This is a genomic window from Paenibacillus sp. cl6col (assembly GCF_900102125.1).
Taxonomy (GTDB): domain Bacteria; phylum Bacillota; class Bacilli; order Paenibacillales; family Paenibacillaceae; genus Paenibacillus_B; species Paenibacillus_B suaedae.
Genome location: NZ_FNAZ01000002.1, coordinates 411774 through 527116, shown reverse-complemented (window position 1 = coordinate 527116; position 115343 = coordinate 411774). Strand labels below are relative to the sequence as shown.

The window sequence follows — 115343 nt, the reverse complement described above, 5'->3', positions numbered from 1 at the left end:
TTTACTTTCGGTGGATTATAACTTCCCCCGCTCCCCCCTCGTGATATGGAGCCGCGATTGCTATTATCCTTCGGCTGCCTTGAGAAGAACCCGCCCCCCGTATTCTTCGACGTATCTGTCGAGGAGCCTCTGCGGAAGATGGATCCCTTGCGATCCACTGTCATTGGAGGAGCCTTCTTCTTATCCTCCACCGTAGGCTTTTGGTATGATTTCGTCGGCTCGTATGTACGACGCTCATTATAACCCCGGTACTTCCCATACCCGCTTAATGAATCGAACAGTGTATCGAGAAGCTTATATTGCAGGTACATCTCCAAGAAGCTTCGATCATAATTCTGCCTTACGTATTCCTGTGAAGCCACTTCAATAATCGAATCTTCTGGTTTGTCCTTGTCGCGCTGCACCTGTATGAGCTCATTATCATAGACGAGAAACATTCGCTCATCGCTCTGTTCAGAAGTCTGCTTCGGCTTGCGTTTATCCGCAATCTCCTTGGCCACTTCAGGCACTTTCGTATTCTCAGCGCGATAAATATAGGAAGTGCTCTTACCATCACGACTAACAGACTCCAGCGGATACGTTTCCGCTACATCATACTGTCCACAAGCCGTTAGCAACGGAATCAGTAAGCTGAAAATGACAAGCCATTTGATTGAATCCAATCCGAATTTTCGCATAGGCGCCTCTTAAGAACCGCGCAGAATACGTACGTCGGCGGATATGACGGAATCTCCTTCATACAACTGGAATCGTCCATCCTGCCATTCAATGCGAAGCAGCTTACGATCATCGGCTTGATAATGCCACACGTACTGCTCCCCAGATACGCCAAATGGCGTTTGTCCTGTACACACGACTCTGCCGTTATATTGGTCTTCCATGTAATACCACTTACCATCCAGTTCAATTTCTGTAGGAACTTCCTCTACATCATCCAGACGTCCGTCAATAGAATCGTACAGACTATAATAGGCCTGCTCTCTTTGCTCCACGAATAAATATTTAATGTGTGATCCGTCTCTTAGTGTCAGCCATGCAGAATTGCGTGTACGCCAATCTGTACGGCCAATAACTTCATAACTGACGAGTGAGATTTCACAAATATCCCCGGGGCCAAGTGTAGAGGGCGTTTTCTCTGGTTGAGGTGCTTCCGGCTTCGCCATAATATTTTTAATGCGTTTCCATAAGCTCATTAGTTCTGCCTCCTTCCTGTTGAATCCCTTGTTATATGCAGGCTGCAATAATTAACGCACCAACCACATGCAGCGAACCAGCCACGAGTGCATACGACATATTGCCTTGCTTAGTTCCCTCTTCCAAGTTCATGTTGAATACAGTACGGAACAACAAGCGGATTAGCAATTCTAGAATAAGCAATATGACAAATGAGAAGAGAGACATCAACAATGCCTCGCCTAAGCTGTAAGCGACACGAATAGAACTAGATAAAATATAGCCTTGCGAGAACAGCTTCATAATAAAGCGAGTCGTTACCGCTACATTGCCTTGTCTCATTTCATGGACATCCTTATAACCTGTAAACAAGGAGTCTACAATCATGAGAATGAATAAGAGCACCGCTCCTATCGCTGTCCACACCGCAATACGCGGCACATTCTCCAGCAGGACTGACCAGTTTTCTAATCCGAAACTCAATTCGAATCCTCCCCCATTGCCCTTTGGACGAAAGCCTGCTTACACAGCAGTTTGTCCAGAATCGGCAATCTCGTGTAAAAGTGTGTTCTCTTCATTTTATTTCATTAACGAGCCCATATACATGTACAAGAATAAAGAAAGACGCTTGTAACACAGATAACAAGCGTCTTCTGTATCCGATTATTCGGCAGATTTGTCGTACTTCTTCATCAGAGCTGCCAATTCATCCTCGACACCTTTATCCTTCGTCAAGCTCGCGAACTCATCATCGAGCGACTTGCCTCCCGCTCCACGGATTTCGTTGCTTGCTTCTGCTTGAGCTTCCATTTGAAGCATTTTATCTTCCATACGCTTCAAGCCTGACATCGCAGTATCGGAGCTGAATCCCGCCATTGCTTTGTTGATTTCCGTTTGCGCCTTCGCAGCGTTGAAACGAGCGACCAACGTTTCGCGTTTGTTCTTCATATCTGTGTACTGCTTGCGCATTTCTTCCAGCTTCGCGCGAAGAGCGTCTGCTGAAGCTTTGTTCTGATCATAGCTCGCTTTGTACTCGTTCATTTTCGCTTCTGCTGCCTTCTTCTCTTCCAGAGCGCGGCGTGCCAATTCAATATTGTCGGCCTGTACTGCAATTGCTGCTTGCTCAGCACGCTTGTTCACAAGTGCTTCTTGCTCTTCATAGGACTGCTTGAAGCGCTTCTCGATGGCGATCTGCTGGGCTACTGCACGTTCTGCTTCTTCCAAATCCTCTTGCATGTCACGTAAGTATTGATCTGTCATCTTAATTGGATCTTCCGCCTTCTCGATCAAGGCATAAATATTAGACATCGTTAAATCACGCAAACGTTTAAATACGGACATTGTATTGTTTCCTCCTTTGTGTACATAACCATTGAAACAAAATACCCATCAGCTCAATATTATGTTTCATTACACATTCATACGAATCAGTTCCGAAGTTGTTTCAAAAAAACAAAAAAATCATATCTCTATTGTATACGGAAATGTGGAAAATTGTATACTCCTCTCGCTGCTTAAAGAAATCTTCATTCCATTCATACTTTCTCTACATAATGACTCGTAGGTAGCCATAAAAAAAGAAGAAGATCAGGATTGCCCAATCTTCTTCTCCGTATTTTAACCATTGTGATTATTTAATCAAGGGTGGACAGCATAAGCAAAAATTGTGACCACGCATGATCAACAACTGCATCAATATGTGCCGAACTTAGATTATCATAATGTATCCCTGCACATACGGTAACCGTAGCCTGAAGCTGACTCGCCGCTTGCTTAGCCATTGGCTCTGTCAGTACATATTCTTTATGCCCAGGAACTCTATTCGTCTGCACAACCCATTCGTGCTCATCCGTACTCGGATCCCTATATGCGGTAGATACCGCCCCAATATGCTCGTCTCCCCCGGCAATGATGAACAGGTAGTCTCGCCCAATTTTGCGATATTGAATGGTTATGTCTGCACCCGGTCGTTGCTCCTGCATGTATTCAGAGCCCCCCTTTAATGAAATACATTTGTCCAGAAGGCCTTACTTAATAATGCCGCGAATCTCATCCAGACTTTGAATGTTCTCCATTTCCATGAAGCTTAGAAGACCAGCAAGCAACTCTTCGCCAGCACGCAAGTTCATGAAGTTGTATGTGCCTACTTGAACCACCTCAGCCCCGGCCATAATAAATTCAATAATATCCGAAGCAGAGGCGATGCCGCCCATGCCCATGACGGGGATAGATACATGCTGGGACACCTGATGAACCATGCGCAGCGCTATTGGCTTAATAGCCGGCCCAGACAAGCCCGCGTACGTATTGGAAAAAACACTGCGCCGCTGATAAATATCAATCTTCATTCCCGAGAACGTATTTACTAAAGAGACACAATCTGCTCCCTCGTCTTCACACATCACGGCCATTTCTACAATATTCTCAGCATTCGGCGATAGTTTCACAGCAAGCGGCAGTGAAGTGACTTGCCGTACTTCGCGAATGACCTCACGAGCAACGTCTGTTTTCACACCAAAGGCAATACCGCCTTCCTTCACATTCGGGCATGAAATGTTCAATTCTATCATATCAACAGCCCGAACACGTGCTTTGCGCCGCTCTTCTGCATCCTTCGTTATCTTCAAGGCCCCGAGGACGTATTCTTCTATATTACTGCCGCCAAGATTGGCAATCTTCACGGGCTCAATCGTTTCCCAGAATTCCATTTCCTCTTCCAAAAATGCATCGATACCAGGATTCTCAAGCCCAACACTATTCATCATGCCGCCTGGTGTCTCCCACACCCGGGTTCCGTTATTCCCTAGACGTGGATGTAGGGTGAGTCCTTTGCAGGAGATGCCCCCCAGCTTGTTAATATCATATAATTTGGCATATTCTTGCCCAAAGCCAAACGTTCCCGATGCCATCACGATCGGATTGTTGAACGGAATGCCGGCTACATTACAAGCTAAGTTCCGCATGCCATTCCACCTCCTCCGCCAAAAATACAGGTCCATCCGCACATACTTTGCGGTTGCCGTTTTTATTCTTTACTGAGCATACATAACAAGCCCCGATTCCGCAGGCCATACGTTTTTCAAAAGATACATACACCTTCGTATCCAAGCCTTCTGCTTGCAAGGCAACTGCCTTCATCATTCCCAATGGACCACACACCAGCACATTATCGTATTTACTTAAGTCCACGTCATCTAGGAGGTTGCCGTTTACACGGACAACCAACTCATTCGCGTAAGGTTCGTATGCTTCCGTTAAATAGGATTGCCCTCGAAAGCCAAGATAGATATCCGGTTTATCCAACTGCTTCGCCGTATATAATAAGGGTGCAATGCCAATACCGCCTCCGATAAGTGCAGTTCGTCCCTCCACTTGCGGGAAGCCATTGCCGAATGGCCCCTCTAGCTGGATACGGTCTCCATCACGCAGCTGTGCAATTAAACGCGTACCCTCTCCTGCAATCTTGTACAGGAACTGGATGCTATCCTTCTCCAAATTGCAGATGCTAATTGGACGAGACAGAATAGGTGCCGTATTCCAGGCCCGCAGCATAAAGAATTGACCCATGCTTGCTTGAAATTGACCCTCCACCGTCATGAGGTAAATGCCTTCAGAGATGCGTTCGTTGGAAAGAATCGTATACACAAGTATGCTCCTTTTTTCACGAGTAAGGACAGTCTGCATCCTTCTCACGTTTATTGAGATGTGCAGATTCCTGCTCGTAAGAAAAGCCCACATTCACAACCTTATGGATTGCTGCCTATATGGCCTATGCATAAGCTTTTCTCACCTTTACACTTCTACTATGCATGTTCTGGTTGACATCCCACTGTGACCCATGTCACATTAGCGTATGAATTATGACAATGGTTTCGCAAATTTTCAGAATATTAGCAAGAAGTTACAAGTGAACATCCTAACAATTATAGTCGATGAGATTATTTCCCTACCGTACTAGGTAAGTGGAAGGGCATATTTCTACCACCCCAAGGACATAACAAGAACATTGAACTGTTTATGGAATGGGGGAATGGCGCTATGCAACATTGTCGAATCTGCTTATCTGTATTATCCCTTTGTTTGCTCTGTATTACTGGCTGCTTCCATCGTTCGCAGGAAGCAACGCCTCCCATACCCAATCTTCCACCAAGCAAGCCAAATCAGTCAGAATCGATCCATTCATCAGCAGACAGTCTGTGGAGACAAGATCGCACTCATCCAGTACCACGTATCTTCAAGGCAGACTCTGTAAACATGCATTCCCCACATGCTAAGGGGAAGCAAGAGAATGCAGCTTCATCGGATCATCTTGAGATGCCTAAATTCACCATATCAGCTGAGCATAAAGAGCGTGATAATCAGAAAAGTCAGAAGAGACTGGAGTCGCAGCAGGCAGAGTCAGAATCTAGCCAGCAGAAGCAGCGTTCTTCCTCTTCGAATGAACGCCAGCACAAGTGGCAGAAATCAACCCCGTCGCAATCTGCGGCGCAAGCTTCACAATCATCCCGCTCCAGCATGCATAAGATGAAGAAACAGCATCTCACGATTGCGGAACTACGGTTGAAATACCCACATATCTTTAAATTGAATGCGAAGCAGCGTCATGGAGAACGACAAGTTGCGCTCACCTTCGATGACGCACCGGATAACCGCATTACGCCGCTTGTATTGGATATATTGAAGGAGCACAATATCCGAGCCACTTTCTTTCTTGTTGGCTCTCGTGCCAAGGCTTATCCAGGACTCGTCGAGCGGATGGTGCGCGAGGGGCATGTGATCGGTAATCATTCGTACAATCATCCGTTGCTGACAAAGCTGACGCTTCCAGCTTTTGAACACCAGGTGAAGGATACTGAACGCATTATCGAGCAGTCTACCGGATATAAGCCTCGATACTTCCGTCCGCCATATGGAGAAATCAACGAAGAGCAATTGCGCTGGGCAGGAGATAATGGATACATGGTCGTCAATTGGGATGTAGATACAAACGATTGGCGTGGATTAACCGCTTCACGTATTTTGCAAAATGTGATGCGTGGGGTACGCCCAGGTTCCATCGTATTGCAGCATGCCAGCGGAAGCACACAAAATGGGTATCTGCATGGAACCGTGAAAGCACTCCCATCAATTATTCAGCAGTTAAGGGAGCGGAAATATGAATTCGTCACCCTGCCTGATCTACTCCAAGATCAGAAGGAAAAGAAGGAATAAGAAAACAAGCCCCGCCATAATGGCGAGGCTTGTTGTTCAATTGCTATTGTAAGTATTCATCTACATCTATATATAATAGTAGATATTATTTCAACACATATACTTTAACGTCTTGCACGCCGAATGTGTTGCCTGTCTTCTTGCTTACCGGTACAAATATGTCAACCTTTTTCCCCTTGATTGCACCGCCTGTATCCGTAGCTACAGCAACCATACCGCCTGTCGGTAAGTGTTTGAAATCATATCCCGTAATATACAATTTCGTACCAAGCGGAATCACTTTTGGATCGACCGCAACTGTACCTAGTTTCAATGCATTACCCAATGCATCTACTGCGCCCCATTTGCCATTTTCACTCGGATGAGCTGTGTAGGCTGTTGCACGCATGCTTATCGTTTTCTTGTATGTCGCTGTACGTCCAGAGGACAATTGAACTACATTTTTAGGAGCAGCTTGTTGTACTGCTGCTTTCTGATTATTCGAAGCCGTTTTGACTGCCTGTTCGTCATTTTTTGCTACACCCAAAGCATTATTGACTGGCATCCCTTCCAATACCGACTTTTGAACAACAGGGCTTGGAAGTTCGATGGAGAGTCCACCATACAGATTTTTCGGATTAATTGTCGGGTTTGCCGACAATACGGATTCAACACTCATGTTGTAATTCTTAGCAATTGAATAGAACGTTTCTCCTTCTTTTACCGTATAGGGCTCAGCCTGTGCCGGCAAAATTTGAAGAATGGACGCAAGTCCAAGTAAAGCTGCTGTAATCGTTAGTGTAATTCTTTTACGCATATGTTTTGTTTTCCTCCTGTGCATTAGCCTGCGGGGTTAGTTGTCGGATTCGGGTCAAGGAGTTCCCCTACGCCATTCCAAGTTGCGGAATAAGCGATTCACCCCAAGGTGTTCTCGTAATATCGAACACCGGTCAATAATCCCCCGTACGGGTGTGTCGTTTCGGCTCGGATTGCATCATATCACAATTTTGTAACCTGTGCGCAGGAATATGATGGTAACTCTCTGGAACCCGCGCCCCCCAATGGATTGAAGCTTCAAATTTTTTTTATTTCATAACAAATTTGTAATCAGAGATGACATTTTTGTAATCTTTCTGTTTCCATCATAGCACATATTTCAGATTTGTAAACGAAAACGCTTACATAATTCAGCAAACAACAATAGGCACCCCCTAAGGATGCCTATTCGAACACCTATATATTTACAATACCTCTTTACAATACTCTGCTTAGAAAATCCTGCGTTCTAGCATGCTTAGGATGGTTAAATAATTGGTCTGGAGAACCTTCCTCCACAATATTGCCGCCATCCATAAACAAAATACGATCGCCCACTTCACGTGCGAAGTTCATCTCATGAGTTACGATTACCATCGTCATTCCCTCTCCGGCGAGTGATTTCATGACCTCAAGCACTTCGCCGACCATCTCTGGATCAAGCGCTGATGTCGGCTCATCGAACAGCATCACATGCGGCTGCATAGCAAGTGCTCGCGCAATCGCGATACGCTGCTTCTGTCCACCGGACAATTGTCTAGGGAATGCCTTGGCCTTATCCGCCAAGCCAACCTTACCAAGCAGCTCCATTGCTAGTTTATTTGCTTCAGCTTCTGGCACATGTCTCACCTTTATTGGAGCAAGGGTAATATTTTGCAGCACGGTCATATGGGGAAATAGGTTGAACGATTGGAATACCATCCCCATTTTTTCACGTGTTTTGTTAATGTTGTGCGACTTGTCAGTGATGCACTGATCCTCGAATCGGATATCCCCTTGTGTCGGAGTTTCCAGCAAATTAATGCAACGAAGGAGAGTACTCTTTCCGGATCCGCTAGGGCCTATGACTACAACCACTTCACCACGATCAATAGAGACATTTACCCCTTTTAAAATCTCCAATTTATCATACGATTTATGCAAATTTTGAATTTTAATCATGCTCGCTCAACTTCCTTTCCAAACGTGCCACCACTTTCGATAAAGTGAAGGTTAGAATGAGATAGATACACGCTGCTCCAATCAGTGGTCCCATCGCTGAATAAATTTTGGCACGAACGATATTTGTCTCAAACATCAAGTCTGCAATCCCGATGGTGCTGACAATTGAAGTCTCCTTAATAATCGTAATAAATTCGTTGCCGATCGCCGGAATAACATTGCGGAACGCTTGTGGAAGTACGATCAAGCGCATTCCCATTGGTTTTGACATTCCGAGAGAACGAGCTGCTTCCAATTGACCGTGGTCGATCGATTGTATGCCGGCACGGAAGATTTCAGCCAAATACGCACCACTATTTAAGGATAGAGCAATCGCTCCAGATGTTAGTGCACTGAATTCTACGCCATACTCTGCAAGTCCATAATGAATAATGAATAATTGTACAAGCAGAGGTGTCCCACGGAACACCTCGATATAGGTGACAGCAAACCATTTAAGCGGCTTTATTTTAGACATTCTCATCAAGACAATGGCCACTCCCAATAGTAATCCGAACAGAACGGATATCGCGGATAGCAGCACGGTTATGCCAGCACCGGATACAAATCCTAATTTATACGTCCATAACATGTCGAACCAATCGAACATGACAAACTTCCCCTTCCCTATCTATCACGACTGTTAATCTGCATTTCTTCTATATAAAGAGAAAAAGCTCCTCACTGGTTGAATTCCCACGAGGAGCGAACATATCACATCGAGATCCGTATAGACCGCATATAGATGCAATCCATCTGATCTTATTGTTCCGCCAGTTGTACCGCTTGTGTAATGAATTCATCCAGCTTGCCCTGCTGCTTCAAGCGTTCAAGCGTCTTATTCACTTCATCACGCAGTTTCACACTGCCCTTGCGTACTCCAATTACATATCCTTCACTTACTGGCTTCAATTCCACAGGCGCGACAGCGACTTCCTTGCGATTCGCAGCAAATGCCGCTGCCACAGGCTTCTCCACAACGACAGCCTCTAAACGATTCGACTCCAGTGCAAGAACGAGGTCGTTCACCTTATCCAGCATTTCCTTCTTCGCATCAGGGATTTGCTGAACGACATCCTCGAAGGTTGAGCCAAGCTGTACGCCGATCTTCATGCCCTTCAAATCTTCAGGTGACTTATACTTATCCTTGTCTGCAGCACGTACAATAACCCCTGCTTCCGCCAAGTAATAAGGTGTAGAGAATTCCATTGCATTCTCCCGCTCAGGCGTTGGATCTAGGCCCGCGATTGCGATGTCAATCTTGCCTGTCTTCAGTTCCTCAGGCAATGACGACAGTGATGTATCCTTAATCTCTAATTCAGCGCCCAAATCCTTCGCAATTTCCTTCGCTATCTCAATATCGAAACCGACAATTTGATCCTTGCCGTCGATTGTTTTACGGAATTCAAATGGTGGATAGTCAGCACTCGTGCCGAGTACCAGCTTTTTATTCTCTTGTACAGTTGCTAGACGGTCTTCCTTCGCACCGCAACCTACTAATAATGATAGAATGAGTGTGCATGCTGCAACAATTTTTAATGATTTCATTTGCTCCAACCCCGCTCTGTATATGTGTAATATTCCCCGCTCGCTCTTAGTGAGGTAACATCATTATACACGTAGATGCATAGTTATACAACCATTATTTCTTAGGAATTGGATTTAAAAGTAGAATATTAGCGCATAACTCTTCCATTTTATAATACATTGGTCAATTATGGCAACATCCAAACTATCCTTCTTGCTTCTTGCGGAATAGCGGGAGACTAATTGTGATAACTGTGCGACCTGGCACTGATTCAATGATAAGGTCTCCTTCATGGCGCTCAACGATACTGTAGCAGATGGACAAGCCTAGTCCTGTCCCCTTCTCCTTCGTCGTGACAAAAGAAGTTCCTGCCCTGGCTAAAACCTCGGCTGGGAAGCCTGGCCCTTCATCTTCAATACATAGAAGAACCCTATCCCCTTTCATACGAGTTCGAATCGTCATCACCTGGTTTTCACTCATCGCTTCAAGTCCGTTCCGAATGAGATTGTGAAGAAGCTGCTTCATCTCTTTCTCATCCATTTCAATAGAAGGAACTGGTGATATGTCCAGGCGGATATCCTGGCAGCGAGCCGACGCTGATGCTTGCACAAGCGGGTATAATTGTGTAATGATTTCATTCAAGCAATGAGGACGAAATTGGACGAATTTATGTCTAGCCAAGGTCAAATACTCCGTAATGATCGTGTTCGCCCGCTCAATTTCCTCCATCATCGTACGGAAATAGACATGCTCATCCGCATGCTCCGGCTTATTGCGAAGCAGCTGCAGAAATCCTTTGATTGTCGTTAGCGGATTTCGAATTTCATGACTAAGCGCGGCAGCCATCTCTCCCACAACCTGCAGCGCGCTCATACGCTTCATTTCTTGCTCCATCTGTGCCTTCTGACGCAGCGCCTCACTCATCCGATTCATATCTGAGCCGAGCTGGCAAAATTCATTATTGGATTCGATTCTCACTGTCACGTCATAATCCCCACCGGCAATACGATGAGACGCCTCGACTAAATGATGCAGTGGAGTCACGATTAAACGACGGATCCACCAGTTTATTAGGAAGTAAATCACAATAATAAGTAAACTGATCGTAATTAGGGTTACGACCCATACGTAGAGCAACACGTTGCTAATAACTCCCGCAGGCAGCATAATGATTGCTCTCCAGTTCGTCTCCTCAAGCGGAATTGAGAATATATACATGGAGTTCCCACGATAGTCATCAATGATAATAGACTCCTTAGAGTCATTTACTTTGCGTAATAAAGTCGCTGTATCTTCATTAAGATTGGTGTATATATTGTCATAAATCGTTCGTTCTTCATCTGGGTCGTATAATAAATTGCCTTGTAGGGAAGTAAGTAGAATCTTGCTGCTGGGGTGTACACTTAGCTTGTTTGCTAACTGCTTCAAATCGCCAAACCGTATATCAACTCCGGTCACACCGAGCAGTGTGCCTCCTGAGTCGTATACAGGCGTGCTGACGGATATCATCGGTAGGTTTACATAAGGATCAATGTATGGTGCTGTCAAATAGGTTCCATTCTTCTTCACTGAACCATGATAATAGTCGTATTGCGGGTCATCTCGATACTGAGGCAGTGACTCGTCCACATGTTCTTGTTTATTGAAATTACGGAGCAGACCGGATTCATCATGACCAAACCAGGATGTAAATTTCTCCTTCCATTTCGAACCAGTCTGCATGGTGAACCAGTACCCGAATACGAGGTCCTTCGGTTGAAATGCATACCATTCTGTCAATTGATTCACTTCAGCCTTGATTCGCCCAGATGTGTCGAATATGCCCTGAATGACCCTCGCATACGTCTCCACCATTAGCTTGTGGTGACGAATGGCCGCTTCAACATCGTGAGCGGCCATCTTAACTTGATTCAAATAATTGTTCTGCATGCTCGTCTCAATAATCGAACGAACAGCTTCATACGAAAATGAAAAAATTATGGCCAACGCAGCCACTAGTGTCGTCACTACCCGGGCGCTTAGTTGGCTATGTATCGTTCTGAACATAACATCCTCCGATTAACAATTGTCAAAGACAAGATATCGTAGCCCGTTACAGTCTGGATGATATGTACGCGCGCAGTTCTTCTAAGTCGAACGGCTTCGAGAAGAAGCCAATCGCTCCTGCCGCCTTCGCTTCGTTAACCTTGTCTGCATCGCTATAGGCAGACATCATTATAACTTCGGTATCTGGACGCATTGTACGAACCGTATGCAGTACATCCAGGCCATTCATATCCGGTAGGCTCACATCCATGAGCACAATTTTACTTGGACACGCACGCATTGAATCAAGCGCCTGCTCTCCCGTCTCTGCTTCCCTTACTTCCAGTGGCAGTTCATCAAGTGCTTCCTTCAATAGAATCCGTATAGGCATCTGATCTTCCACGACAAGAATGGAGCAGTGACTCGTCACGTCTTCAGCTTCGTCCATCTGTCCATGCATAAGCGCATTACGATCTACCGTAACCGCTGCTTCTTGTACACATGAACGCTGCTTGATGACAAAGTATAAGTAAATAATAAATGGGACAGACGCGGAAAATATAACGAATAAAAATAGTTCCACTATCCTATCCTCCTTCCGATGAGGACGACAACAATCGAGTTATTACGACAACATCATGGATGATTATGATACATATTATAGTATGTTTTGTCGAAGTAAGATATGCTATTTTCTTAATTTCCCCGAAAAAAAGACCTTTGCATGAATTAATCACGCAAAGGCCGTATAAATTCAAATGATATTCGAAGAGATCATAAATCCGTAGATTCCTCTATCGTATCTGCTTCAATCGGCATGTTGACCGGCAAGGTCACAATAACCGTCGTCCCTACCTCAGGCTCACTTTCGATGGACATTTCTCCTCCATGAGCCTTCACCAATTCGTACGTAATCGCCAGTCCGAGCCCTGTACCGCCATGACTAGGATTCACTTGATAGAACTTGTCCATTACTTTGGTCAAGTGTTCTTCGCTTATTCCAATTCCTTGGTCAACAATACGAACAACCACTTTCTCCGCATCCCACGACGTATGAATCGTGATCACCGACTCTTCTGGGGAGAACTTGACCGCATTATCAATCAGATTCAGGAATACTTGCTTCAATCGATTCGGATCCGCATTCAGAATTTGCTCGTTGCCTCTGACGCGTTCCTCCAATCGAATTTGCTTCTTCTCTGCTTTCATTCTCACTTGCAGGATCGTATCTTCGATAATTGTCGCGATGGATACCTGCCGCCAGTGGAACTGCAATTTATTCTCCTGCAGCTTCGAGAAGTCGAGCAATTCCTCAACAAGACCAATTAGGCGATCCGTTTCCTTATGAATAACGTTCAACCCCAGCTTCGTCTCCCCTTCATCTAACGGACCAGACAGCAAGGTCTCGCTCCATCCCTTGATTCCCGTCAATGGAGTCCGCAATTCGTGAGAGATCGATGAGATAAAGTCATTCTTTAATTGGTTGCTTCGCACAATCTCATGAGCCATGAAGTTGAGTGTCTTAGACAACTCCCCAAGCTCGTACTTATATCCATCCTTGGCTCTGACATCGAATCGTCCCCGCGCCATCTGAGCGGATACAGCCGTAATCTCATTAATTGGCTTCACGATCGAATTCGCCAGCCCAAGGCTAATCACTAATACAATGATTAATATCGTAATCGAAACCAGTATAGACACGAGCACAATGCTATTCAACTGACTGTTCACTACTTCTAGTGAGGTGACAAGTCTGACAATGTAGCTGATGTCGCCTCTCTCTAACAATGGAGCAGACACAGCCATTATCGACTCACCGGTTCCAGGCTGCTTGCCGATCCATTGTTCCAGCTTCCCTTGCTGCTGTACAGTAATCACATCGAGTGAGTTGATCGGCTTGTCAATTCGGAACCCACTGGAGGAGATAAGCACCTTCCCAGTCCGATCCAGAATTTGCACCTCGGCGCCCGGCAATTTGAATAATTCGAGCAGCTCCGGCAATATGCCTTGATCATCTTCACTGGAACTAAGACTTATATATTGCTGATAGTATTTCGTCGTTACGGATGCATGGTTAGTTAAATTGCTGGATACTGAATCATAATAATACGTTCGCACCGAGATGAGAAAGACCACTTCCAGCATCAGCATCGTCATAAAGACGACGATGAAGTAATGCATGACTACCGAGCGGCGTATGCCCGGCTTAATCAAGGAGTTGTTCCCTTCCATTTGTACCCGTGCCCCCATACCGTTTCAAGAAATCTTGGTGATGATGGCTCATCCTCAATTTTTTGACGCAAACGGCGAATGTTTACATCCACAATCTTAGGATCACCCATATAATCCTTGCCCCATACATGATCAAGCAGTACGTCTCGACTTAATGTCATCTCTTCCTTCTCCATGAAAAACTGTACCAGCGAGAATTCCGTAGGAGTTAAATCGATTGCTTGATTATTTTTGGTAAATCGCTTCGCAATTAAATCAAGTGAGAACGGACCAGATTGATACACTACCTTCTGGGTAGTGTGCTGATAAGAGCTGACCCTGCGCAGCAAGGACTGAATGCGCGCAACGAGCTCAGTAGGACTGAACGGCTTGCTCACATGATCATCCGCACCAACAGATAAGGCATATACTTTGTCCTGTTCCTGCACCTTAGCAGTCAGGAAGATGATTCCGAGCCGCTCATTCTGTTCCCTTACTCGTCTGCACACCTCAAAGCCATCAATACCCGGTACCATCACGTCTAGTAGTGCGATATCTATCGTCGGATCGCTCATGATCATTTGATAAGCATCATTGCCGTTATCTGCTTCCACCACATCGAATCCATTGCGCTTTAAATTAATGACAATAAAGCTGCGGATTGATTCTTCATCTTCAAGAATGAGTATTTTCGTCATCTCTACTATCTCCTTACTTCATTTCCTTTAAGAATCACTATCACTTTTGTCTAGTTCTGGCATTTTAGGAACCCCTTGTTTCGCATTCAGTGGCTCCTTGCTGTAAATGCCGATAATCTTGTCACCAAACGAACTGAGGTATGTCCATTTTTCCTTATAAGACTCCCATGCCTCCGGTGTAAAGAATCGGATAATGGCGAATGTTTCGTTCGTATGAAGATCGACAAAGCGGAGCATTTCATCTTTTTTCGATTTTGTATCCACAGTCACACGTCCATACCAAGATTTTGGGAAAGTCAAATGGAAGCGATCCATATGGTCGCGATATTGCTTCTCCACTAACTTCAAGCCATGCTGTCCATCCCATTGGAAGAAGTTCGTAAAATAAGGGATTTCATGAGATTGATACAGATCCCAGCCGTGAGGCTGCTCTGGAATACCGATCTCAATAATGCCATCGCCGTTCATGTCAGAGCTCTTAATATCTATCCTTTTGTTGTCAGTTAAGCCCTCTTGCAATAGGGATTCAAGCATGTGATCCTTATTCATTCCAATAATATTTGATATATAGTTGTTGGCCCCTGCATCTGCATCCGCATCAAGCACGAGTCCTTTACGGTCTTTTGATATAAATCCAGACACCATATTCGTGTACGCATTAGTACCAGTTGATAACTTCAACTCATGAAATTTAACCATCCTGCCGTTTTGGTAATCGAATGAAAAGAGGACAGGTATTTGACCTGAGCGGTTATTCAATATAAACAATCGATTCTTACCGCTCTGATCCAGATCATCGATCACGAATTGAGAATACGGCTGTTCGAACAGTCTAACCATCTCTGTGTCTGTGAATCGATACACAACAAGTCCCTTATTCAGCTTCGGGTCATTGCTGCCGTAACCTACCACAAGCTCAAGACTCTTATCACCTGTCAAGTCAACTAGCTCTACCCTGTCCAACTGAGTACCCTCACCATCGAAGTCGAATACCTTCGTCCATGTGTCACCATCCGATTTAAAGATCATACCATGGATTCGAACTTCCTTGTCTGGCGTCTCATAGAATACAATCGCCTCACCCTTGCCATCATTGTTCAAATCCGCAATGCGAATCGTGCTGCGATCGTCTGCATTGCGCGGCCGGATGATATTTGCTCCTTCAGGCTTTTGGGAGTCAATAATCGATTTTAAATTCGCTTTATCTGTCGACAATCGTGGTTCCTTAAGCATGGATTTGGGGTCTTGAACCCACTGACAGCCGCTTAACATGACACTAGCCAGTAGAAGGAGTAGCGATGCTTTTCGTATTGTTCGGCTTTTTATCATACATGCCATTCCTCCTTTGATGCTTCTATTATTCGTTATTTCGTCGAAACACATTACTTATCATCTATGTAGCCTATTTACAGGCATACTCTCTCATTATAAAAAAAAAGAGTCACCTAATGGTGACAAACCCGTGACAAAGCGATGATTCATTGGAAAGAAAACATCCTCCTTGCTCAGCACACATGCTTCGCACTATATTTGAGCCTCGATGCTTTCTTCGATGCTTAGTATGACAACTTATCGATAATGCCATTATCTGCTTTAATGTCATTTAACTCGTATACAGATATCGGGAAGTACAGAAATCCATATACATACGCCGCAATTTCGTACAACTGGAAGAAGAGAACGAGCGATTTATCCGTCATATAGAAATCCTGATCCGGTCGAATCGATTTGAATGGCTCTAGCGTCTGGATATCTCGCATTTTAATCTGTGCGGCGACGTGCTTAGACAACACGTCTACGTAAGGGGCCCCCGGCTTGAACAAATCAGGTAGCTTTATCAGCTTGCCTGTCTCTGTCTCAAAGGTCAACCCACGCTGATAGGTCATCCCATGGGCTGCATGATAGGGATAGTCATATATACTTAAAGTAAGACTAAGGTATCCTCTTTCGTTTAATTTGATTTCGTACCAACCTTGAACCTGAATATTCTTCGGATCTTCCTCATAGCCGGAAGTTCGAATTAATTCCCTGACCTGATTTTGTATGGTATGATTCATACGCTCCGCCGCTTGTGGATGCTTCGGATCCACAACGACAGGAACGTACACCTCCAGGTTCGGCTTGCGAATAACATGAGGCTCGATCGGAATCGGCAATGGATACAGCATAAATAAAGCCACCTCCTACGAATGCGTGAATTCGGTAAGAAAAGAACATTCTTCCCTTCCATTCAACATATGCATTCATAAGAGATGGCGTGACAATTGCCTATTTACTTTTTCCCAATCTTCATTATAATATGAGAGCCTTCTCTGATTGAAGAAGCCGTCTGCCCTTCACATCGACTGCGATAGTGCCGTCATGAAGTCCCCACAATCGTGTAGCGAATTTCTCTGCTAGTTCAACCTGATGAAATACCGCAATAACGATCTTGCGCTGCTTCGTGCACAGGTCTCGGAATGTCGACAATACAGATTCAGCCGATTGCGGGTCTAGTCCGAGAACAGGCTCATCTGCAAGCAGCACGTCTGCTCCGTGTACAAGCGCCCTGGCAATGGCAATCCGCTGCTTCTCCCCACCACTCAGATCACTACACTTCTTATGGGCCTTGTCCAATAGGCCAAGCTGTTCAATGGTATCCATTGCCCCCATGTAGTCGTCTGAGCGTATCATTCCGGTAGCCATTCTCCATAACGGAGTTTGATGGAAGCGTCCGATTAAGACGTTCTTCAATGCCTTGCGATTGTCCGACAGCACTGGGTTCTGTTCCAAGTATGCGAACTCCCGCTTCACCTTGCGTCTTCCGCTCAACTGCTGCGCGAAGATATCCACACCGTCAACGACAAATTTGCCGCTTGTCCATCTCTCCTGAAGCGCCAAACATTTCAGCAGTGTCGACTTCCCGCTGCCGCTCGCACCTACTACACCAATGAACTCGCCCGGCTGCACCTCGAAGCTAATATTTTTCAATACCTTCTGTTCAGGAGGGTACTGCTTCACTAACTGATCTACTCTAATCACCGTCAAGACTCCTCTCCATTCCGACAATGGCAGTTCGCTGCTTGATTGCTGCGAGAGACTTTTTATGTGTGCGCAGCGATTCACGAACATGTACTCTATAGTGTAAGGAAGGTAGCCCCTAACTTGCAAGCGTTTTATTGCGCCGTCTGAAGATGAAGCCGAGTAGTGAGAATCCAATATACCAAGCCCCGAGCAAGTAGAACATGCTTCCAATTGATACGTATTGAATCCCAATGCCCGCTAAATTCGGCCCAATGATGCTCCCTAAGCTGAAGTGAATGGATGCAATCACGTTAGCGGACGGCAAATATTCCTTAGGCAATATGTCTGCTGCATACGCGAGCCCTAATGAGAAGAAAGAACCAACCAAGCCTCCAACGAGCATGAACATAATGAGAATTCCCCAGATGTTCGTACCCACAAACGGGATGATAAGGAACCCTAATCCCCCTAAGATACCGCATGCCATCAATACTTTTTTGCGGTCGATGCGGTCGCTAAGCATGCCTAACGGCAGCTGAAGAATAAGTCCCCCAATCCCGAAGAATGGAAGCAAATACGATATCCAATGCTGTTCCATGCCGAGACGAAGCGCGTATACAGGGAAGTTGCTATTCATCGAGGCTTCCATGTAACCGTATAGGAATGCTGGCATCAGAGCGAACCAGGCCCATTGGTAGGAACGGCGATAGCGTTTCTCCGGTCTCGATCCGTCCTTCATCATCGCAGCTTCTTCATTTGGCAGCTTCACATATACAATTGCCATAACAATAAGGAACAGGAGAACAATCGCGATGAACGGTGCTGAATCATGGATAGACAACAAATTAATGCCTAATGGCCCGAAGCTGAAGCCTACCCCATACGCCATCCCATATAGGGAGATGTTTCTTCCCCGTCGATTCGCTGGACTGACTGACACGGCCCACAGCTGTGTCGCATAATGCAGCGCGCTGTCACCTAGACCAACAACAATTCGCAGAACGAACCATACCCAAATGTTCGGGAAGAACGGAAATAACGCTAGTGCGATCGTAACCGACACCATACCGGCAAGCAGCATTTTCTTATAGCCGAGCCGAATGAGTATCCGCTCTACTAGGAACATCATGGAGAATACCCCTAAGTAGAGGGCGGTAGCATTCAATGCATTCAGATCGGATGGAACCCCCATTCGCTCCAAGAAGATCGTAAGTAAGGGCAGCAATAACCCCTGACTAAGACCTGTAATCATAACAACAATAATCAGAATTATAAATTTCCAAGTTGGGGAATCTGTCGTGTTCCGCCAAGATGCCATTCTTAAACCTCCCCATTTATCTCTATCAAATGAACATTTCACAATTATAGTAGACAATGCTATGCAATACAATTCATAATAAATGTAGACATTCATTGTCATTACCAAGGAGGCTACGCAGGCATGACCTATCATGTTCGTATCGACTGTTCATCGGTATATGAACTTATTGGAAGCTTCATGCTATTTGTACACCGCAAATGGATTCGCAATGTTGACAACGGCATGACGTGGGTACGTCAAGCAGAGCATATGATGCCCAGTGAATGGGAGGAGCATGCTCGTCAGGTGAAGCGTTATTCACTAACGGATTATGACATGCTGTATGCTATAGCGCTTGAATATACAGGCGGCAGTCATATTACAGGGTACATCGAGCATCTGGAACAGACAACTGATCAGCAATGGAAGCACGTTCAGGAGCAGTATGGCCTGCTAGAGATTTCGCTCACCAGAGATGATTGCCAACGATATTATGTACCCGCATTGAAATGCTGGTATGAGCATTACATCTCGCACACCTTGCCACAATGGGAGCCTATTTTGCTGCAAGATGCGGATGAGAAGCGACTCTTAATGAGCAAAATAACTCCAGAAGAAGTTGTCGAAGTTGCAACGAATGGCATCGTCATTCGTGATGAGAAGAATCATATTCGCGAATGCATTCTTGCCCCAATGTGGCACTATCGTCCTATGAACAATACGTGCACGTTTAAGAACAAGCTGCTTGTCCTGTACGCGGTTGACGAGCCCGCTGAAGATGATTGCGTGCCGTCTCACAGCCTGCTTCGCATGACGCAAGCGCTTGCTGACCAAGAACGGCTGCAGCTGCTGCGTTTCGTTAGTCAAGGTTCACGCTCATTCGCTGATATCCAACAGCATCTCTCATTATCCAAAGGAACCGTGAAGCATCATTTGGCCGTTCTTCGATCCGCTGGATACATACGTACCTATTGGGACGGCGATTCGGAATCCATCGCCCTTCGTCGGGAAGGGTTGTCCGACTTGTCCGTATTTCTAGAAGATTATGTGCAAGTACAATTGTAACGACTGACAAAGTATGCGTAATGGAAGGTTATCGCTATCCTCCTGACGCTTGTCATGTCTGAAAGGCGCAAGGAGGAAATCACATTGACTACATCAATGCCAAAACAAACAATACTGTTCGACATGGACGACACGCTCATTTATTGCAACAAATACTTTGACATTGTCATTCATCAATTTTTGGATACGATGACGACTTGGTTCAACTCATCGAACATGAGCGCGCAAGAAATCAAGTCCGTCCAATCTAAGTTCGACATCGCTGGCGTACAGAAAAACGGGTTTCAGAGCGAGCATTTCCCTCGTTCCTTCATTGATACGTACGACCACTTGTGCAACTTGACAGGCAGAGATTCCTCTGAAGAGGAGAAGGAACAGCTCTGGAAGCTCGGACTTAGCGTGTATGACATGGAAATTGAGCCTTATCCAGGAATGGTTGAAACACTAGAACTGCTTCGTGATCAAGGTCATGAATTGTACCTGTATACAGGCGGCGAGCCTGTTATCCAGCAGCGCAAGATTGACCAAATGAAGCTGTCCGCCTACTTCGGAGATCGCATCTTCATTCGTCAGCATAAGACAGCTGAAGCATTAGCAGAGATTGTGAAGGAGCAAGGCTTCTCACCTGCCAATACATGGATGATCGGCAACTCCGTACGGACAGATGTGCAGCCCGCCCTCTTAGCTGGACTTCATGCCATTTATTTAAAGCGTCCGAATGAGTGGCTCTACAACGTCATTGACATTGAGATCGAGCCCCAAGGAGCACTGTACACTTTAGAGAAGCTTGCTGACGTACCTCGTGTTATCGAGGAATGGCTGCTCGCTTCCAAGCTGAGCTAGATCAAGCAGACCCAAGTTCAATCCGGAACACAACATGAAGAAGCCATGCTGTCTCGTTTCCACCCTATGGGGCGGGCATATGGCTTCTTCATGTATGCTTCTAATGGAGAAACGAATATTCGTGTTCCGCTATTCTTCAACCACTTTCAAATCCCCAGTTGATCGATTGGCTAGAACCAATCTTCCTTTCACCGCTGCACTTCCTCTGGTAAAGCTAAGCTTCTTCGTGCTTCCCTTCTCCAATAGCTCACGCATCATCACCGGAGATATCGTCTTCCCTGTAGCCAACTGCTTTTTCCACACAACGAACTTGCAGCCTAGCTTATAGTTCGAGCAGCCGAACCCCTTGCGCCCTTCAATGATCGTACCGCCACAGCCTTCACGAGGACATATGCCGAAGGTTTCAGGTGCTGCATGTTGTCCGCTTCCTTCTGATGAGCGGCTAGAACCAGAAGCTTGCGTCGCCGAACCCTTCACTTTGGAGCTCTTCGATGTCTTGGCGCTGGTTTGCGGCTTGCCTCTCCCCTTGGATGACTTGTCCGATTCGATCAATGCTAGAACTTCGGCTGATACAGGGCTTTGCTTGCCGACACAATCAATGACATGAAGCGTGAACTTGCGCACAGCTTCCATGAATACATCTTCCGATGCCTCTCCTCTGGCAATCTGCGTTAATCGTCTCTCCCATTGCCCTGTCATCTCTGGTGAGGTTAGAAGATGTACCCCTGCCCCGCGAATCAGCTCAACAGCTGTCTTACCTTTGGTTGCGAGTGTAAGACGTTTGCCAGTCATCAAGATATATCCGACTTGCTTCAGCCGTTCAATTGTCGCCGCCCGCGTCGCAGGGGTTCCCAGCCCTGCATCCTTCATTACTTCACGCAGCTCTTCATTATCCAGGTGCTTCCCTGCGCTTTCCATTGCCTTCAGCAATGTGCCCTCTGTATAAGACTTTGGCGGCTGTGTTGCCTTGGCAGCCATCTCCGCTTCGCGACAATGCACAGGCTGATTCTTGTCTAGGTTGAACTGCTCCGTATCGTTAAGTTCCTCTACTTGATCCGAGGATGATTGAGAATCCCCTTCATCCTCATCTTTCTTTTTCGAACGCTTAGTGCGGGACTTCTCCTTATCATGATCATATAGGAGCTTCCAGCCCCGTATTCGCCATTGCTTCATGCTCGTCTTGAATGATTCCTGCTCGACCTCGGTTAACACCGTATAAAGGGTATACTCTGCAATTGGATAGAAGTGCGCCAGCAAGCGACGAACGATTAAGTCGTAGATTTTGCCTTCTTCAGGCGATAAGGTGCCCGGGCGCTTCGTCGTTGGCAGAATGGCATGGTGATCCTCAACTTTGTCTGGGTTGCACACGCTGCGGTTATTTTTATGAACCCGACTCGGTTCTGCTTGCGCCGCCAAGTCCGCATAACCCGGCATACTCATTAGCATCTTGAGCGCCTGATGCATGCCACCAATATTTTGCTCCGTCACATAGTTCGAGTTCGTCCGCGGGTACGTAATCGCCTTGTGCTTCTCATATAATGCTTGGGCTATATCCAGTGTCTTCTTCGCCGAGAATCCAAAACGCGCGTTAGCATCCCGCTGCAGCAGTGTTAAATCATAAAGCTTGTACGGATACTCCTTGCCTTCTTTGATCTGGTAGTCGGCAATTCGTCCGCTCTTCCCTCTCACTTTGTCAGCAATCTCAGTCGCCTTTTGCTCGTCCGTAATTCGGTCGCCCTGTCTAGTTCCCTTATAAGTTGTATCTCCCTGCTGAAATACAGCTGTAACCTCATAATAGGATTCGGATTGGAACGCCGCAATCTCCTGCTCCCGGTCATAAATAAGCGCAAGGACTGGTGTCTGAACGCGTCCAACCGACAATAGTGCCTTGTGCTTCGTTGTAAAGGCGCGAGAAGCGTTCATCCCAATAATCCAATCTGCCTGACTTCGGGCTCTTGCTGCAGCTGTAAGCCCTTCATAATACTCTGCACCCTTCATCTCTTCGAATCCTCGGCGAATCGTGTCTGCTGTCAGGTCGGATATCCATAAGCGCTTAACAGGCTGCTTCCATTTATAATGCTGTTGAATTAGAGCGAAAATATATTGCCCCTCGCGCCCAGCATCGCACGCATTCACGATTGTATCGCATTGTTTCGCCAACTCCCCGATCATTTTCAACTGATCCTTTGTGCGGCGTTCCGCCACGATCTTGAAGCTATTCGGTAGAATCGGCAGATCATAGAAGTTCCATCGTTTATATTTCGCATCATAGGCTTGCGGCTCTGCCAATCCGAGCAAATGGCCGATTGCCCATGTAATGATGTAGTGATCCCCTTCAATATGCGTCCGATGCTTACGGCCCCTTGGCTCGATGACAGAAGCGATGTTTCGTCCCATATCAGGCTTCTCAGCCACGACAAGTGTCTTCATCCTACCACCTCTTTCCATACACAACAGAAGAAGCCGCGCATGTGAGAATAAGCGCAGCTTCTTACTAACGTTACTATGTTCTATTATTCACTACTTTCACATTTAAGGCAATAGTGTAGTTCCCATCAAATATCGATCCACTTCTCTTGCAGCCTCTCGTCCTTCATTGATCGCCCATACGACGAGACTCTGTCCACGGCGCATATCTCCTGCGGCAAATACTTTACCTACATTCGTCGCATACTTGCCATAGTCGGCCTTCACATTCGTCCGACGATCGGTTGCCAGTCCGAGTTGCCCTGCAATGGTCTGTTCCGGCCCATCGAAGCCAATCGCAATCAGCACGAGTTGTGCCGGGAATACGCGTTCCGTACCGGGAATCGGCTGATAAATTTTCCGTCCAGTCTCATCGACAATCCGTTCAATCTGCACCGTATGCAGTTCCTTCACCTGTCCATCTTCATCACCGACGAACTTCGTTGTCATGATGGAGAATTCACGAGGATCTCTGCCATATAAGGCTTTGGCTTCCTCATGGGCATAGTCCAGCGTGTAGACGTTCGGGAACTGCGGCCAAGGATTTGTACTTGCATCTCGTTCTAGCGGAGCCTTCGCATGCGTACCAAATTGTGTAACACTGCGACACCCGTGACGGAGCGCAGTTGCAACGCAATCTGTTCCAGTATCTCCGCCTCCGATGACGATCACATCCTTGCCCTCGGCATTAATATACTGACCATCCTCCAGATTGGAGTCAAGATAGCTCTTAATCGTACCATTCAAGTAATCCATCGCATAGTGGATTCCGTGCAAATTGCTTCCTTCTATTTGGAACTCACGCGGCTTCGTTGCGCCTCCGCATAAAACTACCGCATCATGAGAGGCAACTAACTGATCAGCTGGGATGTCCTTGCCGATTTCCGTATTCGTCACAAATTGAATGCCTTCCGCCTCCAATAGCTGAATACGGCGATCTACAACTTGTTTCTCCAGCTTCATCGTTGGAATCCCATACGTGAGGAGGCCACCAAGACGATCTGAACGCTCGAAGACGGTTACGGAATGGCCGGCTTTATTTAATTGCGCGGCACAAGCTAGGCCAGCAGGACCTGATCCTACAACAGCCACATGCTTACCTGTTCGCTGAGCTGGAGGATCGGGCTTCACCCAGCCCTCTTCAAATCCTCGTTCGATGATAGCTTCTTCTATTGTCTTAATCGTAACTGGCTGTCCAATTAGCCCTACTGTACAAGAGCCTTCACATGGTGCAGGACATACACGCCCTGTAAACTCAGGGAAGTTATTGGTCTTATGCAGGCGCTCAAGTGCCTCCTGCCATAACCCTCGATACACGAGCTGATTCCATTCTGGAATCAAATTGTGCACAGGACAGCCTGATGTTCCTCCCGTCATTTCAATACCTGTATGACAATATGGGGTTCCGCAGTCCATACAGCGGGCGCCTTGTGTGCGAAGCTCTTCTTCACTTAAATGCTTATGGAACTCTTCCCAATCCTTCAGCCGTTCCAATGGATCGCGATCAGCCGGAATCTGACGGCGATACTCCATAAATCCAGTAGGTGTTGACATGCGATTTCCTCCATCCGTCCATCCGTATATTTGTATGAGTAAGGTTGATTGGTCATTCTTTTGTTGCGGTTTCATGGATTTCCATGCAGACATTCATTGCACTCTTCGACATGTTTTTCAACCTATCCTACTCAATTTACGCCTATATTCCAATGGAGTCATGAACAAATCATTTGCATTTCTTCACACAATATCACATCAACACATTTACGATCTCAATTATTTTTTGCGTACAAAAGATTGGAACAGATGATCGTATTCATTCTTCTCATCAACGATTCCTGGCTCTTCCCACTCAAGCTCCCATACACGCTCATCGTATTCTGGGAAATGCTCGTCACCCTCGAATGTCTGCGCGATTCGCGTAACAAGCAGCTTGTCCGCATACGGCATAAACAAATTATAAATTTGGGCTCCGCCAATAATCATCACTTCTTCATCTTGAGCAAGCTCAAGCACGGAAGTGATGTCCGAGATAACCTCAGCGTCATCTGTACACCACTCTGGGTTGCGTGTCAAGACAAGATTGCGCCGTTTCGGCAGTGCTCCGTTCAGCGAATCGTACGTTTTGCGTCCCATCACAACGGTTTTGCCTTTTGTATTCTCTCGGAAAAACTTCATATCATTCGGTAGATGCCACGGCATTCCATTGTCCTTGCCAATAAGCCGTTGTTCGTCCATCGCCCATATCATCGTAATCGACAATTTCAATTCCTCCTTTGATCGTTCTTAGCAGAGTCACAGAAGTCGAATGTAATATTCGTGCGCGTTATTGCACAACAACCATCGATTACACAGCGACAGGCGCTTTGATTGCTGGATGATATTCGTAGCCTTCGAACTCAAAGTCCTCAAAGCGGTAATCAAAGATTGATTCTGGCTTGCGCTTAATGACCAGCTTCGGAAGCGGCAATGGCTCGCGCTGCAACTGCGTATTCACCTGTTCCAGATGATTCGAGTAAATATGAACGTCTCCACCGCTCCAGACGAACTCGCCTACTTCCAAATCACATTGCTGCGCCACCATATGCGTTAACAGCGCATAGCTTGCAATGTTGAAAGGCAAACCAAGGAATGTATCCACAGAGCGCATGTTCAACAAGCAGCTCAGCTTGCCATCTGCCACATAGAATTGGAAGGAATAATGGCATGGAGGCAGCTTCATCTGATCGACCTCACCTACATTCCACGCGGATACGAGCAACCGGCGGGAATCCGGATTCGTCTTAATTTGCTCAATCACATTCGCGATCTGGTCAATCGTACGACCGTCTTTCGTTTCCCAGTTCCGCCATTGCGAGCCGTATACAGGGCCAAGATTACCGTTCTCGTCCGCCCACTCATCCCAAATCGTTACCTTGTTCTCCTTCAAATAGCCGATATTCGTATCGCCGCTAAGGAACCACAACAACTCATGGATGATCGAACGAAGATGCAGACGCTTCGTCGTCACGAGCGGGAATCCTTCATTTAGGTCAAATCGAAGCTGGCGACCAAATACGGAAATCGTACCTGTGCCTGTACGATCTTCTTTTTTCACGCCATGATCCAAAATATCCTGCAATAATGCCAAATATGATTTCATTCTCTATTCACTCTCTTTCCTTACCGTTCTGAAGTGTATCTTACCTAGTGTACCATTCCAGAGTAAAAAAATCATCGGTATCCCATTCCATTATCATTATCATGTTAATCGGTTACGAATCTGCGATTTGCTAGACGTTCATTGAATCTCTCTCGAAAATGGAAGCTTAATCAAAGAAAAATCCGGCCATCATATGCCCGGATAAGAAAAAAGATAGAATTCACGAAATACCCAACGTTAAAATAACGTTCACCCCTATTGACTCACAATGGGCAAACCGTACAGAATGTCTTATCGTTATTCTTCGAATTTATGACCACATTCCGCACAGAAGCTCGACCCTTTATCACTTGCTACCTGACACACTGGACATACAACCATCACTTTTATATCTACAACTTCCTCTTCTGAAAAATGCCCTACAAAATGATGTCCGCAGCCTGAACAGAACTTTGTATCTAATGTAGCAGCTTTACTACAAGACGGACACAGTTTCTCATTCTGCACCGTACGAATCCGATTTTCAACATCCTGAACTTCTGCTTTCTTCTGATTAATCTGTTCACTAAACAGCAGCAGTTGATCGCTTATTTCTTCTATTGTCCCATTCTGCATGGCATGATACACACATTCTCCCATACGACTGTAGATACCCGTAATTTCTTTTTCCTTTGAAGAGATTTGAAATTTCAACCGATTTACCTCTATTGTGGACTGTGCTTTTTTTCCTGCTTCCGCTGCACCTTGCTTTAATTTATCAAAAAAACTGCTCACCGTAATCCTCTCCATTCCGTAAATGAGTACTGATCATGATAACTCTAGATATTAGTAATATAGAGAAAAACATCTCTGTTTATTACATGAATCACCTTACATAACCAGTACTATTCACATCTCGGTAAAAAAAAGCCCCCGCAGCGCTGCTGCAAGGGCAAAAGCAAATCAATATATAAACAGAACCGTAACAGAACGTATACAGAACCCTCAGAGAGAGAGGGGATTACTTACCTACTGTGTGGATTGGGTGACCAAGAACAACTTCAGCAGCTTCCATCACGATTTCACCAAGTGTTGGGTGAGCGTGGATTGTCAACGCCAAGTCTTCTACAGTTGCAGACATTTCAACTGCCAAGCCCATTTCCGCGATCAAGTTCGATGCTTCAGGACCTACGATTTGAGAACCGAGGACGATACCTGTGTCAGCATCGGATACGATCTTCACGAAACCGTCAACGCTGCCGCCGAGGGACAACGCACGACCGTTACCTGCATAAGGGAATTTACCAGCTTTAACTTTGAAGCCTTTTTCCTTCGCTTCGGATTCAGACAAGCCTACGCTTGCGCACTCTGGATCTGTGAAGCATACTGCAGGGATGCACTTGTAATCTACAACGCTAGGCATTCCAGCAATTGCTTCTGCAGCCACTTTACCTTCGTAAGAAGCTTTGTGAGCCAATGCAGGGCCAGCAACGATATCGCCGATAGCGAAGATATGCGGAATGCTTGTACGTCCTTGATGGTCAACTTCGATCAAGCCGCGATCAGTCATTTTCACGCCGATCATGTCCAGACCAAGCTCACCGTCAGTGTTCGGACGACGACCAACTGTTACGAGCAAGTAGTCAGCTGTCACTTCTTTGGACTCGCCGCCAACTGTGAATTTCACAGTAACGTCTTTGTCTGTTTGTGTAGCAGATTCTGCTTTCGCACCCGTGAAGATCTCAACATTGGATTTCTTCATGTTTTTCGATACAAGTTGTGTCATGTCTTTGTCGAAGCCAGGAAGAACCATGTCCGCGCCTTCGATAACTGTTACTTTCGTACCGAACTTAGAGTACATTTGACCAAGCTCAGCGCCGATGTAGCCGCCGCCGATAACGATCATGGACTTAGGAACTTCTGGCAATTCCAAAGCTTCTGTCGAAGACAGGATGCGTCCAGTGAATGGGAAAGGCTTCAATTCGATTGGACGGGAACCTGTTGCGATGATGCAGTTTTTGAATTTATAGCGCGGTGCTTCTTGATCGTTGAAGACACGTGCTTCATTTTCATTGATGAACATGCATTCGCCTTTGAAGATTTGAACTTTGTTAGCTTTCAACAAAGCGCCTACGCCGCCAGTCAATTTCTTAACTACGCCGCCTTTAAATTCTTGCACTTTTGTGAAGTCCACTTTTACGTTTTCTGCAGTAATACCGATTGCAGAAGCGTGTTGTGTTACTTCATATTGGTGTGCAGCGCTGATAAGCGCTTTGGATGGGATACAACCGCGGTTCAAGCACACACCGCCGAGTTCGGATTTATCTACGATGAGTACGCTTTGGCCGAGTTGGGCAGCGCGAATCGCTGCCACGTAACCGCCAGGGCCTGCCCCGATAACCAAAGTGTCAATGTTCAAAGATGCGTCTCCTACTACCATTTGGTTACACCTCCATAACAAGCAACTCAGGATTAGCAAGCAGTTGCTTGATGTAGTTCATAAAGTTTTGAGCTGTCGCGCCATCGATCAGACGGTGGTCGAAGCTGAGGGACAATGCCATAACTGGCGCTGCCACGATTTCGCCGTTCTTCACAACTGGCTTCTCGGAGATACGGCCTGTACCCAAGATTGCAACTTCTGGGAAGTTGATGATTGGAGTAAAGAACATACCGCCAGCGGAACCAATGTTTGTGATTGTGATTGTGCTGCCTTTCAGTTCGTTCGGAGCAAGTTTGCCTTCACGACCGCGGCTAGCCAAATCTTTAATATCGTTAGCGATCATCCAGATGCTGCGACGATCTGCATCATTGATTACAGGAACCATCAAGCCGTTGTCTGTATCTGTTGCGATACCGATATTGTAGTACTTTTTGTACACGATTTCGTTGTTTGCTTCGTCGATCATTGCGTTCATCGCAGGGAATTGACGGCAAGCTGCAACGAGTGCTTTTACGATGAATGGAAGGTAAGTTACTTTTGTACCTTTCTTCTCCATCATTGGCTTCAAGCGTGTGCGGAATGCAACAAGCTCGCCAACTTCCACTTCGTCCATGATTGTAACGTGTGGAGCTGTGTAAGCCGATTTAACCATTGCATTCGAAATCGCCTTACGGATACCTTTGAATGGTACACGCTCTTCTTCAGCATCGCGTCCAGTTGCTGCTGCCGCTGGAGCTGCTTTTTTCGCTTCTTCAGCTTTAGGAGCTTCAGTTGCTGCTGGAGCTGTTGCAGGTGCTCCGCCGTTAGCGAATGCTTCTACATCTTCACGAGTGATTTTGCCGTTCTTGCCAGTAGCAGGAACTTCAGCAATGTTCACGCCAAGATCACGAGCATGCTTGCGAACGCTTGGAGTTGCTAGTACATCACGGTTAGGTGCTGCTGCTACGCCTTCAGCTTTAGGAGCTTCAGCTGCTGCTGGTGCAGGAGCTGCTTCCTCTTGAGCTGCTTCTTCTGGCATATCTTGCTCAGGGATTTCACCTTCAGCGTCGATGATCGCTACTACTTCGCCCATATGGCATACTTGACCATCTTTCGCGAATACTTCCAATACCGTACCATTTACAGGGCAAGGAACTTCAACGATAGCTTTATCGTTTTGTACTTCCATGATGATATCATCATCAGTTACCTTGTCTCCTGCTTTAATGTGCATTTTGATAATTTCGCCTTCGTGAAGGCCCTCCCCTAGTTCAGGGAAGCGATACTCAAATTTAGCCACAGTAAAATCCTCCTTCTCTCTGTTCCGGTTCTATCTTAGAAGTTCAATACTTTGTTGACGCCTGCTACGATACGAGCTGGTGATGGCAACCATTGATCTTCGATTTGTGCAAAAGGATACACTGTATCTGGACCTGCAATGCGAAGTACAGGTGCTTCCAAGTGAAGAATCGCTTTTTCGTTGATTTGTGCAATAACTTCTGCAGCTACGCCGGAAGTCTTTTGCGCTTCTTGTACCACAATTGCGCGGTTCGTCTTCTTGATAGACTCAACGATTGTGTCGATATCAAGCGGCGCCAATGTGCGAAGGTCGATAACTTCTGCTTGCACGCCTTCTTTTTCAAGTTCAGCAGCAGCTTTCATTGCTGTGTGAACCATCAAGCCGTATGCAAGAATTGTTACGTCTTTACCTTCACGAACAACTTTCGCTTTACCGATTTCAACTGTATATTCGCCTTCTGGCACTTCATCACGGAATGCATGATACAAGTTCAAGTGTTCCATGAAGAATACTGGATCATTGTCACGGATTGCGGAAATCATCAATCCTTTTGCATCGTAAGGGTTGGAAGGAACAATAACCTTGATACCTGGTGTTTGTACCATCAAACCTTCAAGGGAGTCTGTATGCAATTCTGCAGCTTTTACGCCGCCACCGAATGGTGTGCGGAATACGATTGGCGAGTTGTAGCGGCCGCCGGAACGGAAGCGCATGCGTGCTGCTTGAACGCACATTTGGTCAAGTGCTTCATAGATGAAACCTACAAATTGGATTTCAGCAACAGGACGGAAGCCTTGAACGCCCAAACCTACTGCCATACCGCCGATTGCGGACTCTGCAAGCGGAGTATCAAATACACGCTCTTCACCAAATTCTTTTTGCAAACCTTCAGTCGCACGGAATACACCGCCGACATGGCCAACGTCTTCACCAAAGACCACAACATTAGGGTCTCTTTTCAATTCAACGCGCATTGCGTCGCGAATTGCTTCTTTCATATTCATTTGTGCCATTGCTTGTTTCCTCCTTACCGTTATCACAGAACCATATATGGAATCGTTGTCCTCGCATCAACGAGGCCCGTTAACTTTCAGAACGCTGTCCGAATTATTGGAAATCCGCTTTTTGCTCTTCCAAGAATTTCGGAGTTGTTTCGAACATGCTGTCGATCAAGCCTGCAACAGTCATTTTCTCTGTTTTTTCAGCACGTTTGATTTCTTCGTTCACTTTCGCTTTTGCTTCATCTTTTACGCGAGCTGTGTCTTCTTCTGTCCAAAGACCTTTTTTCTCCAAGTATTTGCCGAAGCGCACGAGTGGATCTTTGATTGCCCATTCTGCTTCTTCGTCTTTTGTACGATATTTTGTAGTATCGTCCGCCATGGAGTGTGGACGGTAACGGTAAGTCAACGCTTCGATCAACGTTGCGCCTTCACCTTTGCGTCCGCGTTCTGCAGCGATTTGAACAGCCTTGATAACGGCAAGCACGTCCATGCCGTCTACTTGCATGCCATGGATACCTGCTGCAACGGATTTATGAGCGATCGACTTCGCATTTGTTTGTTTCGCAAATGGAGTTGTGATTGCATAGCCGTTGTTTTGTACGAAGAAGATAACTGGCAAGTTGAATGCGCCTGCGAAGTTCAAGCCTTCGTAGAAGTCGCCTTCGGAAGAACCGCCGTCACCTGTGTATGTGATTGCAACCTGTGCTTGCTTTTTCAACTTGAAGCCCATTGCAATACCCATCGCGTGCAAGATTTGCGCGCCGATGATGATTTGCGGCATCATTACGTTAACGCCTTCTGGAATTTGTCCACCATGTTGATGACCACGGGAGTACAAGAAAGCTTGGTACAAAGGCAATCCGTGCCATACGATTTGCGGCATGTCACGATATGCTGGTACAACAAAGTCTTCTTTTTGCAATGGATATACGCTACCTACCATGGAAGCTTCTTGACCGGACACCGGTGCATAGAAACCAAGGCGGCCTTGACGGCCAAGGTTGATTGCGCGATCATCCCATGTACGTGTAAATACCATACGGTACATGATTTCTTTCAATTGTTCGTCAGTCAGATCCGGAACCATATCCGGGTTAACAATTTCTCCTTCCGGAGACAAGACGGACAACGGTTGAATCTCTTCCGTCTGAACTTCAAATGGGAACTTGCTCATGTTTTTCACCTCAATAAAAGTTTGAAGATTTTGTTTCGCTGTTATAGAATTATTATACACCTGTTTTAGTCGATTGGTCAAAAGAAAACGCGAAAAAAGTGAACATTTTGTTGAATTGTTGTTATAACAGCTGTTGTTAATGACTATAACAGAGTGTTACAAATTTGTGAACTCACTCACATAGTCGATACTTGTTCGCGGAACATTATATAGTAGAAAGTCAAAGATTCTTATTTCTTTCCTATAGTGAGTCCCTAATCAAGACCATCGAAATTAGTATTCACCAACATTGATAAAATTTTGCATGAGGCGGTGCTATGCATGTCAGATTCTTCAATATTCAAGAGAACCATTGTAAAACACGACATTCCAAGCAAATATCTTGAAGGAGGCAGTCGTCACGTTCGCGTCTATTTGCCGCCAGGATATCAGGAAATACTCAGTTATCCCGTTGTCTATTGTCAGGACGGAGAAGATTTCTTTAATTTTGGTCGTATTGCGACACACGCGAATCAGCTCATTATCGAAGGTGACATGGAGCCATTCATCATCGTTGGAGTTGATGTGAATAAGAAAATCCGTACTTCTGAGTATTCCCCGGATGGAGAACGATTTGAATCCTATACTCGCGCCTTTGCAGAAGAGATTGTACCTGCAATTGAGCGAATGTATCCGGTACGTACAGATTGGACGGAAATCACGCTCGCAGGTGATTCACTCGGTGGCACTGTTTCCCTACACCTAGCGCTAAAATATCCTAACAAATTCCGTCAGGTAATCTCCTTGTCCGGCGCCTACTACCCATATTCGCAGCAGCTTATCGCGCAGGAGCAGGATCTATCATGGCTGCATCTCTTTATGATCGTCGGTCTGCAAGAGACTGCGTTCACAACCGATACAGGGACTTATAATTTTGTTGAATTAAATCGGGATACACACAAGCTGTTTACGGATCGAAATGCTCATGTTCTCTATGCAGAGCATGAAGGGCATCATTTGTGGGGATTCTGGCAAAAACATGTCCCAGATGCTCTTCGTCATTTTCTTGACTAGCTGCTTGTCCATTTCCATATGAGCATACAAGCATTGATGAGGAACACCCCTATTAAACATAAAAAAAGTAGTGGCATACAAGGATGTATGTCACTACTTTTCATCAAACCCATAAATATTTTATAACATGAAAGGATGTTCCACTTTAATCCGCTCTAACAATCGTACACACCCCGCTTGAACTAAACGATATACTTCTTCAAAGTTGCCTGTATAGTACGGATCAGGTACCTCTTCACGGTTCTCTTCAGGAAGCAAAGTCATAAAGCGCAGAACTTCAGATGTTCTGTTGTCTGACCCTTCCCACGCCAGCACATTTTGTTCGTTGCTCGGATCCATACATACGATGTACGTATAAGTTTGAAAATCTGTCGGATGAAGCTGTCGTGCTCTCATTCCTTCATAAGTGATCCCGTGTTCGTCCAACAGCTTGCGAGTTCCTTCATGCGGAGGATGACCAACATGCCAATCTCCTGTACCTGCTGAATCCACCTGAATCACCTGATTTAAGCCTGCTTGCTCCACTTGCTCACGGAATACAGCTTCAGCCATAGGAGAACGGCATATATTTCCCAGGCATACGAACAACACGTTCACCTTCGTACTTTCAGCCACGTAACATTCCTCCCTTTTCTATATACCTTAGCTTCTTGCCTTACTTAGTGTTTCATTATGTAAGGTGTATATCCTGTTAAGATTCACTTATTGTATCGGCAGTCTTTATTTATTGCAAATGGATATATTTATTTGGTTCCCCATTCATATTTCGATATAATGGGAGGGATTCAACTTGTCATCATACTTATTGCGATATAAAGGAAGGTCATAACGTTGTCAAACGATCAACAGGTTACTTCAACACCCGCTCATATTGCCATTGTAGCGGGTGGAACCATTTCCGAGAAAATAGCAGACCAGATTCGTACGATGGATTACATCATCGGCGCTGATCGAGGAGCTCTCTATCTGGTACAGCACAACATTATTCCCGATCAGGCCTTAGGAGATTTCGACTCCGTAACAGAGGATGAACGGGAGCATATCCGCGCTTCGAGCCGGAAATACATGGATTGTGACGCCGTCGATAAAAATTATACCGACACCGAACTTGCTTTCAATCATGCTCTCGCAATGCAACCAACGCAAATTACGCTATTCGGCGTAACCGGCACGAGACTTGATCATACGCTGTCTAATATTCATTTATTGCGCAAAGCCGTCGATGAAGGAATTAAGTGTCAAATCGTAGACGAACACAATATCATTATGCTAACGAATTCGAGTGTTACATTACAGACGAATTCCTTCCCGTATGTATCATTGCTGCCACTGAGCTCAACGGTAACTGGTATTACGTTAACTGGATTTAAGTACCCGCTTCATGATGCAACCCTGCAGATTGGACAATCCCTAGGAATAAGCAACGAATGGGATGACGGTGATACTGCTTCGGTTCGTGTGCGAGAAGGCTACCTCTTAATTATTTGCAGTCGCGATTAATATAAAGTGGATTTCAATCTCTGTCAAAGTGTCATTCGTAAAAGGAATACGCCATTCAATCGTTCTATGATGTAACTACCTGCGAACGTTCGAATGGCGTATTTTTTATTTGTAAATAATCTTTACATCACCGCTTACAACAACAGCATACCTAGCATGGCTGACAGCAGAACGGTAATCCAGGGCGATTGCCTCCATACAATTAGTGATAATATACCAATTAGCACGATACACATGTGAATCGGACTCGTTACCGATGTTGTGAGGACAGGATCGTAAAGTGCTGCAAGCAGCAACCCTACAACAGCGGCATTGATCCCTTGAAAAGCTGCCCGAACACTACTCCATTGCCGAACATGCGACATATAAGGGAGTACTGCCCCCATTAGCAGGTAAGAAGGGAGAAAAATAAATAAAGTAGCAACGATGGCAAGGACGATTCCAAATCCACCTGAATGAATAGAAGCACCTACAAATGCTGCAAATGTAAACAAAGGCCCTGGTACTGCTTGTGCTGCCCCATACCCTGCGAGCAGTGAAGAATCATCCAGCAACCCTGCCGTCATCAGTTCATGCTTCAGTACAGGAAGGACAACATGTCCGCCACCGAACACCGCTGACCCGGTACGATACATGACTTCCATAAGCTGTGTCACTACACTTGGTATATAATACGCCAGCATTGGCAACCCGATAAGCAGTCCGAAAAATAACAGAGTCATCCATTTTGCAAATGTACGTGAAATGTTTGACTTCCCTTCTTCAATGCACTCATATTGGTTTTGATTGGTCCTGATCGCTGGTTCGCTAATTTCCGCCCGATTTCGGAATAGGACGACACCTGCAGCAAGTGAACCCCCCATAATAAGGAGCTGTCCGTAAACGCCGATAAGAAGAAGGGATAGAATTGCGGCAACAATTGCGATCGTTCTTCGAAGCGCGTCAGGTGTCAATTGTTTATTCATTCCCCATAACGCCTGAATAATAATCGGAACTGCCGCAAGCTTCAATCCTTGCAGCCACCCAGGATCTTGATTGGGCAGCCAACTAATTCCGAAGGCAAATAAGGCAAGCAGACAAGCAGACGGCAGCGTGAAGCCCAACCACGCCATCGCCCCTCCAAGCCATCCAGCTCTCTTCATACCTATTCCAATTCCAAGTTGGCTGCTGGATGGGCCGGGAAGCATTTGACTAATCGCCTGCAATTCAGCAAACTGCTGATCGTCTAACCATTTCAACTGCTGTACATAGGTTTTATGAAAGTAGCCTATATGCGCAGCCGGCCCTCCAAAAGAAGTCAATCCTAGCCGCAATGCGGTCACAAATGTTTCTCTAACTCCATGCCAATAGGTTCTCATCCGATTCCTGTTACTCCTCTTCTATTTCGCACGAATATATCTTCATTGTTCCTTCATTTCTTATATGATGAGGTACCATCCGAATTGAAGCAATAGATTTACATAATCTTATTATTGTGCAAACTGCGTTTAAATTTGTGAATCAGAAGCAGCCCAGCAAATTTACAGTAAAACAAACAACCGCCCTGCTGTTTTCAGGACGGCTCATTAAAACGTCGCTTTGCGATATGTATTACAGCAAAGACCCCTATTAAGTTGAAATCTCATTAGGGACATGATTTCAAAAAATATCCTTGTTTGGCCGCATCAGCTGATGAATGATAGGATTCCAAAGCATTCGATGGAGCGCATTTTTCGGGGAATGCATACTTAATGCCATTCATGATTACGCCATGATAATTGTTTCTCTTAAGCAGCCGTGAGCCGCCGAGAGCATAATGATTATACGAAGAAAAGCCTAAAGGAAAACCTTGTATGAAGGCCATAACACCCACGTCGTTGATGGTATTATGCCATTCTTCATCTGAAATGGAAGGCAAGGTGAATGTATAGGAAACACCATTTCGTAAAGCCCGTTCGTTGTGTTCATTGATGGTGTTGGCCAGCGCTTGTTGAATGGTATCTACGATTGTCGTACGTCTTACCGCATCAAATAACTGATCATCCTGTAGTATCGGAACATCTGAAGCCGTGCTTTTTAACTCCCGTTGATATCCTGCAAGCCAGCTCCCCGATGATGGACGATACACGGTAATATAGTCATCTAACGTAAATCCGATCACATTTCCACCTTGATCCATAAACCCATAAGGTAACTTCGGCTTCCATACATGCTGCATCTGGGATTCACCATTACGGCCGATATAATCATCCTCTGCATACATATCAACACCATCATAGCCAATGATTGCAATCACCGGAATATATCGTTTCAATTCATCCTGCTTTTTCTCCTCATTCCATAAACCAAAGTTAAGAAATAACGTCATAAAGAATGAATTAACCGCATCATTACGACGCAGTTCCAGCCGCTTCTGTGACTCATATCCTTCCTCCGTCTCCTTCCACACAGCAGATATCTGCAGTGTACGGGCTGCATCATCAACGGCTTGATTCATAGCGTCATTATACTTCAGTTCAAGCTGCAGCTTGCTCGCTTCCTCTCTTGCTTGTAGCTTATTCACCCAAAACAAAGGGAAACAGATCAGAACAAAGAGTATTGAAAATTTAACTACTTTCATTTCGAACCATTCCTCCGACAGGAATACGAATCCGTTCAGTTGGGCCAAATGAGCCTGTCAGCCAGTCCAAAATCATAGCCGCACGTGTTCGATTCGTATTGCTTACGGACACATAGAAATAATCTCCAATGCTCAGCTTATACGTACGGGACGGAGATTCAACAGATTGTCCATCTCCCGGAAACAGCTTTTCCATCAGCATCACTTTATTGTTTAGTTGGTAACGGATTAGAAAGTCCCCAGTAAATGTATTGACTTGAACGGGATCCCTATAGATCGGATCATACTTTTTCTCATAATGCTCAACAACCACCTCATATACATTACCCGTCTTCACCATTTCCGCCATAAAATCATTCCACATGACAGGAGTGATCACTCCCTTATCCCTTACGGCATCTGAGAATGTAGATGCACTTCGCTGCACATACATCGCAGCTAGGTCATCCTGCCGCTGATATGATTCTAATATCGGGTAAAGAAAGAGCAGCAGCACTCCTATCATCACACCAAGCAGCTTAACTACTGCATTGCCCAATCAGCTACCTCCTACCTGAAGATCATTTTACGGATGTCTCCATCTTCATTTCGTTCGATATGAAGATGATATTGTTTCGTTCGTGATATCGAATTGAACTGAATATTCTCAAGGGGGATTGGAGATTTGACGCTCATGCCTTCAACCTCAAGCTCAACATTCTCCCTCAACTGACTGATAAATAGAATGACATCAGCTCCCGTTAATGGCTTAGATCGTATAGGCTCCATCGTAGCTCTAACATTCCGATCCTTCACTTGATTGGCATAATCTACTTGTCGAATCGTAAAGGACGTACTTCCAATGAGTTGTAAGGCCCCCGTCAATGCGACCAAAAACAGTATCGATGCTACTGCTAGTTCAGCTATTCGACTCGCATTATGCATACTGCCTCCCTTTTCAAGCACTGATGTCAAAATATAAGTTTCCCAAAATTCCACAGTGGAGATATGTATATAAGAAAACTCAGGGTGACACCCCGAATCCTACTGCTGTTCAAATACAATCCCTCTTGTTACGTTGCTGGAGTCCACGATTAGCTTTGCTTTAAACTTTCCGCTAGGATTCACGTAGTTATCAGATGATTCATTCAATGCCAAATCTATGCTGTCATTTCGATTGTTCCCCGCAATCTCACCGTTCGGCAGCACGTAATATCCATAATGATTTCCATCCGATTTTCCTGCACGATTTTTACCAGTTACAACACGAATCCCGAATTGATCTTGCTTGAAAAATTTACGTATTGCATTAATGACCTGAGAACCGCTAACCGATGTATTATCATAAACCGTAAATGATGCCTTGCTTAACTCTGTCTGGATCGATGAAAATTCATTTTGAGCCGTTTTTGTCGCTTCCTGCGCACTAACGAACAACAACACAACAATTGTAATTAGTGCAATGGTAAGGAAAATCCCTGCTGCCACCTTCAATGCAGATTGGGCATTATTCATACTTTATACACTCCTTTGTTATAGAGATCGGATTTGTTCAAAGGAAGAACGCATTTGCTCTGCGCTCATCCATACAAGGGGTACCACGAGATACAAAAAAATTAAGGCATACATCGGAGCGAAGCCCAGCCACCTTCCCCAGCCTGCTTTGGCTTCGATACTTGTCTCATAATGCTGTCTAAGCATATCCTGTTCATAGAACCAGTCTTGCTCTGCATCATCGAACGCCTCATTAAGCGGAATATGATTGTGAGCTAGCTCCAGCTTGTCCACAAGCCTGACGAAGTCTGGATATGGCGCATGGATTCGCAGCTGTTGTAGCGCATGATCCGAACCACTCTCCCAATTAAGCAGACACAATTGTAAAGGGCGGCGGAACATAGTCGTGCAGCGACTCATCCACTCCATCATCGATTCAGCCGTCATCCGCTCGAAAGCACGCAGCAGCATGCAAAGAGACTGCATTTGACTGATCTCTGTACGCATATCCAAGTGTCGAATCCGAATACGGATCCGTAGAATCATAACAAATGCATAATATGCACCCCACCCAACGGTGAATGGAAGCAGAACTTCCCACCATGAAACTTTCATCTCACGATGATAAATAGCAAGTGGTACGAGCGACTTCGTCGATTGTTCGATTCGTTGATAGCTCCAGTCTGGGTGTTCCTTCAAGATCGCAGTTTTCAGAGCGAGTTGAAGTCCGTGATTGCCTGTCTCTGGGTTGGAACTTAGTATCCATTGCTTAGTTAACTCCATACTTAGTCCCGCTTCTAGCGATTTGGTATTCAGCTGATTCCATATCCATTGCGTAGATCCCAAGTGCAATGAGACAATTAACACAAAGCAGATTCCACAAGTTACGATCGCGTGTATGAAGCGATGGCCATAGAAATGCCCTAAGGTCATCGATTCGTTTGCTTCATGTAATAAGCGCTGAGCACGCTTAAGTGACCCAATCTGCCTACTGTTCACCCAGACATCCAGTAATCTTCGAATGATTCGCTGCTCCAGTACTCTTCTGATCCACCCAGTTCGCTGTGATTGATCCTCAGCCATCGCGCTTCTCCAATGAAGCTGTTGTAATATGCGATGGCACATCAAGACGGAACAGAAAACGGTTAGTTGCAGACACCAACCAAGCTTCGAATGATAAAACAGTTCCATGGACGGAAAATAGGTCGTCGCCCACCTTTCCAGTGGATCTGTGAAAAGGACAGGAATAGCGGCAATTGCTTTTAATCCCCCAAGCAGATAATCGAGCCGTGCACGCATAACGAGCTCTGTTTGCATTTCACGAACTATCATGGCAAGTCCCTTCAAATAGGAAGACCCAGCTGTTCCCTTCGGATCACCATACTCAGCTACCAACTTGGATAAGCCTCCAAGCATCTTATAATAACGATTCGGAGCTGCCTCCTCATAAGCAGCCATAGCGGAATCGGAATCGGGATCGCTAATCAACTTCGCAATACGCTGTAAATGTGGTACGAGCATCGGGTGCGCGCGTTCAATCGTATCTTCTAGTGCAGCATCCACCATCTTGTACCGATGATAGGCATGTCGCATGTGCCCAATCGACATGGAGGATAAATGAAGAAGCTTCACTTCGGCACGTGTGATCATAACATCACGATATAGACTTTCCGCCACACTAAGTACAACAATTAGCATGATCCATGACAGCAGATTTTGATCGAAGGAGACGAATATTGAGAGCGCAATGAGAATCGCTATTCCACTTCCTAGCAGTATGGAGGCTGTTCGCTCACGCAATAGCCACTCGTCATAACTGTATAACGGTGCAAGCTGTTGTCGGAGTGACGCCGTCTTCTTTTTGAGCACAGGAACACTCATGCTCCAACGATAGACATCCCTCAACAGTTTTTTATACAATTGTGTGAGGGCCTTAACTCCATTCTGATTTCCATGGGCACGTACCTTATTCTCCGCAATCCCAGTCGATATTAACTTTCTAGACAACATCCATAACATGAAAGAAACAGCTATTGCCCCGCTTGCAATCCATAGTAACAAGCTGCTAACTAGCAACCGGATATCCTCCCTCCTGAGCAAGCCAATCGCGGAATCGCTGCTTATCCTCAGCAGTCATTTCGGCTTCCATCGCTTCTCTCTGCTTCACGGATATCGGGTTCACGAGGTAATATCGGCCTTGATGATATTCAATAATATTTCGGTAAGTGAAGGATCGAGTACGCATCATATGTCGGTGCACACGCTGCGAGGATTCGATATAGCGATCCCATGTCATGTTCACATCACTTTGTGTGTCAATCATTTCTTCGCCTTCGTTATGATTAAGAAGTGGAATACATTCCGTAATGCGCTCAATATATCGTTTGCCCTCGGCATCCCGAGAGAGATGAACATCGAAATGAATCACTTGGCTTACCTGCTGCTCGGCTATCGACTCATTATGGAACATTCCCGTCTTAAGCAACGAGTTCCGAAGCGACAGCACCAAATCAGGAAATGTCTTGGCATGATGCGTGAAGACGGTGAACAGGCTCGCGACTTGAGCCATCTGCACCATCCAAGCTGCAACCGGATCCGTTGCCACCTCACCTAAAATATGTACAGTTCCGTCTGTCTTCTTCTGTACGTCCAAACCAGCCTGCCCCGCTATGCGCTCTGTCTCTCGGAGCGTAAGGATATTCCTGCTGGGATATAACTTACGAAGATTCAGTTCAAAAGCCTGTTCCTGTACTCGAAGCGGATAGAACGCATAAATCGATTGAATTAATGCCATTAACAGAGTCGTCTTCCCCGATCCTTGCGCACCTGTGATGGCGGTCACTCTTGCCCCTCGCATTAAGAAATGAAGCAATTCAGTAGGAAGCTCAGCGTTCTTGTCTCGTATAAGCTGCTGAAGTGATACAGCCTGCGTATCAAACTTACGAACAAAGAATGACCAAGATTCTGCAAATGGCGGACGCAGCACAACGACACGCGAACCGTCCTTCATATGATTGATCCGATAGCCGTCCGCTTCCGTTAATGATCCAGGCGTCTGGTATTTATATATGTTGTGGCATACCCGGCGCAGTTCAGCCTCCGATCCAAATGATAGGAAGGAAAGTTTAATCGACTTCCCCTTATAGAAGATCCATACACTATCACATGCCCGCTGTAGGCCGCCAACAACTAAATCCCCTTGATTCTTTGTCGGTGAAGCTGTGTTCGAACTTTGCCAGTAGCCCCCTCTTGTCATGGCTTCATCTGGAATACCACTTACTCCACCTGACACACCATCTATCCGCATGTCGCGTATCTCATCAATAACAGAGAATCCCTTATAACGTTGATACAACCGCTGTGCGATTATCCAGATCCGATCCTCCCAACTGAATTGAATTCTTTCTAACCGATATGCTGCATCGATATCTTCCTCCGTAATTGCATCGTGCAATTGATGAACACCCTGTGCCATCGGTATGCGTTTACGCTCACTCCAGCCATATTTATCGATTAACCTATGAAAGGCATCAAAGCTGTACCGCTTTTTAAAGGCGTACAGTAATAGATCAAATTTGTCTTGTGAAGTTAAAAGCTCGGGTCGATCTATCGGTAATAACTGTTCTGAATTGCCTTTGCTGAGCTTAATTTGCTCTTTGAGCATATCCACAATCCATTCCTTAATATACTCCTTATCTGCGATATCCCCACCGCAGCATGAACGGAGAGTTTTGCGAAGAGAAACACGCCGTTTCATTTCACGAGAATATTCTTCTTCATTACGATACAAATCTAGCGGCAGATCACTCGTCCATGCTAGAAACGTATCCTTCACTGTTTGATCCAGCATGTCCCATGTCCATTCATCCATCGTACGATAAGAGGTGTGTCTGCTAGGATTTCGGAACAAGCGCCAATAAACGAACATCGCTAGGAATAGAACCGAAACACCCAAAATTGAGAATCCTAAATAACTCCATATTGACATCCGCTATCCTCCTGCCTTTCTTCCTTGATGATAGCCGGACTCTTCCAGAATATATCTGCTGAGCTTCATATTCTCTAAGATGAAAGGGCAACGTTTCCCTCTTTCATGTCGCTGAGACTGGCGCAAATACCAGTCCATCACCATTCTATCGTCTGCTGCATTGCGGTAAGCTGCTGCATACGGCGTTGTGAAAAAGGGCTGATGGAGTGAATACATTCGTTTTACGTTCATTGGATTTACTTTTACATCCGCATCATACTGTCCTATCACGAATGCATCTGCGCTTTTTCCTGCTTTCTCCATTGCGCAATGGATCTCTGATCGGTTCTGCGGCAACACTGCAATCGTACCATGCATATTCATTTTACCAATGAGTTTCAAAGCGATAATATCCTGCTCATTCATATCCCACAGCACAAGATCATATCGTTTGCTCACTAGCTTCTGCACGTGAAGTAAAAGATGCTCATGCAGCGTATCTTCCATCTCCTCTGAGTCATAACCGGGGAGAATATCTAATCGACTCATCACACTTATCATGTAGGAGGAGATCGATTCTTCCTCAACTTGATGGTGTCGAAGCACACGCGCAAGTGCACTCCAGCCGTTAGGGGTTATTAGCCGCCCGCCTGTTCCAGCCTGGCGCGTAACATCAAAAGCGGGAGGAAATAACTTCTCAACTCCTTCCCCTCTGCCCTTGACATGTATGAGCAGCACTTTCATCCGATAGTGCCAAGCGAGACTAATTGCCGTACACGCAGCAACTGTTGTTCCTCCAGCCATACCTCTTCCGATTGACGAAATCATCCAATGTTTACAGAGCGACATGTTTCATTCGTCCCTTCTTAGGCGTTCTTAAACACTGCTTCCAAGCACGTTCTGTCAGTTTACCAGTGAAATGCTCTGTAAGGATGCGCCAAGCACGCTTCGTAGCACGTGGATAGTTGGATGCTTGCAATTGACCATCCTGATAGTCTGACATGCGTGCAGTCCAATTACGCTCATCTTCTTCTATAGCGATACATTCTCGAGCCCACCGGTGCTCAAATATGGAATAATACCATTCGATCATAAACGCAAACTCATCATCCGGCATGAGCGAACGCAGGATTACGGGCACGAATTCAAACTCCTCATCTCCGTCGTATTGCTGCTGGAATGCTTGCAGCCATTCTCTGTTTTTCTGCAATGAGTATCTTTCCATCGTTTGCACAAGCAAGCGGGTGTCGATCTGCTTCCATTGTTGAGCATTACAAAACAATGCGCGATCCGTGTCAACAATAATATGTTCGTAAGTATCCAAACTGCTCCCATGCCGTTCAAGCAACTGAATCATATCGTCCCAAGATATAGCGCCTGACAGCACATCATAACCATTCCAGTGCATTATAGGTTGCTGAGATTGCGTGAGTAGACCTGCCTCAGTCCCAATCCGTCTTGTTGTTGTTGCATCAACAATAAGCACTTTCTCCTCTAATCTCGTTAGGAACGTCGCTAGCGCCACTACATGATCGCTCTTATCGCAAGCGCCCACGAATATTCCGATCGTCATTTTCCTAACTCCTCCTGTATATTCATCTATGTAACTACTCTTTGTAGAAAATCCTCATCGTTACTGCTTCTTCGAACCCGGTACCGCTTCTGCGAAAATAGAGCTTACCTCTTCCCCTCTCGTTACCTCCACCGTCGAATTTTGATTCAGATCGTCCTGAGGTAATATCCTATCTTGGGGATTTGCGGCATCATGAGTTCTTGTACCGCCCTTCTTAGCGATATCTTGCTCACCATCCTTCGATTTCGGTTGCTGGCGAGAATCGTGATCCTGTTGATAAACATCTGTCTTCCGTTGATTTCCGTAAAGTGACGGATCTGAAGACTTCATGGAACTAGAATCAGGTTGTCCAACAAATGGTGAATTACGATTAGCCGCCCCTGCTCTGCCGGTTAAAGGTGAGTAACCTGAAGTTTCAGCCGAACCCTCTCCATGCGTAGAAACATAACTTACGTCTGTACGATTCCCCTGCAAGTTGTTCCAGCCTTCTGCTTGACTCTTGTTGGCACTCTGTCTTTCCCATTCCTTCTCCATCCGTGTTCGAACTAATCGTGTCAATGCTGTATCTGCCTTCTTTACAATATTCGGATCCGCCTCAATCAACATCATCACTTGTTCATTGGCCGGATAATTCGGCACCGCTTCATTTTGTATTTGAGGTTCAATGTATCGCAGCGCATAGATTTGCCCTCCGTTAACAAAAGCATCGACACAAGCACTTGAGAACAGCAGTCTTTCTTGTTCGTCCATATGTGCCCAAATGGTCGGATATTGCATGCTTTTAATCTCTTTCTTGCTAAGAATGATATAGTCTTGACCATTCGGGAAGCGGATTCTTACGTCAATCATATCCTTCTCTTGCAGTCGTAATGGAAGCTGAATGACCGCTGTCTCCACCCAGCGCAAATCATCAGTCATCTTCTCATCTTCAAATAGCATTGTAGATATCACAGGTGTACGGGGAACCGTGTCAATCTTCAATACTTTCCCGATAATTTGATCAGGATGATTCAACGCCTGTTTCGGGGCTAGGTCTGACGACATCTCAATCTTGACAATATCATCGGATCGAATGCGTTTGCCTGCAAGAAGAGGCTGCTTGAAAACCCAGACGCTTGTTCGTTTTTGCACTTCAGCATCTGCAAGCTTGCGCAGCTTGGCAATCTCATCTTCGTAATGCGCTACTGCCTTACGATGAACCGCATCATTCTTGCCAATTGCCCAATAGTGGTACCCACCAACAAGCAGCCCAGCTACCGCTGCTCCTCCTACCGACGCCGCAATCATCTGCTTAGTCTTCCTCGTCCATCTTCTCAACTTCTTCTCTCTCCTCTCTCTGTTCTGTTCCGACTCATCCACCGCCGCAGATGATAGATAAGCCCTCTCCGTTGTTTCGGTCCAACTAATTGTTCCACCCAAAGGGCTGTATCGTCCGAACATACGAACGGATCAGCTTGAATCGGAATGTAGGAGGTGACCTTTGCTCCTCGCCCTTTCACTGTTCCACCAGGATAAGAACGATTCGAATAAGGAATGCCTAGTACCCAACGATGGAACCCTCTTCGCTCAAATTCCCCAACGATTGTTGTACAATCACTCTTTCTCCAAGGAGCGAGGCTTCCCACGAGCACAGGGATATGAGCCCTCATGAATTCATCCATTCGTTCTCCATGATCATCACAACCAAGGTCTAACACAATATAGTCGTAGGATCCGAGCAAGGCTGGCATTGGATTCGCACCATACTTCCATTCCATGCAATCCACTCCAAACAATTTGAACATATCCCCATCAGCTAAATACAGCTCCTCTTCACCCTCATATTCCTGAGCCAATAATGGAACAAGAGATGGATCTTTAACGTTAGCATCGATATATAGCGTCTTCCGCCCCTTCTTCGCAAGCATGGCGGCACACATGAGCGCTGATTGTGTAGTTCCAAGTCCTGAAGCAGCACCCAGAAAAGCAATCACCACCCCTGCATTCGAGGCTTGCCATGTCTTGACCTCATCACGGTTAACTCCTTGGCTTTCAGAATGTCCTGAATAGTAACGTCGTAGATGATCAATTAGTTCATCAGCAGTTTGATAGCGTTCTTCAGGCCGCTTTGCGAGTAATCGTGTCAGTACCGAAAAAACGCTCTCTGGCACATCTTCTGCCAGCATGGATGCGGTTAGCGGACGCTCTCCCTTCCATATGCCGCTGGTCAACATATGACTAATGAGTGCACCTACCCCATATAGATCCGTTCTTGCATCGGTCTGTTGTCCCCGATATTGCTCCGGAGCAGCAAAGCCTACTGTACCAAGCTTAACCGTATCTTGATTAGATAAAGGATTCACATTCCTAGCGATTCCAAAATCAATAAGTTTCACCTGGCCATCCTTCGCCAGCATAATATTAGATGGCTTTACATCTCGGAATACAACGGGCGGATTCTGCCGGTGCAAATAGGCAAGCGCTTCACATACCGGAATGACAATATGCATCGTCTCTTCAAAACTTAGAGGCTTCATGCGCAGCCGATCTGCTATCGTGTGCCCTTCAATATACTCCATCACCAGATATGCTCTGCCGCTGGCATCAGGTGGATAGAAATCCACAATAAGCGGAAGATGTGGATGTCGAAGCGATGTTAAAATAGATGCTTCATGAACAAGCTGTCTCACATCTTGCGCCGCTGGTCTTGATTCCTTAATCGCCCACTGCTTGCCGATCAATCGCTCGTCATTGGCTAAATATACAACGCTCATTCCCCCTGTTCCGAGCAACCGAACGATTCGATATCTGTCTTGCAATAAGTGTCCAGCCTGCAAATGGTTCGTTATGGAATGCGCCACAATTCTCCCTCCAAGCGACAAAAAAAGCACCCTGATTGCAAACCTATCGGTTTGGAACAATCAGGGTGCTTCCCTTCGCTCATATTCATTTGTTGTTATTTTATGCCATTCGGAAGTATATGTCTAGTCTTTTTTCTAAAGAATACTAAACTTCCCAATCAGGCAATGCTAGTACGCCGCAGCATACACTACATTTTCATCATGTACAGAGTGATTTCATCGCGATTATGGAACAATTGTTTCGCACGAATAATGTGAAGATGCTCAAGGAACATTTCCTTCACTTCCCGTATCGTCTGCAGTGGTTTTTTGTGCATCAGCTTTACAGTCACAATGACAGTACCGCCTTGCATAACCGAATCCAATAAACCAATAACAAGCTGCGCTGTAACTTTAGGGCTCCAGCTCATGTCGCATACGAGCAAATCGAATTCTCCAGGTTCCAAAGCCACGTCCCCTGCATTGCTCTTATAGTAAGTCAAGTTCGGATGATCAATCAAGCTCGGATGCATTGCAGCAGGATCGACTGCTGTAACTTGCACACCTCGCTCCAGAAGAAGACTTGTCCAACCTCCTGGCGCAGCTCCAATGTCAAGGGCATTCCGATAAGCCGTAAAGTCCAAACCGAAAGTCCGTTCCGCCTCAAGTAGTTTGAACTTTGCTCGAGATACCTGCCCCTCTTCCTTGCGGAAGCGTACCGTACCTCCTGGCCAATCTGAACCCGCTTCAGCTGTTGTCATGAGGCCTGCATAACCAACGCCATCATGAATAAATAAGGATACAATTCGCTCGGGATCTTGGATCGCGACAGATGCTCCAGTACGCTCAACAGCAGCACGCAGCGCATCTCGAAGTTCCTTGTCGAGTGAATCACCCGATGCGCTGGAACGAACATGGACGCCTAGTCGCATGCCCTCTATAGAACCTTCTAGATCATGAATCAAATGAGTAAGCAAACTGTCAAATGATTGAACTGTGTCAGTCTGCAATGCTTGAATGTCGAATGCAATGTCAACTGGTTGCAAATAGCGAATGAACATCGTCGGCTCAGACTCCATCGCTTGGAATACCTCGTTGCGATCAACAGGCAATTCCATTAGTGCAATTTCACCAGAAACCATCATTCGACTCTTCAACTGACCGAACCTTCTTCGCCACTCTTCCTGCGCGTAGGCAATATAGCCATGATTGGACGTGACGATCCAGTGTGATCCATATTCATAATTTGTGTCTAATTGTAGCGGATGTAATAATTCCAAGCAGTGCAACCTCCAAATGCTAAGCAACTTAACTTGCTTCAGCTGTTTCCATTTCATTATGTTAACCAATTATAATCTATTTACGTCTTTAATTATCTGCCGAAACTACACGATTCGGAACATTTCCTTGCTTAAGACAATCAACACGAGACACCCAATCAGGTGTATCAGATCATTCTGCGTCCGGCCATTAACCAGCATAATCCTTGCATGAAGAACAGCCCTATAAGGACATTCAAATATTCTCTAGTGAATGATTGAGTTACGAGCTGCTCCTTGCTCACATTAGGATTAAATTTATGAAGAGGTCTCCTCTTCTCTCCTAGGATTCAAACGTTCATAAATGTGAGATACAGAATGAAAGGCATATATCTTGTCAACGCTGCCCATGCCTTCTCGATGATCCCATACAAGCAAACAAGGGACACTTTCAATTCGTAATGCGTTCACCCATACAGGAATAGAGCTGACATTGACCGCTGCGATTTCCAATTTCGGATTCGTTACTTCTACAATGTTCAGCATCCGAGATGCTAACTGGCAAGTCCCACAAAAAGGACTATGTATGAATACTGCATCCCATTGCCTAAAAAACAGCTCTACAGCAGACAAGCTCTGTGATTGCACCTGTGCTGCCTTCAGCTGTAATTCCGAAATTTCAATCATACCTTATTTCCTCGTATCCGCATAAGCAAAGACTCTGGCATCGGCCCATTACTTAGTTCAACATGCTCAGGCTTATTCGCATAGAGCATCTCGAACATTCGCTTTCTGCCAATCATACTCGACGTATGCAAATAAATCGCAGTCTGCGGATATAAGCCACGTACAACCATTTCTCGAACTAGTTCCGTTCCCGTTCGCTCATCTTCACCCAAATCATGATCCAAGGACAGGATCCCCACTTGTTCATGTTCCAATAGCAAAAGGCACTCTTCCGCATTGCGAGCAAGCACGAAGCCTTCTGGACAGCGACGGTAATCATCCAAGTACACATGTATCATCATTATCACTTCCTTACCTATCCGATGCCCATTGATAACAAGCAGCAGCATAACTACCGTACAATGATTGGTCTACTGCAAAATATCCTGGATAAGCTTCCATTCCTGCATATGCCCTCCAGAAGCATCGCCTGGCGTCTCCAGCACGAACATACTTCGCTCCAATTCCTTCGCTCTGAGGAGCTCCGTAAATCCGTCAATTCCAATATAGCCTTGCCCCAAATTTGCATGTCGATCTTGCTTGGAACGATAGGGCTCGCGAGAGTCATTCAAATGAACTGCATGCACATGTTTCCAATAGTCATGACGGTTCCCCGCCATGAGAAGTTCACTCGTTGCAGAGGGGTTCCACAAGCCACTTGCGTACGCATGACAGGTATCAAAGCAAAAACCGATCTTTTCGGGATATTGACTGAATTGCCGGATACTCACCAATTCTTCCAACGTAGCACCTAACCCACCGTGATTCCCGGCCTGATTCTCAATCAGCAGCTTAGCTCGACCACTCCATACGGAAAGAACAGTGTTCAGTGTAACAATAATATTTTCGTAGCAACTCAGCTTCTCCGCATCTGTGGCGGTTGTACTTGAGATCCCCTTATACGAACCAAAATGTACGACAATCCCTACCGCTCCACAAGCCTCTGCAATCATAAGATCGTTCAGTAATGACTGAACCGTAAGCTGAAACTTCTCAGGTGAACGGCTTGCATCCACAGCTAAATTTGTCGGATATGGCGTATGCGCAATGGACTGGATGCCATGCTGTAAACAGATTTCGCGCGCAGTCTGAGCATCGGCCTCATATCCACTTTTAATCGATAAGCCTCGCGGATTTTTGCTAAAAAACTGATAACTTCGAACTCCTGCTTCCTGCTGCAGTTGAACTGCCAATCGCGCTGCGTGCGCATATCCTCCCCGTAAAGGCAAATGACAACCAAATGCGCGCGCAGCATGGCGGGATTCATTCTTGTTCGGAGCCATCCGCTGCAGGATCAATCTGGCAATGTGGACAGAAGTTCGCAGGACGACGTTGAATCATCGTGACTTCAATCGCTGTGCCGCATTTCGGACAAGGTTCTCCTGTCTTGCCATGAATGGTTATGCCCGTTGTTTCCCCTGTTTCGGGCTGGTGCTGTTGTGTCTGCGTATTCACTAAACCATCTTGTTCAATTTCAATATGCAACACATCAAGCATCGCGTAAAACACACGATTCCAATGTTCTGATTCAAGCTTCTCCGTACGTACAGTTGGGAGCAGTCCAGTAGCAAATGCGATATCATCCGCCAACTGACTTCCTATCCCAGCGATAATGTTCGGATTGGTCAATGCGGACTTCAAAGTCGTACGACGCTTAGCGAACCGCTGAGCGAAGCGCTCTGCTGTCAAATAGCGAGATAATGGGTCTGGCCCCATCTCGAGATGCATTTCCTCCACCTGCTTCGCTGTTAACCACATAATCTGGCAGCTTCGTGCACCATGAATGTACATCTGTGCATGATCGGTAGTAATTGCGAATTGTGCATGGGAGACATCAAGTTGCTGTTCTTCATCTGGTTCTATATGTCCTGCTGCTCCTTGAGCAACTGCTTGAAGGGTAGAAACTGCTTCCATACGACTACCGGTTCCTACACGAAAAACAAGTCTACGGCCATCATCAAGATGCAATATTAAATCTGTCCCTTTGCGTTCAATATACAGAATTTGTCTTCCAACCAAGCCATTTGTCAAGCTATGGAGATCCGTATTCAACCAAGATTCACGCTGTACATGAAGGCTGCGAATGCGTTCTCCAGTAATCAACTGATCCAGCTGTTTGCGGTAGCGTTCCATTTCTGGAATTTCCGGCACCTTGCATCTTCCTTCCTAATCACTTTCATGATCGCCTTGTATTTTATGTTATTAATTAAATCATTCACATTCCAAGATATACATTATAGCATTTCCTTAATGAACCATTCACGTACTTGCTTCATGTTATGAAACACCATGTTTGGCTCCACACCGGCACGAGCACAAAATGAATCATAATTGTTAGGCGTCGTTACTCCTGTATAGGTAAGTGCTGTGCGGCATCCTGCATTCGCTCCAGCAAGAATATCAGTCATCATATTGTCTCCAATAACAATAACATCCTGTGCCGTACACCCAAGCCTATTCATCGCTTCATCCATAATAATTTCACTTGGTTTCCCAATAATAATAGGTTCCACACCAGAAGCGGATTGGAGAGCGGCACCTATTGTACCTGCACCAGGGGAAAATCCACGATCTGATGGCAGCATAACATCTGGATTAGTCAAGATGGATACAGCTCCCCCACGTAGAGCACAAGCAGCTGCCTCCAATTTGGCATAGGTCAAGCTTCGATCCAAGCCCTGAACGACAACTCCAATCTCAGAGTTCCACACATCATCTGCTTGATCCGTCCACGATATTCCGGAATCCTCCAGCGCTTGCTGCAAGCCAAGCTCGCCTATCATGAATACCATTTTATCCGAAAATCTCTTCTGAATATACGATGCAGCCGCTTGAGCAGAGGTGAGAACATCTTGAGCACCCGCAGAAATACCAAAATGCTGCAAGTGATTGGCCACTTCTTCCGGCGTGCGCGTTGAATTGTTTGTTACGAACAGATAAGGAACTCTAAGTTGGCCAAGCTCCTCTATTAGCTTGTCCGCTCCTTCAATCGGAGAAGTCCCATGATACATGGTTCCATCTAAATCGATAAGCGCATATATGCTGTTGCGCGATTTTTCTGTCATCATTTCTATACACGTTCCTTCCTTGCCTAACACATGCCTGCATCATGCTGTGGAAAATAGCAACCTACCTGCAAGAACAATCGTTCCACCATCTAATGGGAAGTACTCATCAAATCATCGAGTAGAGAATCTGAAAATCCCCCAGCACATATTGGATTCAAAATCAAAACCTGTCTGGAGTCCCCCACAGATTGCTGCTCTGATATCCATAGCATCAAAGCCCATACAGTTGAATCAATGCTAGTATACGCAATTCCGAGCCAAAAGGACAGAGCCCCTTATCAAATCCAAGGGCGATTCCTATTCGCTTCCTATTGATTGTAGAGAACTCCCGCCGCTAGTGAGTGTTCCGATACATAGAACAGACGCGATGAAATAGAACAACTCCCGCTATTCCCATGTAGAGGGGCGGGAGCCTTGCTTGGCGTGTTGGGATTGAATATCTTGCGCCTACATTCTGTGTGCTTCGGAACGTTTACCGCTGCTTCCGTGCTTGTGAGGCGTGAATCACTTGATCTACCAAGCGTTCTACGACAAGCCCATCTTCAAGTGTTGGAGCCAAGTTATCCCAACGTTCATCCCCGCAGTGGCGCAAAATAAAGTGATGCAGCGCAGCGAAATGACTGTCCTGGAATATGCCCATTGTTGCCTTCTCATCAGGAAGCAGTGCAAGTGATTCTGGTTCTGGTGTCGCCCCATGACGACCGCTGACTAGATGCAGCTGCGGTTTCTTATCGGTTTCCAAATCGCAAGTGATGCTGCCCTTCGTTCCAACAATGTGCACACGGAACGCATCCTGACCTAATGCAATACGGGATACTTCCACGATTCCTTGAATGCCTTGCTCTGTTACATAATTCATAAGTGCCCAATCATCTACATGAACAGCCAACCGTTCGTCCGTTCCGTTTCCTGCTCTACGGCTCTTAATAAATGTTTCGGTATTGCCATCCACACTCTTCATTTCACCAAACCAATGACGGAGTAAATCAAGTGCATGAACACCGATATCCGTAATAGCTCCTCCTCCAGATAACGAGTTGTCTACCCGCCAACTGTAAGGCCTGGCATCACTTAAATATCCTGAACGCAAATATGCCAGTCTGCACTGAAGCACATCGCCGATCATCCCTTCTTCTAGCCATGCCTTTATCCGCATAACTGCCGGATGATAACGATAGACAAATGCAAGCTGCTGTGTCAGTGTTGAAGGGACATCCTTCAGCACTTGCGCGGTAGAAGAGGCACTTTCTGTTACTGGCTTCTCGCAATAGATGGCTTGATTATATTGAACCGCCATACGGACTTGCTCAGCATGGAGCGCATTCGGCGTACAAATGCTAATTGCTTCCGCTCCATCGTATTGCAAAGCTTCTTCCAAGGAGGAAGTAACATGTACAAAGCCAATTTGGCGTGCCTGATCCAACGTCTGTTCAGGTCGACGGGTAACGAGTGTATTCAATACCGGTGTAACGGGAAGCTGCTTGATAATCGGCATCGTACGCAGTGCAATCATATGCGTCTTAGCGATATTGCCGAAGCCTACGATCGTAAATCCAAGTGTATTCATAGCAGATCCACCTTCCTTGTATCCAGCAACGACTAAGATGTTTCGAATAGAAGTGCCTTGGGAAATGAAATAACTTATTTCTACATTGTAAATAACCATTTCAAGGCTGGCAAGAGCATATAATCGGCTCAACAAGGCGTCGCTTCGACGAAGAGTGATGTCAGAGACTGTCGATTGCAGGCAGTGCGTGATGCAAACAAGCTGCAAGCCGGACTATTTGTCAGGTTCTGCGCTTTCCCGGGAAACTTTTTATGTACAATTGCTTTTCTATTCCCCTGCTTTTCCCCTTCCGCTCGTATCAGACTGCTGGATTTCAAGTCAATCGCCAACGATTTGTATCATAACCTTGATGAAAAAGAAAGAAACGGATTGCTCCGTTTCTTGTAGATGAGCCAGTCATTCCTAATGTAGATTCACTTTGCATATTATTCTCAGTTGGAATGCTGCAGCTATTCAAGCAGTACGTTTCTGTTATACATAAGGAGGCTCCCAGCCTTTTTTACTCCAACCGACTTTCGTTCTAACTACTCGAAGCTGCTCATCAAGCTCTACCTCAACGCCGAACGGCAGCCCCCTTCGATGCCAGAAGCGAACATCATTCCATATGATTTTGTAGCCATCGCTCCAGCGCTGTGTTCGAACGATCACTCGTTCAGCAAATCCAAGAAATGCCCGTACTCCATCTGTCGTTAGGGCTGGCTCCATAACTCGGTCGTCTATGAACAGTTTGTTGTATATGCTGTGTTTCTCAAAAGTTACAGCTGACGATAACCGCAACGGATTGCAGTGCCGTATCCAACCTGTCTCATAATGCTGTTCATACTCAACAACGTACTGCCAGCTAAGCCAAGTGACCTCTGGAACAAGTTGATAATGAAGGCCGCCTGGAAATTGCTCCTGCAATCGATGCAGGAGACGCTGGTGAACCTTCCAACGCCACACGATATACAACAGAGTCACCGCATATCCTCCGATAAATAACCATGCAGCATCTGTTCGCGTCAGCCATAACCAGCTAATCACCCCTATTAGATGAACGACAAATAAGAAAGGATCAAACAAACATAACACATCAGCATGAAGCCATCTGAGCGAAAAAGGCCTTCCAGCTTGAACTCCATATGCATTCAGCCAGTCCAAGCCAATATGCACCATGATTGCAAGCCAAGTATACAGCAGAACGAGCGGCCATTCGTCCCCCACTTGAAATAACCATGAGATCGGCAGACCAATGACAATTGGCCATACGAACCATGCTGGAATCGCATGAGTAATGCCCCGATGGTGGCGCAAATAGGCAGCATAGCTGCGAACTCGTGTAATTGCATCAAAGTCAGGTGCATGTGAAGCAATGAGTGTGGCGGTAAAGATTGCAGAGAACAATCCCGGCTGCTCCGCAACCTGAGGGTGCATACAAGCAGCTCCAGCCAATGAAGTCCCAAGCAGCAAATGACTCGCTGTATCCATCCATAACTCCTCCTTAGCATCACGGTTGCTGAACATACAATTGCCTAGGCAATTGCATATCCAACTAACCCAGTTATGGATAGCGTATCGAGGAACCATTAACGGTGCATTGTGGTGATATTAAGATGTTGTAACGATCGTATGTTCATCAGCAAGAACGGTATTAGAAAATAATTCGCACGCCTCCTGCAGCAGTTCCTCCATCCGTTCATCATTGTATCGTGAACTGAAATGGGTTAACGCAAGCTTCTTAACGCCTGCTGATACTGCTATTTCTGCAGCTTGCCAAGCCGTACTGTGGCCAAACTCATTTGCATTTTCACGTTTATCGTCCATGAAGGTCGCCTCATGCACAAGCAGATCAACACCGTGAGCCAACTTGATTGCATTCTCACATGGACGAGTGTCGCCGAGTATCGTCACTGACTTACCGGGAATTGGGCTTCCAACAACAGAAGACGCTTCTACCAACTCACCAGACGGCAGCACAATATTTTGCCCTCGTTTCAATTGTCCATATAACGGCCCCGGCGGCAGATTCTTCTCCTTTAACAGATTCAAATCAAGTCTGCCTGGCCTCTCCTTCTGCTGCACTCGATAGCCTAAGGATAGAACGCGGTGTTCAAGAGGCAGTGCCGTAACCGCAAATTGTTCATCTTCCCAGATGACTCCAGACTCCACCTCCTGAATATGAAGCTCGTAAGGCAGATACGTTTCACTTAATTCGAACACAGTATGTATAAATCGTTGCAGTCCCACCGGGCCAAAGACGGTGAGTGGAGAAACTCCACCTTGATAGGCACGACTGGACAATAGTCCCGGTAACCCGAAAATGTGATCCCCGTGCAAATGGGTGATAAAAATAAATTCGCACTTGCCTAGCTTTAATGGAGATTGCAGCACTTGATGCTGGGTTCCCTCCCCGCAGTCAAACATCCAGAAGGTTCCGCGTTCCTCATACAGACGCAGCGCCATACTACTTACATTGCGCCTAGTTGTCGGCATGCCTGCTCCTGTTCCTAAGAAGTATATATCCATACTCGTGTAATACCTCCTACTTCTGAAGTAATCCATCCAGCTAAGATTGGTGATATGTATATTTTAAACCTAGTTAACTATTTGTTGTATAAATGATTAACGTGCATAGTATGCCTCACTATGCAAAGATATAATGAGCTCCGCACGCCTGCCGGCAATACGGAGCTCATTGTGTATCTGTAGATAAGAGGGCGTCCCTAATATAGACAACTTACCATTTCCGTTGATAAATCGAAAATGAATTAGAATTATGCCTTATTTATGCTTTATCCACGTTAAAGTATTGCGCTTGCGGATGAGCGAAGACCATCGCGGATACAGATGCCTCTGGCTCCATCATAAATCCTTCTGTTAAGTGGATCCCGATATCCTCAGGCTGCATGAGCTTGAATAATGGTTCTTGATCCTCAAGATTTGGACAAGCTGGATAGCCAAATGAGACTCGAATGCCTTGGTATCTAGCACCAAATCTCTCCTTCATCGTCATCGTTTCTGGATCAGGATAGCCCCATACTTCGCGCATCATATGGTGAATTCGTTCTGCCAGTCCTTCTGCAAGCTCCAACGCTACAGATTGAAGCGCATGAGAACGCAAGTATTCACCCTTCTCCTTCCATTGATCGGCCTTGCCGCGAACATCGTCCCCAGCAGTTACAACCAAGAAGCCTACATAATCCATTACTCCGCTTTCTTTCGTACGGAGGAAGTCTGCAAGACACAAGTAAGGTTCAACCTGCTGACGCGGGAAGGTAAAGGTATGCAGTACTTCCTGAACGTTGTCCGGATTGTATATATGAATAGAATCCCCTTCCGATTGAGCCGGGAAGAAACGATACATCGCGTTCGCTTTTAGCACACCTGCTTGTGATTCTTCCACTAAAATCTGATCAACGGTTTCTTTCAAATCAACAGTCTTAGGATCCCGATTCTTCAGAAGCTGTTCCACAGATCCCTTCAATCCTAAATGATGGCCAAGCAGCATCTGGAAGTTCAAATAAGGGATGACTTGAGGAATTGGAATATCTCGAAGAACGTGACGTTCCAAATCCGGCGGAATGTATACCTCTGCTTCTCTTATGTCCGAGCGTACCGCACGTGTAAGCTCTGGCAACTTCGATTGATTTTCCGCTTCACGAGCTAGACGCTCCTTATGAGCGCGGAGCTCTTCCACTAAATTCTGGCGTTCTGAAGAATCCATAATTCTATTGGCAAGATCAAGACCTTCCATGGCGTCCTTCGCATATAAAACTAATCCATCGTATTCGGGGCTAATCCGATTCTTGGTAAATTTCCGCGTCAATGCCGCACCGCCAACAAGAATCGGCACATTGATTCCAGCTGTTCGCAAGTCTTGTGCGGTTATGACCATCTGCTGTGCAGACTTCACAAGCAAGCCCGACAGACCGATTGCATCTGGTTTCTCCTTGCGATAGGCTTCGATCAATTGATCTGGCGGAACCTTGATACCAAGGTTGACGATTTCATACCCATTATTCGATAAGATGATTTCAACTAGATTTTTGCCGATATCATGCACATCGCCCTTGACCGTTGCGAGTAGAATTTTCCCTTTAACAGCAGACTCGTTCTTCTCCATATGGGGTTCCAAGAAGCTTACCGAAGCCTTCATGACTTCTGCACTTTGGAGCACTTCCGCAACGATGAGCTCATTGTTGTTGAACAGTCGTCCGACCTCTCCCATCCCTTCCATTAACGGACCATTAATGACCTCAAGCGGCGAGTACTTCTGAAGCGCCTCCGTTAAGTCAGGAACAAGACCTTCCTTCGTGCCTTCTACTACATATGAAGCTAACCGCTCTTCAAGCGGCAGGTTGCTAGTCTTTTCTTTCTTCTCGACTTTACGGTTGCGGAACGCAGCTACGAATGCAGCCAGTGTATCATCGTTTGTGTCGTACAATAAATCTTCCGCAAGCTTGCGTTCATGTTCTGGGATGGATGCATAGCGTTCCAACTTCTCCGTATTGACGATCGCGTAATCCAATCCAGCCTTCGTGCATTCATATAGAAAGACGGAATTCAATACTTCACGCCCAGCCTCAGGCAAACCGAACGAGATATTACTGATTCCTAGAATCGTTTGAACCTTCGGAATGGTCTCCTTAATGAGGCGAATCCCTTCCACTGTTTCTTTTGCAGAACCAATATATTGTTCATCGCCCGTCCCAACTGGAAACACGAGTGGGTCGAAGATAATGTTTTCAGGCTGTATACCATAATCATTTACAAGGATGTCGAAGGATCGCTTCGCCACCTCAAGTTTATCTCCACGCGTAATCGCTTGACCACGTTCATCAATCGTACCTACAACCAAGGTGGCACCATAACGATGAACAAGCGGTACGACATGGTCGAATTTCTCTAGTCCGTCCTCTAAGTTAACAGAGTTAATAATCGCTTTCCCTTGCGAATACTTCAACGCCAGTTCCAATACCTTGGCATCTGTCGTATCTATGACGAGCGGTGCCTTAACCTTCTTTACAACTTCCTGCAGAAATTCCTTCATATCAAGAGCTTCGTCGCGATCTGGATCCTGAACGCACACATCGATGACATGTGCTCCATTTTTCACCTGTGCACGTGCGACTTCAGCGGCTTCTTCGATTTTACCTTCAGCGATCAATCGCTTGAATTTGCGCGAGCCGAGAACATTTGTACGTTCCCCTACCATATAAGGGCGGCTCTCATTTTCCACATATACCGTCTCAATCCCGGATACAGCCGGAGGATGTTCGCCGAATGCAGTACGTGGAGCATATTCGAGCAATGTCTCTCTTAGTACGCGAATATGTTCAGGTGTTGTTCCACAGCATCCCCCTGCAATATTCAGCCAGCCCTGCTCAGCAAAGGTTGCGATTTTGCGGGCAAGCGATTCTGGTGATTCATGATAGTGACCATTCTCATCGGGAAGCCCTGCATTTGGATAGCAACTGATCGCAGAGTTCGCGATGGAAGCAAGGGTACGCAAGTGATCGCGCATGAATTCCGGCCCAGTCGCACAGTTTAATCCGATCGAGATTGGCTTCAAATGCTCTAGGGAGATGTAGAATGATTCAATATTTTGACCAGCAAGCGTTGTCCCCATCGGCTCGATCGTCCCCGATATCATGAGCGGCAGCGTGATGCCCGTAGACTCGAATGCCCGTTGAATCGCAATCGAACCCGCCTTAACGTTCAACGTATCCTGTGAAGTCTCCAATAGGAGCGCATGAACGCCTGTTTCAATAAGCGCGACTGCCTGTTCATAATAGCTGTCAATTAGCTCATCAAATGTTACCCCGCCGGTAACCGATAAAGTCTTCGTCGTCGGCCCCATAGCACCGGCAACGAAACGCGGCCATTCTGGTGTGCTGTATTTTGCAGCTGCCTCGACAGCAAGCTTAGCCGCGGCAACGTTCAACTCACGTGCCTGATCAGCAATATCATAATCGGCAAGCACGATACTGGTGGCCCCGAACGTATTTGTCTCTAATATGTCTGCGCCCGCTTCTAAATATTGTTCGTGTATTCTAGAAATGACATCTGGACGTGTCAGGACTAACATCTCATTGCACCCATCCAATTGTTCGCCTCCAAAGTCCTGTGGCGTTAAATCGGCTTGTTGGATCATCGTGCCCATTGCACCGTCTAAAATGAGAATGCGTTCTTGTAGTTGTTCCTGTATCGTTCTCGTTTTCATCGCTCTGCCCACCCTCTGTCTTAAACGTTAAACCCTAGTTTAGCAGATGTGATCCGATTAGAAAAGACTCATGAATGAGTCATCGTAAAATGTTTCTTGCCCAAACATTTCCTCTGTACTATAATTAAATAAATAAATCGCATTGGGAAACGGGGGATTTTGCAAATGGCACAGGTACGTATCCGAAACACGAACGAAATCATAAGTGGCGAAGAAAAAGTTCGTTCTTTCCTATCAGCGCAAGGAGTGCTGTATGAACACTGGGATCCGAACAAACTTGCCCCATCTTTGCGTGATAAGTACGTACTATCCGATGAAGAGAAGCAAGCCATTATAGACACGTATGAAGGAGAAATCCGTGATTTGGCTGAAAGACGAGGCTATCGTACGTGGGATTTGATTTCTTTATCAGACGCTACTCCCAATATCGAAGAGCTGCTAAAGAAATTTGAACAGGTTCACACGCACACAGAAGACGAAGTAAGAGCTATTACGGCCGGAAATGGTATTTTCATAATTAAGGGAAGCGACGACATTGGTTATATGGATGTTGAATTGGAGGCTGGGGATGTAATTTCCGTCCCTGAAGAAAAGCCGCACTACTTCACTCTGATGGATAATCGTCAAATTGTTGCAGTTCGACTATTCATTGAAACAGAAGGATGGATCGCGCATCCGTATTCGGATCCTACTTTCCAACAGGCCTAATTCGGAATCATAATCGATAAAAAACGTCCCATTACTGATATTAAGAGGGGCAGCCCCACAAGATCCCGATTTGGATCTTCTGAGGCTGCCCCTTCTTCGCATAAATTCTTGTTATGTATTTAGATTCTTATTTTACAGTAAATTGCTTCTTCGGCATCGAGTGCATGTCACGAGCAGTCACATGAGAAATGACCGTGTAGGTACCAGCCTTATCAAACGTTTTCTCAATCTGATACGTGCCATCTTTCGTGAGCTTCCCCTCAATCTTCTCGTGGTCAGCCCCATCCAGCCACAACTCGAACTCTACTTTATCTGCATCATCTACCTCTTTCTCTTCTTGTGTGACCTGTGCAGAGATGGTGACAGCTTCATTGATTTTGATTTCTTCCGGCACTTGCAAGTTTACCTTAATCATTGCTCGCATCTCATTTTTGCTGTCTTGTTTATCACTGGAGCCATGACCTGCATGTCCTTCATGACCGCCACCTGCTGACGAGCTATTTCCACAACCGGCTAATAGCATTGCTCCTATTGCCATTGTTAGTACGATTAATTTACTCTTATTGTTGAACATAATCGTCGTTCACTCCTCAACTGTATCCTAGATTTATCGTATCACATTATAGACAGCATTCTCCAATTCCTCATGACTCCATTGGGCTATAATGAGCATCATTGTGTGACGATCCTATGACATTTGTCACATTTACCCTTGTAGTTTCATGTGGAGGGTAATCAAATCAAGGCACTCACACTAATCTTGCCGACACCTCGCGAAGATTACCGTATATCAAAAAGGCCTGTGTTCCCACAGGCCTCTTTGTCATACACGCGGAGTAAGTAATTACATCCCCGCCGATTTATGATTCCTTCGAATTTATCTCATCAATAATTTGCTCAATTTCACGCAAGCTTGCAATCGTATATTCAGGGTGAATATTGCCAGACAATTCAACGCCTTTGCGGTTCAGCCACGCATGATGCATGCCAACATTCTGCGCGCCTAGAATATCCGTCGTTAATTTGTCGCCAATCATGATCCCTTCATGCGGTTCGATGCCGAGCAATGACATCGTGTGCTTGAACAGTTCTGGATCAGGCTTCCCTTGTGGATGATGTCCAGAGATAACGATATGATCGAAATAGGATAGAAGCTCACGCTCTCCATTCAGCTTCTCCTGCTGCAAATCAGGCGATCCGTTCGTTAACAACAATAGTGGATATTGCGCAATCAATTGTCGCAGCACCTCATAAGTCTCATCGTACACATACGAACGAGAACGACGTTCACTCATAAATCGCTCCGCCAGCTCGGCACCTAATGCATCATCAGGTTGACCAGCGGCTTGAAGACCTTGTGTCCATGCAGATTGTCGATACATCGGCGCAAGCTGTTCCAACAATCGAAATTCAGGATGTTCTCCCTCTGCAAATCTCCCCCACAGCGCTTCAAAGGGATTAATCCCAATATTCTGTGTGAAAGGATAAGTCTCATAAGAGGCAAACAATTCACGAGCAGCTTGACGAACCAATGCTTCCAATTGTTCTACATTGACCCCAGTCTTATCTTGCGCGTATTTACAAGTTGCAGCAAAAGCTTCCTCAACACAACGCTCATCCCATAACAAAGTATCATCCAGGTCGAACAGTACAGCACGAATAGCCAAGTTTCATCTCTCCCATCACAGCGACAATGATAACGAATCCTCTATATCGGATTTCTCTATTTTTTCGAGTCTTTCTTCGATGTATCTTCGAATTCAATCTTATGTTGATTTGCGAAGGAACGAAGACGTTCCCCCATTGCATTCGTATCATAACGATTCAGCACTCGCGAGAAAATCCAATTCGCACCTTTCCCCGTGTGTTCAATAACAACATAACCAGGTTGGATCGCAATTTTCTTCATATCCTTTGCAGACAGAGTACGGAGACGATTCCAGCGAATCGTAGATACCTCACCTGCTCCAACACGAAGAAATGGTCTTCTCAGGAATAATATAATCCCCAATCCGACGTAACACACGATTGTGATCCAATATAGAGTTGGATATTGATTGTCCGTAATGATACCGCCCAACAATCCATACATAATGGCGAAGGCGATTAAAGCGATTGGCATAATGAAGCTGCGTCCTTTAAACTCTTCGTGTGCAGGCTTGCCAGCAGCGAACGTCGGCTTGCCTTGCTTCATTCGCTGTTTGTTTAACTTTTCACTATTTTGACGGACTTTACGTTCCCAACTGCGAGACATGAATTCGCAACCCCCTGTATAGTAAACGAATAATGTGAATCCATCGTTATCGATGAAGGTTCATTTAATGAACGATCCCGTTCGATCCAGAGTTATCTGTTCCTTCTTCATCTTCTACATAGCGAATAGTGTCTAATTGATTGCGTACCTGCTTGCGGAATAGAACCAAATATTCCTCGCGCAGTTTCGCGCGTTCTTCCATTTCCTCATCGCTCAGCCCAACTGTCTTATGTTTGCGGGCCAATTCATTAATTCGTGCAATAAGCTTGTCGATATTCATCAGGTACCTCCATGTGTGTAAGCATATGTTCTACTTTGACATGGAGGTAACAGCTTGTCAAGCAAGCAGCAAGAAAGCTTTTATATCGCAAAAAAGAGGCCTCTTCGGGCCTCCTACCTTCTGCTCTTATGTATAGGAATGCAAAGCTTCTCAACCGTAAATTCGACAATGACCCCGACTCATCGGATCGGAACGAGCAATACTTCTCCTGCCGGTAAGATATCACCTTTCAATTGATTCATCTCAACGATTTCATATATAAACTGACGCGTATCCGTATGTTCTGGCTTATAAGAGGATGCAATCCCCCAGAGTGTATCTCCAGGCTGAACAAGTACGCGCTCCACAGCAGCTCCATTTACAATTTCCGTTTGGCTATCATCCATGCCAAGCGCTTGAACAATGCTTCCACAAGTAATGAACAACAATACAATCAGGCTCATGATGAATCGAACACGTAAAGGAAACAAACGCTTCTTCTGAATAGGTTGTGAAGCTGTTGTCGACACCTTATAGATTGAACGATATGTTGTATACATCATAAATGACTCATCTCCCAAACACTTGTTCTGTTATCTTGTATAATTTAATCTAACACGAACACACGTTTGAGTCAATGCCTTTTTAGAACGTTCGTTCCCCTTTTTATATTATCGAAAAATAAGCATTTAGCCTCATTTAACTTTCTCTTGTTTCTCTCTCGTAATTTACGAACTTCTCACAATCTTTTTCTTCAGAATCTTTAGAACTTATGTTTGTACGAACGGAGGTTCTGTGGTATAATTTTGTCAAAAGAGTATTCATTGGAGTTGATACCCTTGTCTAAAATATCAAGTCGTCAACAAGCTATCCTTGATTTTATACGTGATGAAGTTCGAGCTAAAGGTTATCCGCCTTCTGTTCGTGAAATAGGCGAAGCCGTTGGTCTAGCATCCAGTTCCACTGTTCACGGTCATCTTGATCGACTCGAGAAGAAGGGATTCATTCGACGTGACCCTACGAAGCCTCGTGCTATTGAACTGCTTAGCCATGATCAATCTGAACGTTCAACAGACTTCTCTCGCTCCTTCGCACGCGTGCCGGTCGTTGGGAAAGTAACTGCAGGCGAGCCAATTACCGCAACAGAGAATATTGAAGATTACTTCCCTCTTCCTATGCATATGGTGGGAGATGACGAGAATGTATTCATGTTGTCGGTCATGGGTAATAGTATGATTGAGGCTGGTATACATAATGGCGACTTTGTCATCGTGCGTCAGCAGCAGACAGCGAACAACGGTGATATCGTGGTAGCCATGACTGAAGAAGATGAAGCAACGGTTAAGACTTTCTATCGTGAGAAGGATCATATCCGCTTGCAGCCTGAGAATCCAACCTATGAACCGATTCGCTTACAGCATGTAACGATTCTGGGCAAAGTTATTGGTTTGTTCCGTGATTTTCATTAAGACATTACATTGATGCCTCGTTCTCTTCTTTTTAAGAAGGGAGCGAGGCATTTTTGCTTTCTCATTATTTCATATCATTTGCTGAACAGTACCTGAACAATCTCATCTAGAAAAGAAGCTTCATAAAATTCGACTTTCTCTCCTTATCTTCATCGAAACAACCTCACCACTGTTCACTCTTATAAACCCTAATCGTTCGAGAGATTTATACCACATCGAATATATACACACATCAACTTTAGCAATAAATATTTATTGTATAACAATAATTTTTTATTGACTAAAAGTATTTATTTGAATAGGATAATACCTAATGATACACCTCGTATAACTGTTCAAAATTCATTTTCACGAACACAAGGTAGGAGATAACTATGAATAACTTTTTCAAACTAAAATCATTCCTCAATTTTGGCTGGCACCAGGCAATGTCCTGCTTGTTCCCCGCTTATATTTTCGCGATGTTGGCACTCACGAAGATCATAGACATTCCATTTATGCATCGCTATGATTTCCTATTGCTTGTTTGTATCTTGGCGCAGGTTCTAATGATCCGGTTTGGGATAGAAACAATGGATGAATGTAAAGTAATCTGTATGTTCCATTTCATCGGTCTTGCACTTGAAATATTTAAAATCCACATGGGATCATGGGGCTATCCGGAAGACGGTTGGTCTAAAATACTGGGTGTTCCTCTATATAGCGGATTTATGTACGCAAGTGTGGCAAGTTACTTATGTCAAGCGTGGCGACGACTGCAGGTCAAGGTAAATCGATACCCTTCTGCTTGGTTAACGATTCCGCTAGGTGCGGCGATTTACTTCAACTTCATGACTCATCACTTCATTTACGATTTGCGTTGGGTTTTGATGATTTTGCTATTCGTCATCTTCTTTAGAACCTACGTGGAATATACCGTATTAGGCGTGACACGAAGAATGCCGATTGTTCTGTCGTTCGTCTTAATCGGATTTTTTATATGGGTGGCTGAAAACATCGGGACTTTCTTGGGCGCATGGTATTATCCACATCAGACGAACGGCTGGAATCTCGTAAAGTGGGGAAAATTCAGCTCATGGTTTTTGCTTGTCATCGTTTCCTTCATGATCGTCGCCCATCTGAAGCATGTAAAAGGAGGACACTTCAAGAGAAATAGTCATACTCGCTTCAATGAGTCGACATTTCAGAAGTAAAACACAATCTTTTAAATACAAAAGCAAAAAACCTAGAGCCCTAACAGCTCTAGGTTTTGTTACAGTATTCCTTGAATTGCTACTAAAAACTCATATAAGAAATACCCCGCGAACCCAAATAAAATCAGTCCTGCGATAATAGACATCCGCTTAATCATAGTTCGGCTCATTACTCTTCTCGTGACAGCCACAATGGCAAGCAACCCAACATCATGGAGGAGGATACCAGCTAATATTCCTGCACCTACGATTAGAAATTTAGCCGGTTGTGTCGTATCATACGAATCAGATAGCACCGCACCAAAAACGGAAATCCAAAACACAAGATTACCTGGCGATATAGCGACGAGCAGTCCATTTCGGTAGGAACTGAAAAATGATGCATTCGGTTTATCGCCAGCCAATGTAATGCCTTGATCCGAGTTTTTGATGGAATCATAGCCTAAATAAATTAAAAAACATGCTCCGATGAGCCACATAGGGATTTGAATAACAGGGATGGCAAGCACGGAAGCCAAGCCCATATATAAGGCAACGATTAATAGAAAATCAATGGTCATTCCACCTAATCCAACAGCCCAGCCATGCATAAAACCCTTTTTCATCCCTTGCTTCGTCATTTCAACGGTCATGGCGCCTACAGGCATTGCAACGGCAAGCCCCGCTAGTAAATACGTGAAGAAAAGATTCAATTTCCAACACTACTTTCTATATGTAATAGTTGCTAGTCAATATACACTATACTATATAAATACATAATATTATATATTTATGCATGACAAACTTGAAAATATTTAGGCAAGTTGACATATACTAAAAATGAACCACTATTGATATGTATGTAAGAGAACCAAATACTTCATCATATTTAACTACTCAAAAGCTCCATTTGAGCGCATTTCTTCTTCCGATAAATTCTGAGATAAATTCGTTACAATCGTTCCTGGGTGATCAGATAATGCACTACATTAAATTCCTTACCTCGTTTAACCAACTCAACTGCAAATAATGTCATGTATTGATTTCGTTCCATCGGTGAACTTGTGTTCTATTTAAGTACACCATTTCATTTGAGTGATATAACTGAGCAGACAGCCAATTCCCCTAACATGTAGGAAATTGGCTGTTTATCTTCTATGCTATATCTTAGCATGGGTTTTATATCAGAAAGTTAATACTATATTGGGTAACCTGGAGTAACAGTCAATTCGTAAGCAAAATAGTCTATCAAGAGAACAAACAATCAGCTTAGAAATAGTTCATACTCATTGCATCACGTATTTCTAACATCGTTTCTTTTGCTACAAGGCGTGCTTTTTCTGTACCCGACATAAGAATTTCATCGATCTTTTTGGGTTCGTTTTGATACATTCTTCTCCGTTCTCTCATTGGTTCAAGTAAATGGTTGATACTTTGCGATATCTTTCGTTTGCACTCCATACATCCAATCTGCCCCTTTTTACAACTTTCATAAATCTCATCGGAGCCTTCTTTACGAAATGCTTGATGATAAGCGTAGACTGGGCAAATTTCAGGATGTCCGATATCCGTTTTATGGATCCGCGCAGGATCAGTTGTCGCTTTCTTTAGCTTCTCACTAACCTCTTCTTGAGTGGAGTCCAAATTGATCGTGTTACCTAGACTTTTGCTCATTTTATTATTTCCATCTAATCCGACCAGTCGTGGAACATCACCTACAAGTGGTTTTGGTTCCACTAACACAGGTTTATAAAGTTGGTTAAACCGCCGGACAATTTTCCTTGTTTGTTCGATATGAGGAACTTGGTCTTCTCCTACTGGAACCAAAGTCGCCTTACAAAAGGTAATATCAGCCGCCTGGCTTACGGGGTAGCCCAGGAATCCGTAATACATATCATGGAATCCACGTTCTGTGGCTTCCGCCTTTATAGTAGGATTGTGACGTAACGAATTGACCGTAACAAACATGGAAAAATAAGTGGTTAACTCAGCAATCTCTGGGATCATACTCTGAATAAATATTGTTGCGCTATCAGGGTTAATACCTGCTGATAAATAGTCCAATGCCACATTGCGCAAGTTTTGTTTAATTGATTCAGGTTTTTCAAAATGAGTAGTCAGGGCTTGAACATCTGCAAGTATTAAAAAAGTTTCGTATTGGTTTTGCAACTCCACACGATTTTTTAAGCTGCCAACGTAATGGCCAAGGTGCAGTTTTCCTGTAATCCGATCGCCTGTCAAAATCCGTTCTTTCACTTATGTTCCTCCTCATAATGTTATTTCTGAAATGCAATCTTGTGATCCACCAACCATCATCCATGGCCATCACCCCTTTCAAGTAATATAAAAAAACCTCGCCCAATAAAGGACGAGGTTTTCGTGGTACCACCTTTTTAATCGCTAATAGCGATTCACTCTAAAGTACGGCAAGATGGTTTAACCATCAATACGATACTCCTCTCATGATAACGGAGAGAGAATCCCGGCAACGCCTACTCAATTCAGCGGAGCGATTCAGAAGCCCATTCGGCATCAGGTGAGGATCGGTTCACAGCATCCACCGACTCTCTGAACCTCATTATCTGATACGTACTTGCTCTTCATCAACATCGTTGATCCGTTCATATATAATTGAAATTATTATAATGGATAACAATCAGTAAATCAAATTAAATGTCATCTTTTACAGCTCGATGCGAATCATTTGATTGAATCGACCCAAATACTGTTGTATTTACGAAGGACCCCGCTATGGATGAATTTTGGGGATAATGGAAAATTACATCTAGGAAAAAGAAATAAGAGCCGGGGAATGCCCATACGGCTCTTATTTGCTTACAGGTGTGCCGGCACAACACCAGTATTTCAAACAGATTTGCAGTGCACAGATACAGAGCTATGAAACCAATCTACTTAGATGCTAAAAAATAAATGAACGGGAAATGATAACCAGCAAAATGAACAAGACCAAGATTACACCAATCGAAGTGAAACCTCCAAATCCACATGAGAAACCTCCAACAACTTCACCCATATGCGTAAACCTCCTCTCGTTTGGCACATTTACATCGTATAAATGTTACCTTCATTCTGACCCGGCTATTTCCTATACTGAATTAATTAGGCGGTGTTGCCCCTTCAAAGGGTAGAATTCCACGACTCCGTCCATTAAATCGGCTCTTATTCGAACTGGCCTTTATGCCCCCTCGACAACAGGATATTCAAGTTATCAATGCTGAAGATGCGTCATTAGTAAATTTGATCCTCGTGAAATGCCTATGGGGGAATAGTGTGAGTTCAGATCCTTTTATCAAATTAACAAAAGCTGCCACAGAGTACAATGACCAACAAAATAAACAGAACCAATATAATGGCTGTAGAAGTAAAGCGATGATGATGACCAATTTCACTCATTTGAGATGCCCTCCTCTCGCTAGATACAATACATATAGTATTAAGGTAGTTATGTGCGTGTCTCGGCTATACCCTATTCATTGTAAAAAATACTAAGATCCACAGACTTCCTTTCCCACAGTGCTTTATTAAGCCTGTTTCATATTCCGCTTTAAACCATGCTCATTGTTTTTGGATAGACACCGTATTCACTTTCCCATTCCAAGCTATCATCAGATAGCCTGCAGCTTCTATGCACCGACTCATAGGTAAAACGGCCCAACAAGTGCGCTTAAACAGCTCATTCTCTACTTCAACATCTGCTACCTCCTTGCCTCATTTTATGGACTGTAGAAAGTGCCGAATACTTCTTGACCCATTCTCAAAAGGTCGATTAATCCCTCACTATCAAAACCGACGAAGCATTCGTAACATTCATTCAAGCTTGTTCATAATAAACAGTCTGCGCATCCATACTAAGAAAAAGGCAAGGAGCTGGCGGCAAAATGAGTATATTTGCAGAAGATGCCCAAGTTAATCAATTACAGGATCGAACCGAAACTCAAAAGGTTGCGGATGTGATTATCAACCAACTGAAATTATGGGGCGTTAAGCGGATTTACGGGGTGATCGGGGATGCCATTTTTGGATTGATGGAAGGTCTCTCACGCCAGAATGATTTGGAATGGATTGGGGTAAAACATGAGTCTGTCGCTGCAATAATGGCGTCTGCCGAAGCCAAATTAACCGGTCGAATCGGAGTATGCGCCGCGCAAATGGGACCTGGTTTGACTAATTTAATGACTGGCCTAGGAGATGCAAACTTAGATCGCGTTCCAGTCTTGGCCATATCAGGTCAAGCGCCTACCCCCAAGATCGGAACAGCGTATAAGCAGTATATTGATCAGCAGGGACTAGTTCAGGCGATTACCGGGTTCAGCCGAATTGTCGTTCATCCCAAAGCAGTCGTTGACACCTTAGCACAGGCCATGTTTACGGCAATGGAACAGGCAATTCCCGTTCATCTTTCCATACCTTCCGATCTATGGACTCTTCCCTGCGGGGCAAAACCGCGTGAACCGATTCAAATAGCAAATCAAATAGCTGGACATAGCCAACTCCAACAAGCGGCGAATCTTATGCTTAAGGCGAAGCGCCCCTTGATCCTTGCTGGCAATCGAGCAAATCATGCCTGTGATGCGATCCGGAAACTGGCTGATCGCTGGGGATGCGGAATTGTTATGAGTTATGGAGCAAAGGGGATAATTGCGGGTTCTCACCCTTACCTGCTCGGCGGTTTGGGCGAAGGCGGGAATCCTTTTGCAAGCGACTTATGCAAACAAGCGGATGTCGTCCTTGCCATCGGTACCTCTTGGTGGCCGGAATATCATGTCCCTAAAAATGCGCAAGTGATCCATATCGAAGAACGGATATCAGCTATCGGCGAGGTCATTCCGTCACAAGTCGGGATCGTTGGTAATATCGCAGAGATAATCCAAGCACTTACAGAAGGCATAACAGACTACCGTTCAAATCCAGATTGGTTGCAGCTCGTGAACCAATGTAAACAAGTCTGGAATGAACAAAATGAACTAGAACGCGCCATCTCATCGTCACCATTTCATCCCGCATTGATCGTCAGCGTCGTTGAACAACACATTGACAAGGACGCCATTATTGCGCTGGATGAAGGAGATGTTACCTTATGGTTTCTAAGAAACTTCAGGGGAACCGCCCATCATTTGGTGTTATCGGAGCGTTGGAGAACGATGGGGTTTGGATTGCCGGCCGCAATGGCAGCAAAATGTTCATTTCCGAACAGGCAAGTCATTTGTGTTACAGGGGACGGCGGATTAGGAATGGTACAGGCGGATTTGATTACAGCCGCACGTTACGGACTTCCCATAACAGTCATCGTTTTCAATAATGGAACCCTGCAAATGGAACAAGATAAAATGATGATGAAACATCTTCGCCCATTTGGGACGGACATCTCGAACCCGAATTTCGTCCAAATTGCAGAAGCTTCTGGATGGGTAGCTAAACGAGCAAAAACGAATGATGAGCTTCGCATCGCCTTAGATGAAGCGAAATCAACCTCCAAACCTTACCTCATCGATGTCCCGACGGCAAAAATAACGCATCCAGATTTTCAAATCCAAAAATAAAGGAGCATGATTATATGACATCGGAAACCGAAAAACATCCTACCTCCGTAACCATGCCCAAACCTCCTTATCCACTTCAACACCAAGATGAGCAGCCGGGTATTGAGTCTCTGATGAACCCGCGTCCCATTTATGACGATCCGAACTACAAACCGGGCGGCAAACTAAAAAATAAAGTGGCCATCATTACCGGAGGAGACAGCGGCCAAGGACGAGCCATAGCGGTAGCCTTCGCCAAAGAAGGCGCAGATGTCGTCATTGTGTATCTTAACGAACATACGGATGCTGAAGAAACCAAACAGGTTGTCGAGCAAAAAGGGAGCAAATGTCTGTGTATTGCCGGGGATCTTGGCCAAGAAGATTTTTGCAAACAAATCGTGGAACAAACCGTTACACAATTCGGAAAGCTGGATATTCTCGTGAATAACGCGGCTGAGCAGCATGTTCAGAACAGTTTAGAAAGTATTACTTCCGAACAGATGGAAAGAACGTTTCGAACCAATTTTTTCTCGATATTTTATTTAACGAAGGCTGCCCTTCCCCATATGAAAAAGGGAAGCAGCATTATCAATGCCGCCTCGCTTACTGCCTATGAGGGGAATGAACAGCTCATCGATTATTCAGCCACCAAGGGCGCCATCGTTGCTTTTACCCGGTCGCTCTCGAAATCGTTGCACAGCAGAGGCATTCGAGTAAACGGCGTCGTCCCTGGAAGCATATGGACGCCTCTTATTCCCGCATCCTTTCCTGCCGCTCAAGTCGCGAAGTGGGGAGAAAAAAATCCGATGGGACGTGCAGGCCAACCTTGCGAGGTCGCACCCGCGTATGTATTTCTGGCATCGGAAGACGCATCGTATATTTCCGGACAGTTCATTCATGCTACAGGTGGTGTTATTGTGAACAGCTGAGGAGATCCAGCTTCGTGTAGATCCGAAAATCGAAACCTTTCCCGTTCTTTTATCGTCCTCGCAAGCCATATAAAGATGCCAAAACTAAAAAGAGCCGCGGGATTCCCTACGGCTCATACTCGTGTTATATCAGTTATACAACTCTCTTAAACTTCAGAGTGTAATCTTTACCGTAATCATTAAACCCATGTGAGGATACTCTGATGTATGCCTTATGCCCATTATAAAGCGAATGCCAAATATTTTTCTCAATTGTGTTGTCATTGTATTCGGTTACTTTAATAATTCTCCCGTTTGAATCTGTTTCGATAAGCTGAAGATCGTAAATAACTCCTGGCTGGGGCTTCATACTAATATGGAAACCCATTGCACTCTGATCACCATTTGTATAATCGATCACATAGTAATCATAGTCATTGATATTATCAATTGGTAAGGTGAATTGGTCTTCATATGAGTACCCCCATCTATAAAGCATCACAGCTTCTTGTAGGGTATCACCGAAACCCGTGTATGCAAAAACAGAAGGCGAAGTCACTACCATTACTACTGCCATCAAAAACGCGACAAACATTTTTTTTGCTTTCATAGCCTCACTTCCCTTTCATTTAGTATAGTAGGGATTCACACCCATATATCAACATATTAACTCAATAGGGTATATTTGTAAATATAATATGATAATTGTCTTTATACCTAGTTATCTACTTTTTTTCAAATAATCACACATAACTCCTTTCCATCCCAAGCATTGACTTTCCTCCAGCCAATTCAACTACTTCACGTAATGGCATAATGGCTCGACCAACCCGTGCCCCATCAATTTACTTAACGCCTCTTCACCATTTGATTGTATATGGCGCATCATAGCATCATTGAAGATGTCAGTAAGCATTTCATGATAGCCTTCGTTTTTTGTTTGAATGCTTATTGGCTTGCCGAAGCCTACATTCTGATAAATAAGCTTTCGTGTAAACGCATTTGGAAGCTTATTGAGCTCCACTTGCACCTATAGCAGTGCGTACACGTTCAAGGATATCTGTTTCATTCTTGTAGTAGTTTTCACCGGTAATCATCCATTCGCGTTTCTTTGATTTCTTCCAGTCGCCTATTTCTATCTGAATGATGTCAGGAAGAATAGCTGCGGTCATGGCTCCATCTTTCAAAATTGTCTCGATATTCTTCATTTCATCCCCAAACTGAAAAAACAGGTGCATCCTCCTTTCTTAAGAAGCATCCGGGAAGTACACGCCACCTTTACGTTTGACCATACCACGAACGAAATACCGATCTCCGTCCATTTGGTGATCATTTTCCTTGACTGGTTTGTCTTCTCCCTTTGCTGCTGCCTTCTCATCCCATACATAGCATGAGAACTCACGCAGTGTTTCTTTGCAGCAATCGTTGTATTTAATCAATCCTTCGACAAGCACACGGAATACTCCGCGCAGCAATAAAAACCAGCTAATGTTTTGTCAAGCTATCCCCTTGGTGATTTAATGAATTACTGATATACTGGTTTTTGAGCACGGCAAAAAAAACTCCATTGGCGTGGAGTTTTTCGAATCGAATAAGTTTATGCTTGGTAAGGCTGGCCTCTATTCAAGATAGCGTAAATGTGATGCAGTAGCTTGTTGGCGCAAGCGATCACTGTTACCTTATAGGGCTTGCCTTCTTTCTTTTTTCGCTCATAGTACGATGCTAACCGTCTGTTATTTCCTTGCCGAAGTCCACACTGCACCGCTAGATATAACGATCTACGCAGACGCTTTGACCCGCGCTTCGTTATTCGGTTACTGTTAGCTGTAAATTTCCCTGAACTATGCACACTCGGATCTAGTCCCGCATAAGTTACCAGCTGCTTAGCATGTCTAAACTGCTTAATATCTCCTATCTCTGCCACTATAGCCGCTCAAGCTTTTCTCCAATCCCAGGAATGTATTTCAATAAATCCAATTCTGGTAGCTGAACAGATATCTCCTCCATTTGCTGTTCTAACTGCTTCAATTGGGCTTGAAATGTTAGAAGGAGCGTAATCATCCCTTTCAGCGCTTCCGTTTGAGAAGGACTTGTCCTCTCTTCCTTCCACTTACCTAATAACTCTTCTATTCGTATCGACTTCTCTCTTATCCAGCTTTGACTGCGAGATCTCCCAGCATATTTTATTAGGGCTTTCTCTATAATCTCCGCCCCATCCATTTGTCCTTGCAGACAGCTCTGCAGCACTTGTAGTGATGTAGCCGAGTATAGGTCGCTAAACACTCCTTCATAAGCCGGAATTACTTGATCTAACAATGCCCTAGTGTTGAGCTTGGCTTGCACATATAACGATGTAACAAACTCATGGACTGTAGCGGACTAAGAATAATATGACGAATGTCCTTCCGAGTCAGGTAACAAACGACCCCTCGGTGATAATGCCCTGTAGCTTCAATAATACCTACCGGCTCCGCTCCTGTCCTTGTTTTTAATTCTGCACACAAAGCGCTGAGCCACTCAAACCCTTGCTCGTTATGATAAATCTGTTTCGCTTTTCCATAGGGTTCATTTCTCCCTAAGAAGGCTTGAATGACACTGCTTCCATTTGATACATCCATTCCTATTACCGGTTCCATAATACCCTCCTTAATGATACTCGCCGGCACCCCCACGATGGCTCCAAACCCATAGCTTCGCATGTGATACGGGATCTTCAATGTCCCAACCAGCTCAAACATGGTCATTGGGGGTGGTGGGAGAACAGTTTTTATTCCAGGGTTTTTCCCCTAAAGGCCGCACGTTCTCCCGGCTACCGCCATCTTAATACACCTACAAAAATAGGCCAACCAGAAAGTCCGGTTGACCTAATAATACGAAAAGCCGCTGAATAAACAGCGGCTTGATAATCTACGGCTTATTGGGGTCCCATATTGTAAATGATACCTGCGTAAACTCCCCAAATATTTTTGACTCTACCACTTCCACTACCATCATAGTGGGTCCCAGTGAGATTGAGTGTCCCTGCAAAATTCCCTTTTACATAAAACATCGTCTTTGGGACACTATTTATATCATTATAGTATTGCTTACTCAAAACACCCTTAACATACTGCTCAGTAGCTGACGACGCAACAACATTGTTAATTGTTGCTTTAGTTGATTTTGCAGCCATTCCTGTTGTTGGAGCCAAAACACTTGCCATCAATGCTACAGTTGTACCGAATACAACTAGTGCTTTTTTCATTGTAACAACCCCCACATATTGGATTTTTTGTTTTACACCCTCATTGTATCCTAATATCTGGAAATAGGCAATAGATTTAGTATTTTCTTTCTAAAACAAAATACCGCCCCCTAAGGAGCGGCTATCCTGTAGCTTATAGAAAAAACTAATTAGTATTTAACATCAACAAATGCCGTCCCACTTGAAATTATAAGAAAGTATCCATTGCCTCATAAAGATAAAACAAAGAGAGATGACTATCACCTGCTCGTTTTGAAATTTTACATGGCTCGTTAATATGAAAATAAACAACAAATCTCTGATATGAAATTCAAATTAGAGATGGAAGAATTAAAACTGACTGATGACATGCTAATTAAAAATGTTACTACTATCTTAATCCCTGTTGTTTCTGCTATGGCTGCCTTGATTGCTATTTCTATTGCCAGGTTTTTTATTTTTTTCTTTTGCTGCTTCGTTGATTGACAGGGTTAGAACAAATCATCTTGAAGCAATAAGGATCAGATTAAAGTACTTACATCAAGCTATATTAAATAGCGAAAAGGTAAAATAAATAATGGCGACTACTCTGATATAAGTGCAGTCACCATTGTACTAGATATAATCAAATAAATCCGCTTGTCTCGAATTAAATCTGAGTTTTTCATCTGTCGACTCCTCAAAGTCTTGTACAGTACCTCTTTAAATTTCTAGAATATTAGCAACCTCTGCATATGGCACCCAGCTTCCGCTCTTCATGCTAACCCCTACTGCCTTATATGCGTAATTGAAATTGATGTCAATTCGGTATTCCTTTTTGGATCGTCCTTGTTTTGCCATCAATGCCATGTGTATTATCTCCTTTCAAATAAAAGAGCCCCCTAAAGATGCCCTGATTTTATATACCGTTGTTATCTCCAACCCCACATCCCTCTATCTATATAAATCATTATCAGAAAGACTGATATGATTATCCAGCGAGCCCCTTTTCTAATCCCTTCTGCTGCGCTACTGTTCGGAACATACTTGATCGCTATTGCAAACCAATCCAGCCGCCACACTACTCATGGCAGCAATGATTATAGGCCCAGCAATTATCCATAGTTGTTCCATAATACTCATGTTGTTCACTGATTAATTCCCTCCCTATAACGTCATACTTCGACACAAGGGAAATATTTCTCCCCCTATGAAAAAAGCTGCTAATCATTAGCAGCTTTAACGGTTAATATTAATTATCATATGCATGTAAGGAAATTGTATATTGCGCAACGGTATCCACTACTCTTTCAACAGATAAATATACTGTTGCCCCCTCAGGAATGTATAAGTTTCGCCCGTTTCACGCTCTCAACTGGCCAAAGCCTAAAAATAAAAAACCCCAGAAGCCTTACGACTCTAGGGTTTAGATGAATTAATATAATGTCATGTATTGATCGCGTTCCCATTGGTGAACTTGCGTTCTGTACATATCCCATTCAATTTCTTTCAATTCCAAGAAGTGCTGCAATGCATGATCACCCAGTGCATCGCAAATCGTCTCGTCGCGCAGAAGCTCTTCCAATGCTTCCTTCAAGCTCGATGGCAAGCTTGGGATGCCTTCAGCCAGACGTTCTTCTTCTGTCATAACGTAAATGTTACGATCCGTAGGAGCTGGAAGGTCTGACTTCTTCTTGATGCCTTCCAATCCTGCTTTTAAAATTACCGCTAGAGCCAAGTACGGGTTCGCCGCTGGATCCGGGTTGCGGACTTCAACACGCGTGCTCAAACCACGGGATGCTGGGATACGAACCATTGGACTGCGGTTGCTTGCAGACCATGCCACATAACATGGAGCTTCATAGCCAGGAACTAAGCGCTTATAGGAGTTGACCGTTGGGTTCGTGATTGCCGCAAATCCGCGAGCATGCTTCAATACCCCCGCCATAAATTGGCGTGCTGCCGGACTCAAGCCAAGCTTATCGCTTTCATCGTAGAACGCATTCTCCTTACCGTTGAACAAGGAGATGTTACAGTGCATACCTGAACCATTCACACCGAACAGCGGCTTCGCCATGAATGTAGCGTGCAAGCCATGCTGACGAGCAATCGTCTTCACGACGAGCTTGAAGGTTTGAATTTGGTCTGCTGCCTTAATTGCATCTGCATATTTAAAATCGATCTCATGCTGACCAGGAGCTACCTCATGGTGAGAAGCTTCAATTTCGAAGCCCATCTCTTCCAGCTTCAACACGATTTCGCGGCGGCAGTTCTCACCAAGATCCGTCGGTGCCAAGTCGAAGTAACCGCCTTGGTCGTTCAGTTCCATCGTCGGATTGCCCTTGTCATCCGTCTTGAACAGGAAGAATTCCGGTTCTGGACCTACGTTCATAGACGTGAAGCCAAGTGCTTCTGCTTCCTTCAAGGCTTTCTTCAAAATTCCGCGCGGGCATCCTGCAAACGGCGTTCCATCCGTTGTGTATACGTCGCAAATCAATCTAGCGACACGATCTTCCGTTACCCATGGGAAGACAACCCAAGTATCCAAATCTGGGACAAGATACATATCGGATTCTTCAATGCGCACATAACCTTCAATTGAAGAACCGTCAAACATCATTTTGTTATCCAGTGCCTTAGGCAATTGGCTTACCGGAATTTCGACATTCTTAATCGTACCGAGCAAATCCGTAAATTGCAGACGGATAAATCGTACATTTTGTTCCTTCGCAATGCGTTCAATGTCTTCTCTGGTATAACCCACAGGGTAACATCTCCTTCTCCATAAGCATGATTAGATTCATATCTATTTTGTAAAGAAACGAGACAGTTCGCCTTGGATCAGCGATACTTGCCCCGGTCTATTACCGGCTATAAGCTGCTGCTTCAACATGCGGTGCAATTGGAGATCGGACAATTCCTTGCGTTTGCTCTCCGAAGCTTCACTAAGCACAGTTGCCTCTTCCGATTCCTTCGTTACCGGATTCAGTACCTGCTTAATGCCTGCTATGTTGACTCCCTTTTCAATAAGTGACTTGATTTCAAGCAATCGCTCTACGTCATTGAAGGAAAAGAGACGCTGGTTTCCAGAAGTACGAGCAGGCATAATTAATTCATGCTGTTCGTAGTAACGAATTTGACGAGCCGTCAAATCCGTCAGCTTCATCACGATGCCGATTGGAAACAACGCCATATTTCTGCGAATTTCATCTCCCACTGCTTATCAACCTTCCTAGTTTGTCATAAAAGAAAGTTTACGTGCTGTGTGCGCTAACTGACATCCTAGTCTAACAACGCCTGTTACGCGCGGTCGCTCATCAGTGAATTTACTCCGATCAGAGTATGTGCTATGCCTTTCTTGTTCTCATTTTATCCCCTGGAAGCAAACGTGTCAATGGATGTCAGGAAATCTAACAAAATAATTTTATAGCTCTAGCAAGCCTCGATCAACCATGGTTTGCAGTGCTGTCAGCGCTCCGAGCTTCGCATGCGCATACGTAAGCCCACCCTGCATGTATGCTGTATATGGCTCACGAATCGGCGCATCGGCAGACAACTCCAAGCTTCCCCCTTGAATGAAGGTACCTGCCGCCATAATGACTGGATGCTCATAACCAGGCATGTCCCATGGTTCAGGCACGACGTGCGCATCAACGGCCGAGGCTTTCTGAATCCCCTGCACAAACGCGATTAGATGATCGGCTGTATGGAATCGCAAGGCTTGAATCAAATCAGTACGAGACGCCTTCCAATGCGGCGAGGTCTCAAACCCAAGCTCCTCGAACAAGGCTGCTGCAAACACACTGCCTCGCACTGCTTGTCCAACGATGCTTGGCGCTAAGAAGAGACCTTGATACATCGAACGTGTCATCCCTAACATAGCTCCGACTTCTCCGCCAATTCCCGGTGCAGTTAAGCGAGAGGCCGCTGCTTCCACATACAGGCGCTTACCGACAATATAGCCGCCTGTTTCAGCAATACCGCCTCCTGGGTTCTTAATAAGCGAGCCCGCCATTACATCAACACCTAGCTCCGTCGGCTCCTGCAGTTCTGTAAATTCCCCGTAGCAATTATCCACGAACACAACAACATCCGGCTTAATCGCTTTTACTTGCCGTACCATCTCACCGATCTGTTCAACCGTGAAGGATGCTCTCCATCCATAACCGCGTGAACGTTGAATGCCTATGACTTTCGTACGCTCGGTTATGCTTTCACGCACATGCTCCCAATCTACATCTCCTGCCTCAGTCAGCGGCACCTCATTATAGGATACTCCCCAATCACGCAGAGAGCCTGTCCCATCATTCTCTTTGCCAATCACCTTATGCAGCGTGTCGTACGGTGTCCCCGTAATGTATAACAATTCATCGCCAGGGCGAAGTACGGCGAATAGAGCCGTCCCAATCGTATGTGTGCCTGATACAAAATGAGGTCGCACCAATCCCGCTTCCGCACCGAACACTTCAGCATATACCTCATCAAGCACCTCGCGTCCACGGTCATTATAGCCATACCCCGTCGATCCCGCAAAGTGAAAATCACTCACATGATGCTTCTGAAACGCCTGTATAACCTTCCATTGATTCCGCTCTGCGATTCGCTCGATTCCCCGTACCTGCCCAGCAATCTTCTCTTCGATTTGCTGCTCCAATTGCTCCAGTCTTGCTGTAAATTGCATATTATCCATTCCCCTTGATCCATTCCCATGAAGGAAAGCTTATTTATTGATGTAATCTTTCAACTTATATCCATGCTGCTCAGCAGCTAGCCGATCCAACCGAACCTTAAGCAGCAGATCATTCTCGTCAATCTCCTGCTCCAGAACCTCTCCCAGTCGATAGATCAAGGCAATTAAATCCCCACGATCCGCGGATATTCGGTAGGTAACCGTTTGGCCGGACAATTGATCTTGCACTGCCTGCCGAATACGCTCCAGATCCCCTTCATCATAAGCGCTTATAATAAAGTGATCTTTATCATGCGGCAGCATCTGTCGTTGTTCTGGGGTGCACAGATCCTTCTTATTATAGAGAACAATTTGCGGCTTGGCTCCCGCTCCTAATTGCTGCAAAATATCCTCTACGACCCGCATATGATCCTCTCGCATCTGCGAAGAAGCGTCCATCACATGCAAAATGAGATCAGCTTCGTTCACTTCCTCTAATGTCGCACGAAAAGCCGCTATGAGATCATGAGGCAAATTTTGAATAAAGCCAACCGTATCCGTTAAGACCACTTCCTTGCCGCTAGGAAGCTCCCACTGGCGAGAAGTCGGATCCAGCGTCGCAAACAATTGGTTCTCCACATACACATCCGCCTGAGTCAGTTGTCGCAGCAGCGTTGACTTCCCCGCATTCGTATAGCCGACAAGCGCAACCTGGTACGCTCCTGTCTTCTTGCGGCGCTCTCGATGCAGATTGCGGTTGCGAACGACTTCATGCAGGTGACGCTTCAAGTCAGTTATACGTCCTCGAATATGGCGGCGATCCGTTTCCAATTGAGATTCCCCGGGCCCTCTTGTGCCGATACCACCGCCTTGACGCGACAGGTTCTTCCCGTGTCCGGATAGACGAGGGAGCAGATATGACAATTGTGCCAGCTCCACCTGAATGATACCTTCTCTTGTTTTTGCTCGTTGTGCGAAAATGTCGAGAATGAGCTGAGTACGGTCTACAATCTTCACATCCAACGCTTGTTCCAGGTTGCGGACTTGAGCGCCAGACAGCTCTTGATCAAAAATAGCGGTCGTTGCACCCATCTCATCAATGACCGCCTTGAGTTCTTGTACCTTGCCTTTTCCTATGAACCATCTAGGATCACGGAATTCACGCTGCTGTGTCATGGTGGTCAACACCTCAACGCCAGCCGTTTCCGCCAGCTGCACCAGTTCGTCAAGCGAATATTGGGGATCAACCCCGCTCCGCTTGACATCATCTGTTATTAAAGTCACGAGCACCGCTCGATCGGGTATATTTTGATTCGTTTGGTGAGGCTCTTTTCGCATTCGCGTACATTCTCCTTATCGGTTCATCATCCATATTTCCATCGAACTATGATCATTGACCATATACGTTGTTCAGTATACCTCATTTTCGCTCCCATTTTAAATCCTCTGGTTTCAATGTCATTAATTCCAGCTTGCCCGGAGATTGCTGCGGATATAGCTGAAGGAGGCGAACCGCTTGATTACGCATCGCCTTTTCCATCACATTTCGAACAAAGCGCGCATTACTGAACAGATTAGGGGCTAGAATTTTCTCATCCAAAATCACCTGTTTTAACTGCGCCTGTGTAGTCGGCATTAGTACATAATCATGATCCTTTGCCATAGATTCTGCGATATGCAGAAGTTCATCTACCGAATAATCAGGGAAATCCACTTGTATTGGGAATCGCGAAGGCAGCCCAGAGTTCGTCTGCATTAACCAATCCATCTCATCCGAATACCCTGCCAATATGAGGATAAATTGATTTTTATGATCCTCCATGGCTTTTACCAAAGTATCAATTGCTTCTTTTCCGAAATCTTTTTCTCCGCCACGGGCCAAGCTATATGCCTCATCTATAAACAAAATGCCACCCATTGCCCTTTTAATTAAATCTCGCGTCTTCTGTGCCGTATGTCCGATATATTCGCCAACCAGATCAGCCCGCTCTACTTCGAGCAAATGCCCTTTGCTGAGCACTCCTAGCTGCTGGAACATTTTCGCCATGATCCTGGCTACAGTCGTCTTGCCCGTGCCAGGATTGCCCTTGAAGATCATATGATATACATGTGATTGGCAGATCAGCCCCGCATCCTGCCGTCTACGATTCATCTGTAAAATCGCATAGAGCTCATAGGCAATGTCCTTCATATGCTTCAAGCCGACAAGTCGATCAAGTTCTTTGCGAACCTCGCCAAATGGCCCATCCTGTGGGACAGCCAAGCTATCCGCTGCTGCTTCTCCATTTGTCTGATTTACGGCTGTCTCCTGATTGGATTGCTCCACAGGTCGCAGCACGACATTTATTTGACGAGACGGACGTGCATTTCCTTCGGAATTTGCCGCTCGAAGCCTAACATTCATGATTGTCACCCTTTCGACGTTCATCCTAATCATGTTTCCTCACAACACTGAACACAAATAGTCGATGTTCCAATATATTCTATCGTCTGACAGGTTATTAGCAGTTTCGTTACTATAGCTATTCCTGAGCATGATTCATATCAAGGGGAATTGCAATCCGAACATGGATATATACTACGTCACAAACATAATCACAAAAAAAGTGTGCAGGAACTCTCTCCTGCACACTCTGCACATCGCCTTACGCTACCTTATGTGGATGAAGAACACCGCTATTGCTCACGGTTTGCACGGTCTATTTCTTAGCTTAAGCAGCCTTATTCGAATTCTTATTCTGCTTGTGATTCATTATCTTCCCAGTAACAGATTGAATTTCTACCGAAGAATCCTCTGCCCCGTTGCCTGCAGACTTATCTTTGCTGCTGTTGTCTTTATCCTTCTGACCGCCAGAGTTAATAATGCGATCCGACCCTTTCGTTCCAAAGCTATTCATCCCCGAAGTTCCATTAGATGCATTCGAATCCGTCGTATCTGTAGATCCTGAGGAACCATCCCCACTAGATGTCCCTGTAGAACCGCCGTCTCCAATGCCTGTACCGTTATCGCCAGTTTCCGGCTGATTATTATTCGAATCCGGATTTTCCGGTACAGTTGGCGGTGTCGGCTCATCCGGGTTCGTAGGCTGCTCCGTTGTCGGCGGATCAACGGCCGGTGGATCTACTGCCGGTGGATCAATTGGCGTTTCCGGTGTCTCCTCCTTAATCGTGACGGAAGATTGATTCGATCTTCCTGACTCTTCGGATGCATTTACCGCTGTAACATAGTACGTGTACGTTTCTCCAGGGAAGACACCAACATCTTCAGCGCTGTTGCTCTTCAAGCCTTTGAGCAGCTGTGTGAATGTGTTGTCCTTAGAAGACTTCCGATAAACATGGTAAGAAATATTATCACCAGATACGCTGTTCCAGCTCAGTGCCACACTCTTTGTATTCTCAGAGTACGATGCACTCAACCCGCTAGGCGCCCGCAGTTCTTCCGGCTTTTGTTCCACTTTATCCGGCTTCTTGAAGGAACCCGACTTCTTGCTTTGCAGCGCCTTACCCATAACCTCGCTGAACATTTTCGATGCTCTGCGACTGCTCTCATGGACAAGGTGATTTTTATCAGTCTTGTCATACCCCATCCAGACGGCTGCTGTCCATTCCGGGGTATAGCCAACGAACCACGCATCACGGTCGCCCTTGCCAGTGTAGCCTGGCACAGAATACTGCGTCGTACCCGTTTTACCTGCAACAGTACGACCACTGATTTGTGCATTTTTACCCGTACCATTCGTAACGACTTCGCGCATCATTTCAGTCATATAGTAAGCCGTTTTCTCACTCATGACCTTTTTGCCTTTCGGCACGTGATACACATAATAGTCATTGTTTTTGCGGTCTGTAATCTTTGCAATCGCATAGGCATCATAATAATTTCCTCCGTTAGCGAATGCATTATAAGCCTCTGACATATTGATCGGAGTAACCCCGTACGTCATCCCGCCCAATGCGATTGACAAGTTATAATCGTCATTCGTCAGAGGGAAGCCGAGGCTTTTTGCAAATTCAAACCCTTTTTTCATTCCAATTTCATTCAATGTCCATACAGCAGGGATATTGATGGAACGTCTAACCGCTTCCGTCATCTCTACTGATGTCGTGTAGCCCCCAAGGTTCGTAGGACAATATTTGCCGAAGCACTGCTTCTCATTGCTCAATTTCGACCACGGGAAGTACTTGCCCGTCTCCAGCGCTGGCGCATAGGACACGATTGGCTTGAAGGACGATCCCGGCTGACGCTTTACAGTAGCACGATTCAATCCTTTGCGAGCATAATCCCGCCCACCTACCATCGCGATGATGGAGCCATTGCTATGATCTGTAATAACCATTGCGCCTTGCATTTTCGTATCATCCGGGCTCTGCTCGAACATATCGTCATTGTTGAACGCATCGAACATAATGCGCTGAGCATTCGCATCCATCGTCGTATAAATGTGATATCCTCCGCGATACAGCTCATCCTCGGTAAGACCCGTTTTCTCAGTCGCTTCCTCTACCATGTAGTCAATGAATGCGTTGTATGCTTCATTTTGCTTATCCTCCGACTTAGCCGCGTGCCCCGACATTTTCGGATCATATTCCACCGCTGCAGCACTCTTCGCCTCTTCAGCCGTAATATAGCCTTGTTCATACATCAGCTGAAGAACAACAGCCCGGCGTTCCTTCGATCGCTCTGGACTCGACAGCGGATTATATCGGGATGGCGCTTTTGGGATAGCTGCCAAAGTCGCAACTTCCCATAGCTTCAGATCATTCAAGTCATCCTTATTGAAATACACCTTAGCAGCAGCTTTAAGGCCATACGCACCTTTACCGAAGAAGATCCGGTTTAAGTACATCGTAATTATTTCGTCCTTCGTAAAATGATTCTCCAACGAAAGCGCAATCGACACTTCCGTTGCCTTCCGGAAGAATGTCTTATCACTCGTCAGGAACATATTTTTAGCAAGCTGCTGTGTAATGGTACTTCCGCCTTCTGCAAGGCTTCGTGACACAACGTCCTTAACCATCGCACGCCCAATTGACCACAGATCAACCCCGGAGTGCTCCTTGAAGCGTCTGTCTTCCGTCGCTATGAAGGCATTGCTAACGAATTCCGGAATATCTCTTGGCTCCGCAATCTCTCGATGCTCTATGCCTTTACCAAGCTTAGCAAGCTCTGTACCATTCACATCATATACAGTTGATACCTCAGCCAGCTTGAACATATCAGCATCCTTGTATTCACGCATCAGCCGCTCCCCGTTCAATAATACGAACAAATAACCGCCAACGGCACAGAACACGGCAAATGCCGTCGTGAAAAACATAAGCCAAAACGTCTTTTTCCAAGTCCATTTCTTTTTCTTCTTAGCTTTGCGCTTAGGATTTCCATGTGCCGGTGTGCGCGTACGTTGAGTTGATTCTTTTTCTCTCGTCATCTGCAATCCGACTCCCTTTATTCCTTTGATTGTCTCTCTCTTCATACCTTGTTGAGATACGATTGAAGCATATCCCTCATACTTATACCCAATATGACTACGAATGAAAAGAACAACCCTTCAGGGTTGTTCGGCAGCGACTATATTCCATTAGACGTGATGGAGGGGCAAAAAGTTTCATTGGCAATCTGCCCCAATCCATCTAATTTACGCCTCGTTCTGATGATCTTGCATCAGGGATACGTTACGTTGTGGCGTGAATGTGGAAATGGCGTGTTTATACACCATTTGTTGACGTCCCTCGCTATCGATGACAATGGTAAAGTTATCGAATGCGCGAATGACACCACGAATCTGGAATCCGTTCGTCAAATATACGGTCACTGGAATACTTTCCTTGCGCAATTGATTCAAAAAAGTGTCCTGAATGTTAATAGATTTATTCATCGTCCGTACCCCCAATAATCATGAGATTGTGTTGAAATATATTCAACCTGTTATCGAAACTTTCCTGCTATGAGCTTACAAATTTGTTCAAATTGTTGATCTGCACAATCTGATTCTGTGACATCAACCCAGTGAATATCCTTCATGTGCCGGAACCAAGAGAGCTGGCGCTTCGCAAATCTTCTTGTATCGCGCTTAAGCAGTTCAACGGCAGCATCGAGTGACATGTCACCTTCAATATACGCTGCGATTTCCTTGTAGCCAAGGCCTTGCATCGATACGAGATTTCGCGAGTAGCCCTGTTCGAGCAGCCGGCGAACTTCTTCCACCAGCCCCTCCTCCATCATCATATCAACTCTTGCCTCTATTCGTTTATATAGCATCTGCCTATCCATTGTCAAACCTATGATACACAGATCGAACGGCGATTCCTTTTTCTGACGGCCTAATTGCTTCGAAAATGGCTCGCCTGTAAGATGATATACTTCCAAGGCTCTAATTACTCTGCGCTGATCATTGGCATGCAGTTTGTCAGCAGTTTCCGGATCCACTCCCCGCAAGCGCTCCAGAAGCGCTTCTGCACCGTGAGAAGCTGCAAATTCCACCATTTCTTGACGGAATGCTTCATCTGCACCGTGTTCACTGAATTCATACCCGTAGCATACTGATTCAACATAGAGCCCAGTTCCCCCGACGATAAATGGGGTATGATTGCGGTTCGCGATCTCGTCGATAAGTGTCCGGCACTGAAGTTGAAAATCGGCGACCGAATACGGCTCATCGGGATCTAATATATCCATTAAATGGTGTGGAATGCCCTCTCGCTGCTCTACTGGCAGCTTAGCTGTACCAATATCCATTTGCCGATATACCTGCATGCTGTCACCGGATATAACCTCACATTGGAATTTCTTAGCCAAGTCAAGACTAAGCTTCGTCTTTCCAACCGCAGTCGGTCCAATGAGTACAAGCAGCCTCGGTTTATTACTCATCGTTGCCTCCAGCAATGTCAATCACCCCATATGCCAATTTCGCTCCGGATGGTAACACACGGGTGAATCCTAGCCGGGCAAATTCTTCGCTGTTCTTTACTTCCTTCATGACCACTCTCTTGCGCGCCACACGGCAAGCTTCCGCAATCGCTTCAAGCGTCAAGGCTTTATGGTTCGCCATCGTACGCAGCGGATCAATCGATGCCGAGCTTGTAACGGGAGAGCGGAACATCGGATCAAAGTATACCACATCGACGGAACGGCTTGGCAGTGAACTGAGCATGCTTAGATGTTCAGCCTGCTTCATCACAATACGGCGCATCGCTCCCGTAACCTCGTCCACACCACTCTCATACAGCTGCAGCCCTTCGTGCACAAGCGCAAAAAGTGATGGCTCACTCTCCAGCGCTGTAACCTTCCCCTTAGGGCCTACCGCGACGGCAAACACCAGAGAATCCCCTGCTAGGCCTGCCGTACAGTCTAACACCTCATCGCCAGGCGTAACACCACTCGCTGTAATCATCCCGTCCGCATCTCCGGACAAAATCCGCTTCGCCCGCACATAGGCCATACTCGGATGATAAGTCAGCTCGGTGACCCCTAACTTCAAATAGCGGACACAATCGTTCAGGTAGACGAGAAATTCATCGTCGCCATATCTACGCTGCATGCGAGGCAAGGTCTGATCGCGCCGTTCAGCATAGAACCATCCGAACAGCTTGGCCATCTTCCGCGCCCGCTCCTTAAGCTCTGGTGACGTATACTCGCCTGTCGTGACTATCATTTGCTCCTCCTCATTATATACGCTGTGGAAAGGGAATTACAAATCCCCAGTATTCTTACATTACCCGCTTAAACATTTTCTCCAGATCGTAAGTTGTAAATCGAATGACGATCGGCCTGCCATGCGGACATGTAAATGGCTGGCGGCATGTTCCCAATCGGACGAATAGCGTCTCCGCCTCAGCTGCTGTCAAGCGCTGATTCGCTTTAATCGATGCCTTACAAGAGCACATCGTCGCTGAGGCCTCTCTTAATTTTGCAATATCGGGCGCCTTCTCGCTCAACACCCAGTCCGTCATTTCTTGAATAATATCCGTTTCTTCCCCTTTAGGGAACCAGTATGGATGGGAACGAACTAGGAATGTTTGCCCCCCAAATGGCTCCATGACGACCCCGACCTGCTCCAGCAAATGCATACGCGATCGAATCCGCTCCGCATCAGCAGGGGTAAACTCTAATGTGATCGGCAGAAGCAGCTCTTGAGAGGCTTCTACCGGCTTGCCGAATCGCTCAAAATAATATTCATAATTGATTCGTTCATGCGCTGCATGCTGATCAATTAAATAGAGCCCCTCTTCATTTGAAGCGATCAAGTATGTTCCGTGCAGCTGACCAATGTAAGAAAGTGCTGGGAACTTCGGCAATGCAGCGTTGTCTGTACTACCTTCCTCCGTCAGCCATTCCTTCCATTTCTCCGCACCGGCCTTCACTGCGGCTTGCCCTGCTTGCTGCTTAGCATTCGAATAAGGATCCGAATAAGCACTCGTATTGGAACTTCCCGCATTGCGGCTACCATAAGAAGGAGACGTCTCTCGAACTCTCTCTCTCTCCTCTTGACCGCTCGCAATCGAGGATTTCTCTGCATCATAGGAAGTTGATGGAATCAATTCGTGATCCACTGTTTGCTTGAATTTCGCCGGACTGTCTACGGCGTCCTCATTACTAGAAGTCGATTCAGCGGACTTAATAGCCACTTGATCTGCACTTGCAGCTACAGCCAGCTCATCCTCGTTCTTGCGACCTATCTCTTGCAGTTGTTGCTGCTCCGTCTTCTTCTGTTCTACCGAGCCACTTAGAGCAATAGAATCAATAACGGATTCATTTGGAGGTTGCAAGGCCTCTGGAGCAACACGAGACATTTCGGTTGCTGCGGGCTGATTCCATTTCCCCGTTCGTTCAGGTTGTCGCTGCACGTTAGGTTGATGGGATGTTTCAGCATTGCTTCGTGACTGCTCCCGATCTTCCTCCGCTAATTGCGTGGCAGAGGATGGATCAGACTCAATGACTAGCGCCCCCATTGGCTTTAATTGCTTCTCTTGATTGGCCGCTATCGTCTCCGCAGCTTCCCATTGAAGCTCTGCTTGCTCGACATATGTTCGCACCTTCGCCTTCTTCGGAGCCGCTTCAGGAATAAGACGCTGCTTATGCAGCAATTGCTTCACGGTCTCTTCGATGAATGCGCACAACTCTGCCTCTTTGCTGAAGCGAACCTCAAGCTTGGCAGGATGCACATTCACATCCACGAGAGAAGGGTGCATCGTCACATGAAGCACGAGCATCGGGTAGCGATTGATCGGCAAGAACGTATGGTACGCACGAAGTATCGCTTGATTCAGCGGAAAGCTTCTGACATATCTGCCATTGATCATCCATGACATCGCATTGCGGTTTGAGCGCGTTAATTCAGGCTTGCCAATATAGCCTTGCACCTCGAAGTCCAAGTGTTCTCCCTTGACCTGCAGCATTCCTTTCGCTGTCTGAACGCCATATACAGAGGCAATAACCTGCAATAAGTCTCCATTGCCAATCGTTTGCAGCAGAGTGTGCTCATTATGCTTCAAGGTAAACGCTATACTTGGATACGATAACGCCAAACGATAGATGAGATCAGAGATATGCCCCAGCTCCGTCTGGATTGTTTTCATATACTTTAACCGTGCAGGCGTATTATAGAACAGTTCACGTACCGTAATCTCCGTCCCTTGCATGGACTGTGCGGGCTCATACGATTTGATCGCACCGCCTTCAATAACAAGCCGCCTGCCTAACCCGCTAGATTCTGTCGACGTTACCAACTCAACCTTGGCAACAGCCGCAATACTCGGAAGTGCCTCTCCTCGGAACCCTAGACTGCGAATCGAGAATAGATCTTTCCCTGTCTGGATCTTGCTCGTCGCATGCCGCAAAAAGGCATTTTCCGCATCATCATCCGCTATACCAGAACCATTGTCCTTCACTCGGATGAGCTGCAGGCCCCCTTCTTCAACGGATACATCAATACGTGTAGCTCCTGCATCTATCGAATTCTCAACCAGCTCCTTCACAACCGATGAAGGACGCTCCACCACTTCGCCTGCGGCAATCTGGTTGGCAATGTGCTCGTCCAATATTTTAATAATTGCCATCTCTCACACCTCCTTAACTCTCGATTTCTCATGCTCTATTCATTAGGATTCACGAGTAATTTCACGTGCCCGCTTCATCAGATCATGCAGTTGATTCATTGCTTCCAATGGAGTCATTGACATCACATCTACATCTGTCAAAGTGCCGATGAACTCCTTCATTGCTATTACTTCAGCACTGTGTTGAATGGAATGATCCGGCCCCTCTTGCTGTGCCGCTTGATGGGTCTCGGCAGTACTTGCCATACTCATGACAGATTGCTCGTCATCTGTCTTACCGTCTTGTACAGGCTTCACATACTGTACGGGTGCCTGAACGGGACTATCCGCAGATACCGCAGTCTGATCCCATCCGAATAAGGACAGCTGTTCCACATGATTGACAGGAATCTCTTGCTGCGAACTCGAAGGGGATGCATGTGTCCCTTCACGATCAGTTGTCTCATACTGCTTCAACAGGTCGTATGCACGATCAATAATTTGATCAGGGAGACCCGCAAGGCGTGCACAATAGATACCATAACTTGTGCTGGCTGCGCCTGAAATCAACTTACGCAGGAAGGTAACTTGATTGCCGCTTTCCTGCACGGCCATGCATACATTCTTCAATCTTGGCAGACGATCCGCCATATGCGCCAATTCATGGAAATGGGTCGAAACGAGCGCCTTACAGCCGATTCGATCGTGGACATACTCAACTACAGCCTGTGCAATGGACATCCCTTCACTCGTTGATGTGCCCCGACCCAGCTCGTCAATGATGACCAAACTGCGGCGCGTTGCCTTCTCTGTCATCACCTGTATATCCATCATTTCCACCATGAACGTACTCTGACCGCCAATTAGATCATCTGCAGCTCCAATTCTCGTGAAGATCCGATCGACAATCGGCATAGACGCTCGTTCAGCTGGAACGAAGCAGCCAATCTGCGCCATGATCGATATCAGGGCTACTTGACGCATGTACGTACTCTTACCTGCCATATTCGGCCCTGTTATGAGCAGCATCGTCTCATTCTGCTCTGTCAGCTCCGTATCGTTCGCCATGAAGTCTCCGCCCTGCATGACGGCCTCCACAACGGGATGACGTCCCTCAGCAATATGCATATCCAATTGCTCCGTGAATGCCGGACGAACATATCTCCTAGCTGCACTGACTGCAGCGAGTGATTGGTAGACGTCTATTTCAGCAACTGCTTCTGCCAATGCCTGCAGGCGGCGAATCTCGCCTCCAATGCGCTGACGCAGCTCGCTAAAGCGCTCGTACTCCAAGCCGAGCATCTTATCCTCAGCCTCGAGAATTAGCGCTTCCTTCTCCTTCAATTCAGGCGTTACGAATCGTTCTGCATTCGCCAGCGTCTGCTTACGCTCATATCGTCCTTCCGGCAGGGATGACAAATTCGACTTCGTTACCTCGATATAATAGCCGAATACCTTGTTGTATCCGATCTTAAGCGACTTGATTCCGGTCGCTTCCTTCTCTCTGCGCTCTAGTTCAGCGATCCAGCGCTTGCCGTTCACACTTGCTTCTCGGAGCTGATCAAGATATTCATCGTATCCTGGCTTAATCAGTCCACCGTCACGTACCGATACCGGAGGCTCGTCCACCACCGCACGTTCAATCCAATCGTGGATATCTCCACATGCATCCAATTCACTAACAAGATTGTGAAGTGTTGCAGACGATGTCTGCTCGCATAACTGCTTCAGCATCGGAATCTGACTCAGTGAAGACTTCAGTGCAACGAGATCACGACCGTTCGCCGTACCGAAGGCAATCCGGCCTACAAGACGCTCCAGATCATATACCGAGGACAACTGCTCACGCAGCTCTTCTCGCCATATGAGATGATGATACAGCGTATCAACGGCCTCTAAGCGCTCCTCAATGGCCTGCCGATTCATGAGCGGCTTGTCAATCCAGCGACGAAGCAGCCTTGCCCCCATCGACGTCTCGGTGCGATCAAGCAGCCAGAGCAGGGAACCTTTCTTCGCACGCTCGCGCACGGTTTCCGTAAGCTCCAAATTACGACGTGTAAAAGGATCTAACACCAGATATTGATCCGGGTCGTAAGTTCGAATATTCGTCAGCTGGCTCAATGAGCGCTTCTGTGTTTCTTGCAAATACCCCATCAGCATAGCAAGCGCCTGCTGCCGCTCATCCTCAAGTCGAGTCCAGACGGCTTCGCCGAACTGCTGCCTTGCCAATGCTTCATCCTTGCGGCTCCATTCGGTAAACAGAACTGAACGATTCCACGCCTTCGTAAGCGGCTCCGCCTCTTGTAGCAATGCAGGATGGCCAATAACTTCTGTCGGCATATAGACATTCAGCTCATCAATAAGCCAAGATTGCCCGATCGGTGCTGAAGTAACAATCAGTTCCCCTGTGGACAGATCACAGGCAGCCAGTGCATTGCTGGTACTCCCTTGAGATAGACAGACTAGATAATGATTCGACTTATCGTCGATCAGCTTGCCTTCCATGACTGTGCCTGGCGTCACAATCCGGACGATCTCACGGCGGACGACTCCCTTAGCTTCCGCTGGATCCTCCACCTGTTCGCAGATGGCAACCTTATATCCCTTTTCAATTAATCGCTGAATATAATTATCTGCCGAATGATAAGGCACGCCACACATTGGGATACGATCCTCTGCACCGCTGCTGCCTCTACCCGTCAGTGTAATCTCCAATTCCTTCGATGCTTGAATCGCATCGTCAAAGAACATCTCGTAAAAATCTCCGAGGCGGAAAAACAAAAAGGCATCCTTAACCTGCTCCTTGATGCTCAAATATTGTTCCATCATCGGTGTCAGCTTCACCATAAACACCCTCCGATAACATAAGTAGAACTCTATTATATCAAAAAAAGAGCGGGGACTCACGCGCATTTCACGCGGTCACCGCTCACTCGTTCCCAGCCATGTACTCCGCAAATCCTCATGCTCATCCCATATCCATTGTGCACGTATGCGATGAGACAGCGCTTGAATAGCATGCTCGGCCTGCACCGATAGGCTGTCATCTCTCCATTCATTCCTGCACTTCCTCACTTCTCTCAGCAAGTCGTCCATAAGCTCTAACGCCAGCATGCGCATAGGTTGTCTTCCTGCATCTGTGAGATAATTATCGCGCCTTGTCGGATAAGCATGGAATGCTTGAATCACCTCTTCACGCACACTGTCGCGCCTAGTCAGCTTTGGATACACCACTGCAACCGTACGGAATAAGGTTAGCACCTCTAACGCCAGGACCGGCGTCATAATAAAGCATGGAAGTGTTCGGTATTCAAATCCGCCCTCACCGCCATGATCATGTTCGCGCACATCCCCATACGTCCCATACCCTGGACGCCTCCTTAATGAACCCGCTGGATTCTCAAGAAGGGCCAGCGGCAGAGCTACATAAGTATCCAACGCTCTTATCAAGTCTGAGGTTAGCAAAATTCCACTAACATGGATATGCCCTCCAAGCGAGAACTTCCCTGCTGGATGCGATCCACCCAGCCATACGAGCTTGGAATCCTGCAAGTGAGAAGCACGCTTCTCTGCAATGATACGGTCTGCAAGCTGCATGGCCCTGCACAAATGCTCCACAAGCTGGGCCGGACGCTCAGCAGGTTCCGGACGAAGCTCCATAAGAGGATAGATGACACGTCCTTGCAGACGCACGGCATCACAACCTGCGGCCCCACCCTTGGGCAAGTACCGAACAGCGGGGACGATCTTCCCGGCATGGGTATCATATAGAATTAATTCTACATCCATCCCAAGCTTCAGTTGTGTTCCCTTGTTCCGAATTCGTGAATGCTGTATTGTCTCCTCATGCCATGCTGCAGCATACCTCTCCCGTACCCATGATGGAATTCGCTGCGGTATAGGGTCGATATGCACGATTACATCACCCAACTGTGGCTCATCCAGCACACCCGCTGGCAAGTCTGTCATTCCCTCCACGGCAGAAGATGGTGTGCAGCGCAGCGTAACCGCAGCGATGTCCCAGCCTACTGCATATGCAGCTCGCAGAGCCAGCCGGGCAAGCCGGCGATAAGGCGGCTTGGACCAATCATCAAGCGCACGATACATGGGAAGACCCTGCGGAGGACTTGAACTCTGTGCGGCAGCAACGATACGACAGCCATTGACCCAGAAGCATATAGAACGAACGTAATGCTGGCCCGAATTCGGCGGCAATTCATCTGCCCACGTAGCCCATTCGGCAACAGGCAACCCCCATAGCTTCAAGCGTTCACGCATGGTGCTTGAGCGCCAACTTGCAGCATAGCGATTGAGTACGATTGCGCCCTCTTCCTCCTGACGATCCACTACTCTCTCCGCATTCTCCCGATTCCGCTGTGCCATACTGCGCTTCCACCATACGATTAATTTCCCAAGCTCCTGAGCAGCAATTGACCTAGCTCCGGCTTGCACATATCTCGTATTGGAGACCGCCTTCACATTATACTGCTTCCACATGTTGGCGGCTTCCCGATCATCCGTTATGACAACCACGCTATCTTCACAAGCAAGGTCTCGGCTCAACGTCGCCTCCCCCTTCGCATCCAGCATATATGATTACATCCTGATTAATTCACATTGCAGCTATGAGGCCAACCAACAACATTACCTGAATTTTTGTTGCGAATCCAAAAAAAAGGAGGGCTCCCGCCCTCTACAATCTTTCCTTTACTGCATATCCTGTGGGTATATCATCAAGTTTGTAAGCACAGGTTTTGCAGCAGCTCACCCACCATGCGCATGTTGGTTGAGAGTATCCTCAATAGGAAATGAGAAACCGCCGCAAGCGGTCAGGGCCTGCGGCGATGATTACAACTCCTCATCCGTCAAGTCCGGTTCCAAGTCGTCGAAGCTCTCATCCTGAACACTAAAGTCAAAATCCTTGTCTTCGAAATCATTGCACCCGTCCTTACAAACGAGAACACATACCTTTGTCTCTGCAACCATTTCCACAACGAATTCCCGCTCAACACGAATAGTCACACCACGTCCATGCGAAGATACACTCGCTTCAACGCAGTTCGGTTCCTGAACTGCTTCCGCAGATACCTCAACAGTGGAAGAACGATGCTTCGGATCAACATACGACAGCGGAACGAGATCTACATACGACACCGTTTCTTTCGCAACGTCAGTTTGGGAATTGTTGTCGTATGAATACCAGATGTTGATATCGTAAGTACCAATTACTTCAATGCCGTCTCCTGCCCGCACCGATTCATATTGATGGTTTATGAGCCAAGCCCCCAATATGCTTGTCGGATGATTAGGCGGAGAGACGGTATGTGTGACGACAGAGAACTTACGACCTTTGCCGCAGACTGCTTTCGTGATGATTTCCCGGCAGTGGTGTTTTTCTGTGTTTGCCATCCTGTGGACCTCCTCCATACAATCATTCAATTAAAGTGTATGCAGGACAGTCGTCTAGGGTGACAACAATTTTTTAAGAGTGAACGCATTTTTTGAGAGTCAACATATGCTGGCCTGACGCGGGTTACACGCCAAGTCGAAGTTGTTTCTTATCTCTTTTCGCTATCTTCAAATATTGTTGAAGCTCGCGAATTACTTGCAAGACGGCTGCACGCACTTCAAATTCTCCACGTGTAACAGGCAAATCCATTTGACGGAATACCTCGTCCAAATCATTCAGAAGCTGTTCTGTCTTGCCCGTATAATGCGGCTCCTTCACATCCTCGCTCAATTGATCGAATACATCTGCTACTAAATAGCACTGAGGGAATGATTGATACACTTGAGAGAGCAGCTGAAGGATTCCCTGCACATTTTCCAGCTGTGCCTTGCGCATGTAGAAATAAATCAGCCACTGCTCATCGGCATGAATATCATCCGTACGCATGAGTCGATTCTCCAAGGCCTTCGAGGCAATAAAGATTCCTTCATTAACTTTTTCATCCGCATCAATAATTTCGTGTCCATCCCATACATAGGTTGTATCCCTTAGATTGGAGCTAATTTGTGTGAAAATCAGGGAAAAGTAAGCATCGACTTCCTTCTTAATTCGGACAAGCTTATCCTCTTCATTCGGCATATACACCAGATTGACGACACTGGCTGCACCAAGTCCAATGGCCAGCAGAAGCACTTCGTTCAACACGCCATGCAGCGTTAAGGTTCCTGCGCCATAGATATGGAACACAACGACTGAGCTTGTTACGATTCCTTCCTTGAAATTAAGCTTAGCGATAATCGGGAATGCAACTAATATGTATAAAGCCAGCACCCATAGCTCGAAACCGAGAAGCCCGAACAATAATGAAGCTAGCAGCAAGCCGACAACCGATGCCAGAAATCGCGCCGACACGGTCTTTATGCTGCGCTTGCGGGTAACATCCACTCCTAATATAGCTAGCAAGCCCGCTCCTAGCGGATTCACTGCTCCTGCAAGGTTAGCAACGATTATCGCCAATATTGACGCGATCGCTGTCTTAATGACACGAATACCAACAAATCCGAACACCATGTGCGAGTACGCTCCTTCAATGAGACCCTTATGTAATGTTATCTTCTTATGATACATGTTCATTATATCGACTCGGATGACGTGTTGCAAAAAAAGGGGAATGCCATTCATTGGCATTCCCCTTTCACTCCATATACACTTCGGCAAACCACGAGAACATATAAAGATTACGTACGATTCACGATTTTCCGCTCTACGAACGCAACTGCTTTATACATTAGTGTAGCCACAATTGCGATAATGACAAGCGATGACATAACCAGTGTAAAATTAAACACTTGAAATCCATATATAATCAAATATCCAAGCCCCACCTTGGATACAAGAAATTCACCAACAATTACACCTACCCATGCAAGCCCGACATTCACCTTCAGCGTGGACACGATCGCAGGAAATGAGGCCGGCAGAACGACCTTGCGAAATATCGTCCGCTTCCCGCCCCCAAATACACGGACAACCTTGATGTAGTTTGGATCGACTTCCCGAAAGCTATTGTACACAACAATGGTTGTTATGATTACGGTGATGGATAAAGTGGTAGCCACAATGGCTGTAAATCCCGCTCCAAACCCGACGATGAACAAGGGGCCAAGCGCAACTTTCGGCATGCTGTTGAAGACAACCATGTACGGATCTAGCACTCGCGCAAGAAATTCTGACCACCAAATGAGCACGGCAAGCAGAGTGCCGAAAACAGTACCGAGTACAAAGCCTACAATCGTCTCACCTACTGTCATCCCTAAATGGGGCCAAATGGAACCGTTCATGACATCCTGCACAATTTGCGCGCCTACCTTGCTCGGATAACTGAATAACAGAACATCGATCCACCTCAGTCGGCCTGCTAGCTCCCAGAGCGCTATACAGGAGATTAGAATGATTAGCTGAGTCACCGTAACTGATGTTGACAGTGCACGTCTGCGTGCGCGATATTGCGCATAGGTCGATGCTACTAGCTCCTTCGTATTATCTGAGGGATGGGGTATGGGCGGTGAATCATCAAGATCCGAATGTCGGCTCATTGCTTTCCCTCCGATCTGACGCCTCAAGTTCCTTCCACAAGTCATGGAACAGATCATTGAATCCTTCCTGCTCACGTGCATAGAAGGGTTGGGAGTTGCGGATTGACTCTGGTATGACGAATGTTCGCCGAATGCTGCCTGGATCACGGTTCAACACAATCACCCGATCACTAACGGCTATTGCCTCTGACAGATCGTGGGTAACGAGAATGGCCGTCTTATTTCGTAGACGCAAAGTTTCCACGACCAAATCCTCCAATTGCAGCTTCGTCTGGTAATCCAAGGCAGAGAAGGGTTCATCCAGCAGCATAAGCTCCGGTTCCGTCGCAAGCGTCCTGACCAGTGCAACACGCTGCCTCATTCCACCGGACAGTTGATGAGGATACAGCTTCTCTGTCCCTTCGAGCCCCATTCCGTTAAGCAGTTGAACAACTCTCTCCTTCATCTCAGGGGTTAACTGTTTTGTCAATTCCAGCCCCATGCATGCATTGTCAAGAATCGATCTCCAAGGGAAGAGATAGTCCTGTTGAAGCATATAGCCGACATGAGATGAGGTACCGCTCACTCGCTGACCATTTACATTTACATATCCGTAGGTTGGCTTCATCAGGCCAGCGATAATGGATAGTATTGTCGTCTTTCCGCAGCCGCTCGGCCCAACCAGACTAACGAACTCGCCCGGCATGATGGAAGCGGTTAGTTCATTTACTGCCAGCTTCGCTTCTCGATCTGTCACATAGACATGAGTCACACGGGATAGCTCTACTGCAGGTATCATTGAGGCGCCTCCCTTCGAATGAGCGTTATGGGCATCCGTCATTTCACCAGCTTTATCGCTTTCTCGGCAAATTCATTCGTAACGATCTGCTCGTGATGTACACGAGATTTCAACTCCCCTGCCGAATCTAGCACATCCAGCAGATTGTTCCATTCCTGCTCATCCAGGACTGGATCTGCGGCATACGATTGTTGTTCCTTATACCGCTTAACCGCACTTGCGACAATATCCCGGTCAGCATCCTTGAAGAATGGCAGAATAACATCGGTAATCTCTTCAGCGGACTGCTTCTCTGCCCATTGCTGCGCTTTATAGATCGCATTCGTGAACTTCTGTACAGCATCCTTGTTCTTAGAGATATAGCTTTGCTTAGACATGAAGGCCGTATAAGGAAGCTTGCCGCTCTCTACACCGAATGAGGCGACAACAACCCCCTTGCCTTCTTTCTCAAAAATAGAAGCCTGCGGCTCGAATAGCTGTACATATTCGCCAGTCCCTGAAGCGAATGCTGACGCAATATTGGCGAAATCAATATTCTGAATGAGCTGCAGGTCTTTGTGTGGATCAATGCCATGCTTCTTCAGCGTAAATTCACCTGCCATCTGAGGCATTCCGCCCTTGCGCTGTCCGAGGAAAGTACTTCCCTTCAGTTGATCCCAATCGAAGCCGTCCTTTTTCTCACGGGCAACGAGGAACGTGCCATCTGTTTGCGTGAGCTGCGCAAAATTAATAACCGGATCCTCAGCCCCCTGCTGTGCAACATAGATGGACGTCTCTGAGCCAACAAGCGCTACATCAATTCCCCCTGAGAGCAGCGCTGTCATTGTCTTATCTCCGCCAGAAGTCGTCTGTAGATCAACGTCCAGTCCTTCCTCCTTGAAGAATCCCTTGCCAAGCGCCACATACTCAGGGGCATAGAATACAGAGCGCGTCACTTCTCCTACCTTGATCTTCACTAAATCACTGCTTGAACCACATCCACTAAGCACCAGCACAGCAAAAACTACGATGGCCAAGGTACCTATTCGCCACTTGTGTCTCATCCGATATCTGTCCTCCTTATCTGGAATGGGTATACCATGGAACCTGTTCGTACTCTTCTGAGTCAATCTGCTCGACCCATAATCGCGTAAACTCTTACCTAATTGAACCTGCCCTGTTGTTCGGTTATTGCATTGTATGCACCCATTACTGAAATGGTTATTCGCCCGACCCTAATCAAATGGCAACGCTTGAAAAAAGCTTATCCTCCATCGTTGCGATTGAGGTGCTCCCTGCCGCCGAATGAGTAGTATAAATCATAAAAAAACGCAGCCCCACCCGGGACTGCGTTCTACATTCAAAATTGATTCGGTTACATGCCGTAAACTTCATTCGTCTTCTTCGTCAAATAATCGACCAGATATTGCGGGTTCAATGCCTCTCCCGTTACCTTCATAATGATCTCGGATGGAGTCAAAAGCTTCCCGTATTGATACACTTGTTCCGTCAACCATTGCTTAATTGGCTCCAACTGGCCATTTTCAACGAGGGTCTCTAAGTTAGGAAGCGCGCTTTCCATCGTATGCATCATTTGAGCGGCATACATGTTGCCAAGGGAATACGATGGGAAGTAGCCGAATCCGCCGCCTGACCAGTGCACATCCTGCAAGACCCCTTCTCCAGCATGGCTCGGACGCACGCCCAAATAAGACTCATATTTCTCATTCCACACGCGAGGAAGCTCCTCAACAGGCAGATTCTCATTGAACAGCATCTTCTCGATCTCATAACGGATAATGATATGCAAATTGTACGTCACTTCATCTGCATCCGTACGGATTAAGGAAGGTTCTACCCGGTTAATTGCACGGTAGAAGGTATCAACATCCACTTCGTTCAATTGCTCTGGGAACAGACGCTGCAATTCCCCGTAGTAACGATTCCAGAACGGACGGCTGCGGCCGATCATGTTCTCCCAGAATCGGGATTGCGATTCGTGAATGCCCATTGATGTTCCGGTTGACAATGGAGTGCCATCGAATTCCTTAGTGATGTTCTGCTCATACAAGGCATGGCCACCTTCGTGCAAAGAACTGAATATCGCACTCGCCGCATCATCCTTCTTATAATGCGTCGTAATACGAACATCGCCTGAGTTCAACCCGATCATGAATGGGTGAACGCTCTCATCCAAGCGCCCTGCCTCGAAGTCGTAGCCCATTTCCTTCAGCAAATACAGGCTGATTTCCTTCTGCTGCTCAATTGCATAATCGCGATGCAGAAAATCATGAACCGGTTGTTCCCCTTTCTCCTGCACAGCATGCACAAGCGGCACAAGACCTTCTTTCAGTTTACCAAAGATGGCATCCAGCTTCTCCACCGTCATTCCTGGCTCATACATATCAAGCAGCGTGTCATAGCGCGTGTCCTTCACGCCCCAATAGTCGATCAATTGCTGCGTCTTCGCTACGATGTCACGCAAATACGGAGCGAACATTTCAAAATCAGCCTTTTCCTTCGCTTCCTCCCACATCGTCTCTGCATGCGAGGTTAATACGACATATTCTTGATACAGCTTGGGAGGAATTTTGCGGCTGCGGTTGTATTCCTTACGCGCATCTGTAACCATTTTACGATCTGCATCGGACAGTTCGCCGAATACATCAGCCTGCTCCAATGCATCTAAACATTCTCCCATCTCATCCGATACGGACAGCTTGAACATATCCTCGGACAATGCTCCGATTGTTTTAGAACGCTGTTCAGCCCCCTTGCGCGGAGCACCTGTACGCAGATCCCAATGCAAAATGCTTAATGCTTCACCATAACTTTTCAGTTTCGTTGTTATATCCCGAAATTTCTGCAAGATTGCCTCATTTTGCGCATTCATGCCTATTTCACCTCGAATTATGTATAGTCTTCCTTCTTGATGATACGCGGTGAAAACGATATAATCAACATTCGAAAGCGATTATGAATAACGATTCGTATTTTGGAATCATTGTTACATTTCTATTTGTACACTTACTCGAACATGTCAAGCCATAAAGGAGCAGATTCGATGTCAATTTGGATTCAAGTGACTGAAGCTGCCGAAGAGCAGCTCAAGCAGCGTCTCAGCTCCGCAGATGGCGGAATTATCAAGCTTGTACACGATACGGAAGGCTGCGGCTGCGCCGTCAACGGCGTGCCCGCCATATGGATCGCCCCGCAGGCTGACGCAGATGACGTGCAACTGCAAAGCAATGCCCCGCTTGACATCTACATGAACCGGCATCACATGGTGTTCTTTGATGAGAAATTGAACCTTGATGTATCGGGGACAGGCGGCTTTTACAAGCTGAGCAGTGCACAACAAATTTATTCAACACATGTCGCATGCAAGGATCGACGTGACAACAAGTGAAGCGTCAACATGCAAGGGAGGGAAAAACATGTCCAACATGTCCAACATTTTAGATTTCAACCGTGAATTCGTCGAGAAACGCGAATATGAACAGTACTTGACTGACAAATTCCCCGACAAGAAAATGGTCATTATCACATGCATGGATACTCGACTCGTCGAGCTCCTTCCAAAAGCAATGAATTTGCGAAATGGCGACGTAAAAATTATTAAAAACGCAGGTGCAATCATTTCACAGCCATTCGGAAGTGTTGTGCGCAGTGTGCTTGTCGCTATTTATGAACTGGAAGCCGATGAGGTTATCGTTATCGGACACTATGGCTGCGGGATGACTGGCTTGAACTCTCAACAAATTATCGACAAAGCCAAAAAGCGCGGCGTTGAAGATGTTGTTCTGGATACGCTGACGAACTCCGGCATTAAGCTGCACCACTGGCTGCGAGGCTTCAATGACGTCCATGAAGGGGTAATGAACAGCGTACAAGTGCTGCGCAAGCACCCGCTTCTTCCTTCTGACGTTCCTGTGCATGGCATGGTCATCCATCCAGATACGGGGGCATTGGAATGGGTTGCAGACGGATATCGCTTCTTGGAAGATAAGGATACCGAACCAGGGCATGGGCAGCATTCGCCCTCTGCTACTCGATAATCCCGTTACATAAACACGGGCAAAGCTCCTGTACCAGAACCAACTTGCGTTCTGATACAGGAGCTTTTTTGTTATTATTGTCAAATATCCCATATATGCTTGACCTACGAAAGAATGGACACCCAGTGACCCGAGGCAACCTCGACCAATCGGGAACGATCCAGCTGATACGGATCGGATTCCCCCAATTCTTCCATGAATGCACGTGGCTTCCGCATTTCGATCTGCGGATCTGGTACAGGAATTGCGGCTAATAATGACTTCGTATACGCATGCTGCGGGTTCGAATACAATACTTCGCTTTCTGCCAACTCTACGATTTTGCCGCGATACATCACAGCTACCCGATCACTAATATGCTTGACCATAGACAGGTCATGTGCAATGAACAAGTAGGTTAAGCCAAGACTTTGCTGAAGCTCCTGCATCAGCTGCACAATTTGGGCTTGTATCGATACATCAAGCGCTGATAGTGGTTCGTCACACACAATGAATTTCGGTTCTACCGCAAGCGCTCTAGCGATTCCGATGCGCTGACGCTGCCCTCCAGAAAATTCATGCGGATAACGCATAGCATGAGATGGCTCTAGCCCAACCATATCGAGCAGCTCCTCTACCCGCTTCTTCCGCTCTTGCTTGCTTGAGACCAATCGGTGAACATCCAGCGCTTCACCGATCAGATCGATAACCTTCCATCTCGGATTCAATGACGCGTACGGATCCTGAAAGATCATTTGCATATGCCTGCGAACGATTTTCATCTCCTGTGCTGACAATCGGTTTACCGACATGCCCTGATACAGCACATCACCGCCAGTCGGCTCATGCAGGCGCAATATCGCTCTTCCTGTCGTTGATTTGCCGCAGCCGGATTCGCCCACGACGCCAAGCGTCTCCCCCTCTTGGATATAGAAGCTAATATCGTTAACTGCCTTTACAATATTCCCTTTGCCCAAATCAAAATGCTGCTTCAGGGAACGAACCTCCAGCAATGGACGTTGATCAGCCGACCGAGGACGAACGAATGGGGCAGACTTCACCTTCTTCTCATGTAATCGGGGAAGCGCGTTCAATAATTTTAGCGTATATGGATGTTGTGGATTGGCGAATAGCTCTACGGTCGAGCCTTCCTCCACAATCTCTCCTTCCTTCATGACGAGCACACGATCACACATCCCTGCTACGACACCAAGGTCATGCGTAATGAGAATGATTGAAGTACCAAATTCTCTCTGCATATGCTTCATAACACTCAAGATCTGCGCCTGAATTGTTACATCCAGTGCAGTTGTCGGTTCATCTGCAATAAGGAGTGCCGGCCTGCAGGCAAGGGCGATAGCGATCATCACTCTTTGACGCATGCCGCCTGAGCATTCATGAGGATAGTGAGAATAACGCACTTCACTATTGCGGATCCCAACCATCTTCAACATGTTGATCGCTTCCGCCTTTGCCTGTGCAGCTGTCATATCCTGATGCTTGATCAAGCTCTCTGCAATTTGACTTCCAATGCTCATCGTGGGATTCAACGAAGTCATCGGATCTTGAAAAATCATCCCGATGTGACGTCCACGAACATTCTCCATGTCGGACTCTGAATAAATCGCCACGTCCACACCTAAGAAAATAATCGTACCACTCTGCTTTGATGCTATCGACGAAGGCAGCAGGCGCATGATGGATCGTGCAGTAACGCTCTTGCCACTCCCTGATTCGCCCACAATTCCGAGTGTCTCGCCTGGGTTGACCACAAAGCTTACGCCTCGAACCGCATGAATCTCTTGCTCCCGATTCTGAAATGCTACCGATAAATCCTGAACTTGAAGGATATGCTCCATGCCCGCTCTCCCGTCTATCATAGTGATGAATAGGTTTGCTAACAGTTCTTGACAAAACCTTGAAATAAAATATACTATATCCATCGGAATTATACAATTTAAAAGTGAAGGAGGTGCTTATACTACATGCAAATGGAATATACTGAAGCGCCTAAGCTTCCAAAATGGACAGAGACAATCAGCCACAACTATACAAAATTGAGCCTGAATCCAATCTATGCACGCCTTGCCATACTGCTCGGCTTGCCTGTCCACCTTGCGGCATACATTATCTATCAGGTTAAACGAAGGGATGATAACGTCCAAGCGGCACGAGATTTGGTCACGCAGGAACTCCTCGCTTCCGGTTACAAAGAGAAGCTTCAAGCCGACTTCGAGGATCAACTACGCTGCAAGCATCGCTTCTTCGGTGAGAACATAGACAATCTCCAGTTCAATCGCCAGGTTCACAAGTTGACTGAAGAACAATTCCGCCAAGCCGTACAAGAACATACCCTTAAGCAGCTTGACCAACGACTCCATAGACGCACTACCTACTCTGACACCTTTCAAGCCTTGCTTCGATACCCGCTGTTTATCATCTTGACCTTACTTCCCGGATTTCCGATGTATCTGCTTGTGCTCTTGTATCACAACGCATATCTCAAATACATATTTGAGCGATTGATGATGAGTCTGCTTGTAATTATCGGGGTCTCTATTGTCGTATTCACCATATTGAAGCTGTCCCCATTCCATCCTGCAGTTAATATTTTGGGAGAAACGGCGACAGCGGAGCAGATCGAGGCGTTCAATAAGATGCACGACTTGGATCAACCCTTTTTCATTCAACTGTGGAACACATTAAGAGGCATCGCCACATTTGATTTAGGCAGTTCATTTGCAGGCAACGAAGAAGTATCACCTGCCATCGCAGCCAAATTTCCAATTACGTTAACGCTAACAATTATTTCACTTGCACTTGCTCTCCTCATTGCACTGCCGATCGGCATCATTTCTGCAACACGACCTAATACATTGTTCGATTATACGTTCATCTTCATCGCATTGCTCGGTTTATCAATACCCAACTTTTGGCAGGGGCTGATCTTTATTCTCAACTTCTCCATCCATCTGAAATGGCTGCCTGCTACCTATAATCCGAATAATTGGCTGTCTGTCATTATGCCGGTCATTGTACTTGGAACAGGATTGACAGCATCCGTAGCCCGCATGACCCGCGCTTCTACTCTTGAGGTGATTCATGAGGACTACATAGTAACTGCTAGAGCGAAGGGGCTGCACAATCGGCAGGTACTGCTCCGGCATGCGGTAAGAAATGCCCTCATTCCGATTCTGACGGTTGTGGGATTGCAATTTGGAGCAATGCTTGGAGGAGCTGCAGTTACTGAAAAGGTGTTCAATATTAGCGGTATCGGCAGTTATATCATCGATAAGCAGTTCATTCCTGATATTCCCGCCATTATGGGAGGTGTTGTCTACACGGCGATTACGATATCACTGGTCAATTTAGCGGTGGATATTATGTACGCCTTCATTGACCCACGGATTCGTACCAAGATGAAACAATACTAAAGCAGGTGAATCATGAACAAATCACTAGACAAACGATGCGATAACACAAACCGACTGAAAACAAACAGAGGATATACGTACGCCAGCTTCGCGACCATCGTATCATCCTTATTGTCTCTACTCCTGCTGGTGAACAGTTATGATGTAACAAAACAAGCTGTACGGCATTATGTATTCACCGCTGCTGTCCTATATATCTTCTTCACCTTGCTTCAGTTGGGTGTCACGATCAAGATTAAGCATGATATCAGCAGAAGCGGCGACATCAGAACCTCTACGCGATCTGTCGGTTATCTGTTATTACTAAGCCTTCTCACTGGGAATGTATTTATTGCAGCCGCCTCCCTTCATTTATTGAAAAGCAGAGCTTCGCTGCATTATTCATTAGCTGTATACATGCTGCTTACACAGTTCTTTGTTATCGGTGTCTCTGCTCTAAATCTTTTTAAGCCCTATGTGGCCGATACGTTCCCAGCGGCGATGCTGATCCTGCTCGTGATCGCCATTTTTCAACTCATAATCCTCATTCTAATAGCTTGCGGCATTATACAGAACCGAATACAGCCATGGATACGGATCGTTGCGATTCTACTCCTGTTCACAGCGATTACCGGGAATTTATTCGCTCTGCTGCTTGGAGTCATGCTGCTTCTGAACAATCGGTATGATGAGACTGGTGCGAAATGGAAGGAAGTATGGGAACGAATAACACGGAATGCAGCAGCCATGTCAGGGTTATTCTTTATCCTCTTCTTGTTCTCGATCTCGATTTGCAGCTTCTTCACCTTCGACTACAGCATCGCTGTGGAGAATGATTACAGTTCGATTCTGCAAACACCGAGCCTTACCTACCCGCTCGGCACCGACAACTTTGGCAGATGCCTATTTTCGAGAATTATATTTGGAGCTCGTATTTCACTCATTGTCGGAATCATTTCCACAGCAATCCCTGTCATTGTGGGCGGTGTGCTCGGCGCCATCTCCGGCTTCTATGGACGCCGGACGGACAATATCATTATGCGGCTGCTCGATGTACTCTACGCTATTCCAGGGATATTGCTTGCCATCGCCATCATCGCGGCATTCGGCGCCAACACGATCAATCTCATTGCTGCACTAAGCATCGGATCAATTCCGAGCTATGCCCGCACGATGAGAGCTAGCGTCATGGTCGTAGCTACATATGAATACGTAGAAGCAGCTAGGGCCCTTGGTCAACGGAAGTTGGCAATTATATTCCAGCATATTGTACCGAATTCACTTGCCCCGATGATTGTGAAGTCGACACTTACAATCGGTGGCGCAGTTATTTCAACAAGCAGCTTAAGTTATTTAGGACTTGGCGTTGAGCCGCATATCCCAGAATGGGGCAACATTTTGAAGCTTGGCAGCACTTATCTTGAGTCGCATTCATATCTCGCTATCTACCCAGGCATTGCTATCATCGCACTTGTATTGTCCTTTAACTTCCTTGGCGATGGAATACGGGATGCACTAGATCCGAAAATGCACTAAGGGAATGCGATTATTTGGCCTAATATAGGCAAAAATGTCCGCAAGTCATGCTGCAAAAATATGCGCACGAACAAAGAAGTCAGAATCATAAATACGAAATTATGGGAGGGAACTCATATGCTATCCAAAAGCAAGTTCTTCATCTTACTATTGTCTGTACTCGTGTTAGTAAGCGGATGCTCGGTAAGTACGAAATCCGATACCGTTGGCAAAGAGCCTGCCAAGAGCGCTGAAAATAAACCGCAAACAGAAACAGGAGCACCAGTGACCATCGAACTGCTGGGCATGAGCACTGGCGAATCCGATCTTAACATCATTCGTGATCAACTAACCAAAAATGGCTTCAACGTGAAGCTGAACTTGCAGCCGGATTACGGCAGCTTCAAGGCTCAGAAGGAAGCTGGCAACTATGATATCGCACTGTCAGGCTGGACCACCGTAACGGGAAATCCTGATTATGCCGTACGTTCCCTATTCAAATCAGGAGGAGACTACAGTATCCTCGCTGATCCGGAAATCGATGCATTGATCGACAAAGCGGCCTCACAGACCCCTGCGGAGTTTATCGAGACATACAAGCAATTGGAGCAGCGGCTCGTGTTTGATCAAGCTTATATTGCGCCCTTATATATTTCGTTAAAGAGCCAAGCTTACAATAAAGACCTGCTGAATGGAGATTCCGTGAGATTGTCCAAGTCTCGTTCCTTTGCCTGGGAGGATGTAGACTTTAAGGATACGTCCAAGCGTCAAGCAACTCCTCTCATTTTGGCGCAAGGATCTTCAACGCTGACCTCCCTTGATCCGATTAAAGGCAATGATGGATCGATCAACATGATCAATACGAATATGTATGTACGTCTCATTAATCTGACCGATGATGACCGCATCACTTCAGACGGTTCCTTGTCCTACAATCACGCAATTGCTGAAGGCAACTCGGATTATTACTTTATTTTGAGAGATGATATCCATTTTGCCAAAATTGAGAACAAGCTTGCTGTTGATACCGGCGAGCGCGTTGGAGCTGACGATGTTGTATTTTCCCTGAATCGGGCAAAGGATAAGAACTCTGTTCCCGATCATCGCACGTACAGCCTGCATGAGCATATTAAGTCCGTTGAGATTGTCTCAGATTTGAAGGAGCTGGTAACTGCGAAGCTCTCAGGAGGCAGTGACACAATTAAGACTGTGCTAGAGCAAGGACTTGAAAACAAGATTTCCTCACTTGTCACGAATAAAAATGATGCGAACAGCAAGACCGGCAAATATCAAGTTATCAAATTGACAACAACTGAACCTTTCCCTCAAGTATTAAATTATTTGGCCCATCAGTCGGCAGGAATCGTATCGAAGCAGCAGGTAGAGCGCATCAATACATACGATGTAGCGAAGTTCGATGTGAACAAGGACATTCCATATGGAGATCAGAATACAGTTACGGAAGGAAACAAATACAATAACGTACTGGTTACGAGCGGACCATATATCTTGTCCTATAAAAATGATTATGAAGCGATTCTATACAAAAATCCGGGTTACTTGAGAGGCACAAAGCATGAACCGAAAATCAATAAAGTCATTTTGCGCTTCATAAAGGATGCTGACAGCCAATTGGCCGCACTTCGAAGCGGTGAAATCTATGTCAACTATGGAGTGCCTGAAACAAAATTTGACCTTGTGAAAAATGACAGCAAGCTGTCCTTGCAAAGCATTGAGAGCAATGCAGTATCTTACCTGCTCTTCAACACAGCGAATCGAGAAGTAGCCAAGAGTGCAGACCTGCGAAAAGCAGTTCTATACTCTATCAACCAAGAAGACTTCTTGAAATTCTACAATAACCATATCTTCAAGGCAGCCTCGACGGTCAGCCCAATCGTAAAGACCGGGAATGAACTGAAGGCAGATCCTGAGAAGGTAAAGGAATTCTTAGACAAGTATCGAGTAGCGTCCAAATCCTAAATATCAATTCGAATGCAGCAAGGCTCTATGTCCTCCCCTTGTAAGAGACACAGAGCCTTGTTCGATCTCTGAACGGTACCATACTGCGTGTTCGTGTTTGCGGTGTCGTCCATCAAAAAAAGACCACTCACAAGAGCGGTCTACAAGATTATCAAATTATTAGGAAATGAGGTCATTCTGCATTACTGTATAAATAGACATGTTTGTAGTAAAGATGTTATATTCGTTCTGATTGACGGACTAAGCTTCCAGGATTCACACCATATTTGCGGCGGAAAGCTTCCGAGAAATAACTGGCATTCGAGTAACCCACTTCATAAGCGGCCTCCGTCACATTCAGCTTGCCCTGCTGCAGCAGAAACAGTGCTCTCTCCAGCCGCTTCTCTCGTAAATAGCCGAATACTGTTGCTCCGTACATTTCTTTAAAGCTCTTTTTCAGCTTGAAATCATTCAAGCCCACCATGCGAGACAACTCCAGCAATGAGGGCGGATCTGACATTTGCTGCACCATAATTTCTCTCGCCTGCTTAACCTTCTGCATATCCGTTCTACTCATCTTCTTCGTATGAGATGTTCTGGGATTCGAGAAGAACAGTTGGAAGGCTTCCTCTAATAACTCCATAGCACGGCATTCCAATTCAATATTTCGAGTACTGGACATCAAGGATGCTTCAAGCAGCTGATGCAAACGTAAGGTTGCATCAGGCGTAATCCGTTCATATTCACACCCATAATCTTGGCTGCCAAGTAGCTGCGAGAAATCCACCCTTCTCGTCCCATCACCTTCCTCCATAAAGTGATGAAAAGTGTGAATCGGAATACCAATACTGACCATATGATACGTCGTATTGCCAGTAAACTCAAACCTCGCATCTGCTTGTTTAATCAATTGCAGGGAGCATATTCCTGGGATGATTTCATTTCGCTCACCAGCTATGCTCACTTCCCTAGTCCCCTGCAAGCAATACTGAAGTTCAACCATCGCTGCCTCCGTTTGCAGCGATATGGTTCGCTCACGGTTCATCGTATAATTCGAGACAATAACTTCAATATCGGTACGCGGAATAAATCTTCGAATCGTTCCCTCACCTATGTGTGAAGGGAGCAGTAATTGTTCGTTGCGGTTCGAATCCATCCGCTTTATTTCAAGTCCGTCAAAAAATCGATTGAAATTATGATGAAAGTCGATTTGGCTCATCCCTGTACGCTCTCCATGTTAAGATGTAATCATCTAGTCAACAACAAACACCTAAGCCTTGTAAACGGCCGCTTCAAAAGTTCGCTGAAGCATCCCCGTATCCAAATGCTCACCGATAACGACAAGCACATCCTTCACCTCGCCTTGAGGCGCTATCGGAATAAATTCAGATTGACGATATGCAAATTGGAACATATAACGCTTCGTCGTATCAGTAAAGCTTACAATCCCTTTAGCACGATACACATTTGAAGGCAGCGTGGACAGCCAATTTTCAAATCGTTCACTGTCCACCGGCTCAGACAATGGATGCGTCCACGCTGTGACGAAATCATGAGCATGTGAATGAGAATGATGGTGTGAATCCTTCTTCGCATGCTCCACATGGAGATGATCATGACCATGCTGCACATGTGTATTATTCGTATTTTCGCTGGATTGTACATCATCTTCAACAAGCAATAACGATCCTCCTGCATGTACACAGCTCTGAATCCACAGCTCTCGTTCGACGACGGCATGATCAGTAATGACAAGGCTAGTGTGTGCATTCCATTGCTTCACATGCTGCTGTACTTTATCGAGCTGTTCAGCTGTTGCCAAATCAGATTTATTTAATAGGATTGTGTTTGCTGCTCGTACCTGTTCTTCCAGCAATCGCATCATCTTGCGGTTCGCTTTCTGGATGGCAGTCTCATCATCTAGCAGGTCTCCTAGATGTTTGGCATCGACAACCGTGACGATGTTAGTCAACACAATATCTGAATACAGAGAAACTTCGGTAATAGACTCGACCAGTTCCATCGGCTCTGCTATTCCCGTACATTCTACATAGATGACATCCGGCTGTTCTTCCTGTACAAGCTCATACAGCTTGGTGCTGAAGTCGCCGCGGAACGAACAGCATATGCAGCCACCGAGCATTTCCTTCATCGCCACTTCAGGCGGCAACTGCTGACCGTCCAAATTCACTTCACCAACTTCATTCATAATGACAGCAGGTGTTAGATTCTCTTCCGTGCTCCACTGCAGCCACTGCTTCAACAATGTCGTCTTACCCGTTCCTAAAAAGCCAGATAATATAATAACCGGTATAGCCCGGTCTCGATTATGATTTTGTTGTGATGTTCGCATTGACAATAACCCCGTTTCCTAATCATGCTTGCTCTCTCATCATACCCTCATGCTCTATGCGAAGCAACCATGCCACTTACGGGATCTATCCACATCCGATATGAGGGAAATAATAACTGCTGAGATCTTTCAAATCACACTTGATATTATGTATATTCTTACATATAATGGGGATTGTATCATTTGCATTCTTGCTATGGTTACAAGTTGAATGAAGTAGAAACGACAGAAGGGGTACATTGAAAGAAAGAGGAGGTGTTAGGGTTGCTGAATACATTGTCATACGGATTGCTAGGCCTTCTAGCTAGCGATTCCTGTTCTGGTTATGATCTTATGCTCCGTATCCAGCCGTTTTGGCCAGCGAAGCACAGCCAGATCTATCCGTTATTGGCAAAGCTCGAACGAGAGGGCTTGGTTCAATTTGTGCGAATTGAACAGCGGGACAAACCCGACAAGAAGGTCTATTCCATTACTGAACAAGGGAAGTCTGTTGTATTGGATTGGCTGGGCGAACCTCCTGCGGAGCAAATGACACGTGATGAGCTCAGCTTAAAAACAAAGTGCATTTGGATGACCGAGAAAGAAATCACGATTCCATTATTCCTAACCCGAATGAAACAACTGGAGACCAAAACGGCTTATTTTGAGAAATTGCTTGATCGCATCTCTGAGGAAGATCGCCATATTCGATCCAAGCATTTCGGCGACTATATCCTGCTTCATCGTGCAATTTCTCTTGCTGCCGCCCAAATTGAATGGTGCCGCTGGGTTGTTCAAATGTTAGAACAAGAGGATTCTGATTCATAAACATCTGGTTCCCGTCCGTGTCTTGGTATCTACAGACGGGATCCTTATTTTCCTGATCGTGTCGACTTTCTATTGGTGGTTCTAGCCTTGAATGCTTGCTGCCTCGCTTCGATGACGTCTGTCCGATCGCGCAGCAGGTGCTTGTCTCTAACCGCTGCAATTGATTGACTGCCATTCATACACCAAGTCCATCCCTTATCCGCACAAGATTGGATACATAATTCAAGCAGATATTGATCCTCTATTGGAAAGTTCCACTCCGAGTATGTGGAAGCTGCGTTTGTCATCTTGTTCTCATCTGTGAGTAATGCTACCCGTTCCTTCAATTCATGCTTCAGGGTCTCACCATTAATTCCAAGCGCCCCCCAGTCGATCGCTTCCGCATGTCCAAGTGCACTTGATAACATTTTCAATGTCCCTGCCACATTACCTCGGCGCTCGTGATAGAGGCCTACAGCAATTTGTACAAGAGCAAGCCACTGACGTTTCCGTTCCGCAGAGGGCTCCTCTTTCCAATACTCTTCCATAATTTCATGACATTCGAACCAGTCTCTTGGCCCATGGAAATGTGCCAAATATTCAATATACGCTTTTGGATATCGCATCGTATTCCTCCTACTATAAAAGCAGTCCTCGTTGCAATGAACTTAATTTCGTTTATTGTATCAATTTCAATATTTATTTGAAACCTCTTTTTACTCGAACACGTATTATTACTTGTCAACAAATATTACATCAATAGGGAGGCAATTCATGCGTAATAAATGGATCATGGTCGTTATGGCATTCTTCCTTATCTTCGCGGTAACAACACCGACGGTGATAGACGTGGCTGATGCCAAGCGCGGAGGTTCATTCCGCTCAGGAGTTCAGAAGTACAAGCCAGCTCCAAACAAGTCTACGAATCAGGTGAATCGTACGGACAACACCAATAAGAGCAATACATCAAGCACAGCACCGACACAGCAACGTGGATTTTTCAGTGGCGGCGGCCTAATGAAAGGCTTAATGATTGGTGGATTAGCTGGAATGTTGTTCGGCAGCATGTTCGGCAATCTTGGATTTCTGGGAGACATCCTTGGGCTTATGATCAACGTAATGGCAATATTCCTTCTCATCAGCCTTGTTATGATGGTAGTGAAGAGGTTCAGAAATAAACGCAACCCATCTACACCAGGTCCTGGGCGGTGGAATTAATGCAATTTCGTCTCTCTATGGACGAACTCATTAATGCTGTATGCCTTCACATCGCGATGCGCAAGCAGGTTCGACCCGAAGATGTAAATGTTGAGCTGTGCTGGGATGAAGAGCATGGATTCACAGCAGAAGTATGGGTGCATGATCGCTCCCAATACTTGATTGAGTCCAATCTGCTGGAAGCCATTGAACAGTACATGAGCAAGGAATACGGACAACGTGTATTCCGTCATCAGATTAAGCTTGACGTGGATGAGGAAATGTGGGCAGATATCGATACAAACCTATAATATAAGATGCAGCTATAAATAGAGCGGCAGCCCTTGAGTCATACGATGATGCATCGTTGGCCCAAGAGGCTGCCTTTTTTTCGTATCAAACAAAGAGCAGGAAGGATATTCGACTCTCAGTTAATTCGAAATGATAGTGACTCCTCCACTTGCATAACCTGCAATCGAAATTGGCTCTGTCAATCCAGTAGTCGTAACGGAGAATACCAAAAGCAAGCGAGTTTGAGGTGGGACTACGATATTCAATCCCGACAGCAACCCATTTACGTGTTCACCTAACGTAATAACTCCCGTCAATGATGGCTGCAGATCTACTAACGTTCCTGCTATTGGTGTAAAGATATTATCTGGCACAGTGGATTGCCAGAGTTGAGCATGAATCGTTAACGTTTGATTAACCCCACCCAAGCAGTCTAAGCAGAGCCCTGAAGTAACACTAAAGTATGCAGCTATACATTTAATGGTTCCTCCACATGGAACTGTAAATGCAAGATTTAAAGGTATCCCAGGTCCTCCGGTAAGGTCTATCGTAGGTCCAAGTACCGAAGGAGTTTGTGCGCTGTTGCCGAATCCAATGAGACCACCAATACCCGCTACTCCACAGAAACCAGTCGTTAGCAATATTGGTAAGAACGACGCAAATGGAATAATAGAAGGTGCCGCTGGACCAGTTGCTCCGGTAACTCCTGCTCCGGTGGCTCCGGTTACCCCGGCTACTCCGGTTGCTCCCGTTGCACCTGTCGCTCCTGTCGCTCCGATGGCGCCGGTTGCTCCCGTTTCGCCTGTTGCACCTGTGGCTCCCGTGGCTCCTGCTCCGGTTGCTCCTGTTGCACCCGTTGATCCGATGGCGCCGGTCGCTCCGGTTGCTCCTGTCGCACCTGTTGCTCCCGTGGCTCCTGCTCCGGTTGCTCCTGTTGC

107 protein-coding genes, 1 pseudogene, 1 riboswitch and 1 other annotated feature (1 of these 110 only partly in view) are annotated in these 115343 nt (G+C 45.9%); of the genes and pseudogenes, 18 read left to right on the top strand and 90 right to left on the bottom strand.

Going from position 1 to position 115343, the window contains the following annotated elements; translation table 11 throughout:
• The 7 genes from BLS15_RS06560 to BLS15_RS06530 all read right to left on the bottom strand — a co-directional run.
• A protein-coding gene (locus BLS15_RS06560; RefSeq protein ID WP_090510536.1) for a DUF4247 domain-containing protein crosses the window boundary here: on the bottom strand, nucleotides 1-677 show its 5' portion. The gene continues 61 nt to the left of window position 1, outside the view; only the first 677 of its 738 coding nucleotides appear in the window; the start codon lies at nucleotides 675-677; its stop codon lies off the left edge, out of view.
• A gap of 9 nt (nucleotides 678-686) precedes the next feature.
• Nucleotides 687-1193, bottom strand: coding sequence for a DUF4178 domain-containing protein (locus BLS15_RS06555; protein WP_072728439.1), 507 nt, complete (start codon nucleotides 1191-1193; stop codon nucleotides 687-689).
• Nucleotides 1194-1224: 31 nt separating this feature from the next.
• On the bottom strand, nucleotides 1225-1656 hold the full coding sequence (locus BLS15_RS06550) for a DUF350 domain-containing protein (RefSeq protein ID WP_021253859.1): 432 nt from the start codon (nucleotides 1654-1656) through the stop codon (nucleotides 1225-1227).
• Between the two features lie 180 nt (nucleotides 1657-1836).
• Nucleotides 1837-2514, bottom strand: coding sequence for a PspA/IM30 family protein (locus BLS15_RS06545; protein ID WP_021253860.1), 678 nt, complete (start codon nucleotides 2512-2514; stop codon nucleotides 1837-1839).
• 293 nt (nucleotides 2515-2807) lie between these two features.
• Nucleotides 2808-3155 carry a prenylated flavin chaperone LpdD gene (locus BLS15_RS06540; protein WP_090510532.1) on the bottom strand — a complete coding sequence of 116 codons (348 nt, stop codon included), beginning with the start codon at nucleotides 3153-3155 and terminating at the stop codon, nucleotides 2808-2810.
• A 45-nt stretch (nucleotides 3156-3200) separates the two neighbouring features.
• On the bottom strand, nucleotides 3201-4136 hold the full coding sequence (locus BLS15_RS06535) for a dihydroorotate dehydrogenase (RefSeq protein ID WP_021253862.1): 936 nt from the start codon (nucleotides 4134-4136) through the stop codon (nucleotides 3201-3203).
• On the bottom strand, nucleotides 4117-4818 hold the full coding sequence (locus tag BLS15_RS06530; RefSeq protein WP_021253863.1) for a dihydroorotate dehydrogenase electron transfer subunit: 702 nt from the start codon (nucleotides 4816-4818) through the stop codon (nucleotides 4117-4119). The genes BLS15_RS06535 and BLS15_RS06530 overlap by 20 nt, the downstream gene beginning before the upstream one ends.
• Nucleotides 4819-5211: 393 nt before the next feature.
• Here BLS15_RS06530 and BLS15_RS06525 point away from each other — a divergent pair, with 393 nt between their 5' ends.
• Nucleotides 5212-6384: a polysaccharide deacetylase family protein gene (locus BLS15_RS06525; protein ID WP_081676915.1), complete on the top strand. Its 1173-nt coding sequence runs from the start codon at nucleotides 5212-5214 to the stop codon at nucleotides 6382-6384.
• Between the two features lie 85 nt (nucleotides 6385-6469).
• On the opposite strand, the gene BLS15_RS06520 is transcribed toward BLS15_RS06525, so the two are convergent.
• The 12 genes from BLS15_RS06520 to BLS15_RS06465 form a co-directional block, all read right to left on the bottom strand.
• Nucleotides 6470-7180, bottom strand: a complete 711-nt coding sequence (locus BLS15_RS06520) for a 3D domain-containing protein (protein ID WP_021253865.1) — start codon at nucleotides 7178-7180, stop codon at nucleotides 6470-6472.
• A gap of 9 nt (nucleotides 7181-7189) precedes the next feature.
• Nucleotides 7190-7358: riboswitch (cyclic di-AMP (ydaO/yuaA leader) on the bottom strand.
• Nucleotides 7359-7617: 259 nt separating this feature from the next.
• Nucleotides 7618-8340, bottom strand: a complete 723-nt coding sequence (locus tag BLS15_RS06515; RefSeq protein ID WP_021253866.1) for an amino acid ABC transporter ATP-binding protein — start codon at nucleotides 8338-8340, stop codon at nucleotides 7618-7620.
• Nucleotides 8333-8989: an amino acid ABC transporter permease gene (locus BLS15_RS06510; RefSeq protein ID WP_021253867.1), complete on the bottom strand. Its 657-nt coding sequence runs from the start codon at nucleotides 8987-8989 to the stop codon at nucleotides 8333-8335. The genes BLS15_RS06515 and BLS15_RS06510 overlap by 8 nt, the downstream gene beginning before the upstream one ends.
• A 152-nt stretch (nucleotides 8990-9141) precedes the next feature.
• Nucleotides 9142-9927, bottom strand: a complete 786-nt coding sequence (locus tag BLS15_RS06505) for a transporter substrate-binding domain-containing protein (RefSeq protein WP_021253868.1) — start codon at nucleotides 9925-9927, stop codon at nucleotides 9142-9144.
• A gap of 184 nt (nucleotides 9928-10111) precedes the next feature.
• Entirely contained in the window at nucleotides 10112-11953 is a 1842-nt protein-coding gene (locus tag BLS15_RS06500) for a HAMP domain-containing sensor histidine kinase (RefSeq protein ID WP_090510527.1), read from the bottom strand.
• 46 nt (nucleotides 11954-11999) lie between these two features.
• Entirely contained in the window at nucleotides 12000-12515 is a 516-nt protein-coding gene (locus BLS15_RS06495) for a response regulator (protein ID WP_021253870.1), read from the bottom strand.
• A 191-nt stretch (nucleotides 12516-12706) separates the two neighbouring features.
• On the bottom strand, nucleotides 12707-14164 hold the full coding sequence (locus BLS15_RS06490; RefSeq protein WP_021253871.1) for a sensor histidine kinase: 1458 nt from the start codon (nucleotides 14162-14164) through the stop codon (nucleotides 12707-12709).
• Complete coding sequence (locus BLS15_RS06485) at nucleotides 14143-14841, bottom strand: response regulator transcription factor (RefSeq protein WP_021253872.1); 699 nt, start codon at nucleotides 14839-14841, stop codon at nucleotides 14143-14145. The genes BLS15_RS06490 and BLS15_RS06485 overlap by 22 nt, the downstream gene beginning before the upstream one ends.
• 27 nt (nucleotides 14842-14868) lie before the next feature.
• The gene (locus tag BLS15_RS06480) at nucleotides 14869-16170 is read right to left on the bottom strand and encodes a hypothetical protein (RefSeq protein WP_021253873.1); all 1302 of its coding nucleotides are present in this window, start codon (nucleotides 16168-16170) and stop codon (nucleotides 14869-14871) included.
• A 227-nt stretch (nucleotides 16171-16397) separates the two neighbouring features.
• Complete coding sequence (locus tag BLS15_RS06475; protein ID WP_090510523.1) at nucleotides 16398-17009, bottom strand: DUF3298 and DUF4163 domain-containing protein; 612 nt, start codon at nucleotides 17007-17009, stop codon at nucleotides 16398-16400.
• 124 nt (nucleotides 17010-17133) lie between these two features.
• Nucleotides 17134-17862, bottom strand: a complete 729-nt coding sequence (locus BLS15_RS06470; RefSeq protein ID WP_021253875.1) for a phosphonate ABC transporter ATP-binding protein — start codon at nucleotides 17860-17862, stop codon at nucleotides 17134-17136.
• Between the two features lie 118 nt (nucleotides 17863-17980).
• Complete coding sequence (locus BLS15_RS06465) at nucleotides 17981-19162, bottom strand: MFS transporter (protein ID WP_021253876.1); 1182 nt, start codon at nucleotides 19160-19162, stop codon at nucleotides 17981-17983.
• Nucleotides 19163-19285: 123 nt separating this feature from the next.
• Here BLS15_RS06465 and BLS15_RS06460 point away from each other — a divergent pair, with 123 nt between their 5' ends.
• A complete protein-coding gene (locus BLS15_RS06460; protein ID WP_021253877.1) occupies nucleotides 19286-20209 on the top strand; it encodes an ArsR/SmtB family transcription factor in 924 nt (307 codons plus the stop codon).
• An 84-nt stretch (nucleotides 20210-20293) separates the two neighbouring features.
• Nucleotides 20294-21052 carry an HAD family hydrolase gene (locus tag BLS15_RS06455; RefSeq protein ID WP_028533040.1) on the top strand — a complete coding sequence of 253 codons (759 nt, stop codon included), beginning with the start codon at nucleotides 20294-20296 and terminating at the stop codon, nucleotides 21050-21052.
• Nucleotides 21053-21181: 129 nt separating this feature from the next.
• On the opposite strand, the gene BLS15_RS06450 is transcribed toward BLS15_RS06455, so the two are convergent.
• The 9 genes from BLS15_RS06450 to pdhA form a co-directional block, all read right to left on the bottom strand.
• The gene (locus tag BLS15_RS06450; protein WP_021253879.1) at nucleotides 21182-23482 is read right to left on the bottom strand and encodes a type IA DNA topoisomerase; all 2301 of its coding nucleotides are present in this window, start codon (nucleotides 23480-23482) and stop codon (nucleotides 21182-21184) included.
• Nucleotides 23483-23584: 102 nt separating this feature from the next.
• A complete protein-coding gene (locus tag BLS15_RS06445) occupies nucleotides 23585-25072 on the bottom strand; it encodes a glutamate synthase subunit beta (protein ID WP_021253880.1) in 1488 nt (495 codons plus the stop codon).
• 219 nt (nucleotides 25073-25291) lie between these two features.
• A complete protein-coding gene (locus BLS15_RS06440) occupies nucleotides 25292-25777 on the bottom strand; it encodes a dihydrofolate reductase (RefSeq protein WP_021253881.1) in 486 nt (161 codons plus the stop codon).
• 85 nt (nucleotides 25778-25862) lie between these two features.
• Nucleotides 25863-26657 carry a thymidylate synthase gene (thyA, locus tag BLS15_RS06435; protein ID WP_021253882.1) on the bottom strand — a complete coding sequence of 265 codons (795 nt, stop codon included), beginning with the start codon at nucleotides 26655-26657 and terminating at the stop codon, nucleotides 25863-25865.
• Between the two features lie 297 nt (nucleotides 26658-26954).
• Nucleotides 26955-27431 carry a zinc ribbon domain-containing protein gene (locus tag BLS15_RS06430; protein WP_021253883.1) on the bottom strand — a complete coding sequence of 159 codons (477 nt, stop codon included), beginning with the start codon at nucleotides 27429-27431 and terminating at the stop codon, nucleotides 26955-26957.
• Nucleotides 27432-27657: 226 nt separating this feature from the next.
• Nucleotides 27658-29076, bottom strand: a complete 1419-nt coding sequence (gene lpdA / locus BLS15_RS06425; RefSeq protein ID WP_090510519.1) for a dihydrolipoyl dehydrogenase — start codon at nucleotides 29074-29076, stop codon at nucleotides 27658-27660.
• 4 nt (nucleotides 29077-29080) lie between these two features.
• Nucleotides 29081-30355 carry a dihydrolipoamide acetyltransferase family protein gene (locus BLS15_RS06420; RefSeq protein WP_021253885.1) on the bottom strand — a complete coding sequence of 425 codons (1275 nt, stop codon included), beginning with the start codon at nucleotides 30353-30355 and terminating at the stop codon, nucleotides 29081-29083.
• Between the two features lie 35 nt (nucleotides 30356-30390).
• The gene (locus tag BLS15_RS06415) at nucleotides 30391-31368 is read right to left on the bottom strand and encodes an alpha-ketoacid dehydrogenase subunit beta (RefSeq protein ID WP_021253886.1); all 978 of its coding nucleotides are present in this window, start codon (nucleotides 31366-31368) and stop codon (nucleotides 30391-30393) included.
• 94 nt (nucleotides 31369-31462) lie between these two features.
• Nucleotides 31463-32530: a pyruvate dehydrogenase (acetyl-transferring) E1 component subunit alpha gene (pdhA, locus tag BLS15_RS06410; RefSeq protein WP_021253887.1), complete on the bottom strand. Its 1068-nt coding sequence runs from the start codon at nucleotides 32528-32530 to the stop codon at nucleotides 31463-31465.
• A gap of 321 nt (nucleotides 32531-32851) precedes the next feature.
• Here pdhA and BLS15_RS06405 point away from each other — a divergent pair, with 321 nt between their 5' ends.
• On the top strand, nucleotides 32852-33583 hold the full coding sequence (locus BLS15_RS06405) for an alpha/beta hydrolase (protein ID WP_021253888.1): 732 nt from the start codon (nucleotides 32852-32854) through the stop codon (nucleotides 33581-33583).
• 120 nt (nucleotides 33584-33703) lie between these two features.
• Here BLS15_RS06405 and BLS15_RS06400 read toward each other — a convergent pair whose 3' ends face one another.
• Nucleotides 33704-34198, bottom strand: coding sequence for a low molecular weight protein-tyrosine-phosphatase (locus BLS15_RS06400; RefSeq protein WP_090510516.1), 495 nt, complete (start codon nucleotides 34196-34198; stop codon nucleotides 33704-33706).
• A gap of 216 nt (nucleotides 34199-34414) precedes the next feature.
• Here BLS15_RS06400 and BLS15_RS06395 point away from each other — a divergent pair, with 216 nt between their 5' ends.
• Nucleotides 34415-35083 carry a thiamine diphosphokinase gene (locus BLS15_RS06395; RefSeq protein ID WP_021253890.1) on the top strand — a complete coding sequence of 223 codons (669 nt, stop codon included), beginning with the start codon at nucleotides 34415-34417 and terminating at the stop codon, nucleotides 35081-35083.
• Between the two features lie 134 nt (nucleotides 35084-35217).
• Here the strand turns inward: BLS15_RS06395 and chrA are convergent, their stop codons facing one another.
• From chrA to metH, 21 genes are all read right to left on the bottom strand, one after another.
• Nucleotides 35218-36441, bottom strand: a complete 1224-nt coding sequence (gene chrA, locus BLS15_RS06390) for a chromate efflux transporter (RefSeq protein ID WP_021253891.1) — start codon at nucleotides 36439-36441, stop codon at nucleotides 35218-35220.
• Between the two features lie 266 nt (nucleotides 36442-36707).
• Nucleotides 36708-37682 carry a hypothetical protein gene (locus BLS15_RS06385; RefSeq protein WP_021253892.1) on the bottom strand — a complete coding sequence of 325 codons (975 nt, stop codon included), beginning with the start codon at nucleotides 37680-37682 and terminating at the stop codon, nucleotides 36708-36710.
• On the bottom strand, nucleotides 37669-38220 hold the full coding sequence (locus BLS15_RS06380; RefSeq protein ID WP_021253893.1) for a hypothetical protein: 552 nt from the start codon (nucleotides 38218-38220) through the stop codon (nucleotides 37669-37671). Before BLS15_RS06380 ends, BLS15_RS06385 begins: the two co-directional genes overlap by 14 nt.
• 11 nt (nucleotides 38221-38231) lie before the next feature.
• Entirely contained in the window at nucleotides 38232-38606 is a 375-nt protein-coding gene (locus BLS15_RS06375; RefSeq protein ID WP_021253894.1) for a hypothetical protein, read from the bottom strand.
• Between the two features lie 99 nt (nucleotides 38607-38705).
• Nucleotides 38706-39176: a hypothetical protein gene (locus BLS15_RS06370; RefSeq protein ID WP_021253895.1), complete on the bottom strand. Its 471-nt coding sequence runs from the start codon at nucleotides 39174-39176 to the stop codon at nucleotides 38706-38708.
• An 18-nt stretch (nucleotides 39177-39194) separates the two neighbouring features.
• Nucleotides 39195-41231 (bottom strand): GTPase SAR1, encoded by a 2037-nt coding sequence (locus tag BLS15_RS06365; RefSeq protein WP_090510512.1) that lies wholly within the window; start codon nucleotides 41229-41231, stop codon nucleotides 39195-39197.
• Nucleotides 41221-43143 carry an ATPase, T2SS/T4P/T4SS family gene (locus BLS15_RS06360; protein WP_028533047.1) on the bottom strand — a complete coding sequence of 641 codons (1923 nt, stop codon included), beginning with the start codon at nucleotides 43141-43143 and terminating at the stop codon, nucleotides 41221-41223. The genes BLS15_RS06365 and BLS15_RS06360 overlap by 11 nt, the downstream gene beginning before the upstream one ends.
• A 3-nt stretch (nucleotides 43144-43146) precedes the next feature.
• Nucleotides 43147-43926, bottom strand: a complete 780-nt coding sequence (locus BLS15_RS06355; RefSeq protein WP_021253898.1) for a CpaE/TadZ family protein — start codon at nucleotides 43924-43926, stop codon at nucleotides 43147-43149.
• A 31-nt stretch (nucleotides 43927-43957) separates the two neighbouring features.
• Nucleotides 43958-44695 carry a hypothetical protein gene (locus tag BLS15_RS06350; protein WP_021253899.1) on the bottom strand — a complete coding sequence of 246 codons (738 nt, stop codon included), beginning with the start codon at nucleotides 44693-44695 and terminating at the stop codon, nucleotides 43958-43960.
• Between the two features lie 60 nt (nucleotides 44696-44755).
• Nucleotides 44756-46012, bottom strand: a complete 1257-nt coding sequence (locus BLS15_RS06345; protein WP_028533048.1) for an SAF domain-containing protein — start codon at nucleotides 46010-46012, stop codon at nucleotides 44756-44758.
• A complete protein-coding gene (locus tag BLS15_RS06340; RefSeq protein WP_021253901.1) occupies nucleotides 46009-47535 on the bottom strand; it encodes a serine/threonine protein kinase in 1527 nt (508 codons plus the stop codon). Before BLS15_RS06340 ends, BLS15_RS06345 begins: the two co-directional genes overlap by 4 nt.
• A gap of 188 nt (nucleotides 47536-47723) precedes the next feature.
• Complete coding sequence (locus BLS15_RS06335; RefSeq protein WP_021253902.1) at nucleotides 47724-48794, bottom strand: SAM-dependent methyltransferase; 1071 nt, start codon at nucleotides 48792-48794, stop codon at nucleotides 47724-47726.
• A gap of 297 nt (nucleotides 48795-49091) precedes the next feature.
• Entirely contained in the window at nucleotides 49092-49460 is a 369-nt protein-coding gene (locus tag BLS15_RS06330) for a thioredoxin family protein (protein ID WP_021253903.1), read from the bottom strand.
• Nucleotides 49457-49798 carry a cyclic-phosphate processing receiver domain-containing protein gene (locus BLS15_RS06325; RefSeq protein WP_021253904.1) on the bottom strand — a complete coding sequence of 114 codons (342 nt, stop codon included), beginning with the start codon at nucleotides 49796-49798 and terminating at the stop codon, nucleotides 49457-49459. Before BLS15_RS06325 ends, BLS15_RS06330 begins: the two co-directional genes overlap by 4 nt.
• Before the next feature lie 72 nt (nucleotides 49799-49870).
• Nucleotides 49871-50782 (bottom strand): deoxyribonuclease IV, encoded by a 912-nt coding sequence (locus BLS15_RS06320; protein ID WP_051249911.1) that lies wholly within the window; start codon nucleotides 50780-50782, stop codon nucleotides 49871-49873.
• Nucleotides 50763-51650 carry a DNA-formamidopyrimidine glycosylase family protein gene (locus BLS15_RS06315; RefSeq protein ID WP_090510507.1) on the bottom strand — a complete coding sequence of 296 codons (888 nt, stop codon included), beginning with the start codon at nucleotides 51648-51650 and terminating at the stop codon, nucleotides 50763-50765. The genes BLS15_RS06320 and BLS15_RS06315 overlap by 20 nt, the downstream gene beginning before the upstream one ends.
• An 83-nt stretch (nucleotides 51651-51733) precedes the next feature.
• Complete coding sequence (locus BLS15_RS06310; RefSeq protein WP_036591119.1) at nucleotides 51734-52564, bottom strand: HAD-IIA family hydrolase; 831 nt, start codon at nucleotides 52562-52564, stop codon at nucleotides 51734-51736.
• 475 nt (nucleotides 52565-53039) lie between these two features.
• Nucleotides 53040-54134 (bottom strand): Gfo/Idh/MocA family protein, encoded by a 1095-nt coding sequence (locus BLS15_RS06305; RefSeq protein ID WP_021253908.1) that lies wholly within the window; start codon nucleotides 54132-54134, stop codon nucleotides 53040-53042.
• A gap of 471 nt (nucleotides 54135-54605) precedes the next feature.
• Nucleotides 54606-55601, bottom strand: coding sequence for a metal-dependent hydrolase (locus tag BLS15_RS06300; protein WP_090510503.1), 996 nt, complete (start codon nucleotides 55599-55601; stop codon nucleotides 54606-54608).
• Nucleotides 55602-55721: 120 nt separating this feature from the next.
• Nucleotides 55722-56639, bottom strand: coding sequence for a ribonuclease Z (rnz, locus tag BLS15_RS06295; protein ID WP_021253910.1), 918 nt, complete (start codon nucleotides 56637-56639; stop codon nucleotides 55722-55724).
• A 259-nt stretch (nucleotides 56640-56898) separates the two neighbouring features.
• Nucleotides 56899-60336, bottom strand: a complete 3438-nt coding sequence (gene metH, locus BLS15_RS06290) for a methionine synthase (protein ID WP_021253911.1) — start codon at nucleotides 60334-60336, stop codon at nucleotides 56899-56901.
• Nucleotides 60337-60501: 165 nt separating this feature from the next.
• Here metH and BLS15_RS06285 point away from each other — a divergent pair, with 165 nt between their 5' ends.
• Nucleotides 60502-61044, top strand: coding sequence for a 1,2-dihydroxy-3-keto-5-methylthiopentene dioxygenase (locus BLS15_RS06285; RefSeq protein WP_021253912.1), 543 nt, complete (start codon nucleotides 60502-60504; stop codon nucleotides 61042-61044).
• A gap of 127 nt (nucleotides 61045-61171) precedes the next feature.
• Here BLS15_RS06285 and BLS15_RS06280 read toward each other — a convergent pair whose 3' ends face one another.
• The 5 genes from BLS15_RS06280 to BLS15_RS06260 form a co-directional block, all read right to left on the bottom strand.
• The gene (locus tag BLS15_RS06280; protein ID WP_028533052.1) at nucleotides 61172-61618 is read right to left on the bottom strand and encodes a FixH family protein; all 447 of its coding nucleotides are present in this window, start codon (nucleotides 61616-61618) and stop codon (nucleotides 61172-61174) included.
• Between the two features lie 286 nt (nucleotides 61619-61904).
• The gene (locus BLS15_RS06275; RefSeq protein ID WP_021253914.1) at nucleotides 61905-62711 is read right to left on the bottom strand and encodes an HAD family hydrolase; all 807 of its coding nucleotides are present in this window, start codon (nucleotides 62709-62711) and stop codon (nucleotides 61905-61907) included.
• A 56-nt stretch (nucleotides 62712-62767) separates the two neighbouring features.
• The gene (locus BLS15_RS06270; RefSeq protein WP_021253915.1) at nucleotides 62768-63298 is read right to left on the bottom strand and encodes a hypothetical protein; all 531 of its coding nucleotides are present in this window, start codon (nucleotides 63296-63298) and stop codon (nucleotides 62768-62770) included.
• A 64-nt stretch (nucleotides 63299-63362) separates the two neighbouring features.
• Nucleotides 63363-63578: a DUF896 domain-containing protein gene (locus tag BLS15_RS06265; protein WP_021253916.1), complete on the bottom strand. Its 216-nt coding sequence runs from the start codon at nucleotides 63576-63578 to the stop codon at nucleotides 63363-63365.
• Nucleotides 63579-63757: 179 nt separating this feature from the next.
• Complete coding sequence (locus tag BLS15_RS06260) at nucleotides 63758-64120, bottom strand: LysM peptidoglycan-binding domain-containing protein (protein WP_021253917.1); 363 nt, start codon at nucleotides 64118-64120, stop codon at nucleotides 63758-63760.
• A gap of 276 nt (nucleotides 64121-64396) precedes the next feature.
• Between BLS15_RS06260 and lexA the strand changes: the two genes are divergently transcribed.
• Together lexA and BLS15_RS06250 are read left to right on the top strand one after the other, a co-directional pair.
• Nucleotides 64397-65026, top strand: a complete 630-nt coding sequence (gene lexA, locus BLS15_RS06255; protein ID WP_021253918.1) for a transcriptional repressor LexA — start codon at nucleotides 64397-64399, stop codon at nucleotides 65024-65026.
• 374 nt (nucleotides 65027-65400) lie between these two features.
• The gene (locus tag BLS15_RS06250) at nucleotides 65401-66219 is read left to right on the top strand and encodes a DUF817 domain-containing protein (RefSeq protein ID WP_028533053.1); all 819 of its coding nucleotides are present in this window, start codon (nucleotides 65401-65403) and stop codon (nucleotides 66217-66219) included.
• 59 nt (nucleotides 66220-66278) lie between these two features.
• Here the strand turns inward: BLS15_RS06250 and BLS15_RS06245 are convergent, their stop codons facing one another.
• The 4 genes from BLS15_RS06245 to BLS15_RS28460 form a co-directional block, all read right to left on the bottom strand.
• Complete coding sequence (locus tag BLS15_RS06245) at nucleotides 66279-66911, bottom strand: LysE family translocator (protein ID WP_021253920.1); 633 nt, start codon at nucleotides 66909-66911, stop codon at nucleotides 66279-66281.
• A gap of 556 nt (nucleotides 66912-67467) precedes the next feature.
• Nucleotides 67468-68454 (bottom strand): tryptophan--tRNA ligase, encoded by a 987-nt coding sequence (trpS, locus tag BLS15_RS06240; RefSeq protein ID WP_090510498.1) that lies wholly within the window; start codon nucleotides 68452-68454, stop codon nucleotides 67468-67470.
• 105 nt (nucleotides 68455-68559) lie between these two features.
• Nucleotides 68560-68814: a binding site (T-box leader), on the bottom strand.
• Between the two features lie 304 nt (nucleotides 68815-69118).
• Nucleotides 69119-69232 carry a hypothetical protein gene (locus tag BLS15_RS29360; RefSeq protein WP_028533055.1) on the bottom strand — a complete coding sequence of 38 codons (114 nt, stop codon included), beginning with the start codon at nucleotides 69230-69232 and terminating at the stop codon, nucleotides 69119-69121.
• 281 nt (nucleotides 69233-69513) lie between these two features.
• Nucleotides 69514-69612: a sporulation protein YjcZ gene (locus BLS15_RS28460; RefSeq protein WP_138186343.1), complete on the bottom strand. Its 99-nt coding sequence runs from the start codon at nucleotides 69610-69612 to the stop codon at nucleotides 69514-69516.
• A gap of 485 nt (nucleotides 69613-70097) precedes the next feature.
• On the opposite strand from BLS15_RS28460, the gene BLS15_RS06230 reads away from it, so the two are divergent.
• Nucleotides 70098-71759 carry a thiamine pyrophosphate-binding protein gene (locus BLS15_RS06230; protein ID WP_021253922.1) on the top strand — a complete coding sequence of 554 codons (1662 nt, stop codon included), beginning with the start codon at nucleotides 70098-70100 and terminating at the stop codon, nucleotides 71757-71759.
• Nucleotides 71760-71773: 14 nt separating this feature from the next.
• Entirely contained in the window at nucleotides 71774-72667 is an 894-nt protein-coding gene (locus BLS15_RS06225; RefSeq protein ID WP_021253923.1) for an SDR family oxidoreductase, read from the top strand.
• Between the two features lie 133 nt (nucleotides 72668-72800).
• Here BLS15_RS06225 and BLS15_RS06220 read toward each other — a convergent pair whose 3' ends face one another.
• The 26 genes and pseudogenes from BLS15_RS06220 to BLS15_RS06105 form a co-directional block, all read right to left on the bottom strand.
• Entirely contained in the window at nucleotides 72801-73256 is a 456-nt protein-coding gene (locus tag BLS15_RS06220; RefSeq protein WP_021253924.1) for a hypothetical protein, read from the bottom strand.
• A 400-nt stretch (nucleotides 73257-73656) separates the two neighbouring features.
• Complete coding sequence (locus BLS15_RS06210; protein WP_139170642.1) at nucleotides 73657-73854, bottom strand: hypothetical protein; 198 nt, start codon at nucleotides 73852-73854, stop codon at nucleotides 73657-73659.
• Nucleotides 73855-73893: 39 nt separating this feature from the next.
• Nucleotides 73894-74097 (bottom strand): annotated as a pseudogene (locus tag BLS15_RS06205) (PBSX family phage terminase large subunit); the annotation flags it as partial.
• Between the two features lie 146 nt (nucleotides 74098-74243).
• Nucleotides 74244-74570 (bottom strand): transposase, encoded by a 327-nt coding sequence (locus tag BLS15_RS29355; protein WP_254777294.1) that lies wholly within the window; start codon nucleotides 74568-74570, stop codon nucleotides 74244-74246.
• Nucleotides 74570-74962, bottom strand: a complete 393-nt coding sequence (locus tag BLS15_RS29350) for a hypothetical protein (RefSeq protein ID WP_254777293.1) — start codon at nucleotides 74960-74962, stop codon at nucleotides 74570-74572. Before BLS15_RS29350 ends, BLS15_RS29355 begins: the two co-directional genes overlap by 1 nt.
• A complete protein-coding gene (locus BLS15_RS29345) occupies nucleotides 74956-75282 on the bottom strand; it encodes a transposase (RefSeq protein ID WP_254777292.1) in 327 nt (108 codons plus the stop codon). The genes BLS15_RS29350 and BLS15_RS29345 overlap by 7 nt, the downstream gene beginning before the upstream one ends.
• A 278-nt stretch (nucleotides 75283-75560) precedes the next feature.
• Nucleotides 75561-75890, bottom strand: coding sequence for a hypothetical protein (locus BLS15_RS06195; protein WP_090510495.1), 330 nt, complete (start codon nucleotides 75888-75890; stop codon nucleotides 75561-75563).
• A gap of 681 nt (nucleotides 75891-76571) precedes the next feature.
• On the bottom strand, nucleotides 76572-76718 hold the full coding sequence (locus tag BLS15_RS28900) for a hypothetical protein (protein ID WP_174807509.1): 147 nt from the start codon (nucleotides 76716-76718) through the stop codon (nucleotides 76572-76574).
• Nucleotides 76719-77283: 565 nt separating this feature from the next.
• Nucleotides 77284-78612: a type I glutamate--ammonia ligase gene (gene glnA / locus BLS15_RS06190; protein WP_021253928.1), complete on the bottom strand. Its 1329-nt coding sequence runs from the start codon at nucleotides 78610-78612 to the stop codon at nucleotides 77284-77286.
• Nucleotides 78613-78654: 42 nt separating this feature from the next.
• Nucleotides 78655-79065 carry a MerR family transcriptional regulator gene (locus BLS15_RS06185; RefSeq protein ID WP_021253929.1) on the bottom strand — a complete coding sequence of 137 codons (411 nt, stop codon included), beginning with the start codon at nucleotides 79063-79065 and terminating at the stop codon, nucleotides 78655-78657.
• A gap of 207 nt (nucleotides 79066-79272) precedes the next feature.
• A complete protein-coding gene (locus BLS15_RS06180; RefSeq protein ID WP_021253930.1) occupies nucleotides 79273-80529 on the bottom strand; it encodes a methionine gamma-lyase family protein in 1257 nt (418 codons plus the stop codon).
• A gap of 39 nt (nucleotides 80530-80568) precedes the next feature.
• Entirely contained in the window at nucleotides 80569-81855 is a 1287-nt protein-coding gene (gene hflX / locus BLS15_RS06175; protein WP_021253931.1) for a GTPase HflX, read from the bottom strand.
• A gap of 82 nt (nucleotides 81856-81937) precedes the next feature.
• A complete protein-coding gene (locus BLS15_RS06170) occupies nucleotides 81938-82921 on the bottom strand; it encodes an AAA family ATPase (RefSeq protein WP_036591125.1) in 984 nt (327 codons plus the stop codon).
• 307 nt (nucleotides 82922-83228) lie between these two features.
• Nucleotides 83229-85946, bottom strand: a complete 2718-nt coding sequence (locus BLS15_RS06165) for a penicillin-binding protein 1A (RefSeq protein WP_090510959.1) — start codon at nucleotides 85944-85946, stop codon at nucleotides 83229-83231.
• Nucleotides 85947-86153: 207 nt separating this feature from the next.
• A complete protein-coding gene (gene hfq, locus BLS15_RS06160) occupies nucleotides 86154-86393 on the bottom strand; it encodes an RNA chaperone Hfq (protein ID WP_005549853.1) in 240 nt (79 codons plus the stop codon).
• A gap of 50 nt (nucleotides 86394-86443) precedes the next feature.
• Nucleotides 86444-87385, bottom strand: a complete 942-nt coding sequence (gene miaA / locus BLS15_RS06155; RefSeq protein WP_021253934.1) for a tRNA (adenosine(37)-N6)-dimethylallyltransferase MiaA — start codon at nucleotides 87383-87385, stop codon at nucleotides 86444-86446.
• Entirely contained in the window at nucleotides 87378-88169 is a 792-nt protein-coding gene (locus BLS15_RS06150; protein ID WP_021253935.1) for a class I SAM-dependent methyltransferase, read from the bottom strand. Before BLS15_RS06150 ends, miaA begins: the two co-directional genes overlap by 8 nt.
• Nucleotides 88170-88224: 55 nt before the next feature.
• Nucleotides 88225-90573 carry a DNA mismatch repair endonuclease MutL gene (gene mutL / locus BLS15_RS06145; RefSeq protein ID WP_090510492.1) on the bottom strand — a complete coding sequence of 783 codons (2349 nt, stop codon included), beginning with the start codon at nucleotides 90571-90573 and terminating at the stop codon, nucleotides 88225-88227.
• Between the two features lie 42 nt (nucleotides 90574-90615).
• Entirely contained in the window at nucleotides 90616-93399 is a 2784-nt protein-coding gene (mutS, locus tag BLS15_RS06140; protein ID WP_021253937.1) for a DNA mismatch repair protein MutS, read from the bottom strand.
• Nucleotides 93400-93474: 75 nt separating this feature from the next.
• Nucleotides 93475-95142 (bottom strand): putative amidoligase domain-containing protein, encoded by a 1668-nt coding sequence (locus BLS15_RS06135; RefSeq protein ID WP_090510488.1) that lies wholly within the window; start codon nucleotides 95140-95142, stop codon nucleotides 93475-93477.
• Between the two features lie 258 nt (nucleotides 95143-95400).
• Nucleotides 95401-95961, bottom strand: a complete 561-nt coding sequence (locus BLS15_RS06130; protein ID WP_021253939.1) for an outer spore coat protein CotE — start codon at nucleotides 95959-95961, stop codon at nucleotides 95401-95403.
• A 124-nt stretch (nucleotides 95962-96085) separates the two neighbouring features.
• Nucleotides 96086-97072, bottom strand: coding sequence for an aromatic acid exporter family protein (locus BLS15_RS06125; protein WP_028533063.1), 987 nt, complete (start codon nucleotides 97070-97072; stop codon nucleotides 96086-96088).
• A gap of 167 nt (nucleotides 97073-97239) precedes the next feature.
• Nucleotides 97240-98097, bottom strand: coding sequence for an ABC transporter permease (locus BLS15_RS06120; RefSeq protein WP_021253941.1), 858 nt, complete (start codon nucleotides 98095-98097; stop codon nucleotides 97240-97242).
• On the bottom strand, nucleotides 98075-98875 hold the full coding sequence (locus BLS15_RS06115) for an ABC transporter ATP-binding protein (RefSeq protein WP_021253942.1): 801 nt from the start codon (nucleotides 98873-98875) through the stop codon (nucleotides 98075-98077). Before BLS15_RS06115 ends, BLS15_RS06120 begins: the two co-directional genes overlap by 23 nt.
• Before the next feature lie 38 nt (nucleotides 98876-98913).
• Nucleotides 98914-99918 carry an ABC transporter substrate-binding protein gene (locus BLS15_RS06110; RefSeq protein ID WP_021253943.1) on the bottom strand — a complete coding sequence of 335 codons (1005 nt, stop codon included), beginning with the start codon at nucleotides 99916-99918 and terminating at the stop codon, nucleotides 98914-98916.
• Between the two features lie 311 nt (nucleotides 99919-100229).
• Nucleotides 100230-101747 (bottom strand): carboxypeptidase M32, encoded by a 1518-nt coding sequence (locus BLS15_RS06105; protein ID WP_021253944.1) that lies wholly within the window; start codon nucleotides 101745-101747, stop codon nucleotides 100230-100232.
• 171 nt (nucleotides 101748-101918) lie between these two features.
• On the opposite strand from BLS15_RS06105, the gene BLS15_RS06100 reads away from it, so the two are divergent.
• Together BLS15_RS06100 and BLS15_RS06095 are read left to right on the top strand one after the other, a co-directional pair.
• The gene (locus BLS15_RS06100) at nucleotides 101919-102263 is read left to right on the top strand and encodes an iron-sulfur cluster biosynthesis family protein (RefSeq protein WP_021253945.1); all 345 of its coding nucleotides are present in this window, start codon (nucleotides 101919-101921) and stop codon (nucleotides 102261-102263) included.
• 28 nt (nucleotides 102264-102291) lie between these two features.
• On the top strand, nucleotides 102292-102912 hold the full coding sequence (locus tag BLS15_RS06095; RefSeq protein WP_021253946.1) for a beta-class carbonic anhydrase: 621 nt from the start codon (nucleotides 102292-102294) through the stop codon (nucleotides 102910-102912).
• A gap of 104 nt (nucleotides 102913-103016) precedes the next feature.
• On the opposite strand, the gene BLS15_RS06090 is transcribed toward BLS15_RS06095, so the two are convergent.
• Entirely contained in the window at nucleotides 103017-104750 is a 1734-nt protein-coding gene (locus BLS15_RS06090) for an ABC transporter ATP-binding protein (RefSeq protein WP_021253947.1), read from the bottom strand.
• A gap of 132 nt (nucleotides 104751-104882) precedes the next feature.
• Here BLS15_RS06090 and BLS15_RS06085 point away from each other — a divergent pair, with 132 nt between their 5' ends.
• From BLS15_RS06085 to BLS15_RS06075, 3 genes are all read left to right on the top strand, one after another.
• Nucleotides 104883-106325 carry an ABC transporter permease gene (locus BLS15_RS06085; RefSeq protein WP_036591133.1) on the top strand — a complete coding sequence of 481 codons (1443 nt, stop codon included), beginning with the start codon at nucleotides 104883-104885 and terminating at the stop codon, nucleotides 106323-106325.
• Between the two features lie 12 nt (nucleotides 106326-106337).
• Nucleotides 106338-107840, top strand: a complete 1503-nt coding sequence (locus BLS15_RS06080) for an ABC transporter permease (RefSeq protein WP_021253949.1) — start codon at nucleotides 106338-106340, stop codon at nucleotides 107838-107840.
• A gap of 117 nt (nucleotides 107841-107957) precedes the next feature.
• Nucleotides 107958-109799: an ABC transporter substrate-binding protein gene (locus BLS15_RS06075; protein ID WP_021253950.1), complete on the top strand. Its 1842-nt coding sequence runs from the start codon at nucleotides 107958-107960 to the stop codon at nucleotides 109797-109799.
• A 217-nt stretch (nucleotides 109800-110016) separates the two neighbouring features.
• On the opposite strand, the gene BLS15_RS06070 is transcribed toward BLS15_RS06075, so the two are convergent.
• Nucleotides 110017-110997: an AraC family transcriptional regulator gene (locus BLS15_RS06070; protein ID WP_021253951.1), complete on the bottom strand. Its 981-nt coding sequence runs from the start codon at nucleotides 110995-110997 to the stop codon at nucleotides 110017-110019.
• A gap of 51 nt (nucleotides 110998-111048) precedes the next feature.
• Nucleotides 111049-112131, bottom strand: a complete 1083-nt coding sequence (locus BLS15_RS06065; RefSeq protein ID WP_021253952.1) for a CobW family GTP-binding protein — start codon at nucleotides 112129-112131, stop codon at nucleotides 111049-111051.
• Nucleotides 112132-112395: 264 nt separating this feature from the next.
• On the opposite strand from BLS15_RS06065, the gene BLS15_RS06060 reads away from it, so the two are divergent.
• On the top strand, nucleotides 112396-112938 hold the full coding sequence (locus BLS15_RS06060; protein ID WP_021253953.1) for a PadR family transcriptional regulator: 543 nt from the start codon (nucleotides 112396-112398) through the stop codon (nucleotides 112936-112938).
• Between the two features lie 44 nt (nucleotides 112939-112982).
• Here the strand turns inward: BLS15_RS06060 and BLS15_RS06055 are convergent, their stop codons facing one another.
• Entirely contained in the window at nucleotides 112983-113543 is a 561-nt protein-coding gene (locus tag BLS15_RS06055) for a DUF309 domain-containing protein (protein WP_021253954.1), read from the bottom strand.
• A gap of 148 nt (nucleotides 113544-113691) precedes the next feature.
• Here BLS15_RS06055 and BLS15_RS06050 point away from each other — a divergent pair, with 148 nt between their 5' ends.
• Together BLS15_RS06050 and BLS15_RS06045 are read left to right on the top strand one after the other, a co-directional pair.
• Complete coding sequence (locus BLS15_RS06050; RefSeq protein ID WP_021253955.1) at nucleotides 113692-114135, top strand: import inner membrane translocase subunit Tim44; 444 nt, start codon at nucleotides 113692-113694, stop codon at nucleotides 114133-114135.
• Entirely contained in the window at nucleotides 114135-114425 is a 291-nt protein-coding gene (locus BLS15_RS06045) for a YxcD family protein (RefSeq protein WP_021253956.1), read from the top strand. Before BLS15_RS06050 ends, BLS15_RS06045 begins: the two co-directional genes overlap by 1 nt.
• Nucleotides 114426-114545: 120 nt before the next feature.
• Here the strand turns inward: BLS15_RS06045 and BLS15_RS06040 are convergent.
• The coding region (locus tag BLS15_RS06040; RefSeq protein ID WP_090510484.1) for an exosporium glycoprotein BclB-related protein at nucleotides 114546-115343 on the bottom strand (798 nt) is incomplete at its 5' end.

Excerpts from the sequence above, each read along its gene's own strand:
- BLS15_RS06500 (WP_090510527.1), bottom strand. The coding sequence starts at position 11,953 with ATGTTCAGAACGATACATAGCCAACTAAGCGCCCGGGTAGTGACGACA.
- BLS15_RS06505 (WP_021253868.1), bottom strand. The coding sequence starts at position 9,927 with ATGAAATCATTAAAAATTGTTGCAGCATGCACACTCATTCTATCATTA.
- BLS15_RS06375 (WP_021253894.1), bottom strand. The coding sequence starts at position 38,606 with ATGCATAATGCGAGTCGAATAGCTGAACTAGCAGTAGCATCGATACTG.
- BLS15_RS06330 (WP_021253903.1), bottom strand. The coding sequence starts at position 49,460 with ATGATTGAAATTTCGGAATTACAGCTGAAGGCAGCACAGGTGCAATCA.
- BLS15_RS06045 (WP_021253956.1), top strand. The coding sequence starts at position 114,135 with ATGCAATTTCGTCTCTCTATGGACGAACTCATTAATGCTGTATGCCTT.
- BLS15_RS06325 (WP_021253904.1), bottom strand. The coding sequence starts at position 49,798 with ATGATACATGTGTACTTGGATGATTACCGTCGCTGTCCAGAAGGCTTC.
- thyA (WP_021253882.1), bottom strand. The coding sequence starts at position 26,657 with ATGAAATCATATTTGGCATTATTGCAGGATATTTTGGATCATGGCGTG.
- BLS15_RS06105 (WP_021253944.1), bottom strand. The coding sequence starts at position 101,747 with ATGAATGCGCAAAATGAGGCAATCTTGCAGAAATTTCGGGATATAACA.
- BLS15_RS28900 (WP_174807509.1), bottom strand. The coding sequence starts at position 76,718 with ATGGCATTGATGGCAAAACAAGGACGATCCAAAAAGGAATACCGAATT.
- BLS15_RS06110 (WP_021253943.1), bottom strand. The coding sequence starts at position 99,918 with ATGAGACACAAGTGGCGAATAGGTACCTTGGCCATCGTAGTTTTTGCT.
- BLS15_RS06170 (WP_036591125.1), bottom strand. The coding sequence starts at position 82,921 with ATGAATGTTAGGCTTCGAGCGGCAAATTCCGAAGGAAATGCACGTCCG.
- BLS15_RS06065 (WP_021253952.1), bottom strand. The coding sequence starts at position 112,131 with ATGCGAACATCACAACAAAATCATAATCGAGACCGGGCTATACCGGTT.
- BLS15_RS06545 (WP_021253860.1), bottom strand. The coding sequence starts at position 2,514 with ATGTCCGTATTTAAACGTTTGCGTGATTTAACGATGTCTAATATTTAT.
- BLS15_RS06070 (WP_021253951.1), bottom strand. The coding sequence starts at position 110,997 with ATGAGCCAAATCGACTTTCATCATAATTTCAATCGATTTTTTGACGGA.
- BLS15_RS29345 (WP_254777292.1), bottom strand. The coding sequence starts at position 75,282 with ATGGAACCGGTAATAGGAATGGATGTATCAAATGGAAGCAGTGTCATT.
- BLS15_RS06055 (WP_021253954.1), bottom strand. The coding sequence starts at position 113,543 with ATGCGATATCCAAAAGCGTATATTGAATATTTGGCACATTTCCATGGG.
- miaA (WP_021253934.1), bottom strand. The coding sequence starts at position 87,385 with ATGAGTAATAAACCGAGGCTGCTTGTACTCATTGGACCGACTGCGGTT.
- BLS15_RS06260 (WP_021253917.1), bottom strand. The coding sequence starts at position 64,120 with ATGATGTATACAACATATCGTTCAATCTATAAGGTGTCGACAACAGCT.
- BLS15_RS06230 (WP_021253922.1), top strand. The coding sequence starts at position 70,098 with ATGAGTATATTTGCAGAAGATGCCCAAGTTAATCAATTACAGGATCGA.
- chrA (WP_021253891.1), bottom strand. The coding sequence starts at position 36,441 with ATGAGAACCTATTGGCATGGAGTTAGAGAAACATTTGTGACCGCATTG.
- BLS15_RS06415 (WP_021253886.1), bottom strand. The coding sequence starts at position 31,368 with ATGGCACAAATGAATATGAAAGAAGCAATTCGCGACGCAATGCGCGTT.
- BLS15_RS06490 (WP_021253871.1), bottom strand. The coding sequence starts at position 14,164 with ATGGAAGGGAACAACTCCTTGATTAAGCCGGGCATACGCCGCTCGGTA.
- BLS15_RS06220 (WP_021253924.1), bottom strand. The coding sequence starts at position 73,256 with ATGAAAGCAAAAAAAATGTTTGTCGCGTTTTTGATGGCAGTAGTAATG.
- mutS (WP_021253937.1), bottom strand. The coding sequence starts at position 93,399 with ATGGTGAAGCTGACACCGATGATGGAACAATATTTGAGCATCAAGGAG.
- BLS15_RS06135 (WP_090510488.1), bottom strand. The coding sequence starts at position 95,142 with ATGCTGGATGCGAAGGGGGAGGCGACGTTGAGCCGAGACCTTGCTTGT.
- BLS15_RS06125 (WP_028533063.1), bottom strand. The coding sequence starts at position 97,072 with ATGGTGTTCGGATTTGTTGGTATTCGTGTCATTAAGACAGCGATCGCG.
- BLS15_RS06210 (WP_139170642.1), bottom strand. The coding sequence starts at position 73,854 with ATGAAGAATATCGAGACAATTTTGAAAGATGGAGCCATGACCGCAGCT.
- BLS15_RS06165 (WP_090510959.1), bottom strand. The coding sequence starts at position 85,946 with ATGACGAGAGAAAAAGAATCAACTCAACGTACGCGCACACCGGCACAT.
- BLS15_RS06310 (WP_036591119.1), bottom strand. The coding sequence starts at position 52,564 with ATGACAGAAAAATCGCGCAACAGCATATATGCGCTTATCGATTTAGAT.
- pdhA (WP_021253887.1), bottom strand. The coding sequence starts at position 32,530 with ATGAGCAAGTTCCCATTTGAAGTTCAGACGGAAGAGATTCAACCGTTG.
- BLS15_RS06320 (WP_051249911.1), bottom strand. The coding sequence starts at position 50,782 with ATGGCTCCGAACAAGAATGAATCCCGCCATGCTGCGCGCGCATTTGGT.
- BLS15_RS06465 (WP_021253876.1), bottom strand. The coding sequence starts at position 19,162 with ATGGCATCTTGGCGGAACACGACAGATTCCCCAACTTGGAAATTTATA.
- BLS15_RS06100 (WP_021253945.1), top strand. The coding sequence starts at position 101,919 with ATGTCAATTTGGATTCAAGTGACTGAAGCTGCCGAAGAGCAGCTCAAG.
- BLS15_RS06280 (WP_028533052.1), bottom strand. The coding sequence starts at position 61,618 with ATGTTCAACAATAAGAGTAAATTAATCGTACTAACAATGGCAATAGGA.
- BLS15_RS06180 (WP_021253930.1), bottom strand. The coding sequence starts at position 80,529 with ATGCAATTTACAGCAAGACTGGAGCAATTGGAGCAGCAAATCGAAGAG.
- BLS15_RS06520 (WP_021253865.1), bottom strand. The coding sequence starts at position 7,180 with ATGCGTAAAAGAATTACACTAACGATTACAGCAGCTTTACTTGGACTT.
- BLS15_RS06535 (WP_021253862.1), bottom strand. The coding sequence starts at position 4,136 with ATGCGGAACTTAGCTTGTAATGTAGCCGGCATTCCGTTCAACAATCCG.
- BLS15_RS06450 (WP_021253879.1), bottom strand. The coding sequence starts at position 23,482 with ATGAAGACACTTGTCGTGGCTGAGAAGCCTGATATGGGACGAAACATC.
- BLS15_RS06120 (WP_021253941.1), bottom strand. The coding sequence starts at position 98,097 with ATGAGCCGACATTCGGATCTTGATGATTCACCGCCCATACCCCATCCC.
- BLS15_RS06350 (WP_021253899.1), bottom strand. The coding sequence starts at position 44,695 with ATGACGATCGGAATATTCGTGGGCGCTTGCGATAAGAGCGATCATGTA.
- BLS15_RS06095 (WP_021253946.1), top strand. The coding sequence starts at position 102,292 with ATGTCCAACATGTCCAACATTTTAGATTTCAACCGTGAATTCGTCGAG.
- BLS15_RS06195 (WP_090510495.1), bottom strand. The coding sequence starts at position 75,890 with ATGAAAAAAGCACTAGTTGTATTCGGTACAACTGTAGCATTGATGGCA.
- BLS15_RS06150 (WP_021253935.1), bottom strand. The coding sequence starts at position 88,169 with ATGATAGTCACGACAGGCGAGTATACGTCACCAGAGCTTAAGGAGCGG.
- BLS15_RS06540 (WP_090510532.1), bottom strand. The coding sequence starts at position 3,155 with ATGCAGGAGCAACGACCGGGTGCAGACATAACCATTCAATATCGCAAA.
- BLS15_RS06385 (WP_021253892.1), bottom strand. The coding sequence starts at position 37,682 with ATGAAAGTAGTTAAATTTTCAATACTCTTTGTTCTGATCTGTTTCCCT.
- BLS15_RS06225 (WP_021253923.1), top strand. The coding sequence starts at position 71,774 with ATGACATCGGAAACCGAAAAACATCCTACCTCCGTAACCATGCCCAAA.
- lpdA (WP_090510519.1), bottom strand. The coding sequence starts at position 29,076 with ATGGTAGTAGGAGACGCATCTTTGAACATTGACACTTTGGTTATCGGG.
- BLS15_RS06370 (WP_021253895.1), bottom strand. The coding sequence starts at position 39,176 with ATGAATAATGCCCAATCTGCATTGAAGGTGGCAGCAGGGATTTTCCTT.
- BLS15_RS06050 (WP_021253955.1), top strand. The coding sequence starts at position 113,692 with ATGCGTAATAAATGGATCATGGTCGTTATGGCATTCTTCCTTATCTTC.
- BLS15_RS06555 (WP_072728439.1), bottom strand. The coding sequence starts at position 1,193 with ATGAGCTTATGGAAACGCATTAAAAATATTATGGCGAAGCCGGAAGCA.
- BLS15_RS06485 (WP_021253872.1), bottom strand. The coding sequence starts at position 14,841 with ATGACGAAAATACTCATTCTTGAAGATGAAGAATCAATCCGCAGCTTT.
- hflX (WP_021253931.1), bottom strand. The coding sequence starts at position 81,855 with ATGCGAAAAGAGCCTCACCAAACGAATCAAAATATACCCGATCGAGCG.
- BLS15_RS29360 (WP_028533055.1), bottom strand. The coding sequence starts at position 69,232 with ATGGGTGAAGTTGTTGGAGGTTTCTCATGTGGATTTGGAGGTTTCACT.
- BLS15_RS06305 (WP_021253908.1), bottom strand. The coding sequence starts at position 54,134 with ATGAATACACTTGGATTTACGATCGTAGGCTTCGGCAATATCGCTAAG.
- BLS15_RS06270 (WP_021253915.1), bottom strand. The coding sequence starts at position 63,298 with ATGTCTCGCAGTTGGGAACGTAAAGTCCGTCAAAATAGTGAAAAGTTA.
- BLS15_RS06085 (WP_036591133.1), top strand. The coding sequence starts at position 104,883 with ATGGAATATACTGAAGCGCCTAAGCTTCCAAAATGGACAGAGACAATC.
- BLS15_RS06250 (WP_028533053.1), top strand. The coding sequence starts at position 65,401 with ATGAATAACTTTTTCAAACTAAAATCATTCCTCAATTTTGGCTGGCAC.
- BLS15_RS28460 (WP_138186343.1), bottom strand. The coding sequence starts at position 69,612 with ATGAGTGAAATTGGTCATCATCATCGCTTTACTTCTACAGCCATTATA.
- BLS15_RS06300 (WP_090510503.1), bottom strand. The coding sequence starts at position 55,601 with ATGGATACAGCGAGTCATTTGCTGCTTGGGACTTCATTGGCTGGAGCT.
- BLS15_RS06075 (WP_021253950.1), top strand. The coding sequence starts at position 107,958 with ATGCTATCCAAAAGCAAGTTCTTCATCTTACTATTGTCTGTACTCGTG.
- rnz (WP_021253910.1), bottom strand. The coding sequence starts at position 56,639 with ATGGATATATACTTCTTAGGAACAGGAGCAGGCATGCCGACAACTAGG.
- BLS15_RS06475 (WP_090510523.1), bottom strand. The coding sequence starts at position 17,009 with ATGCTGTATCCATTGCCGATTCCGATCGAGCCTCATGTTATTCGCAAG.
- BLS15_RS06080 (WP_021253949.1), top strand. The coding sequence starts at position 106,338 with ATGAACAAATCACTAGACAAACGATGCGATAACACAAACCGACTGAAA.
- BLS15_RS06510 (WP_021253867.1), bottom strand. The coding sequence starts at position 8,989 with ATGTTCGATTGGTTCGACATGTTATGGACGTATAAATTAGGATTTGTA.
- BLS15_RS06360 (WP_028533047.1), bottom strand. The coding sequence starts at position 43,143 with ATGTCAATATGGAGTTATTTAGGATTCTCAATTTTGGGTGTTTCGGTT.
- hfq (WP_005549853.1), bottom strand. The coding sequence starts at position 86,393 with ATGAATAAATCTATTAACATTCAGGACACTTTTTTGAATCAATTGCGC.
- BLS15_RS06480 (WP_021253873.1), bottom strand. The coding sequence starts at position 16,170 with ATGATAAAAAGCCGAACAATACGAAAAGCATCGCTACTCCTTCTACTG.
- BLS15_RS06460 (WP_021253877.1), top strand. The coding sequence starts at position 19,286 with ATGACCTATCATGTTCGTATCGACTGTTCATCGGTATATGAACTTATT.
- mutL (WP_090510492.1), bottom strand. The coding sequence starts at position 90,573 with ATGGCAATTATTAAAATATTGGACGAGCACATTGCCAACCAGATTGCC.
- BLS15_RS06445 (WP_021253880.1), bottom strand. The coding sequence starts at position 25,072 with ATGTCAACACCTACTGGATTTATGGAGTATCGCCGTCAGATTCCGGCT.
- metH (WP_021253911.1), bottom strand. The coding sequence starts at position 60,336 with ATGAAAACGAGAACGATACAGGAACAACTACAAGAACGCATTCTCATT.
- BLS15_RS06515 (WP_021253866.1), bottom strand. The coding sequence starts at position 8,340 with ATGATTAAAATTCAAAATTTGCATAAATCGTATGATAAATTGGAGATT.
- BLS15_RS06355 (WP_021253898.1), bottom strand. The coding sequence starts at position 43,926 with ATGGCTGGAGGAACAACAGTTGCTGCGTGTACGGCAATTAGTCTCGCT.
- BLS15_RS06285 (WP_021253912.1), top strand. The coding sequence starts at position 60,502 with ATGGCACAGGTACGTATCCGAAACACGAACGAAATCATAAGTGGCGAA.
- BLS15_RS06130 (WP_021253939.1), bottom strand. The coding sequence starts at position 95,961 with ATGGCAAACACAGAAAAACACCACTGCCGGGAAATCATCACGAAAGCA.
- BLS15_RS06115 (WP_021253942.1), bottom strand. The coding sequence starts at position 98,875 with ATGATACCTGCAGTAGAGCTATCCCGTGTGACTCATGTCTATGTGACA.
- BLS15_RS06265 (WP_021253916.1), bottom strand. The coding sequence starts at position 63,578 with ATGAATATCGACAAGCTTATTGCACGAATTAATGAATTGGCCCGCAAA.
- BLS15_RS06405 (WP_021253888.1), top strand. The coding sequence starts at position 32,852 with ATGTCAGATTCTTCAATATTCAAGAGAACCATTGTAAAACACGACATT.
- BLS15_RS06525 (WP_081676915.1), top strand. The coding sequence starts at position 5,212 with ATGCAACATTGTCGAATCTGCTTATCTGTATTATCCCTTTGTTTGCTC.
- BLS15_RS06090 (WP_021253947.1), bottom strand. The coding sequence starts at position 104,750 with ATGGAGCATATCCTTCAAGTTCAGGATTTATCGGTAGCATTTCAGAAT.